Source organism: Shewanella alkalitolerans (genome assembly GCF_019457575.1).
GTDB classification, from domain to species: domain Bacteria; phylum Pseudomonadota; class Gammaproteobacteria; order Enterobacterales; family Shewanellaceae; genus Shewanella; species Shewanella loihica.
The window spans coordinates 1,666,941-1,780,583 of sequence record NZ_CP080422.1; the positions used below are offsets into that span (position 1 = coordinate 1,666,941).

The following is a 113,643-nucleotide window of genomic DNA, read 5'->3' on the forward strand; positions in this document are numbered from 1 at the left end:
GCAGGCCTATCTGAACCCACATCCTAAGGAGCTGAGATTGAGGTACGGCTATTGAGCGCACTCTTGTGGCTGAGACGGGATTTCCGTCTCCATGATAATCCCGCCTTGAGTGAGGCGGTGCGGCTCGGGATGAAACAGGCGCTCTTTATCACCACCCCGACCCAGTGGCAGCAACATGATATGGCGCCGATAAAAGCCGATCTCATTCGTCGTCACCTCGAGTTGATGGCAGGTGAGTTAGCTGAGTACGGAATCGAGCTGGTCATCTTATCCGCCGCAGATTTTAGCGATCAGGTGACGGCCCTATGCGAATACTGCCGTGACCATGGGGTCAAACTATTGCTGGCCAACAGCGAGCCTGAGCTCGATGAGCAGGAGCGCGATAAACAGGTGATGGCGGCGGGGATCGATCTGCGCCTGTGGCAAAACGATACCATCTTGCCGCCGGGCAGCGTGCTCAACCAGCAAGGGGAGATGTTTAAGGTCTTTACCCCTTTCAAGAAGGCCTGGCTAAAGTGTGTGGCGGCGAAGGGCATAGAGTGTGTGCCGACGCCGGCCAAATCGACGCCGGCAAAATTGGTCGGTGATGCTCAAGCAGCGGTTAAGCTAGCACAACAGCTAACACCACAGTCAACACCACAATCATCAAGCATCAACCTAGATTATCCCCTGGTGGACTCCAGCCGCTGGCCCGACAGTGAGCAGGTGATGAGTCAGCTGCTGCCCCATTTCTGGGAAGATAAGCTGCTCAATTATGGCGAGCGGCGCGACTTTCCAGCCATCAAGGGGACATCAGGCTTATCGCCTTATCTGGCCATAGGGGCGATTAGCTCGCGCTGGCTGGCGCTGCAACTGGTGCAGCGCCATCCCGAGGTGATCTACGACACTCAGCACGGCGCCTTCACCTGGCTCAACGAGCTGATCTGGCGGGATTTCTACAAACATTTGCTGTTTCACTATCCCGAGCTTATCAAGGGCAGAAGCTTTCAGTCCAAGTACGAGACGCTGCCCTGGCCCAATAACGAGGCACACTTTCAGGCCTGGTGTGAGGGGCGCACCGGCTACCCCATAGTCGATGCGGCCATGAAACAGCTGCGCCGTACCGGCTGGATGCACAATCGCCTGCGCATGATAGTGGCGAGTTTTCTCACCAAGCATCTGCTGGTGGACTGGCACAAGGGCGAGCGCTTCTTCATGCAGCAGCTGATCGATGGCGATTTCAGTGCCAACAACGGCGGCTGGCAGTGGGCCGCCAGCACGGGCTGCGATGCCCAGCCCTATTTTAGGATCTTTAACCCCATCACCCAGAGTCAAAAGTTTGATCCTCGGGGAGAGTTCATCCGTAAATATCTACCAGAGTTGAGTGAGGTGCCCGACAAGCAGATCCACTTCCCCCATGACTATTTAGCGAGTCAGGGCAAGTCTGAGATCTACCCTGCGCCGATAGTGGACCATAAGGCGGCGCGCCAAAGGGCCCTGGCATTTTATAAGGTGGAATAGGATGACGAAGATGACGGCTAGCGCCCTGTGGTTACAAAACTTCACGGCCGTGTACCGCGAGCTGGGTACCGATAATCTGGAGGCGCTGCGCAAGATCTATCATCCCGAGGTGGTGTTCTGCGACCCTCTGCATCGCGTCGAGGGGCTGGATAACCTGCTGGGCTACTTTCAGGGTCTTTATCGCCAGGTGATCAGTTGTGAATTCACTATCGAGCATGTGTTTGAGCAACAAGGTGAAGCCGCCGTCTACTGGACCATGACCTTCAGGCACAAGCAGCTTAACGGCAGCCAGCCCATCGTCGTCGAGGGACATTCTCAGCTGAGGGCCAAAGACAACAAGGTTGTCTATCACAGGGACTACTTCGATGTCGGCGCCATGTTGTATGAACAGCTGCCGCTGCTCGGTGGCCTAATTCGCGCGGTCAAACGCCGCGCCGTGAACTAGGTGGCCGGGATGAAACTCATGATAACCGGCGCCACCTCTGGGATAGGCAAGCAGCTCGCCCTTGGCTATGCCAAGGCCGGGCATAAAGTAATCGCCTGTGGTCGCAGTCAGGCAAAGCTAGATGCGCTAACAGAGGCGCAGCCTAACATCAGCACCCTGTGTTTCGATTTGACCCAGTACGATAGCTATCCCACGCTCGCTGCCGACCATGGGCCGCTGGATCTGCTGATCCTCAACGCCGGCGACTGCGAATATATCGACGATGCGCTCAACTTCGATGCCAAGCGTTTCGACAAGATCATCAATATCAACCTTATCGCCATCGGCTACGCCCTGCAGGCCTGGTTACCTAAGCTAAGAACCGGCGGACGCCTGGTGTTGGTCAGTTCCAGCGCCCAGCTTTTGGCGCTACCACGAGCCGAGGCCTACGGGGCCTCCAAGGCGGGGCTGAGTTACCTGGCCAAGGTGCTGGCGATCGATCTGGCTAAGCATCAGATAGAGGTCACTTTGGTGCATCCAGGCTTCGTGCAGACGCCGCTAACGGATAGAAACACCTTTGCCATGCCCATGATGATCGGCGCCGAGGAGGCCGCCGATACCATAATGCGCGGCATCGCCAAGGGCAAGCGCGACATTCGCTTCCCACGCCTGTTTATCTGGCTGATGCAGAGCCTCTCACTGTTACCTTTTTCGCTCTGGCGCCGTCTCGCCATGAGGATGGTGTCTCCATGAAAAAAATTGCCATTATTGGCTCGGGCATTTCGGGCCTGACCTGCGCCTATCTGCTGGACAAGCACTATGAGGTGACCCTGTTTGAGCAAAACGATTACGTGGGCGGACACACGGCCACGGTCGATGTGCACCATGAGGGTCGCGACTATGCCATAGATACCGGCTTTATCGTGTTCAACGACAGGACCTATCCTAATTTCAATCGTCTGCTGGCCATGCTCGGCATCGAGGGACAAGCTACCGAGATGAGTTTTAGCGTGCACAACCGCCAGACGGGTTTCGAGTACAACGGCCACGGCCTCAATAGCCTGTTTGCCCAGCGGCGTAATCTGTTTCGTCCCCGTTTTTGGCGTCTGCTGAGTGAGATCCTAAGATTCAATCGCCTCTGCAAGGAGTGTTACGGCCAGGATACGGTACCTGATGGGATGACCCTGGGGGAATTTCTGCAGCAATATGGTTTTTCTCGCTTTTTCAGCGAACACTACATTCTGCCCATGGGGGCGGCCATCTGGTCGACCAGCCTGAAAGAGATGCAGGCCTTCGAGCTTAGGTTCTTCATCCGTTTCTTCTACAACCATGGCCTGCTCAACATCAGCGACAGGCCCCAGTGGTATGTGGTGCCCGGCGGCTCACGTCAGTATGTTGAGGCGATCCTCGCGGGCCTCTCTTGTCCGGTACATTTAGGTAGCCAGATTGAGGGGGTATATCGCCAGGAGGGTGAGGTGAGGCTGGTGCTGCAAGGGGGCGAAACCCAGGTGTTCGATGAGGTGATCTTCGCCTGTCACTCGGACCAGGCCCTTGCGCTGTTAGGAGATGCCACGGTCGATGAGCAAGAAGTGCTGGGCGGCATTCCCTATAGCCGTAACGAGGTGGTACTGCACACAGATATCAGTCTGCTGCCTAAGCGGCCACTGGCCTGGGCGAGCTGGAACTATATGCTGGATGATAATCTCGAGCGCGCCGCCTGTGTCACCTACAACATGAATATCCTCCAAGGGATCGACAGCGACACCACCTTCTGCGTCACCCTGAATCAGAGTGAGGAGATAGCCGAAGATAAGGTGCTGCGCCGCTTCGTCTATCACCATCCAGTGCTTAACGAGGCCAGCTGCCGCGCCCAGCAGCGACGCTTGGATATATGCGGTAAGTCCCACACCCATTTTGTCGGCGCCTATTGGTACAACGGCTTCCATGAAGATGGGGTGCGTAGCGCCCTGGATGTCACTAAGCGCTTCGGGATGAGCCTATGAGCGCCAATGGCCAAACATCTGCTGCCTCTCAAGCGAGCGAGCAGCGAGAGCCAAAAGCGCCTGTGGAGCGCAGCGGCATCTATGTCGGACAGGTACGCCATCGCAGGTTTGGCGAGATCCCACACGCCTTTGGCTATCGCCTCTACATGATGGGGCTTGACCTCGACGAGCTCTCTGCAGTGACATCCCGCAGCTGGCTGTTTGGCCAGCATTGGTTCAACCCCATACGTTTTAATGAAAAAGATTACCTCAAAAATGAACCCGGCAGCCTTAAGCAGCGTATTGCCCAGAAAGTCGCCGCACTCGGTGGAAGTTGGCAGACAGAAAACAGGGTCGTGATGCTGGCTCAGTGCCGCTGCTTAGGGGTTTATTTCAGCCCCATCAACTTCTACTTCTGTTACGACGCGCAGCAGGTTTGCCGCTACATGTTGGCCGAGGTGAGTAACACCCCCTGGAACCAGAGGCATTACTACCTGCTGAGCCTAGAGGGCGAGATGAAGCTCAAGAAGGCATTTCATGTGTCGCCCTTTATGGCGATGGAGATGACCTATCATTGGCGAGTTTCGCCGCCGGCGGCCAAGGCGTTGGTGCATATCGAGAACCATCAGGAGGCTAAGGTGTTCGATGCTACCCTGGCGCTCGACAGACAGGGGATAACCCCGGGTAATCTGCTGAGCACCTGGGTCAGGATCCCTGCCATGACGGTGAAGATGCTGCTCGGGATCTACTGGCAGGCGCTTAAGCTGTTTGTCAAGCGGGTGCCCTTTATCGCACACCCAGATGCCGATAGCGCGAGTTAAGCCAGTAGCCAGTCTCGCTGATTATGAAATTGGCGCAGGCAGGCAGACAGCAGCAGAGCATGGCGACAACCCGGATGCAGATGGTATTTCATTTAGCGAGGTAGAGATGGAACAGACAATCAAACAAGTAAATGGTGTAAGGCCTCGCGCTGTGGCAGTGGAACTGGGCGCAATGCAGAAGTATCGCGCCCTGGTCATTCGCCTCTTGGGCCAGCTCAAAGGCGGCTTTATCACCCTCATCGAAGGTGATACGCAGCAGCAGTTTGGTGAGCGAAGTGCAAGCCTCAGCGCCCAGTTAAACGTGTTGGATCCCAGCTTCTATCGCGACCTTATCCAGGGGGGCAGCATAGGCGCCGCCGAGGCGTTTCTCGATGGTAAGTGGACCAGCCCGGATCTTACCCGTCTAATTCAGGTGATGGCCCGCAATCAAACCCGGCTGGACGCGCTGGAGCAGAAGATGGCCTGGCTGACCCGCATCAAGCATCTGCTGCTAAGGCTGAGTCAACGCAACACTGAGCAGGGCGCCAAGCGCAACATCCTGGCCCACTACGACATAGGTAACGAGCTCTACGAGCGCTTCCTCGATGACTCTATGCTCTACTCCTGCGCGCTTTACGGCGACAGTGCTCAGACGCTCGCTCAAGCCCAGCAGCATAAGCTACAAACCATCTGCGAAAAGCTGGAACTCAAGCCCGGAGAACATGTGCTGGAAATAGGCACAGGCTGGGGGGCGCTAGCCATCTATATGGCGCAGCACTATGGCTGCCGCGTTACCACGACCACCATATCCGATGCCCAGTATCAATATGCCAAGACGCGGATTGAGCAGGCGGGCCTTAGTGACCAGATAACCCTGCTCAAGCAGGATTATCGTCGCCTGACAGGTCAGTACGACAAGCTGGTGTCGATAGAGATGATAGAGGCGGTTGGCCACGAGTATTTAGGAACATTTTTCGAGACCTGCTCGGGCCTGCTAAAAGATGATGGCAAGATGCTGCTGCAGGCGATCACCATCAGCGATGGCCGCTACGATAAGTACCGTAAAGGCGTCGATTTTATTCAGAAATATATTTTCCCCGGTGGCTGTCTGCCGTCGGTGGCCGTGATGAGTGAGCAGCTGGCCAAGCGTACCGACATGGTGATCTGCGATCTGGAGGATATCGGCCTGCACTATGCCAGAACCTTGTACGACTGGCGTCAGGCGTTCGAGCAGGCCTGGCCGGAACTGGAGGCGATGGGCTATGACGAGCAATTTAAGCGTCTCTGGCTGTTTTACTTCTGCTACTGCGAAGGGGCATTTAAGGAGCGACTTATCGCCACCCATCATCTGGTCGCCCGTAAGCACAGGTATTTTGGTGCTCGGGATGAAAGCGTTCTGGCTTATTAATCTTGGCCTGTTTCAGCTGGCTTGGTGGTCGGCGGCCTGGTTAACAAACTCGGCCAGCTACATCATCTTTGGGCTGATCGTGCTGCACTGTCTGCTGTCCCCCTGTGTGAAGGCGGATCTTAGGCTGATGGCGCTTTTGCCGCTGGGGCTGCTGGTGGATGGGGCGCTCATCGCCCTCGGCACCTTCCGCGGCATCGAATCTGCATTTCCCCTCTGGCTGGCCCTGCTGTGGGTGATCTTCCTGATGAGCTTCAATCACAGCTTACGCCTGCTATCCGGGCTCAGCCTGCCCTGGCTGATGCTCATCGGCGCCCTTGGCGGGGCGGGCAGCTATTGGGCCGGGGTAAGTCTGGGCGCCTTAACGACCCAAGTCTCGGCTATCGATTTTTGGTCGATCGCGGCGCCTGTTTGGGCAGTGCTCCTGCCCTTGCTGGTTTGGGGACAGGGGAAGGTCTCAAGGCTGCAAGCTAGCAAGCTCATTCGGTAACAAGCTCATTAGGTAAGAAGCGTATTAGGTTAGAAGTGTATTAGGTAAGAAAGCGAGGTGAGTCATGGGCAAAGTTCTATTGCTATTACTCTTAAGCCTGAGTGTGCAGGCCGCGGATCTCGACAGGCTGCATAAGATAGGTAGCGCCGAGATGCAGTATCTGTTTTGGACCTTGTATCGCGCCGAGCTGTATAGCGCGCAGCCTGACTATGAGGCGAGTGCCGATAAGGCGCTGAAGATAAATTACTACCGAGATATCGAAAGTGATCTGCTTATCGAGGCCACCGCAGATCAGTGGCGTCACCTGGGGTACTCAGACCAGCAGATAACCTCTTGGCAGCTGCATATCCAGGGGCTCTGGCCCGATGTGCGCGAGGGCGACAGCCTGACCCTATGGGTGAACGGCCAGGGTGACAGCTATTTCTACTTCGGTGACAAGCCGCTTGGGCAGATCCAGGATCGCACCTTCGGCGAGGCGTTTCTGGCCATCTGGTTATCTGAGCGCACCTCAGAGCCTGAGTTAAGACAGGGCCTATTGGGATTAAGACAATGAAAAAGTTCGTTTTGGCATTTGTGACCTCCTTACTTATCTTGCTGCTTAGTGCCTGTGGCAGTGCCTCACTGGAGGACTATAGCGACACCACTCCAGAGCTGCATCTGGACAGCTTTTTTGACGGTAAGCTAAAGGCCTACGGCATAGTACTGGATCGCTCCGGCATCCTGATAAGGCGCTTCGAGGTGGATATGCTGGCTAGCTGGCAGGGCGATAAGGGTGAGATCCAGGAGTGGTTTCTGTTCGATGACGGCGAGAAGAGCGAGCGCACCTGGCAGCTCACCAAGCTAGATGATAATTCCTACCAAGGCAGCGCCCAAGACGTGGTGGGCACAGCCCTTGGCCAAACCCGAGGGGCGGCGCTGTTCTGGCAATATGAACTCGAGATCCCTATAGATGGCGAGATCTACCAGGTGACCTTAGATGATTGGATGTTTCTGCTCGATGATAAGCGCCTGTTCAACAAGACAGAGATGAGCAAGTTTGGCATCAAGGTAGGAGAAGTTATCCTCTACATAGAGAAAATTTAGGGTTAAACCGTCAACCCGTTTGCTGTCGTCATTTTAAATCGCGTTTGAGCATGCGTCTGGTTATCCAAACCTCATGGTTTCTACTAACATAAAGACTGATGCTCTTTTGATACGCCGTATTTATATCCGTGAATGAATTCCATTACTCCAACTAGAACCAAGCATTATTGACGTTACACTTGAGGGAATGAGCATAGCACTTATTGGCACATACATTGTTTGCGCGGCGATGTGACGCTTAAGAGGCAGCTTATATGAAAGGTTTACAACAATCTCAGGTGGACAGTTTTAAGGCTGGATTTGGTGGCGATGTTATTTTGCCCGAAGACAGCAACTATGACGAAGTGCGACAGATCTGGAATGCCATGATAGATCGAAAACCGGGGATGATCGCCCGTTGCACCTCGGCGGAGGATGTGGTCAAGGCCGTCAACTTTGGCCGGGAACATGATTTACTCATCTCGGTTCGCGGCGGTGGCCACAATATCGCGGGAAAGGCACTTTGTGACGATGGCCTGCTGATAGATCTGTCCTTGATGAAACAGGTCAAGGTCGACCCCGACAAACAACTGGCTTTGGTTGAGCCGGGTTGTACCTTGGCGGATGTGGACGCCGCCACTCAGAAACATGGCCTGGCGGTACCCGTGGGGATCAACTCCACCACAGGGATCGCAGGATTAACCTTAGGTGGTGGCTTTGGCTGGTTGAGCCGCAAACTCGGCATGACAATCGATAACCTGATGTCGGCCAATGTGGTGACCGCAGAAGGCAAGCAGCTCGTTGCCAGTCAGGCCAGTGAACCAGAGCTCTTCTGGGGACTGCGCGGCGGGGGTGGTAACTTCGGTATAGTTACTCAATTTGAGTTTAAGCTGCATCCCCTCGGGCCCGACGTCCTCAGCGGCCTCATCGTTTTCCCCTTCGAGCAGGCAAAATCTGTTATCAGCCAGTTTGTTAACTTTACCGCTAATGCGCCCGAGGAGTTAAGTGTCTGGATGGTGGCACGTAAGGCGCCGCCATTGCCATTTCTCCCTGAGTCGGTTCACGGCAAAGAGGTGATAGTGCTGGCAATCTGTTATGCCGGCGATCCCGCCGAAGGTGAGAAACTGATCGCGCCGCTTCGTCAATTTGGCACGCCTGTGGGTGAGCATGTGGGCGTACAACCCTTTGCAGCCTGGCAGCAGGCCTTCGATCCTCTGTTGACGCCCGGTTCGCGTAACTATTGGAAGTCCCATAATTTTACCCAGCTTAGTGAAGCGGCTATCGATACGGCCATCGAATATGCCGGTACCCTGCCCACTGAGCAGTGTGAGATCTTTATCGCCTCAATCGGTTGCGCCACCTGTCTTCCGGCCGCCGATGCCATGGCTTATTCGGCCCGGGATGCTCAGTACGTATTGAACGTGCATGTGCGCTGGGAGTCTGCCGATGATGATAAACGCTGTATCGCCTGGGCGCGGGAGTTCTTCGATAAGACCAAGCCTTTTGCCAGCGGTGGCGCCTACATCAACTTCCTGACCGATGATGAATCCGATCGTACCGAGTCGGCGTATGGGGAAACCTATGGGCGATTACGTCAGCTTAAGAAGCAGTACGATCCGAATAATCTGTTTAGGGTGAATCAGAACATCAAGCCCGCTTAAATTGGGGCTTAGGTTGAAAGCAGTAACCAAGTGACTGTTTACTTTTTAAATAACAGTCACTTGGCTACTTGGCTACTGGATTAGTGTGCTACTTAGCTACTTAGCTACTTAGCTACTTGGCTTCGGAGGCGATAACCGCCTTTATGCCGTGGGGATGGACCTTGATGCAGAGGTTGCCCCGCTTGAAGGCTATGGTGGGGTTAGCCAGGCGCTCATGTTCCCCCTGAGGCGAACTCATCTTCACCTTAACATCCGTTTCCTGAGCCAGCACTCTGGTAAGTGTCGGCACCCGCTCGAGTAGCTGCTCGCTCAGTGTCTCTGTAGCGGTCGCGCCGCCCGGCAGTACCAGCTCGATATGTTCCCAGCCTTCCACCGGGTAGCGTTTATCGCCGGGGTAGGGCAGCTCGATACATTCTATCGTCAGCTCGCCTAGTACCATGGGAGCGTCGAGGGCGATGATGAGAATGGGGCGACCGTTGATCATATTATCTGAGATGATCTCACCCTGACGGCAGAAGGCCTCTCTTAGGCTGTCGGCGCCTTGGCTAGTGTTGACCCTGAGGGCGGCATGGTCGCACTCGAGATCTAGGGCATCCAACCCTAGCTCCTTCATGAAATCTAAAATTGCTTGGCTGAAGGTGGGCCACTGCAGCTTGAGCGCGTCAAAGGTCAGCTCATCGGAAACTTGAGATTCAGTCATCATCTTAATTGTCTTGTGTGGACTCAAAATTGGGTATTAGTGCCGTGCTAGCGGCACAGGCACCGGGTTCGGCACTGGGGGCGGCACTGGTCTTAAGGCCAGATCTCTATGGGGGTGCCGGTATCGACGGCGCGCCACAGCTCGTCTATCTCTTCGTTCTTGATGGCGATGCAGCCGTCGGTCCAGTTGAGGCGCTGGGCTTCATCCGGGGTGAGCGATGAGTTCGGATTCTGGCCGTGGATCATGATCTGTCCGCCGGGATTGATCCCCAGCGCGGCGGCCCTGAGTTTATCTTCGTCGTTGGGGTAGGAGATATGGATAGCGCGGTAGTAGGCGCTGTCGGCCTTCTTATAATCCAGGATGTAGCGCCCCTCTGGGGTGCGTTGATCTCCCTCTTGCAGCTTGTGGCCGACCGGGCGATCCCCCAGGGCAATCTTGTAGCGTCTTAACACTTTACCTTGTCGCATCAACAACATGCTGGCTTCAGACTTATTAACCACCACGAGATCGACCTTGCCAATCTGGCTCTTACTGGCGCTGTGGGGCGAGCTGAGGCCACTCGATTGCGCCCAGGTAACCCCTACCGGGGCGAGCAGGCAGAGCAGCAGGAGTTGTTTAAAAAATGTCTGCATCGTCTTGGTTCGGTAAAATAAAGCCACTACTTGGGTGTTCATCATACCTTATTTTAGATTAAGCTGGATCGGTTAATTCCATGTTGCGTCAAAGCGCATGGGGTTGGCACGTTTTTATGGTATGAGAGATGACAAAAGATATAGCAAGCGATAAGGATTGTTGATTTAGATGGATGAGACCCCGCAAGAGGCACGTAAACAGAAACTCAGAGAGATTATCTTCGGCACAGACACGCCGGCCGGTCGCTATTTCGACCTTAGCCTGATCGTCTGTATCGTGTTGAGTGTCGCCCTGGTATTTGTCGACACCATAGATAGCGTGCATAACCGCTACGGCGACTGGATCCGCATCGCCGAGTGGGGCTTTACCGGCATATTTACCCTGGAGTATCTGCTTAGGCTCTACTGCTCGGCCCATCCGGTGCAATACGCCCGCAGCTTCTACGGCGTGGTGGACCTGCTCTCCATTCTGCCCAGTTACCTGGCGCTCATCTTCCCGGGAGCCAACTTCACGCTGGTGATCCGTGTGCTGCGACTGTTCCGCATCTTCAGGGTGCTTAAGTTGCTGCGTTATCTCAGCGAGGGCAACATACTGCTGCGGGCCATGATGCAGTCGAGCCGTAAGGTATTTCTGTTCTTCTTCTCCGTCAGCCTGATCGTCATGGTGCTCAGCGCCATCATGTATGTGGTAGAAGGACCCGAGCATGGTTTCACCTCCATGCCCAAATCTATCTACTGGACAATCGTGACCATCACTACGGTAGGTTATGGCGATATCACCCCGCAGACCACCTTAGGGCAGGGGATCGCCGCGCTGACCATGCTGATCGGTTACTCCATCATCGCCATTCCGACCGGCATCCTGACCTCGGAGATCTCCCAGGAGATGGTGCGCAAGAAAGATCTGCGCCGCTGCAGCAACTGTCTCAAGATGGGTCACGAAGTCTCGGCGCTCTACTGTGACAAATGCGGCAACGAGCTGGAAACAGACCTCTAGGGAGCCCTATGTTTGCAATCTATTCGGCAGTAAGCGTGATTGACCATGAGGGAGCGTTATGACCACGGCTAAGTTTGTCCAGGGCTCCATCATGCGCCACATACTGGTGATGAGCTCCACCGCCGCCATCGGCATCTCGGCGTTGTTTGTGGTGGATCTGATCGACATCTTCTTCCTCAGTCTGCTGGGGGAGCAGGAGTTGGCCGCAGCCGTGGGCTACGCGGGCACCATCTCTTTCTTTACCACCTCGATCGGAATAGGGCTCTCTATTGCCCTCGGCGCCCTGGTGTCCCGCGCCGTGGGGGCCAAAGAGTTTGAGCTGGCCAAGCGCTTGCTGCTCAACAGCGCTGTGGTGACAGTGCTGGTGGCCTCTGTCGTCGCCATCATAGTCACCTGTTTTATCCCCGAGCTGCTCACCCTAGTGGGCGCCACGGGCCGCACCGGTGAGCTGGCCGCCGGTTACCTCTATATTCTGGTGCCCTCCATGCCCATCATCTGTCTGGCGATGGCCCTGGGGGCCGCGCTCAGGGCGGTGGGCGATGCCAAGCTCTCCATGGTGTCGACCCTCACGGGGGGCGGGGTCAATTTGGTGTTCGATCCTATCTTCATCTTCCTACTGGCCATGGGCATAGAAGGGGCGGCGCTCGCCTCTGTGCTGGCTCGACTGGCGGTGCTGCTGGTGGCCGCTAGGGGCGTGGTGGTCAAGCATAAGCTGTTTGGCCGTTTCGATTTGACCGCTTTCAAGGAAGATATCAAGCCAATTTTTGCCATCGCGGGCCCCGCGATGATGACCAACATCGCCACCCCCGTAGGCAACGCAGTGGTGACCCGCGCCATCGCCGAGTTTGGTGACAGTTATGTGGCCGCCTGGGCCGTGCTGGGCAGGTTGACGCCCGTGGCCTTTGGCATGATCTTCGCGCTAAGCGGCGCCATAGGCCCGATAGTCGGGCAGAACTTCGGCGCGCGGGAGTTTGCCCGCGTGCGTCAGAGTCTCACCAAGGCGCTGCAATTCTGCGCCCTGTATGTGGTGACTGTCTCCTTGCTGCTGATGCTGCTGCAGGAGCAGATAGTGGCCCTGTTTGCTATGCAGGGGGAGAGTGCCGAGCTGATCCGCTTCTTCTGTCGCTACATCGCTGTCTTCTTCGTCTTCTCCGGCGCTCTGTTTGTGGCGAACGCCTCCTTCAATAACCTGGGTAAGGCCAAGTACTCGACCCTGTTTAACGTGGGTAAGGCAACCCTGGGCACCATTCCCTTCGTCTACTATGGCGGCCAGCTCGGAGGCGTCGAAGGTGTGTTGATTGGCCAGGTGCTGGGGGCGATCCTCTTCGGCGTACTCGGAGTGTTAACCGCCTATCGTCTGGTAGATAAGGTGCAGGCGAGCGCCGTACCTGCGGTCAGTCAGGAGGCGCTGGACGAGGAGCTTAGCCCCAGCAGCCCTAATCCATTGTCGTCCTCCTGCGCTCAGATGGCGCAGCTCAGCGAAGAGCAAGATTGTGAGGAGAGTAATAGAGTGAGTGAGCTGGTTACAGGCCCGGGCCGCGACTAGCCACACTTGGTTTTTAACAAGAATTGATGAAAACCGCTTTGAAAGTGAGATACAAAAACGGCGCCCGTGATGGCGCCGCTTGGGGGAAGGACTAAGCACTAGTCCTAGCTCTTTCTATTTAATAGCCTTGAGCCTTATTGCTCAGCGGGGGATTACTTAGAGGCCTGTTAGTCAGAAGCTTTTGACTCTGCGGTTTGTGAAACTTCTTCCTGCTCAGCTGTTTCAACAGCCTCAACAGCGACTTCCTGCTCGCCCTCTACCTTAGCGGCCTTCTCGGCGGCATTAGCCTTGGCAGCCATCTCGGCCTGCTCCTGAGCCAGCATCTTGGCGCGATCGCCCTTAGAGATATATTTCTTTACGGTCGGCGGCGTATGTTTGTTGTGACGGGCCTTGGCGCGCTTTGCCGTCTTCTTCAGCATCTTTTGTTTCTTGTTCATACTTCCACCAGGGTGTTTGATTCAGATAAAATAAGGGCTTAAACCTAGTTAGCTTAAACCGGGGGCGGATTTTAACCTAATCTGTGCCAAGCGGCTATAGGCAAAAATAGCAGATAGAGGAAATATGACCCTGTTAACCTATGATGGCAAGATCACCTTCTTCGAGCGATTCGAAGCCGATATCCTCAGCGGGGCGAAAACCATCACCCTCAGGGATGAGAGCGAGTCGCACTTTCGCGTCGGTGACCGCTTGTCGGTATCCACCTTTGAAACCGGGCGACACTTCTGCGATATTCAGGTGGTGCGGGTCGAAACGCTTGCCTTCGAGGCATTAAACTCCCAGCACGCCGCGCAGGAGAACATGACGCTTGAGCAGTTAAAGGCGGTGATCACCGAGATTTATGGTGAGATTGATACCCTCTATCTTATCGAATATCGCCTGCTCTAGCTTGTTTGACCCAGGATGAATAAGGAAAAATCGGAATAACAAGGATAAGTCGGAATGACAAGGATAAGTCGGAATGACAAGGATAAGTCGGAATGACAAGGACAAGTCGGAATGACAAGGAGCCAGCCAGTGACGTCCCCCCACAATGAGTCAGTGATCTTACTCCATGGTTTGGCGCGCACTCGAGGCTCGATGGAGAAGATGGAACATGCCCTGTCGGCTAAGGGCTATCAGTGCGTGAATCTGGGGTACCCTTCGACTCAGTTCGATATCGAGACGCTGGCCAGCGAGCATATCGACAGGGCGCTGTCACAGTGCCGGGGCGAGAGAGTGCACTTCGTGACCCATTCCATGGGCGGCATACTGGTGCGTCAGTATCTGAGCCAGCATACTTTGCCTGCACTTGGCCGTGTGGTCATGCTTGGGCCGCCCAATCGCGGCAGCGAGGTGGTGGATAGTCTCAAAGATTTTCCCGGATTTAAGTGGATAAACGGCCCGGCGGGTCTGCAGCTGGGCACGGAGGAAGAGAGCGTGCCCAATCGCCTGGGCAAGGCGCACTTTGAAGTGGGGGTGATTGCGGGTAATCGCAGCGTGAACCTGCTGCTCTCGACTCTTTTGCCAGGGCCCAACGATGGTAAGGTCTCTGTGGCCCGCACCTGCTTGGAGGGGATGCGGGATCATATCAGCCTGGCGGTCACCCATCCCTTCATGATGAATAACCCCAGCGTGATCGCCCAGACGGCGCATTTCTTGGCCCATGGACGCTTTCAGCGCTGAGACGTGACTCGGCGCTTATTTGTTGGCAAACTTGCTGATGTCGGCGTCGGTAGCGCCGTCGTTACACTCGCCGCGGATCTCACCGCGTCCTTCCTCTATGATACGGCTCAGCTCCAGATAGCCTTCGCGGCAATAGCCTGTCATGGCGATGGTCTTCTCAAGGCCTAACTCTATCTGCTGTGTCCAGCGGGTCAGATCTGGCTCATAGACAGAGCGTTTCTTGCTGCCCGAGCGTTTCATCTTTTCTATCTGGCGTACCCGCTGCATGTGGGGCTGCTCAAGCGTAGGCAGGTCGGCGTACTTCACCCTGTAGGTAAACAGCTTGATGCCGTTGCCCTTGATCGAAGTATGGAAGGTATCTTCAACGCGCACCTTAAAATCATCGACGTCGCGTTTGCTTACGCAGCCGCCAAGGCCAAGGATTACTGTGAGCAGCAGTGTGGTGGTAAGCAGTGGGGAGCGTATCGGCATCTTGTTGTTATCTTTATTTTTCGTCGAGGTTAACATTCGTTGCAGGGTCAGCATAACCCAATCGCCGGGGGAGATCACCCCAGGTGACCTGACTTTACCTAAATTGACTCAAGCCGAGTAACTTGAACTGGCTCACGTAAATGGGGTGGGATGTGAGAAAATTGTTGTTATTTGTTAGCGTCTTGGCACACTCAAGGTAAGGGGAAATGTGTTAGGAGATCCCCAGTGCTAAGGAGTATGCATGTCGGCCTTGTTAAGCCTGTTTCGTTCATTACTCGGCAGTTTTCGGGATCTGGTACCCATCATATGTGTGGTTGCCTTCTTCGAGATCTTCGTGCTGCATCAGGCCCCGGCTAATCTGGCCGAGATCCTGCTCGGGCTGGTATTTATCGTCTTCGGTTTGACATTCTTCGTCTTTGGGCTCGAGATGGGCCTGTTTCCCATAGGCGAGTCTCTGGCCCAGGCGTTGGCGCGTAAGGGCAGCGTCTTCTGGTTAGTTGTCTTCTCCTTCTCCCTGGGCTTTGGCACTACTTTAGCGGAGCCGGCGCTGACGGCGGTGGCCAACGAGGCGGCCGAGGTCGCGGCGAACTCTGGGGCCATTGCAGCAAGTCAGGAGGCCATGGATAGCTATGCCATGGGGCTCAGGCTGACGGTGGCCATCTCGGTGGGGCTGGCGATTCTCCTCGGGGTGATCCGCATCCTCAAGGGCTGGCCCATTCATTATCTGATCATCGGCGGTTATCTCTGCGTCATGGTGCTGACGGCCTTTGCGCCGGAGAATATCATAGGGATCGCCTATGACTCTGGCGGCGTGACCACCTCCACCATTACCGTGCCGCTGGTGACCGCCTTGGGGGTAGGCTTGGCCAGCGTGATCAAGGGGCGTAATCCTATGTTGGATGGCTTTGGCTTGATCGCCTTTGCCAGTCTGACGCCGATGATCTTCGTATTACTCTACGGCATGTGGGTGTTGTGATGACTTACCTGAGTGAGATGCTAGACACCCTCTTATTGACTGCCCGGGATGTGGTGCCCATCGCTGCCATCTTGTTTGGTTTTCAGCTGGGTGTGCTCAAACGTGCCATTGCCAATTGGCGCCGGATGCTGCTGGGCTTTGTCTATGTGATCATCGGCCTTAGCCTGTTTCTGGTGGGCCTTGAGCTGGCGCTGTTTCCCATCGGTCAGAGCATGGCCAGTCAGCTGACCTCACCCGATTTTCTCCACCCTGAGGGCGGCGACACGCCCTTTATCTGGCAAGATTATCTTTGGGTCTACCTGTTTGCCGCGGCTATTGGTTTTAGCACCACGATTGCCGAGCCTTCATTGATTGCCGTAGCGATCAAGGCCAACGAAGTATCGGGCGGCGCCATCGGTATTCAGGGGCTGAGGATCTCGGTGGCGATCGGGGTGGCCATGGGGATTGCGCTTGGCTGTTTTCGTATCGTGGTGGGTGACCCTATTCATTATTACATCATGGCCGGCTATGTGCTGGTGGTGATCCAGACCTATTATGCCCCTAAGATGATAGTGCCACTGGCCTATGACTCGGGTGGGGTGACCACCTCGACCGTTACCGTGCCGCTGGTGGCGGCGCTGGGCTTGGGTCTTGCCACCAATGTGGCGGGGCGTGACCCACTTATCGATGGCTTTGGCCTGATTGCCTTTGCCAGCCTGTTTCCTATGATCACAGTAATGGGCTATGCCCAGTTAGTCGAATTCTTAAGTCAGCGAAAATCCGCTAAGGAGCGAGACCATGCGCTTTAAACTTATCGTCGCCTTCGTCGATGAAACCTGTACCGATACCGTGCTCGATGCGGCGAGAGAGGCGGGCGCCACGGGAGCGACTGTCATCAACCATGCCCGCGGCGAAGGACTCGAAAAGAAGAAGACCTTCATGGGCCTGGGCCTGGATATACAGCGCGACGTGATCCTCTGGTTGGTGGAGGAGCACATGAGCCGCAGCATTCTGGAAACCATTTGCCGGGTAGGGGAGTTTGACACTAACCCGGGGCAGGGGATAGCCATACAGATAGATGTGGAGGACGCCGTGGGCGTCGCCCATCAGGTGGAAAAACTCAGCAAAGAGATTGAGGATCAACTATGAAACCAAGCAGGCTAATTAAGAACAGCGACGTCATGAAAGACAGCTATGTGATGGTCGATGGTCTGCATACCGTGGCCGAGGCGATCAAGCTGGCTGTGGGTAACGATGTCAGCATGTTGCTGGTGAACAAGCGTCATGAACACGACGAATATGGCATGGTGCTGATGAGCGATATCGCCCGAAAGGTGCTGGCGAAAGACAAGTCGCCGGAGCGGGTCAATGTCTATGAGATCATGATAAAGCCCGTGCTGTCTGTACATGCCGACATGGATATTCGCTATACCGCCAGGCTGTTCGAACGCTTCGGCATCAACAAGGCGCCGGTGATCGAGGCGGGTAAGATCTTAGGTGTGGTGACCTATCATGACATAGTGCTCAAGGGGATGATGCCCCATCTCTAGCAGCTTGAGCCAGACAATAAAAAGGGCACCCTAGGGTGCCCATTGCGCTTAAGCGATAGCTAAGGTGCCTAGGTTACACCTTAGGCGAAACGCTTGTTGAGATAATCTATGATATCTGAGGATTCATACATCCACTGAGTCTCTCCCGCCTCGTCGATACGCAGGCAAGGCACCTTGGCCAGTCCACCCTGTTCTACCAGCATCTGTTGATGCTCGGCTTGTTTGGCGTCGACAGTGACGATATTTAGCCCTTGGCGACGAATGGCGCGGCGTACCTTAACGCAGAAGGGGCAGGCGGCGTATTGATAAAGCTGGAGCCCTTGTGTCTGCTCGTCGACCTTTGCCTGCTCGGCCAGCGGACGCTGACGCTTCTTAGGGGTAAAAACAAAATTCAGAAACAGGATAATGCGGCCTAATACCCAGCGAACAATAAACATTAACGACTCCTAGATAATTTTGATGGGGCGGATTCTAACGCAAGCGTGATGGAGATCAAAGCCTCGACGTAAACTGAGCGCTGGTGAGAGGCATTTCGCCCTGTTTGGCGCCAAGTATGTTGTGAAGACACTATGGCCTGTAGCGGCAAAGAATAAAGCGGCCAAGCTGTCCATAAACTGGAGCCTGGCCGCTTGAGAAGGTTAACGCCTCTGTTATTCGGCGCTTAGGGTCAGCAGGGCCTGTGAGGCGCTGGTGTCGAGCGCGGCCTGACTGTCGAGCACGAATACCCGGCCAGGTTCAATCTTGGCCTCTTCAATCAGGTATTGCTTCACGGCCAGGGCCCGGCTCTGAGCCAGCTGACCCAGGGCGTTATCGTCGAGCTGCTGGGCCGAGACCAGATAGTTGTACAGGGCTATATGCCAGCGGGTCTGCAGCTCCTCGGCGCTCTTATTCCCGGCACTATTTTCCTGCTGGGCCTGCTGCTGTTTGATCTCCTTGAGCACTTCGCCGGGATCTTTTTGCAGCGTCTTCTCATAGAGAGATTTAAGCGCATCAGAGAGTATTCCTGTGGTCGGGAAGGTGCTGGCGGTGAGTTCAGCCGGCATCTGCGCCTCGGTGAACTTGGCATCATCAAGCTGTGCCTGGGCAACCAGTTCCTGGTGCAACTTGGCCGTCATCAGGGCTTGACTGTCGCTTACCGGATCCACCGCGCCCTTGGCGCTGACGGTGAGTTTGGGCCTGTCGGACAAGCCCTTGGCCAGCTTGCTCAGTAGTGACTGGCTCTCCTCTGGCAGCGTCGCCAGACCTGGGGTAAAGGCCACCTTATCCAGCTCATCGTCTGAGCCTAATAGGCCGGCCAACAGGCTGAAGGGTGCGGTCACCGCCTTAGTGATCACATTGGTGAAGGCGGTGGCGATAATGCTACCGAAGCTAAAGCTTGGCTCGTTGAGATCGCCAGAGACCTGCAGGCCAAGGTCGATCACCCCGTGTCTGTCTTGTAACAGGGCGATTGCCAGGGTGACAGGCAGAGAGGTCGCCAGGCTGGAGTTACTCTTCTTACCCAGCTGCAGCTGATCGACCACCAGATGGTTGTCGCCCACCAACTGATTGTTCTCCAGCTGATATTTAAGATCCAGCGACATCAAGCCTTTGTCTATGTAGTAACCCGCATAGGTGCCCGAATAGGGGTTCACCGAGGTGAGCTCCACATGCTTGAAACTGAGGTCGAGGTCCAGATAAGGCTGCTCTAGTAGGGGATTGATCTCACCCTTGAGGACGACTGGGGCGTATCTGTCTATCTTGCCCTTGATATCGACCTTGGCGGCCCTGTCGCTACTTGAGGAGAGGTTGGCGATATTGCCTTCGAGCTGCTCTATGCTGGCGGCAAAGTTAGGAGTGAGAGAGTTATCGGCAAAGAAGGTCGAGCCATCTTTAAACACTATCTTGTTGATGCTAAGGGCCATCGGCTTGGCCGCATCGACGGTTTGCGCTGTGGCCTTTTCCTCTGCTGCTTGTTTTTCCTGTTTGTCATTTTCCTGTTTGTCATTTTTCCGGGTGGCAGGCTTAGCTGCGCCGGATTGGTCGGCATCGGCCGCCCCTTCGTTTGCGATAGCATCATCCGTCGCAACGACAAGTAGATCCTGGAAGTTAGTGGTGCGATCTTCGTTGATCAGAATGCGTCCGTATGGCTTGTTTAACGTGACTTGATCGATTGCCAGTTTATTGGCCTCTTTTTCGAAGTCGAGCTGGTTGAGATCCAGCTGCTGCCACTTCACCAATGTCTTGTTGGCCTTAAGGTCTTTGACCTGAAGATCGTCAACCTGAAGTGTGCCCTGATAATTTAGTTTTCCGTTGGCGTCGGCAAGCAGTTGTCCAGATGTTGCCAGGCGGCCATCGTCAATCTTGATGTTCACAATAGGCGCAATGTAGTTCTGGAACCAGTTAAGGCTAAGCCCATCGAGTGAAAGCTCGGCGCTGACCTGCTTGGCCAGGGCGTCGATTTGCCCCTGACTCTGCACCTTAGCACTTTGGTTGATGGCTAATGCTAGTTGATAGTCGATGGGCTGACTAAGGCTCTCATCTACCGCGCCTGTGGTGAGTTGCAACTGGCCTATCTGCCAGAGGTTCTCTTCTTTAAACAGCTGCTCGGTAAGGTTTAACTGATAGTTGCTCAGGCTGATCTTCTCAAGCTTGGCGTGCCAGCTTGGTGCCTGAGTGTCTGTCTTCTTGTCAGAATTTGCCACTTGCTTGCTGGTATCGGCTTCGGCGACTTGTACATTGGCACCTTTTACATTGCCATCTTGAGTGTCTGCAGCCTGCTCGTTTGCCGTACTATTGTCAGTCGCTTTAGGCGTCTCAGTCGATTTCGCCTTATCACCATTACCTATTGGTGCCAGCAGGGCGGCGAGATCGACCCCTTTACCATCTAGGCGTGCGTTAACCAAGAGGTCGCTCGAGGTCAGGGCGGCCACATCGACCTGCTGTTGGCCAAGATCCGCTGCGATGCCCGAGAGGGCAAAACGTCCCAGGGAGATAAGCTCTCGCTGCTCATGGGTGATCAGTAGCTCACTGAAATTCAACTCGCCGGCGCTGGTGCTGGCCTCAAGCTGGTCGTCATCCATGGCGACGCGGTACTCGGTGGCGAAATCCACATAGCCCTTGTCCAGTGACACATGGAAGGCCTTATCGACAAAGGCCCACAGCTGCGGCAGATCGATATGGCTCAGGCGGACATCGCCGACAAGCTCGAAGGGGGTAAGCTGTACCTGGCCCTTGAGGGCTATCTTGCCGCCGCGATCGCTATGAAACTCCATATGGTAGCGGTTGGCCTTCTGCGCCGCGTCATTTTTGGCATCAAGGCTCTGGCCCTCAAGAGGCTGCGGCTTTGCGGTATTGCCGCTTACCTTAGTGGCAGCTATGGGGTTATGGGAGTCGAAGCTGGCGACCTTGAGGTTAACCTTGGGATAGCTGACTTCCCCTTGAGTGATCTCATCGAGTAGATGCAGGTTAGCATCGACGATCGCCAGATTCTTGAGGATAAAGTGGGGAATAGTCTTACTGCCCTCTGGCTCAGGTTCTGGTTGCGCCTCGCTGTTTTTCGCCAGGGTCTCCAGGATGTCGGAGAAGTTAAACCTTAGCGCCTCGTCGCTTTCTAAGCGTTTTACCTCCGCGTGGGGATTTTCCAGTGTGATATCCGTGAGACTCAGCCCTTGCTGAAACAGGGAGTCCCAAAATTGGATATTCAGGCCGAGGCGTTTAAAGCCGACAAAGGGCTGGTCGTCTTTTTCCTTGATGGCAAAGTCTGTGAGCTCGACCTCGAGGGTAAAGGGATTGATCTTCACCTGGGTAAGCGAGACGGGTCTTTGGATCTGGTTCGACAGCTGCTTAGGGATTTGCTGGGTCAGCAGATAAGGAAGCAGTAGACCCAGTAACAGGGTCCATGTTAAATACAGGGTAATTGAGATACCAATATATCTTTGATATTTGGGCAGCTGTTTGTATTTTTGTCCGAGTTTTGCGAAAAATGATGGGACGGAAGACATAATGACCTTAATGACGTTGTAGACGAACTGAAAAGATTCAAGGAAGGGGGGACGGCGAGTCCAATCCGCACGTTTGTGAACCAGTCGCTATAATTTTAGTAGGTTTATTATCGATAATGAACGGCTAAAGATTAAATTTATTTAAATTTTTACGAGATAAATCGACATATATGACAACATTTTACCTCGACGGTCAGGCATTTGAGGCCAAGGCCGGTGAGTCGGTATTGGACACCCTGATACGCCATGGTCAGCGGGTCAATTACTCCTGTAAGAAGGGGGTGTGCAAAACCTGTCTGCTACAACATGTCGATGGCGAGATGGCGATCGGCGCCCAGCGCGGCCTGACCTTGGGGCTCAAGCAGCGTCACTATCTCTGCTCCTGTCAGTGTAAGCCCACTCCCGCCCTGCGCCTCAAGTCTATCTTGCCACAGGACCTCTTTATCGGCGCCAAGATCCAGGAGAAGCAGTTTATCAATGAGGCCGTGGTGCGTGTTCGCTTGGCACTGGATGAGCCTTTGGCGCACCATCCGGGGCAGTATATTAATTTACGTCGCTTCGACGGCCTGACCCGTAGCTATTCACCCACCAGCCTGCCGGGGGAGCCCTTTTTAGAGCTGCATGTGCGGCGCAAATACAATGGCCAGTTCAGTGACTGGCTGTATCACCACGCGGGCATAGGCGAGAGCTTGCTGGTGCAGGGGCCGCTAGGCAGTCGCTATTATCGCACCGCCTATCGCGATGCCAAGCTGATCATCGTCGCCTTCGGCAGCGGCCTGGGAGTGGCCCACGGCATGTTGATGCAGGCGCTGGCTCAGGGTCATCAGGGAGAGATCTTCCTCTATGTCGGCGCACGGGACGATAACGACCTCTACCTGCACCCTAAATTGCTCAAGATGATGCTGGAGCATCGCCAGTTTCATTATCAGGCCTGTATCACGGGGCAGAGTGAGAGCAAGGGGCGGCGGGTGATCCACGCCAACCCGTTTAGCGAGGCGCTCAAGTGTCATCAATTCGACCGTCAACAGCACCTGTTTCTCTGCGGCGAGCCAGGCCTGGTTAACGAGAGCCGGGAGATCGCCTTTCTTAACGGTTTCCCCATCGAGCGGATCCACAGCCTGTCGTTCGAGTATAAAGATCTGCGTAAACGTCCAAGGGGCTAGCCTAGACTTATGTAGTATCCACAATGGACTGTTATTTTAATCCTAATGTGATAACATCAACTAAATCATAAGGATGTAACTGTATTTGTCGCCCCTCATTCCCAGGGCAATACAGATTTCAAGGACGGAATATGCTGATACGAATTGCAATTGAAGATGACTTGACCCTGCTGGCCCCCCTGTTTGACCGTTATCGTCAGAGCCTTGGACAAACCTCCGCACTGGTCGACAGTGGTGACTTTCTGCAGGCCCGCCTGCATGAGAACGATTCGGTGATCTTCATTGCTCAGCTGGACCAGGCGATTGTCGGTTTCATTCAGCTCTATCCCTCTTTCTCTTCGCGTCTACTCAAACCCGTCTGGTACTTTGACGATCTTTATGTCGAGGAAGCCTTCCGCCATCAAGGCATCGCCACCCGTCTGGTTGAGAAGGCCAGGGAGCTGGCAGACGAGACCAATGTGATGGCGGTGCGCCGCGAGCACCTCAGTGGTGATGGCTTTATCTTTGTCGATGAATGCGACACCCGCGCCCTGTTTGCCGAGCAGGCGGTTAACCAAAACTGATAGGCTGTCTTCAGGGATTTTGCTTGTGGTAAGATAGCGCGGTTTTTTTGTCTTATCCTTGGAGATAAATCGGTGAATAAGAGTCTTATCACTAATTTACTGGCCGCCGCGTTGGTGGTCTGTGGCTATCTTTTTCAGCACGCTATCCTGTTTAGCATCGGCCTGTTTGCCCTATCGGGGGCGGTGACCAACTGGCTGGCGATCCACATGTTATTCGAGAAGGTGCCCGGCCTCTATGGCAGCGGCGTGGTGCCGGCCCGCTTTGAGGAGTTTAAGGCGGGGATCGCCCATCTCATGATGGAGCAGTTTTTCACCAACGAAAATATCGATAAGTTCCTGTCACAACAGGGTGGTAGCGTCGCGCACATCAACCTGGAGCCCGTTATCGAGAAGGTGGATATGTCACCGGCCTTCGATGCTTTGGTGACCACGGTCGAGCAGTCTTCGTTTGGTGGCATGCTGGCCATGTTTGGCGGCACAGAGGCGATAGCTCCGTTGAAAGAGCCATTTATCAATAAGATGAAGACCTCGTTAGTGGAACTGTCCCAGAGCGATGATTTCTATGAGCTGCTGAAGAATGAGATAGAGCAGCCGGACGTGTTAGCCGATCTCAGGGCGAAGGTGAAGAGCATAGTGGACCAGCGCCTGGCGGAACTCACGCCGCAGTTGGTGAAAGAGATAGTGCAGGAGATGATCAAGCAGCACCTTGGTTGGCTGGTGGTCTGGGGTGGCGTATTCGGCGGCCTCATCGGTCTGCTGGCGGCCTTGCTGAGCTAATCTCTCAAGACTTACTTTTCATACGCTGTATTTCAAAAGCTGCATTTCATAACCTCAATGATTCAGAAGGGAGCCAGGCTCCCTTTTTTCTTGGCTAAAATCTAGGCTATGTCGGTGACAGGGGAGATTTAACACTCGCTTTACTTTTAGAACGAGGGTAGATTGAAAAGTGATACTTGGCTCACGTTTATGGGCCAAAACCTAATAACGATTATCCCTGCAAGGAAATGCAATGAATCAAGACCAGACCATTAACTATATCGAGATCCCGGTTAAGGATATTACCGCGACCAAGGCCTTCTTTGGCAAGGTGTTCGGCTGGCAGTTTGAAGATTATGGTCCCGAGTACAGCTGCTTTACCAATGCCGGTATTGCCGGTGGATTTTTTCTGTCGGACAAGGGATTCGATATTGCCTCTGGCTCACCCTTGATCGTCCTCTATGCCAAGGCGTTAGAGGTATGTCTAACCTCGGTTGCCGATGCGGGCGCCTTGATCACCCAGGAGATCTTCTCCTTTCCTGGCGGTCGTCGTTTTCATTTTAAGGACCCAAACGGAAACGAGTTTGCGGTATGGTCTGAGTAAGAATGCCTCATTGTATCGTCGAATATAGCGCGCCGCTGGCGCAGCAGATTGCCATCGACAACCTGGTTGAGCAGGTGCATCGCGGCGCCATCGAGAGCGAGCTGTTTGAGCCAGCCAGTATCAAGTCTCGCGCCTATAGCGCCGAACATTACTGTGTTGGCGAGGCAAAAGCTGTTAGCTTTATTCATATCAGCTTCAAGATCATGCCGGGACGCACTAGCGAGCAAAAATTGCACCTGATGCAGTGTGTCGATCGCCTGATCGCGCCACTGTGCGCTTCTGTATCCAGCATCACCATGGAGGTGCTGGATATCGAACGAGAGCATTATTTTAAAAGGTTAAACGATTAAACGGCTAAATGATTAATCGGCTGATGAGCCGGGGTTTTATCAGGAGCAGTATGGTCAACGGGAGATGGAGTCCCAGGAGTCATTCTTGAATGCAGCGTACTAGGGCCTTGATGTTGGCGGCGGGCTTGCTCGCCGCGCAGCCCATCTATGCCGGTGAGGTCGAAGACGAGCGAGTGATGCGGGTCTGCGTCGACCACTACCCGCCGTTTCAGATCCTACAGCCTGAGCACCCACCCATAGGTGAGAATATCGCCGCGCTCGAGCTGTTTGCCAGCCTGTTACAGCGCCAGTTAACCTTTATTGCCAGCCCTAATTTCGCCCGTTGCCTGCATATGCTAGAGCAGGGTAGCGTCGATGTGTTGGCCGGAATATACGCCAAGCCTGAGCGTGCCGCCTTTAGCTATTTTCTGCCCTATCGCAATGATGGTCGCTTCGTCTTCATCAGCCAACAGACGCTGGCGAACGTGAATGACTATGAGGATCTCAGCGCGCTTTCTATCGGCGTGTCGCGGGAGACAGAGTATTTCGATCGTTTCGACAGTGATGCCGGGCTGAACAAGGTGCAGACCAATGATGTGATCTCGGCGACCAATATGCTACTCAAGGGACGCTTCGATCTGCTTATCGTCTCAGAGGTGGTACTGCCTAGCCTGAGGGCACGTTTCAGTGATTTCGACGACAAGCTTAAGGTGCATCCTTATACCCACGAGGAGCAGCGCCTGGTCTATTTCGGCGTGAGTAAGCGACATCAGATGGCGATCCCCCTGGGTGAGATGCAGGCGATTATCGGCCAGGCCTATGAAGAGGGGCGCTTCATGCACGCGGTCGAGGAGTTTGCCACGCATCATCTCGAGCATTATTGATTCACAGAGCGTTAAAAAGTGCATAAAAAAAGAGACCCTGTGGTCTCTTTTTTTATGGTTTTCAAATGCAGTGACTAGTAGGCACTCTCGTGCACCGATTGTACCGCACGACCCGAGGGGTCGATGATCCCTTGCAGGCTCTCATCCCAGGCCAGCGCCTCGGGGGTAGAGCAGGCGACCGACTTGCCACCTGGCACTGTCTCGGCGGCCGATGGCAGCGGGAAGTGCTCTTCGAAGAAGCAACGGTAGAAGTAGGCTTCCTTGGTTTCCGGTGTGTTGTAAGGGAACCTGAACTTGGCGTTGGCCAGTTGCAGATCGTCCACCTGGGCCGCGGCATGTTCCTTCAGGCCATCGATCCAGGAGTAGCCAACGCCATCACTAAACTGCTCCTTCTGACGCCAGGCCACCTCTTGCGGCAACTTGTGCTCGAAGGCCTGACGCAGGATATGCTTCTCGATGCGGCCATCTTTGGACATCTTGGCCTCAGGGTTGATACGCATCGCCGTGTCGATAAAGGCCTTGTCGAGGAAGGGCACGCGCGCCTCTAAGCCCCAAGCCGCCATCGCCTTGTTGGCGCGCAGGCAGTCGAACAGGTGCAGCTTGTCTAGTTTACGCACCAGCTCCTCGTGGAAGGCCTGAGCGTTCGGCGCCTTGTGGAAATAGAGGTAACCGCCAAACAGCTCGTCGGCGCCTTCGCCAGACAATACCATCTTGATCCCCATCGCCTTGATCTTACGTGCCATCAGATACATGGGGGTTGCCGCACGTATGGTGGTGACATCGTAGGTTTCCAGGTGATAGATCACATCCTTAAGCGCATCTAGGCCTTCCTGGAAGCTGAAGGTGATCTCATGGTGTATGGTGCCTATGGCATCGGCCACCTTCTGCGCCGCCGCCAGATCCGGCGCGCCGGTCAGGCCAACGGCGAAGGAGTGCAGCTGCGGCCACCAGGCATCGCTGGCACCGTCATCTTCGATGCGGCGCTTGGCGAAAGTCTGGGTGATGGCCGATACCACGGAAGAGTCCAGTCCGCCGGAGAGCAGTACGCCGTAGGGCACATCTGACATCAGCTGGCGCTTGACCGCGGCTTCTAGTGCCTCGCGCAGTTCTTCCACGCTGGCCGTGTTGTCTTGCACCGCCTCGAAAGACTGCCAGTCGCGCTGGTAGTAATGGGTCTCACCGCTCTTGGTCAGGTAGTGGCCAGGCTTAAAGGTCTCGACCGTCTTACAGACGGGCATCAGCGCCTTCATCTCCGAGGCGACATAGAAGTTGCCTTCGGCATCATGGCCTGTGTAGAGGGGGATGATCCCCATGTGATCCCGGCCAATCAGGTAGCTGTCGCTGCGCTTGTCGTAGAGGACGAAGGCGAAGATACCGTTGAGCTTGTCCAGAAACTCGGTGCCGTATTCCTGATACAGGGCGAGGATCACCTCGCAGTCTGAGTTGGTCTGGTAGCTGTACTTGTCACCCAGTTCGGCCTTGAGTTCCTTGTGGTTGTAGATCTCACCGTTGACCGCCAGGATCAGGCTTCCATCTTCTGATAACAGTGGCTGGGCGCCATGTTCGATATCGACGATGGCCAGACGCTCATGGGCGAGGATTGCCTTGTCGCTGGCATAGATCCCTGACCAGTCGGGGCCGCGATGGCGCAGCAACTTGGACATCTCCAGGGCAACCTGGCGTAGCGGCGTGGCATCGGTTTGGATGTCGAGAATCGCAAATATTGAACACATAATGAAAGCTCCAGAAAACGGTATAAATCTCAGTTGCCAATCACTTTGACAGTATTTTCTGCATCTGCCAAGCCTGAAAATTGTCAAAACATCATAAAATTCGCCTTTTCAGTGTTGTTTTTGTGGTTTTGGTGGTGGTGATTTTGAGTTTTGTTTGGCTGTTTGCGGTTTTAATTGTGGAATCTCTATTTTTGCTTCCATATCTGAGGTGGGATTTGTGCATTCTTAATCTCAGTCTGGATTTTAGTCGAGTTAGTAAAAAGTGGCGTGACTGGCGGATAAATAAACAAAAAGGCTTCCGATGGAAGCCTTTTATTCATGTGTTGCCGAAAACCTTAGTTACTCGGCGGTAGTTGTCTCTTTTGTGGTTGCCGGGCGCAGCTGGTGGAATTCGGTGCCGGCATAATATCCGGGCCAGTCGCCGTTGTTACCCAGGCGTTGAGCGGCCTGATAGTAGACTCCAAGATCTTCCAGGGCGCCGGAGAGATCCCAGTCGGCGCGATATTCGTCGCAGACATTGTGGTAACAGCCCTTCATCTGCGCTTTCATATCGGCTTTGTACTTGGCCGTGGCGTCATCGACGGGGTTGTTGCCGCCACCGGCAAATACCGCAGGCACACCATACTTGGCAAAGCTGAAGTGGTCTGAGCGGAAGAAGCCGCCAGACTCTGGGCGCGTCTCACTCACCGCTGTGCGCTGCTGGCCGCTGGCCGCCTCGACCAGATAGGTTTCCAGCTGTGACTTGCCTTTGCCCACGATAGTGTAATCAGATGTACGGCCATAGATATTGGTACTGTCTAAGTTGAAGACGGCTACTGTCTTGTCCAGCGGATAGACAGGGTTGGCGGCGTAGTAGCGCGAACCCAACAATCCCTGCTCTTCGCCTGTGGTGGCGACGAAAGTGAGCGAGCGCTTGAGCGGCTTACCTTGTTTGGCCTGGGCGGCGAACTGGCGGGCGATCTCCAGGATCCCTGCTGTGCCAGAGGCATTGTCCAGGGCGCCGTTATAGATCTGATCGCCTTGCTTGCTGCTGTCCAGGCCGATATGGTCCCAGTGGGCGGTAAAGAGGATCTGCTCATCACTTGCGCCTTGACCGGGGAGGGTGGCCACCACGTTGTAGCTATCGGCATATTCCGCCTTGTTGGCGAAGGCGATGTTGGCAGATTTTTGCAGTGCGACATTTACCGGGCTGCTGGCGGCGCGATCGCTTAAGGTCGCCAGCGACAAGCCTGCGCTGTCGAACAACTCGCTGGCTTTTTCCTTGGTGATCCAGCCTTCGACCTGTACGCGGCTGTCTTGCGTGGCCTTATCCAGTACCAGATCTTGCTGAGCCCCTGTCCAGCTGTTTTCTACCACAGACCAAGGGTAGGAGGCGGGCTTGGTATCGTGGATGATGATGGCGCCGAGCGCGCCTTGGCGGCTAGCTTCCTCAAACTTATAGCTCCAGCGGCCGTAGTAGGTCATCGCCTTGCCATTAAACTTGCCTGACTCGGGCAGGGCAAAGCCGGGGTCGTTCACCAGGATCAGGGCGATCTTGCCCTTCATATCCAGGCCTTGATAGTCGTCCCAATCATATTCCGGCGCCTTGATGCCATAGCCCACGAAGACCAGCGGCGCATCTTTAATCTCCACCCCTTGGTTGTCGTGGCGACTGCCCAGGACGATATCCTGACGATAGTGCATCGGCAGATTGCCAAGGGTCACGGTTTGCGACTCGCTGGCGGTATAGCTGACCATAGGCACAGGCTGCAGGAAGCTGCCATCGTTGGCACCGACCAGTCCGGCGGCGGCAAAGGCCTTGCTGAGATAATCCAGCGTCAGCGCCTCACCTTGGGTCGTGGGGGCGCGGCCCTCAAATTTATCCGAGGAGAGGGTCTGAATATCCAGCCTGAATCTGGCTTCGTTGAAGGCGGGAACTTGCTCTTCGCTACTTAGCTGGGGAGCATGCTGGCTACAGGCACTGAGGAGCACCAGAGCACAGGTGGGTAGGGCAAAACGCATGGGACTTCCTATTTGTTTTTGTTATTTATTAATCGCGACCACATGATGAATAAGATGACCGGCATTATCAAGGGAGGCGGGGCGATTAAATGTTACGCTTTATGTTTGGTGAAAGGCCGATGTCAGCTGGGCTGACAGGAATAAATCTTGTGCAGGCAGAGGATAAAAAACGCGCGGTCTGGACCGCGCGTCTTGGCTAGTGAATTCGTTGGCTAAAGAGCCTAGATGACGTCGATATCACCGGCGCAGTCGAACACATGGTTGGGCCTGAATGGCTCCTTGTCGATATCTTTTATCTGGCTGACGCCGCTGGTGACTAAGATGGTCTCCAGACCCGCCTGGAATCCTGCCAGGATATCGGTGCGCATGTTGTCGCCGATGATCACAGTATTTTCCGAGTGGCCGCCGATATGGTTCAGGGCGCTGCGGATGATCCAGGAGCTGGGCTTACCCACATAGAAGGGCATGCGACCCGAGATGCGCTCGATAGGGGCGCACAGGGCACCACAGGCAGGGCTGTGGGCCGGGCCGTGAGTATCCGGGTTGGTGGCGATGAAGCGGGCGCCGGCGGCGACAAACTGGGCGGCCTTGTGGATCATGTCCCAGTTGTAGGAGCGGGTCTCACCGACGATAACAAAATCTGGGTTGATGTCGGTAATGGTAAAGCCGGCCTTATAGAGCTCGTGGGTGAGGGCGCCTTCACCGATCACAAAGGCCTTGTCACCCGTCTGATGCTTGAGGAAGTCTGCCGTGGCCATGGCCGAGGTGTAGAAACACTCCTCTGGTACCTGGATCCCGGCGGCGCCGAGGCGATTTTGGAGATCTTTACCCGTCTGTACCGGGTAGTTGGTCAATATGACCAGCGGGTTTCCCTGCTCGAGAATGCGATGGATAAACTTATCGCTGCCAGGGATCAACTTATTGTCATGTAGCAGTACACCATCAATATCACAAATTACGTTTTTCATCTTAGGTCTCATCTTGCTAGCAGAAAGTCAACTGCCTTCATCTAAAACCAATTGTGTTTTAAAAACAACGTAATTTGGTGAATTATTTAGTCTGGCCAGCAATAAAGGGATGCTTTGGGGTTAGCGGTTAAGATGAGTGGGTGTTTCTGCTGTGGAGCAAGGTATGTCGCCAAAGAGGTAAGGCATAACATACAAGCTGTTTAAGAAAGCGCTTACGCCAATAAAAAAGAGACCCTGAGGTCTCTTTTTAGATAGCTGACAATAGGCCGGGTCAGTCGGCGGCGTAGCCCATGGGGCTTAACAGTTGATCGTCAAGGTAGGCCTTGCCGTCTGTCATACGCAGACGCTGCTGGCTGAACCACTTCACCACTAAGGGATAGATGGCGTGCTCCTGCTCATGCACCCTTTCTGCCAGTACGCTGGCATCATCCTCGGGATAGACGGGCACCTTGGCCTGCAGGATCACAGGGCCGGCATCCAACTCTGGGGTCACGAAGTGGACGCTGGCGCCATGCTCGCTGTCACCGGCGTCGATCGCTCGCTGATGGGTATGCAGCCCTGTGTATTTCGGTAGCAACGAAGGATGAATGTTGATCATTCGTCCCTCGAACTGTTTGACGAAATCGTCGCTCAGGATACGCATAAAGCCCGCCAGCACGATAAGATCTGGCTGGTACTTGTCGATGGCCGCCTTGAGACGCAGATCATAGTCGCTGCGAGACTCGCCCTCATGGGGGATCACGCAGCTGGTATCGATCTCACTCTGATGCGCGCGCACTAAGCCATAGGCATCGGGCTTATTGCTGATCACCCCAACGACTTCGGCGTCTAGGTTATCGTCACAACCGTCGATGATGGCTTGCAGATTGCTGCCATTACCAGAGACCAGGACGAGAACGCGACAGCAGTTGGGCATTAGCAAATCTCCACTTGCTCTTCGTCGCCATTGCGGCTGGCAATGTCACCGATGAGCCAAGCGTTTTCACCTTCGGCCTTAAGCAGGGTTAGCGCCGCATCGACTTGATCCTGTGGCAGGGCGATGATCATGCCAACACCACAGTTGAAGGTACGGTACATTTCAAACTCGGCGATATTACCGTTTTCCATCAACCAGTTGAAAACGGTAGGCCATTGCCATGAGTCGCCTTTTACCACGGCCTTGGCATCATCAGGTAGCACGCGTGGGATGTTTTCCCAGAAGCCGCCGCCAGTGATATGGGCCATGGCGTGAATGTCATGCTTCTCAAGCAGCTTAAGCAGCGGCTTAACATAAATCTTGGTCGGTTCCAGCAGGTGATCGATCAGCGGCTTGCCTTCGAGGTCTTGCTGAGGATCGGCCTTGCTCACTTCCAGTACCTTGCGGATCAGCGAGTAGCCGTTTGAGTGTGGACCGCTTGAGCCCAGGGCGATCAGCGCGTCACCGGCAACCACTTTAGAACCGTCGAGTACATCTTCTTTCTCGACCACGCCGACGCAGAAGCCAGCTAAGTCGTAGTCTTCGCCTTCGTACATGCCAGGCATTTCGGCGGTTTCACCACCGATCAGGGCGCAACCTGATTGAGCACAACCTTCGGCGATGCCGTTAACCACAGAGGTCGCGGTCGCAACATCTAGCTTGCCAGTGGCGTAATAGTCGAGGAAAAACAGGGGCTCTGCACCGGCAACAATCAGATCGTTGACACACATGGCAACCAGGTCGATACCTACGCTGTCATGTTTCTGATAATCGATAGCCAGTCTAAGCTTGGTACCAACACCATCGGTGCCAGACACAAGAACTGGATGTTTGTACTTAGTTGGCAGCTCGCAAAGTGCGCCAAAACCACCTAGGTTGCCCATGACTTCGGGGCGGTGGGTACGTTTAACGGCAGATTTGATATTGTCTACAAGGGCATTGCCTGCGTCGATATCAACACCTGCATCTTTATAGCTTAGCTGGGTAGGAGTGCTCACGGAGGATCCTCTCGGGTACATCGTTATTGGATTTTTATGCGGCGCTATTCTATCAGCTTGTGTAGGCACTCGAAAGGGATGATTTTGAATATTCAAACGGACTTAGGTCACGATTTACCGTGTTTGTAAAACTTTATGTTTTCGATTGTGAACAAATCTACTAGAATCGGTACAATTTGCTGGAAAAACTGGAATAGATCAGGAGAAAACGATGAAAGTGGTCGAAGTTAAGCATCCTCTGGTACGTCATAAGATTGGCTTGATGCGTGAAGGAGATATTAGTACTAAGCGTTTCCGTGAGTTAGCGGCTGAAGTGGGTAGCCTGTTGACCTATGAAGCGACCGCTGACTTTGAAACCGAGAAGGTCACTATCGAAGGATGGAACGGTCCAGTAGAAGTTGAGCAGATCAAGGGTAAGAAGGTTACCGTAGTGCCTATCCTGCGTGCTGGTCTTGGCATGATGGATGGTGTGCTTGAGCATGTCCCGAGTGCACGTATCTCAGTTGTTGGTATCTACCGCGACGAAGAGACGCTCGAACCTGTGCCTTACTTTGAGAAGCTTGCCAGCAATATGCATGAGCGTATCGCATTGGTGGTCGACCCTATGTTGGCAACTGGCGGCTCTATGATCTCAACTATCGATCTGCTTAAAGAGCGTGGCTGCACTTCAATCAAGGCCTTGGTATTAGTGGCGGCGCCTGAAGGCATCGCGGCACTTGAAAAAGCCCATCCGGATATTGAGCTCTTTACTGCCTCTATCGACAAGTGCCTTAACGAGAACGGTTACATCCTGCCTGGTCTGGGTGATGCTGGCGATAAGATCTTCGGGACTAAGTAACGCGAGCGAAGATTGTAAGACGCCATCGTTATATGATGAGCAGTAAAAAAGGAGCCTTAAGGCTCCTTTTTTTATGGATCTTTATCAGTGTCGGTTAGAGCACCATGGCCGCTATCCAACCCGAGATCAACAAGGGGATGTTGTAGTGTATAAAGGTTGGGATCACGCTGTCACGGATGTGATCGTGCTGACCGTCGGCGTTAAGACCAGCCGTTGGGCCCAGGGTCGAATCCGATGCCGGTGAGCCCGCATCACCCAGCGCAGCGGCCGTGCCGACAAGTGCAATGGTGGCCGGTACCGAGAAGCCGAAGCTGATGGCCAGCGGCACATAGATGGTGGCAATAATCGGGATGGTCGAAAACGATGAGCCGATTCCCATGGTGATCAGCAGACCGACTACCAACATCAAGAAGGCCGCCAAGGCGCGGTTGTCACCGATAAGATGGCTGAGGGAATCAACCAGAGTGCCCACATCGCCTGTGGCCTTGACCACGGCGGCAAAACCGGCGGCCGAGATCATGATGAAACCTATGTTGGCCATCATGCGCACGCCTTGGTTAAAGATATCCTGATCGGCCACATGCTTGAGGGCGCCGGAGAAGCTAAAGATGATAAAGCCGATGAGGGCGCCGAAGATCATCGAGCCGGTATAGAGCTGCACCGCTAGGGTTGAGGCGATAGCGATTAGGGCGATGATGATGTTACGGCGGTTGAGGGTTTCCTCCGGCTCGGCGGCGAGGATCAACTCCTCCTTATACTCTCTTGGCTTGCGATAGCTGATGAACACGGCGATGAATAGCCCCACCACCATGCCCAGGGCCGGGATTAACATGGCCGATGGGATCTGCTCGCGCACCGCATCTAAGTTGTTGCTGGTGAGGTTAGAGAGCAGGATATCGTTGAGGAAGATACCACCAAAGCCCACGGGCAGGATCATATAGGTGGTCACCAGGCCGAAGGTGAGCACACAGGCCACCAGACGTCGGTCGAGCTTGAGCTTAGACATCACATGCAACAACGGCGGAATTAAGATCGGAATGAAGGCAATATGAATCGGCAGAATGTTTTGTGACGATACCGCCATGGCCAGGATAGCCAGCAAGAGGAACCAGCGCACCTTGTTGACGTTGCCAGGGCTTTCTTCCTGTCCTAACTGGGCGATCACCTTGCGGGAGATAAGCGTGGTGAGTCCCGAGTGTGACAGGGCCACGGCAAAGGCGCCCAACAGGGCATAGCTCAGGGCGATCTGCGCGCCGCCGCCAAGGCCGGTATTAAAGGCATCGACCGTCTGGTCTAGGTTCATGCCGCCGACGAGTCCGGCGACCAATGCACTCACGGTGAGTGCGATAACGACGTTTACCCGGGCAAGGCTAAGGCCCAACATCAAGCAAACGGCAATAACAACTGCATTCATATTGATTCAATCTGATTTTTTAATCTGTAATGGGAAGCTATTTTTGCCAGCAATAGCCCGTGTTGTCCAGCGCCATGGCGTTTTATCTAAGAATTTAGCAAGAGATGTAACCGAACTGTATTCAAGTTTACTGCGTAAGTGTAAATAAGCCTAACCGGCCTGAAAGAAGACGGTGATAACTTGGGCAACTCGATGAATATTTATTAAAAAAAGTGACAATGATCCCAAATTACTTGTGTCCCGCTGGTGACTGCCTATAATGCTTTTGAGTTCAGAATTAAAAGCTTTTTCAATCCATAGATGGAGATAAAAAATGAGCGTATTAGTAGGCCGTCCGGCTCCTGATTTTACAGCTGCAGCAGTGCTAGGTAATGGCGAAATCGTTGATAGCTTTACCCTAAGCGAAGCGATTAAAGGAAAGCCAGCTGTAGTATTCTTCTACCCACTTGATTTCACATTCGTATGCCCATCTGAGTTGATTGCTTTCGACCACCGCATGGAAGAGTTCAAGAAGCGTGGCGTAGAAGTTATCGGTGTTTCTATCGATTCTCAGTTCACTCACAACGCATGGCGTAACACCCCAGTAGACAAGGGCGGTATCGGCCAGGTGCAATACACGCTAGTGGCTGACGTGAAGCACGATATCTGTAAAGCCTACGATGTTGAGCATCCAGAAGCCGGTGTGGCTTTCCGTGGTTCTTTCCTGATCGACAAAGAAGGTCAGGTTCGTCACCAAGTTGTTAACGATCTGCCACTAGGCCGTAACGTTGACGAGATGCTACGTATGATCGACGCACTTCAGTTCCACGAAGAGCACGGTGACGTTTGCCCAGCTGGTTGGGAAAAAGGTGACAAGGGTATGGACGCAAGCCCAGAAGGCGTTGCTTCTTACCTGACTGACAACGCTGACTCACTATAAGCGATTAATATCGTTAGTAAAAACGTTAGTAAAAATGTTAGTAAAAAGCTGCCCTAGGGCAGCTTTTTTTATGGCTGAATTTCATGAGCCTCATGTCGTGAGGGCTCACTTGCCGTCTTCCTTGCCGTCTGCCTCTAAGCGGGCGAGGGTACAGATTGGCGTTTTTGCATCAGCTCGCGATAGGAGCGGGTTTCCCTGTCATCCTGGGTAAGACCAAGCTGCTGGGCAAGCTTGAGCAGGCCTTGTTCGTGATATGCCAGCTGGGTCTCATCGTCTGTCATGATCGCCAGCTCGGCAAAATCCCCCAGGCCTTCGAGATTGTCGACCGTCACATGGTACTGGTCGATAAAATAGATGCTGCGAGTCTTGGTAAGCCGCAGCACTACCTCATAGCCTAAGGTTTGCAGCATATCGGCGGCGCTGTCGATATTGTCGATGCGAGTCGCCTGACACTGCTTATCGCCCGGACCTTTAACTATCCACAGCTTGATGTTTGATGGGTGCATCTGCCTGATACACAGGTGCTTGCTCTGCTGAGCCAACTGCCCTAAAGGGGTGTCATAGTAGCGATCAAACTCGACATTGTCTTTTAGCATAGTCTCGTGGGGGAGACTCTCTAGCTTGCTTAAGAAGGCGTTTCTATCTTGGAGCCTGTATTTGAGCTCGACTTCATACTTGCCGTCAAAATGGGATTGGCTCATGGGGGATTCGCTCATGGAAATTGTTGTAACCTAGGTTAAAAAGCTGGGCCGACTATATCATCTTTCCTTCTCATCGGGGTGAGGCGAGCGGCGGGTTTTGGCTCTTTTACTCTTGGCTATTTGATCTAGGCCATTTAATCCGGGTAGTTTCAAAGTAAAAATGTTAATGAATTGATCATTTTGTTTACCACTGATATACCTAGAGCAACTCCCTGTGAATTATCGCCCAAGTGGCTTATCCAAGGAGCAAGAAGTCAGCTACCAAACATAGGGTATTAGACGTGCGGTATAACTCGATGCGAATCTCTCTAGCCTTTATCTCTTGCCTGATGTTAGCGGCGCCGCTTCGCGCCGAGACTGTGCTCTCCTATGACGTCAACGGATCTAGCAGTTGGTACCCTTACTTTATTCCCGAGACCACCAAAGACCCAGGGATCCTGGCCGAGTTGGTGCCGCAGATCTTCGCCTTAACCCCAGTGAGGTTAGATGCAAAACATTATCCCCCTAAGCGGACCAATCAAGCATTGGCAACCGGCGGACTGGATTTTGATGTGGTCAGCCCCAGCTGGTTCGAGGGAGGGGATCTTGGCGATGCCTTCGTGCAGTCTCAGCCGATTTTTGCCATAAAGGAGCATGTGGTGGTGCTGGCCGGTAACCAGGAGCAGTGGATGGATATCAAGAAGATCCGCGGCCAGGAGATAGGCACGGTGCGTGGCTACCTCTACCATGATGACAGTGAATATACGCGTATCGATTTCAAGTCCGAACGTGAGCTGATCATCGCCTTGCAGAAGGGGCGAATTCAGGCGGCCATTGCAGGCGATCTTACCGCGCTATATTGGGCCAAGGAGCTGGAGGTGCCCATCGCCCTGGCGGCCGTGCATTCCGATGGCGTGTTGGTGATCCGCCTGCGTAAGGAGCATCAGGCCTTACTTGGACAGATTAACGATGCGATCAGCCAGCTAAGATCCCAGGGCGTCATAGATGCGCTTCTGGCTAAATATACCTCGGGGCAGTCTGTGGCCAGCCGGTTGAGTAAATAATCTTTCGCCGAGGTCAAGATTCTCTATCTCGAAGCAAATCAAATCGAGTAAGCTAAACGATTGTTTTTCAATCGATCGAATCATCATCACTTGACGTGGGCCGCAAGATATCCGCTAATTGTCGCTCAAGGACATTAGCAAGGATAGATGTATGAATCCAATGGAGTTTGCGATTCCGGCCGAGGACAAGCAGGCCTTTAGTCAATATTACGCGAAACAGATAGCCCCTAGGTGTCGGCGTTATGAGTCGGCTCGTCAGGCGGCGGCCGCTAAGTATCTGGCCCGCAGAAAAATAAGCGCTCCCGTCACCCTGATAGGATTACCTGTCTTTTTGGCATTTTTTGCCCTGAGTTTTTATGGCGCAATAGTGCTCGATTTTGAAGATGGCGTATTTTATATCGGCTTTGCCGGCGCCATTTTATCTATCGTCGCGGTGGCAAGCGTTATCATCTGGGCGAGTAGCGAGATAAATCAATTGCGCACTAAGATAGTCGATGAGATCTATCCACTGCTGCTCGGCTATTTTGGCAAGAGCTTTGAGTTGAATCCGTCGAACTTACCCGAACTGGATGCTTATAAGGACTATGGTCTCTTTCCAAAATATGACAAGGGCTACTTTGACGATTCGGTTAAGGGCAAATACCACAATGTGCCTTTCCTGATGAGAGAGCTGACGCTACTCGAGTATAAAGGGACTAAAGACAATAAACCCCAATACAAGACCTTGTTCGAAGGGCTTTTGATTGAGTTTACGCTATTAAAGAAATTCTCTGGTAATACCCTGGTGCGTCAGGATAAAGGAGTTATTGGCAACAGCTTAGTGCAGTTTAAACAGAAGCTGACACGGGTAAAGCTGGAAGACCCAACCTTTGAGCGAGAGTTTCAGGTGTATAGCGACGATCAAGTCGAGGCGAGATATTTGCTAAATACGGCGACCATGGAGCGTATGCTTTCACTGTCTCGTTTCTACCGTGGCGAACTAGAGGCGAGTTTTAAAGATGGACGACTGCTGATTAAGATCGCCTGCAAGCATAACTATTTTGAACCTAAACTGGATCTGCTAAAACCACTGGATTTTGTCGATGACATAGAGCAGGTGTTTAAGGAGATCTATGAGGTGTTTGATTTAATTAAAGCCCTGAATCTGGACAGTCGTACAGGGCTGTAAATATCGGTTTAATTATTGATAGCTCGCCGCATCCGCTACGAGCTATCAAGCTCTCACTTTCAAGCTCTTATAAGAGTTACGATTGATACTCGCTATTTGTTAGCCGTTAGCACTAGTATCTGTGTCTTGCCCGCTAGCCAGCTCGCTGGCGGCTTCATCGCTACCTGTTTCTTCGTTAGGCGTGGCCACCGGCCAGCCGCCTAAGGCCTTCCACTTGTTGACGATATGACAAAACAGCTCGGCGGTGCGCTCGGTATCATACAGGGCGGAGTGAGCCTCTTTGTTGTCGAAGGGGATACCGGCAATCTCACAGGCCTTGGCCAAAACCGTGTGGCCCAGGGCAAGGCCCGAGAGGGCGGCGGTGTCGAAGGTGGCAAAGGGATGAAATGGCGTACGCTTGAGGGCGTTGCGCTCAATCGCCTGGGTGACGAAGCCATGGTCGAAGGCGGCGTTGTGAGCCACTATGATGCTGCGGTGACAATTTGATGCCTTCTGGTGCTTTTTGACCTCTTTAAAGATCTCTAAGAAGGCTTCCTTCTCGCTGACGGCGCCGCGCAGCGGATTGCTTGGGTCAATACCATTAAATGCCAGGGCTTCTGGCTCTAGGTTGGCGCCTTCGAAGGGCTCGATATGATAATGTAACGTCTTATCCAGCACCAAGTCGCCATTATCATCCATCTTCAGTAGGGTGACGGCGATCTCCAGCAACGCATCGGTTTGAGCATTAAAACCCGCGGTTTCAACATCTATGACGACGGGAAAGTAGCCACGAAATCTATGCTTAAGTTTGTGTGCGTCGCAAATATCGCTCATTAAAATATCCAAAGTGAAGAGTGGGGGGCTATTATGAAGTATCCGATGGGAGCTTGTCATGTTTGATTGGTCAATATATGGGCTAAAGGAATGCTAAATTAGGCCGATAGGGATAAGTAACGTAATTAACAAGAGTGACTGTCTATGTGGGTTAGGGTGCTATGTGCGATGACATTCGGGATTGGCTTGAGTCTGGCGACGACGGCGCAGGCCGAGTTGCGTCACTATGTGGCCTCCCTGGAACAGTCTTCCTGGCGCCTGAGCGGCAATACACCCATCATCTGTCGCCTGGAACATGAGATCCCATCCTATGGCAAGGCGGTGTTTACCAGCCGCGCCGGTAAAGATCATGATTTAAACTTTAGCCTGGATATGTGGGTCAAGCCTGACGAGGTGACCAGTGCCAAGTTGATGAGCATGGCGCCCGCCTGGCGACCTGGTGTGGTATCCCGTCCCATAACCGATCTCACCTATCAGAAATATTTCAGTGGCGAGGTGCCTAAGAAGGCGGCCTGGTCCATGCTCAATGAGCTAGAGCGCGGCATGCAGCCGACCTTCTATTATGCCGATTGGTATAACCGTTCCAGCAAGGTAGCCGTAGGACTGTCGGCGGCGAACTTCGGTCGACGCTACGCCGAGTTTAAATCCTGTCTGGCTAATCTCTTGCCCTATAGTTTCGATGATATCGCCTTTACCGTGCTGACTTATGAGTTTGGCGGCTCTGAGCTGACCCGTTACTCCAAGGCGCAGATCGCTAAGGTGCAGGAGTATCTCTCTTATGATCCTGAAGTCGAGCTGGTGTTGATCGATGCCTATACCGATAGCTTCGGTGGTCGCTCGGTGAACAAGAAGGTATCGGAGAAGCGTGCCAATTCGGTCAAACAGCTCTTCCTGTCGGCGGGTATCCCCAATGAGCGTATCCATACCTATGGTCACGGCGAGCGTCGCCACGTGGCATCCAACGACACCATAGATGAGCGGGCGCGTAACAGACGCGTAGTGATCCGCCTCAGCAAGCCGCTGGATTAGAGTAGCTTTATTGAGTTAATAATATTTATGGAAACCGGCCAATAAGGCCGGTTTTTTGTTATCGGCCCGGGATAGAAAGAGAGCGCTGGCAAAAGCCTGGTAAAAACAGGCAAAAAAAAGCCCACTTAATCTTAAGTGGGCCGCAAATAAATCATTGCAATCAACAAATTGAAGGAAGGAAGTCAAGCATAAGAACCAGGGATGAATTCACGTGACTGGCACGGGAACTCGGAGTTCTTGTTTCCCATCTACCAGCGGGGTAGACACTTCCGGAAAACGAGGTGAATTATAGGGTCAGACCATTTGTCCTACAAACTAGAAAAATTCCCGCCTTAGATTAGTATTTCTAATGCCTGGGGAGGGTGTTTAAAGGGCCGGATTCACACATTTGGGGTATTTGCGCTTGATTACGCAAAATTGCTGCATAATTTCACGATTTATATAATTCATCCATGTTGTTTTTTTATTAACAAGTCAATTTCGCAAATGCCGGATTCGTTTATTTGTAGCCATTGCACGGTTTTTTTTTACTTGTATAGTACGAGGTTATTGGGCGCTAGCTCACAGGTTTACCATTAATAATAACGAGATATCCAGGACGGCTACAGATGGCTCTTAAGACGATTTTATCCAAGCAAACCCTTTTGCTTGCCGGATTAGGTTTAACACTCATGGGTTGCCAGTACCATGCCAATGAAACGGCAGCGGCGCAGGCAGCGGTTCAGCCCCAGGGCGTGGTCGAAACAATTCACGGCGTACAGGTTGCCGACCCTTACCGTTATCTAGAGGAAGAGAGTGACGCGACCCATGCCTGGGTGAAGCAGCAACAAGAGGCTGGCCATGATTTTCTGGCGCAGCTGGAAAACAAGCAGGCGATCGTCGATCGTATCACAGAGCTGTGGAACTTCGAGAAGGTCACAGCCCCTAACGAGCGTGGTGACAACACCTTCTATTACCGCAACGATGGTCTGCAGGCGCAATCAGTCCTCTATGTGAAGAATAAAGCCGGTGAAGAGAAGGTCGCCCTCGACCCTAACAGTTTCTCTACCGACGGCACAGTCGCCCTGAGCGGCGTCTCTGTCAGCGGCGACGGTAAGATCATCGCCTATGGCGTTTCTAAGTCGGGCTCAGACTGGCAGCAGTGGCAGTTTGTGGACGTGGCGACCGGGGCCAAGCTAGGCGATGAGCTCAACTGGATTAAGTTCTCCAGCGCCGAGTGGAGCAAAGACAATAAAGGTGTCTACTATTCTCGTTATGACGCGCCCGAAGGCGGTAACTTGCTGGCCGACGTTAACTTTAACCAGAAGGTCTACTATCACCAGCTGGGCACAGATCAGTCTCAAGACAAGCTGATCTACGAGCGTCCACAGAATAAAGATTGGGGCTTCGGCGCCGAGGTATCGGAAGCGGGGGATTATCTGTTGATCTCCATTTCGCAGGGCACAGATAGCCGTAACCGTTTCTTCTATAAGTCACTGATCGATGCCAATGCACCAGTGGTCGAGCTAATCAGCGAGCTTGAGGCCGAGTACAGCTTCCTGGGTAACGACAAATCTGTCTTCTACTTCAAGACAGATCTCGATGCGCCAAATGGCAAGATAGTGGCGGTGGATGTGAATCGTCCAGCCAAGGCAAACTGGAAGACGGTGGTTCCTGAGTCGAGCGACCCTATCGCCAGCGTGGCCATCATCAACGATCACCTGGTGGTCAGCTACCTGCACGACGTGCTTGGCAAGCTCACTATCTTCAGCATGAATGGCGTGAAGCGCCAGGATATCGACCTACCGGGTAAGGGCAAGATTGCCGGTCCATATGGTAAGCGCAGCAAGGATTACTTCTATTACACCTTCAACAGCTATGTGCAGCCACAGACTACCTATAAGTTTGACTTTAAGACGGGTCAGTCTAGCCTGTACGCTAAGCCTAAGGTCGCCTTTAATCCGGACAACTATGCCTCTGAGCAGGTGTTCTACACCAGTAAGGATGGCACCCGTGTACCTATGATGATCTCCTACAAGAAGGGATTGACCCTTAACGGTGAAAACCCAACCCTCTTGTATGCCTACGGTGGATTCTCTATCTCGCTGACGCCAAGATTCAGCCCGGCTAACATCGCCTGGATGGATATGGGCGGCGTATACGCAGTGCCAAACCTGCGCGGCGGTGCAGAATATGGCGAGAGCTGGCACCAGGCGGGCATGTTCGATAAGAAGCAGAACGTGTTCGATGATTATTTTGCCGCGGCCGAGTATCTGATCGATAACAAGTACACCAATCGCAGCAAGCTAGGTGCCTATGGTCGCAGTAACGGTGGTCTGCTGATGGGCGCAGCAGTGACTCAGCGTCCAGACCTGTTCGCCGCCATTCTGCCTGCGGTAGGCGTGCTGGATATGCTGCGTTTCCATAAGTTCACCATCGGCTGGGCCTGGACCAGCGAATATGGCAGCGCCGACAATGCCGAGCAGTTCCCTGCGCTATTGGCCTACTCGCCTTATCACAACATTAGTGAGCGAGATTACCCGGCGACTATGGTGATGACGGCGGATCATGACGATCGTGTGGTGCCGCTTCATAGCTTCAAGTTTGGCGCCTTGCTGCAGGACAGACAGACGGGAGATGCACCTATCATCATGCGAATCGAGTCAAAGGCTGGTCATGGCGCCGGTAAGCCGACGGCGATGAAGATTGATGAATTTGCCGACATTTACAGTTTCTTAATGCATAGCTTCGGCCTTGCGGTGCCGAGCAAGATAGGCGGTTAAGTAAACCAACCTAAAAAGGGAAGTGAATAACTTCCCTTTTTTATTAACAAAATTTTATGCAGTTAGTCCCGGCAACAGGGGCGTCAAGCATTCACAATTGCCTGGGCACTCGGTATAGTAGGCCTCTATTTAATCTGAATGTTGAGCCGTTTCTAGCTATGTTTCGTTGGCCTATATCCGTTTATTACGAAGATACCGATGCCGGTGGAGTGGTGTATCACTCTAACTACCTCAATTTCTTTGAGCGTGCCCGCACCGAGTGGTTAAAACAGATAGGGGTGAAACAGACGCAGCTACTGGCCGACGATATTGCCTTCGTGGTTAAGCATGCCGATATCGATTTTAAGGTGGCCGCACGCTTCGAGCAGGACCTTTTTGTCGAGTCTGAGGTCATAGAGATGAAGAAGGCCTCTATGGTGTTCCGTCAGCTTCTATTGGATCAAGACGGAACCCTCTATTGTGAAGCGCACATTCAGGTGGCCTGTGTGGCATTATCGCGCATGCGGCCAAAAGCCATTCCCCATCATATTGTTCAGGAGTTAAAGGGTGGAAGCTGATATCTCTTTTATCGGGCTGTTTTTACAGGCCAGTCTATTAGTTAAATTCGTCATGTTGACGCTGCTGGCATTGTCCGTGGTGTCTTGGGCGGTGATTATTCAACGTAGACGCCTGCTGACCTCGGCTCGTCAGCGTTCGCTCAAGTTTGAAGACAAATTTTGGTCCGGTGTCGATCTCAATAAGCTCTATAAGGAACTCTCTGCCAGACAAGAGAGCAATACCGGCTTAGAGGCGATGTTTTACGCCGGCTTTAAAGAGTATGCCCGCCTGAGTAACCTTAACGGCAAGGTGCCTGCCGCCGTGATGGACGGCTGTTATCGCGCCATGCGCGTCTCGCTCTCCAGAGAGCTTGAGAAGCTGGAGACCCATCTGCCATTGCTGGCAACTATCGGCTCGACCAGCCCTTATATCGGTCTGTTTGGTACTGTGTGGGGGATCATGAACTCCTTCATCGCGTTGGGCGCCGTTGAAAACGCGACACTTGCCATGGTGGCCCCGGGTATCGCCGAGGCACTTATCGCTACGGCCATGGGCCTGTTTGCGGCGATCCCTGCGGTAATCGCCTACAACCGCTTCTCGACTCAGGTGGAGAAGATAGAGATGTCATACGCCAACTTCATGGAAGAGTTCTCTAGCATCCTGCATCGTCAGGCCTACAGTGAGAAGGAAGTCGGCTAATGCAGCAGGGTTATCAACGCAAGAGGCGTCGTCCGGTTGCCGAGATCAACGTTGTCCCTTATATCGACGTGATGTTGGTACTGCTCATCATCTTCATGGTGACCGCGCCTATCGTGACCCAGGGCGTAAAGGTGGATCTGCCCCAAGGGAAGGCCGAAAGCCTGCCTGCCGACAGTAAGCCGCCCGTGGTGGCCTCTATCGATGCCGACGGCGATTATTACCTGGATATTGGCAGCGCCAGCAGCAAAGAGGTGTTGGATCTCGAAGAGATCGCGGTCAGAGTCAGCGCCATAGTGCAGCTGGAGCCTGAGCGCCCTGTGGTGGTTAAGGCCGACAGAAGCATTCCCTATGAGCGGGTGATCCAGTTGATGGTGACGTTACAAAAAGCAGGCGTACCTTCGGTAGGCCTGATGACAGATTCGCCTGAGGAGTAGCAGGTGGCAGGGAAATCAGAATTTACCGTTCCACTCATCATTTCAGCCAGCATTCATGTTGGCGTGATAGTTGTTTTGGCCATGGGCGTCGATTTTAGTGAGAAGCCCAAGGTGGTGCCTCAGGCCAGTGCGCCGGCGGTGCAGGCTGTGGTGGTGGATCAAAAGCGGGTTAACGAACAGGTTGAGAAGCTAAAAGCCGAGAAGCTAGCCGCCGAGCGCAAGGAGAAGGCGCGTCAGGAGGAACTGGATCGTAAGGCCAAAGAGGCTCGCCAGGCCCGCGAACGTGAGCAGGAGCGCATCAAAAAGCTTGAACAGGAGCGCAAGCAGAAAGAGCTAGAGACGCAAAATGCGGCCAAGGCTGCAAAGGCTGCCAAGCTCAAAGAGCAGCAGGAGAAGGAGAAGGCCGAGAAGGCCGAGGCCCAGCGTAAACAGAAAGAGGCCGAGCGCAAGGCTGCCGAAGAAGCCGCAGCCAAAGCCGAAGCCAAGCGTAAGGCTGAAGAGGCTGCTGCCAAGAAGGCCGCCGAAGAGCGTAAGCGTAAGGAAGAAGCCGAGGCGAAACGTAAGGCGGAAGAGGCCGCGCGCCGCGAGCAGGAACGTATGATGCAAGAGGCCTTAGCCGCCGAGCAGGCCGCGCTGTCCCAGACTCGCAACAAGCAGGTGATGAGTGAGGTGCAGCGTTATACCTCGATGATCCGCGCCACGATTCAGCGCCATCTGGTGGTGGATGAGTCGATGCGAGGCAAGAGCTGCCGCGTCTTTATTCGTCTGGCTAAAGATGGCTTTGTGACCGGCAACGAGATAGTGTCTGGTGATCCTGTGGTGTGCCGCGCCACTAAGGCGGCGATCAACAAGGCCGGGCGTTTGCCTGTTTCGCCCGAGGCCGATGTTTACAACAAGCTAAAAGAGATTAATCTCACCGTACAACCGGAGTTTAATTAAAGGAGTTCCATGAAAAACTTGGGAAGATGGCTCATCTTGGGGCTGGCATTTTTAACCATTCCGGCCAAGGCGGCGCTGGATATAGTGATCACCGAAGGGGTCGATGCGGCGCGTCCTATCGCCGTGGTGCCTTTTGTGTGGCAGGGGAGCACACCCATGCCGCAACAGATCTCTGACGTGGTGATGTCGGATCTGACCCGCAGCGGCACCTTTAAGCCGATGGACGAGTTGGGTCTGCCGCAGCGCAATTTAGGCTCGCTGGCGCAGATGGATTTGAAGGCCTGGTCGAATGTGGCCGCCGAGGCTGTGGTCATGGGCACGGTTAAGCCCTATGGCCCAGACCAGTACCTAGTTAATTTCGAGCTTATCGATCTGGTTAAGGCGCAGATGCAGTCTGGCGGCCCTCAATCGGCCAGTGAATACCTGCTCGATAGTCGCGAGACAGTGATCAGCAGCGCCCAGTTCAGGCAGTATGGCCACAGAATCAGCGACATCGTCTATGAGAAGCTTACCGGTATTCGCGGTGCCTTCTTGACCCGCATCGCCTACGTGGTGGTGGATCACAAGGCGAAGTCACCCTACAAGTTGATGATTGCCGACTACGATGGCTATAACGAGCAGATGCTGCTGCGCTCACCCGAGCCGCTGATGTCGCCGGCCTGGTCTCCAGATGGTCGCCGCTTGGCCTATGTGAGTTTTGAGAACAAACAGGCCGAGGTTTTTGTTCAGGATATCTATACTCAGCAAAGAACCAAGGTGACCAGCTTTCCTGGGATCAATGGTGCGCCTTCTTTCTCGCCCGATGGCAAGAAGTTAGCGCTAACCCTGTCGAAAGATGGTCAGCCTGAGATCTATGTGGCGGATATTGCCACCAAGGCGATAAAACGCGTTACCAACCATTATGCTATCGACACCGAGGCCTCTTGGACACCCGACGGTAAATCGCTGATCTTCACCTCAGAGCGTGGTGGTCGTCCGCAGATTTATCAGGTGGCATTGGCATCGGGTAAGGTTACACGCTTGACCTTCGAGGGGGAATGGAACCTGGGCGGCTCTATCTCGCCAGATGGTCGCAGCATGGTGTTTGTGAATCGCACCAACGGCAAGTTCAATATTGCCCGCATGGATCTTGAGACGCGTTTTATGCAGGTGCTGACCACCACACGTTTGGATGAGTCGCCAAGTATAGCGCCTAACGGTACTATGGTTATCTATGGCACCACCTATCAGGGCCAACAGGTGTTGGCGGCTGTCTCTATGGATGGACGATTTAAGGCAAGATTGCCAGTGGGTCAAGGGGAAGTGAAGTCTCCTGCTTGGTCACCTTTCTTATAAATTTACTACTGAGAACAAGATTAAGGATTACAAAATGGATCTGAATAAGCTGTTTAAAGCTATGGTTGTTGCCCTGCCGATTATGGCGATCAGCGCGTGTAGCTCAACCTCTGAGTCACAAACAGATGCGACAAGCTCTATGAGCGGCAGCGAAAGCAGCGAAATGAATGCCGGTGGTGGGGTTGAGACGGGCGGTGTAGCACCTATCCTGACACCAGAAGAGCAGCAACGCATTAAGTACCAGGAACTGCGTAAGGAACATATCATCTACTTCGATTTCGACCGCAGCTCGGTATCCTCTGATTTCTCAGAAGTGCTTAATGCCCATGGTGAATATCTGCTCGAGCATCCAAATGTTCGCGTGATGATTGAAGGCCATGCCGATGAGCGTGGTACGCCAGAGTACAACATCGCGCTGGGTGAGCGCCGTGCTAAGGCCGTTGCCAAGTACCTGCAAAGCATGGGTGTGCTACCGAGCCAGATGAGCATAGTGAGTTATGGTGAAGAGAAGCCACAAGATTTCTCTCGTACCGATGATGGCTTTGCTAAGAACCGTCGTGCGGTATTGGTTTACTAAGCGTTAGATAGGGTTAACTATGAAGACTGCCGTTGTTACCGCGGCAATTCTGATGAGTGTTGGCGTCGCAGTAGCGGCGCCTGCGCCCGTTGAGGATGTTGCCGGTGGTTCCTCCGAAGATAGAGTTGCGCGCCTTGAGCGTATCATAAAGGCCAAACAAGCGGCCGAGTTTGAGATGCAGCAGCGCCTTGACACCCTCCAACAGGAGGTACTTGACCTGCGCGGCCTGACTGAGCAGCAAAGCTATCAGATTAATCAGATGCTGCAGCGTCAGCGCCAGCTCTATGACGATATCGCTAACCTGAGTAAGGCTAAGTCGACACCTGTGGCCGCAACCCCTGCGGCGACCAGTTCAGAGACCTCCTCTCTGGGAGAAACCGCCAGCTATGAGCGCGCGGTTAATCTGGTGCTGAAAGAGCGTCAGTACGACGAGGCGATCCCGGCGTTTCGTGAGTTTATCGCGCAATACCCCAATTCGACCTATGCGGCGAATGCTAACTATTGGTTAGGTCAGCTACTCTATAACAAGGGTGAGCTTGCCGAGGCGGGCAAGGCCTTTAATACTGTAGTGAACCAGTTTAAAGAGTCGAATAAGCGTGGTGATAGTTTGGTTAAACTTGGCATGATCGCCCAGAAGCGTAACGATAACGCCGCCGCGAAACGTTACTACCAGCAAGTCGTTAGCGAATATGCCAATAGCGCTGCGGCGCGTATCGCCAAACAGCAGATGGTGGGGCTTTAATCTCTATTTAACCAAAAAACATACTCTTAGTCTGTTTTTCATGCAAACAAAAAAAAATGGGGAATTTGCACTTGCATGAGAAGATGAAAAAGGTATTATAGGCGCCCTCGAAGCGACGTAGTCGTTTGGGCGCTAAATCAAAGAGATTTAGTTGGAAATGGGTCGTTAGCTCAGTCGGTAGAGCAGTTGGCTTTTAACCAATTGGTCGAAGGTTCGAATCCTTCACGACCCACCACTTTTCTGACAGTGGTTAAACAGTTAGGCATCCTAAGATGGGTCGTTAGCTCAGTCGGTAGAGCAGTTGGCTTTTAACCAATTGGTCGAAGGTTCGAATCCTTCACGACCCACCACTTTTCTGACAGTGGTTAAACAGTTAGGCACCTAAGATGGGTCGTTAGCTCAGTCGGTAGAGCAGTTGGCTTTTAACCAATTGGTCGAAGGTTCGAATCCTTCACGACCCACCACTTTTCTAGCAGTGGTTAAACAGTTAGGCATCTAAGATGGGTCGTTAGCTCAGTCGGTAGAGCAGTTGGCTTTTAACCAATTGGTCGAAGGTTCGAATCCTTCACGACCCACCACTTTTCTGACAGTGGTTAAACAGTTAGGCATCCAAGATGGGTCGTTAGCTCAGTCGGTAGAGCAGTTGGCTTTTAACCAATTGGTCGAAGGTTCGAATCCTTCACGACCCACCACTTCTCTAGCAGTGGTTAAACAGTTAGGCATCCTAAGATGGGTCGTTAGCTCAGTCGGTAGAGCAGTTGGCTTTTAACCAATTGGTCGAAGGTTCGAATCCTTCACGACCCACCACTTTATCTAGGTGGTTAAATTAAGAGAAGGATTTGGAAAGTTGTTAGCTCAGTCGATGCTTTTAAAGCAAAGAGGCAGTTGGCTTTACTTTTTAACTCCACATTGGTCGAAGGTTCGAATCCTTCACGACCCACCACTTTTCTGACAGTGGTTAAACAGTTAGGCATCCTAAGATGGGTCGTTAGCTCAGTCGCTATTTTTAGAGAAAGGGCAGTTGGCTTTTAACCTCTGATACAAGGTTAAGCTTCATCAGTATCAATAATATGGGTCGTTAGCTCAGTCGGTAGAGCAGTTGGCTTTTAACCAATTGGTCGAAGGTTCGAATCCTTCACGACCCACCACTCTCTTGCCATTTAATTCCTTCACTGCATTTTCCTATTTGATATAGTTTTAACTGAGTAGATTTTAGTTCTTCGAGATTAGAATTCAGTCAATTGACTTTACTTTTTACCTCTATGTTGATTTAAGACTTGAATCCTTAGCGATCCACCACTTTTTCTGGGTGGTTAAATCATGATAGGGATTTAGAAAGTTGTTAGCTCAGTCGATGCTTTTAAAGCGAAGAGGCAGTTGGCTTTACTTTTTAACTCCACATTGGTCGAAGGTTCGAATCCTTCACGACCCACCACTTTCTTGCCATTTAATTCCTTCACTGCATTTTCCTATTTGATATAGTTTTAACTGAGCAGAATCTAGTTCTTCGAGATTAGAATTCAGCCAGCTGACTTTATTTTTTACCTCTATTTGGGGTTAAGGCTTGAATCCTTAGCGATCCATCACTTTTTCTGGGTGGTTAAATCATGATAGGGATTTAGAAAGTTGTTAGGTCAGTCGATGCTTTTAAAGCAGAGAGGCAGTTGGCTTTACTTTTTAACTCCACATTGGTCGAAGGTTCGAATCCGTCACGACCCACCACTCCCTTGATATTTAATTCCTTCACTACCTAGTATTCCTCTTGCTATTCAATCTGAAGTGGTTCAATTAATAAGTTATTCAATTCCTAAGCTATTTAAATATTGATCTTTTCTCTCTCATTTCTAATTTTATATGTTTCTGATCTGGTGCTAAGTCGCTATGCATTAGCCGCCTGATTTTGCCTCATAATTTAGATTTAGGTTTGTTGATTAGATTGCATTTGCCAAACCTAGACTAATTCACTAGCTATTTCTCGCATATTAGCCATGGCTTTTAGACCTTGGTCTTATAGACGTTTTGCTAATGTTACTTGTTTGTTAACTCCGTCATATTCGTTGCGATAATAATGAAAAAGGGAGAGGACAGATGAAAAACGCAAAAGTGTCTTTGCTGGCTGCGTCGACCTTACTGGCGCTAGGTTCCAGTGCCGCTATGGCCGAGACAGAGTTCAAGTTTGGTGGCTATGTAAAGGCCGATGTCATGTTCAGTGACTACAGCAATGGTGCACCGGACTCAGGCAATCTTTCTCGCCAGTTTTATGTTCCAGGTACCATTTATGGTACGCCGGGCAATGGCAAACAAGTCGTAGATTTCCAAGCGAGAGAGTCTCGCTTTAATTTTAAGACGACGACAGATCTCGACGGTCACAAGCTGACTGGTTTTATCGAGTTGGACTTCATGACCCATACAGACGGCAACGAGAGGGTATCGAACAGCTACTCTCCTCGTATTCGTCATGCATTCGTGAGTTACGACAACTGGACCGTGGGTCAGACCTGGAGTACCTTCATGAATCCAGGCTCTTTGCCTGAGAACCTCGATTTTGTAGGGGCGGCCGACGGTACGCCTTTCGTGCGCCAAACGCAGGTCAGATACACCAATGGCGGCTTCCAGTTTGCCTTGGAAAATCCTGAAACTACGATAACTCCTAATGGCGGTGGTTCACGTATCACCAGCGGTAGCGGCATAGTGCCAGATTTCGTGGCGCGTTATAACTTCAAGACCCAAGGCGGTGCAAAGTTCACGCTGGCAGGTATTGCGCGTCAACTTAATCTTGAGAAGAACGGTATAGACTCTCAGACCATGGGCTATGGCGTGAACTTTACCGGGGTGATCCCTGTCGGTGATGATGATCTTACACTATCGGCGACTGCCGGTGATGGCTTAGGGCGTTACATGGCGCTTAACTATGCCAATGCCGGTGTGTTAGACGCCGATGGCGACATCAAGACCATCAGTTCTTACGGCGGCTTTGCCTCTTATCGCCATTGGTGGAACGATAAATGGCGTTCAAGCTTTACCCTGTCAGGTTTTAAGGCGGATAACGATGTGGCCTTGACCGGTGGTGCGGTGAACGAAGAGTCTTACTCTGGCTACATTAACCTGCTCTATTCGCCAGTCAAGCCTATGACGGTTGGGGTGGAATATATGTATGCTGAGAACACCAAACAAAATGGGGACAAGGGCGAGTTGAATCGCGTGATGTTCTCGGTGAAATATGTGCTCTAGGGCGCGAACTGAACATAAAAAAGGAGGCTTAGCCTCCTTTTTCTTTGCCTTAATTACAGCAAATTGTTGTCGCGAACATATTGTTCAAATTCGGTGCAGCCACCGATATGCTCTTGATCGATGAAGATCTGTGGCACGGTTTCAACTGGCTTGCCTACCGTCTTTTCCAGATCGGCCTTAGTGATACCCTCTGCATGAATATCGACATACTTGAATTTGAAATCATCACGAGATTCAACCAATTGCTCTGACAGTTGAACGGCTCTAACGCAGTATGGGCAGCCTGGACGGCCGAAAATTACAACAAACATATTCGCTCCAGAAGTAAATGTTGGTGACTTTATACCATAGGCCGGCTGGGTTTGCATATGACAGATCATACAAACTTATGCTGGCTATCGAATCGGCCCCGATAGTCGAAGAAACGCTCGACAAGTTCCCAGCTGCGTTTGCCCTTCTTGAGGAGCAGCAGATCCGGCATACGAAAATGGCCCCGCGCGGCGATCACCTGGTCGACCTTGCTAAAGGTGGGTTGTTTCTGGCCTGGTGTACGTGTGTGTTGATGCACAAAGACGCCATAGAAGGCGCGGATCTGCGCCTTGGTGGCAAAATTGAAGTAACAGCAGAAATCGTTGCCCTCAATATCCAGGTAACGCACCCTGAGCCTGTCGTTGTCGGCCTCAAACAGCATCTCCTGGCAGCGGAAAAGGTGATGATGTTTCTGTTGTAGCACCTCTTTAAGACGCTTGTCCGGGTCTATAAGCGTTGACTGACAATGCTGGCACACCTTGGCGGCAATATCATTCTCTTCGCCGCAATTTGGGCAGGCCTTGGAGCGAAATCGAAAGTTGCATTGGTGCTTACCGTCGATATTATCGACCACGGCCTGACAGCGTCGTCCGAAGTGCTCGATAATATCGCCATCACCGTCTACCAGCCCCCAGAAAATGTTGGCAAAGCCACACTCGGGGCAGGGGACCTGCACCGGCACGCTCTTGCTGTCGGGTTTGGGACGGCCAACTTCGGGAAAGAAGAGGTCAAAGCCGTTGGCGGCGTAGTCGATCACTAAGCAATCCCGCTTGCCTTCGCAGATCCTCAAGCCCCGGCCGACCATCTGCTGGAACAGACTCACTGAAGCCGTGGGCCTCAAGATGGCGATAAGATCCACATGGGGGGCGTCGAAGCCTGTGGTGAGAACGGCAACATTGACCAGGTAGCTGAGCTCGCGACGTTTGAAGGCATCGATAATGGCATCGCGCTCCTGGCTAGGTGTGTCTGCGGTGATTAGCCCCGCCTTGGGGCTGTCCAGCAGCGACATGATCTCTTTGGCATGACGCACGGTCGCCGCGAAGATGATAGTGCCGGCGCGGGTGTTGGTGAGCTGTTTTATCTGCTCCACTATCGCCTTGGTGGCGCGGCCCGCGTGATGCAGCAGGGAGTCGACTTCGGCCTCATTGTATTCGCCACTTGCATTGGGTGAGAGCTCGCTGAAATCATATTGGGCCGACAGGCCATCAAGTACCTTGGGTGGCGTGAGAAACCCCTGTTTAATGAGCGGGCGCATCGGCAACTCGAAGATACAGTGCTCGAACACCGGCTGCTCGGTATTACCAATCTTGCCATGGTAGTGATAGCGATAGATCCAACCGCAGCCCAATCGATAGGGGGTTGCCGTCAGGCCCAGCAGCCTGAGTTTCGGATTCTGGGTTCTTAGATGACTAAGCAGCTGCTGATACTGGCTCTCTTTCTCATTGGAGACCCGGTGACACTCATCGATGATCACCAGCGAATAGGGCTCATCAAACTGCTTGGGGTTACGCACCGCCGATTGAATGCTGGCCACCACCGTCTTGTTGCGGGTCGATTTCTGTTTCAGCCCTGCGGAAAAGATACTGGCCTCATCGGTTAGTAATCCAACCTTCTCGGCGTTTTGCGCCACCAGCTCCTTGACGTGGGTAAGCACCAAGGTGCGCCCCTTGGCGATGCGGGCAAGCTCTGCGATGACGATACTCTTGCCGGCCCCGGTCGGGAGCACGAGTAGGGCGGAGTCATCGCTGCGCTTAAAGTGGTTGATGGCCGCATCGACGGCTTGGCGTTGATAATCTCTGAGTTGCAAGGCAATTGATGGTCTGTGATTGGGGCAGTCAGGATAGCAGCGCAGCTTGGTAGCGGCTAGGGGAGATATAAAAAAAGCCCCTCGAAGAGGGGCTAGAAGAGAGAATCTAATTCAGCAAAAAGGTTATTCGCTGCGGTTGAGACGCGTCTCGATCAGGGTGTCGATCACCGCTGGATCGGCGAGGGTCGACGCATCACCTAAGTTAGTCACTTCGTTGGCGGCGATCTTACGCAGGAAACGGCGCATGATCTTACCCGAGCGTGTCTTAGGCAGACCGCCGGCCCACTGGATCAGATCCGGCGTCGCCAGGGCGCCAATCTCTTTTCTGACCCATTGACGCAGCTCCTGACGCAGCTCTTCGCTCTCCTGAGTGCCCTTGGTCAGGGTGACATAGGCATAGATGCCTTGGCCCTTGATGTCGTGAGGGTAGCCCACCACGGCGGCCTCGGCGACATGCTCGTGAGCCACCAGGGCGCTCTCGACCTCTGCGGTACCCAGGCGGTGGCCCGATACATTGATCACGTCATCGACACGGCCAGTGATCCAGTAGTAGCCATCTTCATCGCGGCGAGCACCGTCTCCGGTAAAGTACATGCCACGGAAGGTCTTGAAGTAGGTCAGCGCAAATCTGTCATGGTCGCCATATACGGTGCGCATCTGTCCTGGCCAGGAGTCGAGGATCACCAGGTTACCCTCGGCGGCGCCATCTATGATGTTACCCATGTTGTCCACCAGGGCTGGCTGCACGCCGAAGAAGGGGCGAGTGGCCGAGCCTGGCTTAGTATCTGTGGCGCCCGGCAGTGGCGAGATCAGGATGCCACCGGTTTCGGTTTGCCACCAGGTATCGACGATAGGGCAGTTCTCATGGCCGATCACCTCGTGGTACCAGCGCCAGGCCTCTGGGTTAATAGGTTCACCCACAGAACCCATGATGCGCAGCGAGCTGCCATCAAAGCCATCGAACTGCTCCTTGCCTTCGGCCATCAGGGCACGGATCAGCGTCGGCGCCGTGTAGAGGATGTTGACCTTATGACGGTCGATCATCTCACCCAGACGGGCTGGCGTTGGGTAGTTAGGGATACCTTCGTGGATCAATATGGTCGCGCCGTTAGCCAGCGGGCCATAGACCATGTAGGAGTGGCCGGTGATCCAACCCACATCGGCGGTACACCAGTAGATCTCACCCTCTTTATAATCAAACACATATTCGTGAGTCATCGAGGCATAGACCAGGTAGCCACCCGTGGTGTGCAGCACACCCTTAGGGTTACCGGTAGAGCCAGAGGTATAGAGCAGGAAGAGGGGATCTTCGGCGCCCATCTCTTCGGCCACGCAATGCTCTGAGGCGGTCTCCATCAGCGACGCCCACTTGATGTCGCGTCCCTCAACCCAATTGACTGGGTTGCCGGTACGCTCAAGCACAATCACCTTCTCGACACAGGTGACGTCTGGGTGAGACAGGGCCTCATCTATGTTGGCTTTCAGCGGGATTGTACGGCCACCGCGCACGCCTTCGTCGGCGGTGATCACGACTTTGGACTTGCCATCGATCACCCGTGAAGCGATAGAGTCAGGCGAGAAGCCGCCGAACACCACAGAGTGGATGGCGCCGATGCGGGCACAGGCCAGCATGACCACGGCAGCCTCGGGCACCATTGGCATGTATACGGTGACCACGTCACCACGACGCACGCCTTGGCTGCGTAGGGCATTGGCAAACTTACACACCTCTTTATGGAGTTCACCATAGGTGAGGGTGCGTTGATCGGCCGCGTCATCACCTTCCCAGATGATGGCCAGCTTGTCGGCGTTGTCGGCCAGGTGTCTATCGAGACAGTTGACCGAGGCGTTTAGGGTGCCGTCATAGAACCAGTTGATCGACAGGTTGTGATCGTCGAAGGAGGTTTTCTTGACCTTAGTAAAAGGCTTCATCCAATCGATGCGCTGGCCATGCTCTCTCCAGAAACCTTCGGGGTTAACCACAGATTCCTGATACATCTTCTTATATTTCTCGTCATTAATATGGGCATTCGCCGCGATTTCGCTTGGAACTTTGTAGAGAGACTGGGTGCTCATCTGACTTCCTTTTATTTCTAATTGTGCGTAGATAAAGTATGGAATGCTTAGGCTATTTACCTCTATTAGACCTTGGTCTAGTAAAAAAATATCCTTTATTTTTAGTCTGTTGTGATTATATTTGCACGAGATTTAAGCTAGTATTTAGCGCAGAATAATTAAAAGAATTGGAATTGCTATGAATCTGACTCTGGTTGTCGGCGTGATCGCCCTGTTATACGTGTCGCTACTCTTCCTGTTGGCCTGGGGAGCGGAGCGCTGGTTTGGGCGGATCACCAAGAAGATACAGACATGGATTTATGGTTTAAGTTTAGCGGTTTACTGTTCTTCTTGGAGCTTTCTCGGCACAGTTGGTCAGTCGGCGCAAGATCTCTGGTCCTTCCTGCCTATCTTCGTCGGACCCATACTCATCTTTACCTTCGGCTTCGGTCTGCTGCGCAAGATGGTGATCGTCTCCAAGGCGCAAAACATCACCTCTGTGGCCGACTTTATCGCCGCCCGTTACGGCAAGTCACAGACCATAGCCGCCATCGTTACCCTGATCGCCCTGTTTGGCATCATGCCCTATATCGCTTTGCAGCTTAAGGCCATGGTGTTCAGCCTCAACCTGTTTCAGCCCGAAGACGCCCAATACGATGGCGCCTGGGTCTCGCTGATTGTCACCGGCATCCTGGCGATGTTTGCCATCTTATTTGGTACCCGTAAGCTCGATGCCACAGAGCATAACCCAGGTATGATGCTGGCGATCGCCTTCGAGTCATTGGTGAAACTGGCGGCCTTCCTCTTGGTGGGCTGCGTGATCAGCTTTGGCTTCTTCGATGGCTTCGGCGATATCTGGGCCCAGGCCACAGAGCGTCAGCTGATCAATAATCCCGAGCTGCGGCTGGAAAATCTGATGCCTCAGCTGTTGGTGGGCATGGCGGCGTTTCTCTGCATGCCGCGCCAGTTTCACGTGATGATGGTGGAGTGCAAGGATGAGCGAACCTTAGTTAAGGCCAAGTACCTGTTTCCCCTCTATTTGATCCTGTTTGGCATGTTTGTGGCGCCGCTCGCCCTGGCGGGTAAGCTGATGCTAGGGGATAGCGTGTCGGCCGATACCTATGTGATTAATCTTCCGTTGGCGCTGGATCAGCCCATGCTGGCGGTTGTCGCCCTGCTTGGAACGCTGTCGGCGGCCACCGGCATGGTGATCGTTGCCGTGGTGACCATCAGCGTCATGGTGAGTAACGAGTGGCTGGTGCCTCTGATGTTGCACTCGGGCAAGATCCGTCAGAAGAACTTCAGCCAGTTTTCGCAGTTCCTGCTCAATGCCCGTCGCATCGCCATAGTCCTTATCTTGGGGTTGGGTTATTTCAGTTACCTCTCCTTCATGAACAGCGATTCGCTCTCGGCGCTGGGCATGCTCTCCTTCGGCGCCTTTGCCCAGCTCGCGCCTGCGCTGATTGGTGGTATGTACTGGAAGCACGGCAATCGCGGCGGGGTTTATCTGGGGCTTATCGTCGGCTTCGGCCTCTGGTGTTACATACTGGTGCAGGGGATGAGCGACAGTGAGGGAGTATTCGGCGGCGAGCTGGCACTGCTTGACAGTATCAACCCCAACATTCGTGACATTCTCACCGCGTTGCTGGCAAACCTTGCCTGTTATGTGCTGGGCTCTATCTGGTTTCGCGCCGGGGTTGCCGAGCGCATCCAGGCCAGCGCCTTCGTGACCCCGGGCGAGCTGAAAAACACCAGTAGCCGCAAGGCATCGCCCATCTCTCAGCAGGATCTCTTGATCCTGGCCAGCCGCTTCGTCAGTCCCACCCGGGCCTACGAGAGTTTCTCCCGCTTCTCCGATGAGGCGGTGCGCAGCGACAGCTGGCACAAGGTGGCCTCGCCGGAATTGATCGCCCACACCGAACATATGTTGGCCGGCGTCCTGGGGGGCTCCAGCGCCTCCTTGGTGATGGACTCTGTGCTGCAGGGGCGTGACCTCGCTCTGGATGAGGTGTTCAGCCTGGTTGATGAGGCCTCATCAAAGATCATCCTCAGCCAGGATATGCTCAGGGGCGCCATAGAGCACGCCTATGAGGGGATGAGCGTGGTGGACAAGGAACTGAATCTGGTGGCCTGGAACTACAAGTATGTGGAGCTCTACGATTACCCGGAAGATTTCCTGCAGGCGGGCATGCCCATCGCCGATGTGGTGCGTTTCAATGCCGAGCGCGGCTACTGCGGCCCCGGGGATGTGGAGGAGCAGGTGGCCAAGCGGGTGCAGCATATGCGTAACGGCACCCCACATGTGTCAGAGCGTGAGCGTCAGGATGGCAAGGTGATCAAGATCCAGGGTAATCCTATGCCCAGTGGTGGTTTTGTGATGACCTTTACTGATATTACTCAGTACCGCGAGCAGGCCAGAGCACTGCAGGAGGTCAATGAAACCCTGGAAGCCAGAGTGAAGGAGCGTACCTATGAGTTGGCGCTGCTCAACAGCCAGCTACTTGAGGCCAAGGCCCAGGAGGAGATAGCCAACGCCTCCAAGAGCCGTTTCCTGGCCGCCGTCGGCCACGACCTGATGCAGCCACTTAATGCCGCCCGTCTGTTTACGGCGTCCCTGGCACAATATCCGAATCTGGATCAGGAGGGGCGCACTACGCTCTCCCACGTCAATAGCTCACTCAAGATCGCCGGCGAGCTGCTGACGGATCTACTGGATATCTCTAAGCTGGATTCCGGAATGGTAGAGGTTAATCGCCGCGACTTCTCGGTGGCTGAGCTACTGGAAGGCTTAGCGGTGGAGTTCGATGCCATGGCCAAGGATTACGGCATCAAGTTTTCCATGGTGGCCAGCTCAAGTATTATCAGTTCAGATCTCAGCCTGCTCAGGCGGGTGCTGCAGAACTTTCTCACCAACGCCTATCGGTATGCCAAGGGCAACCGGGTACTGCTGGGTTGTCGTCACCGCGCCGGGGCGCTGGAGATCCAGGTGATCGATACAGGTTGCGGCATCGACGAGCAAGAGCTCGGTGAGATCTTCAAGGAGTTCAAGCGCCTTGAAAACCCTGAGAGTAAGAGCGTTAGCGGTTTAGGCTTAGGGCTAGCCATTGCCGATCGCATCGCCCGTGTGCTGGGCCATGACATTAAGGTGGTCTCCAAGCTAGGGTTGGGCTCCATGTTTTCCATCACAGTGCCGCTTGGGGAGAAGGCTAAGGTAGCCCTGCCTAAGAAGGCCAATCCTGTTATGCAACCGCTGGCTGGGGTGAAGGTACTCTGTATCGATAACGAAGAGGCGATCCTGGCTGGACTCGAGAGCCTGCTCAGCCGCTGGCAGTGTGAGGTGATCTGCGCCAGCGATCTGGCCGATGCCCGCATCAAGCTCGGGCTCAAGGGGGTGGCACCCGATATCGTGCTGGCTGACTACCATCTGGATCATGGCCAAAATGGCGTCGATGCCATGGACGGGATCCGTGCCCTCTATGGCGCTCATCTGCCGGGGATCTTGATCACCGCCAATACCCGTAAAGACTTGGTGGAAGATGTGCAGCAGCGCGGCTATCACTACATGGCCAAGATGGTTAAACCCGCGGCGCTGCGAGCGCTGATATCCAGTTTAGTAAAGTAAGAATTCTCTATATCAAAAGTAAAGGAGTGAAGATTGCGCTTGGTTAAATATCTAGAGCAACAGGTGACGCCGAGTAAGATAGTCTGCGTCGGGCGAAACTATGTCGAGCACATCAAGGAGCTTAACAACGAGATGCCCGAAGAGATGGTGCTGTTTGTTAAGCCTAACTCGGCAATATCCGAGACGTTACTCAGCACAGATCAAGAGCCGCTACACTATGAGGCCGAGCTCTGTTTCCTTGTGAAGGAGGGCCGCTTTGAGGCTGTGGGCGTCGGCTTAGATCTCACCAAACGTCAGCTACAGAGCCGTCTCAAGGCCAAGGGGCTACCCTGGGAGCGGGCCAAGTCTTTCGATGGCGCCGCGCTGTTTAGCGAGTTTGTGCCTTTTGATGGCGATCTCGACTCGCTCTCGTTTCGCCTGATCGTCGACGGTGAACTGCGCCAGCAGGGGGATGTCGCATTGATGCTTAATCGACCCGAGGCCATGTTAGCCGAGATAGCCAGTTTCATGACTCTCGAAGATGGCGATATCCTGATGACAGGCACACCCAAGGGCGTGGGGCAGATAGTTAAGGGTGAGCACTTTACCCTGGAGCTCTATCAAGGGGAAAAGCAGCTTGTCAGCCAAAGCTGGGTGGCACAGTAAAGTGCAAATGCCCTAGTGCCAGCTTCTGGAACACTCGAATGCACGCCAGCTTGGGAAGGTATGAGGACAAGTAACAACAGGTTTTAAGATGAAAAATTATTTTGATAGCCCTTTTGCCGGCCAATCGCTAAAGGAGCAGGTCACTAATCCCAATATTATCGTGGGCGAGCATAGCTACTATTCGGGCTATTATCATCAACACAGCTTCGATGACTGCGCCCGCTACTTGGCGCCCGATAGGGACGATGTCGACCGACTTATCATAGGCAACTACTGTTCCATTGGCTCTGGCGCCGTGTTTATGATGGCGGGTAATCAGGGCCATAGAACAGACTGGGTCAGTAGCTTTCCCTTTTTCTATCAACAGGGTGATAGCTTCTCGGGCGCCCAGGATGGGTTTGTCCGCGCCGGTGATACCCTGATAGGCAACGATGTCTGGATAGGATCTGAAGCGATGATCATGCCTGGAGTCACGGTGGGGGATGGCGCCGTTATTGCGAGTCGCGCCGTGGTGACCAAAGATGTGCCAGCCTACGCCATAGTAGGCGCCAACCCAGCGAAATTGATCCGCTATCGTTTTTCGGATGGAGAGATAGCCATGTTAATGGAGATGCAATGGTGGCACTGGAGTGATGACAAGGTGAGAGCGGCGATGCATCTGCTCTGTAGCAAGGATATTGCCGGCCTTTACGCCTATTGGCAGCAGGCCCGTTAACGTCTGCAGCGCGCCGCAGTCAGCGGCGCGTATCTGATTTTATATTTACCCTTAAATTCATATAAATAATCATTTTTACTCTCTAGCTGTAACGCCCATTTCTTACTCCCTGCTTTCTTACGCCCTGTTTTCTTACTCTCTGTTTTCTTACTCTCTGTTTTCTTAGCTTGGTTTTTTACGTGCGCGCACCTCTTGAACTAGTTGACCTGACATTGCACCCAGGTATACTCGAATATCAAACGTGTTGTAAAAAATATAAAACAAAGCCGCATCATGGCGGCGCAACCTAACGATTAAGGAAAGTCGGATGTCACTCGCTCGCTGTAACTCTTATTACAATGCCACCATCAAGCAGGAGACCCATTACCCAAGCCTAGAAGGGGAGCTGGATGTCGATGTGGTGATCATAGGCGCAGGTTTTACCGGTGTGGCGACCGCCCTGGAACTTGCCGAGCGAGGCGTCAAGGTGGCCGTCGTCGAGGCAAATAAGGTGGGCTGGGGGGCAACCGGTCGTAACGGCGGTCAGGTGACCGGCAGTCTATCTGGCGATAACGCCATGGTGAAACAGCTGCGTAATAGTATCGGCCATGAGGCGGAGGAGTTTGTCTGGAACCTGCGCTGGCGCGGCCATGAGATCATCAAAAAGCGGGTAGAAAAATATCAGATAGATTGTGACCTTAAATTCGGTCATCTGCACACTGCCTATAAGCCGGCCCATATGGCCGAGATGCAGACTACCTATGATGAGGGGCTGAGGCGGGGCATGGGCGATGAGCTGACCTTGCTGAGCAAGGCCGATATCCCCGACTATCTGGACACGCCGCTGTATTACGGTGGCTTATTGAATCGCCGCAACATGCATCTGCACTCGGTCAATCTCTGTATCGGTGAGGCGCGGGCCGCCGAGGCCAACGGCGCCTTGATCTTCGAGGGCTCACAGGTTTTGGACATTTCTGATGATAAGCGGGTTACTGTGACAACCGATAAGGGGCGGATCACCGCCAACTGCGCCGTGCTGGCGGGCAATGCCTATCATAGGTTGGCGCGTCATAAGTTAAGGGGCATGCTGTTTCCCGCATCTTTGGGCAACTGCGCCACGGTGAGACTCGACCCACAACTGGCCAAGCAGCTCAACCCCTATGATTTAGCCGTATATGATAGTCGTTTCGTGCTCGACTATTACCGCATGACCGCCGATAACCGCTTGATGTTTGGCGGTGGCACCAACTATTCGGGGCGTGATTCTAAGGATGTGGCCGCCGAGCTGCGCCCGGCGATAGAGCGCACCTTCCCTAGGCTCAAGGGGGTGGAGATAGAGTTCGATTGGACCGGCATGGCGGGCATAGTGGTTAACCGTATCCCCCAGCTTGGTAAGGTATCCGAGCATCTGTTTTATTGTCAGGGCTACTCGGGTCATGGGGTGGCCACCTCGCACATCATGGGCGAGATCATGAGTCAGGCGGTGCAGGGCCAACTGGAGGAGTTCGACCTCTTCGCCCAGATGAAACAGATAAGATTGCCGGTGGGTGATTGGCTCGGTAATCAGGGGATGGCGCTGGGCATGCTCTATTACCGCATGATGGAACATTTTAGGTAGCGAATGACTGGGCGAATCTCAGGTGTAAAGGCTTGTAAACAGCGAACTAAAACTTAAATTATCAACTCTTTGCAGTATTTTGTGAGGTGGATGCTGATCAGGGGCGTGATGGCGTGCTACATTTATGAACAAGGCATAAAATTTATCCATTTATCTGCTCAAGTAAAGGGGGCCTTATGCTAGGTGAAAACCACTCGCTCATTAACGACTTTCCTGATTATCAAGACCTGATCCTCAAACTCACCGAATCCGATGATGGGTTCGCGCAAGACAACAAGAAGTACAGTTCGTTAGACAAAGAGATCCGAACCTTAGAGCTTAACGATGCGCCTATCGACGATAGCGCCATGCATCAGCTTAAGCACGATAGAGCCGAGCTGAAAGACGCCCTCTATCAACGTCTGCTCGACGCCAGTAACTGACACGCGAACTGCCGGAGATCTGGCGTTAAGCGTTTAACAAGAGAAACGCGCCTTCATACCAGATGAAGGGGCGTTTTTTATTGCCTTAAAACCGTGCAAGGTTTAGGGTAGGGCGCGGTCGAGAAACTCTACCATCAACTTCACTTTAGGTGAGAGGTGGCGGTTTTGGGGATAGAGGGCCCAGACCCCTTCGTTTGGCTCCTGATAGGCGTTGAGCACTGACACTAAACGGCCTGCCTTGAGGTCCTGGCCTATATAGTAGTTGGGCAGCTGCACCAGTCCCAGTCCCTTGAGCGCCGCGTCTCTAAGGCCATGGCCGGTATTACACCTCAGATTGCCCTTTATTTTAAGCTGGCGCTCGCGCCCCTGTTCGAGGAAGCGCCAGTAGTCATGGTTGCCGATCAGGCAGTTGTGCCGGCTTAGTTCAGACAGGCTGTGGGGCTCGCCGAACCGCTTGAGATAGTCCGGTGAGGCGCACACATAATTAATCCGCTGACTGATCCGTTTAGCGATAAGGCTCGAATCGGCCAACTTGCCGATGCGAATCGCCAGGTCTATGCCCGCATCTACCAGTCTCACCTGACGGTTGGTGAGGGCGATATCCACCTCCACGTTAGGGTAGGCGAGCAGGAAGTCGTTGACGACAGGCAGGATATATTTCTCGCCATAGGCCACCGGCGCCGTCATCCTGAGTAGCCCTTGCGGCAGGCCTCTTAAGCTGCTCAGCGCGCGCTCGGCTTCTTCCAGGCCATCGAGCACCTGACGGCAATGCCGGTAGTAGAGATGCCCCTCTTCCGTCATGGAGACCTTGCGGGTGGTGCGATAGAGCAGCTTGGTATCCAGCCTCTGTTCCAGCGCGCCCACCTGGCGACTCACCTGGGCGGTAGAGATCCCTAAGCGCTTGCCCGCTTTAGTAAAACTCTCTGTCTCCGCCACCGCGACAAATTCGCTGACCCCTTCCCATTCCTGCATGGCTTTAAACCTATTATTACTATTTGGTAAAAATGATTTGTATAAAACGGAGATTATCATCTCATGTGAAATAAATAAAATAGACACAAGTAATCAAATCCACCGTGATACAACTGCTGGCGAGACAAGGTAATGGTCAGCGACTACATTGAAGTGGGCAGACAGATACATAGATACAGACACTAAATGGAGCAAGCGAGATGACAGACAAGTTTATTAAATCTAAGGCCGCCATCGCCTGGGGACCGGGCCAGCCATTATCGGTAGAAGAGGTGGATGTGATGTATCCCAAGGCCGGTGAGGTGTTGGTGAAGATAGTCGCAACCGGCGTCTGCCATACCGATGCCTTTACCCTCTCGGGTGACGATCCTGAAGGTGTCTTCCCGGCGATCCTGGGCCACGAAGGCGGTGGTATTGTCGAGGCAATCGGTGAAGGCGTCACCAGTGTGGCGGTAGGGGATCACGTGATCCCGCTTTATACCCCTGAGTGCGGCGAGTGTAAGTTCTGTAAGTCGGGTAAGACTAACCTGTGTCAGAAGATCCGCGAGACTCAAGGTAAAGGCTTGATGCCTGATGGCACCACGCGTTTCTTCAAAGATGGTCAGCCTATCTTCCACTACATGGGCTGCTCAACTTTCTCTGAATATACCGTACTGCCAGAGATCTCATTGGCCAAGGTCAATCCCGAGGCGCCGCTGGAAGAGGTGTGTCTGCTGGGTTGCGGTGTGACCACAGGCATGGGCGCAGTACTCAACACGGCTAAGGTTGAGCCGGGTGCCAGCGTAGCCATCTTCGGGATCGGTGGCATAGGCCTGTCGGCCGTCATAGGCGCGACCATGGCGGGCGCTAGCCGCATCATCGCCATCGATATCAACGAGAGCAAGTTTGAGCTGGCCCGCCAGCTTGGGGCAACCGACTGCATCAACCCTAAAAACTATGACAAGCCTATCCAGGAAGTGATTGTCGAGCTGACCGATGGCGGCGTGGATTACTCTTTTGAGTGTATCGGTAATGTGGATGTGATGCGCTCGGCGCTGGAGTGCTGCCATAAGGGGTGGGGCGAGTCTGTGATCATAGGTGTCGCCGGTGCCGGTCAGGAGATCTCGACCCGTCCATTCCAGCTGGTGACCGGACGCGTCTGGCGCGGTAGTGCCTTCGGCGGCGTGAAGGGACGCTCAGAGCTGCCTGAGATCGTTGAGAAATACCTGCGTGGCGAGTTTAAGCTCAGCGACTTTATCACTCACACCATGGCGCTGGAGGAGATCAACACTGCCTTCGATCTCATGCATGAGGGTAAGAGCATCCGCTCTGTGGTGCACTTTAACCGATAGGCATCATTTGGCTTAGCTTAGGTGCAGACGCCCGCGTCTGCGCCCTTTAGGGATGAGAATATGACCATAGAAAATATCAGCAGCAACAAGTGCTTCGGTGGTTGGCATAAGCAGTATCAGCATCAGTCTAGGGTGCTAAATTGCGCCATGCGCTTCGCCATCTACCTGCCGCCTCAGGCCAGCGAGCAGAAGGTACCAGTACTTTACTGGCTATCGGGGCTGACCTGCACGGATGAAAACTTCATGCAAAAAGCCGGCGCCATGCGTATTGCGGCGGAGCTAGGAGTGGCCATTGTCGCGCCCGATACTAGCCCAAGAGGGATGGAGGTGGCCGATGATGCCGCCTACGATATGGGCCAAGGCGCGGGGTTTTATCTCAACGCGACTCAGGAGCCCTGGCAGGCGCATTATCAGATGTATGATTATGTGGTTGAGGAGCTCCCCGAGCTTATCGAGGCCCATTTTCCGGTGACCGAGGCGCGCTCACTGGCCGGTCACTCAATGGGAGGCCACGGCGCCTTGACCATAGGCCTTAAGCAACCAGATCGTTATCGCTCTGTGTCGGCCTTTAGCCCTATCGTCAATCCTATCAACTGCCCTTGGGGGCAGAAGGCGTTTAGTGAGTATCTGGGTAAGAACCGTGACGCTTGGCTGGCCTATGATGCCTGTGAGCTGATGAAGCAGGCCAGTTGCGATCTGCCGATTTTTATCGATCAGGGCAGTAGTGACAACTTCCTCGAGGAGCAGCTAAGACCAGAGGCCTTGATAGCGGTGGCTAAGGAGAAGGAGTATCCGCTGATCCTGCGTATGCAGGAGGGGTACGATCACAGCTATTACTTCATCGCCACCTTTATTGAAGATCACCTGAGATTCCACGCTAAGTATCTCTATGATTAATTTTGCAAGAGACCCAAATATATTATTTGGGTCTCGCGGGGTGATTTGCCCACTTCATCGTGAGCACCATGCTGGGTATGATGATAAGGGTCGTAGCGATTAACCATTGATAGTTGTTAACGCCGGCCACAGACAGAGCCTGCGTCTTAAGTTGGCTCATCAACAGCAGGGCTGAGCGCTCGGGCGTCGGTGCCAGCGTTGACTGCTGTAGGCTGGCAGTGATCAGCTGTTGGTGGTCGATGAACGTCTCGTTTAGAGGGTCATAGTTTTCGGCTAACTTTTGCATGGCGTTGCTGGTTTCTATCGTCATGAAACGAGAAAACTCCCCTATGGCAGACAGCGAGCCTAGATTACGAAATAGGTAGAACCAGGCGATCGTTTCGAGCAGGTGCTGTCTTGGTAAACTACGCAGAATATGTATGGTCAGCGTGATGTTGAGTATTCCAATGGCGAAGCCTTTAAGCAATATTGCAGGCCAAAGATAAGCTTGACCTATCAAAGCATTGCTTCCCGTTAGCCATATACAGGTAGCTATCATCATGATGATACCTATGGGGACGACTTTGAAGGGATTACGATCGGGGTTGCAGGTGGCGAAGAGTGCAACGCCAAGGCCAGCAAGCATGCCGACAAAGCCGATAAGGTTGATATAACCCGCGTTAGCGGCGCTGTATTGCATTATTTTCGTCATATACACAGAGGTGAGCATGGAGATGGCTAATACGACAAAGCCTGCGATGGAGGCTTGTAACATGCTCAGTTTCCCAATACGGCTAGCCAAGACGCTTGCTTCTAAATATTGTCCTCGTCCCCGGCGGTTTTTTATTGCTAAGCCTAATAGTGTTATCGCCGAGGCGGTAATTAGCGTAATCCAGATAATGCTCGGCGTTTCAAACCAGTCAAAGCGCTCGCCCCGAAGCAGTATGTAGGCAATGCCACAGCTAGCGATCGTCAGCAACAGGGCTTGTAACCAGTTAAAGCCTATTTCCTGTGTCTCTTCCAGATGGGGCCAGTGACCGAATCGCGCCCAGCTGAGCATGAGTAAGAAGGGGACTAGCTGTAGTGAGAAAGACCATCGCCATAAATTGTTCTCTGCCAGGATAGACAGTAGGTAGGGGTAGATGCCCAGCGGAACTAAAACCGCCACTAGCAGCACTAGGCTCTCGGCATAAGCAATAGCCCTGAAGTTAAGATTCTTTAAGATGATGGCGTGGGCGAACAGCACTAGAAAGCTTGCCGATAAGCCGTGCCCAAACCAACTCAACATCTGAGGTGCTGGTTGCATGCATAGGCTGCTGGCCAGTGTACTGAATAGGCCTACGACTGCGCCAATACGAAATAGCTGCCTATAGCCGAAACGACTAGCCAGCCAGGCGCCGAGCGGAAGCGCAATCAGTAAACCAAAAGTATTGAGTGTGTTAAACCAGCTGGCCTCATCCAGAGACAGGCCGATACTCGCTGCTATCTGTGAGGCGCTACTATTATAGATTTGACCGGTAATGCTCTGGGGAATCACTGCAAGTAGAGCTAAGAGCAGAATATTGAGAACCTGTTTATTCATAAGAACCTACCATCTCAATGATTGGTATCGATTGTTACCTCAGCCGATAAGCCGGGTACAATTCTGCCTTGGAGTGCCCTGGGGATCTCGAGGGCAATCTTGATGGGGACACGTTGTACGATCTTGACGAAGTTGCCCGTGGCATTGTCCGGTGGCAGTAGACCAAATTGCGCGCCTGTCGCTGGCGCAATGCTTAATACGCGTCCTTTAAGGTGTTCCTCGGGAAAGCTATCGAGCAGTACGTCGACAAGCTGACCAGGCAATATATTTGTGATTTGGGTTTCCTTATAGTTGGCCTCTATCCAGATAGATTCGACAGGAACGATAGCCAGAAGGGGAGCGCCTTTACTGGCAAAGCGTCCGGCGCGCAGGGCGCGATTACCTATGATGCCGGCAATTGGGGCTCTGACCTGTGTATTCTCTAATCTTAGTTTGGCCAGTGCCAGCGCAGCATTGGCCTGCTCGGCTTGGGCATTCAAACGAGCCTTATCACTCCTAAGGGTGTTGAGTTGTTGCTTGGCCGAACTAAGCTGTAACTGGCTCGCAGCCAGTTTCGCTTTCGCCTGATTGTTCTTATTGGTTTGCGCTTCAAACTGTGATTGAGAAATGAGTTCCTTATCTAACAGGTTTTGCAGTCGATGCCATTCCGCCCGATGAAATATGGCATCGGCCATAGTCGAGTCTATCTGAGTCGATACCTGTTTTATTGATATCTGCTGTAGCTTTATACGCTCATCTATATTGGCAATTGCCGCCTGCGCCATGGTCAGTCCTGCCTTGGCTTGATTGTATTGAGCCAGATAATCTCTGTCGTCAATTTGTGCCAGCAGTGTACCTGCTTCTACATATTGGTTATCGGTTATGTAGACGTGATTAATAATGCCCGATACCTCGGCACTCACTTGCGAAATTTCCCCGTGAACATAGGCGTTATCTGTGCTGATTAAGCCTGCTTTGGGAAACTGGTAATAATAAAACAGAGAAGCGAATAACATCATGCTGCTGATAATTATCGCTTTTTTAATTTTGTTGCCCTGTGTTTTGCGAAGAAGTTGTTTCATGATGACGACCATAGATATAATACTGTACCGTTCAGTATCATATCTATGGTTCGAAAAGGATGCAACCTTATCCTATAAAAAAGTGTACTATGGGGTATCAAAAGTTAGAGGAGGTGTTTATGCGACCATCGAGTTTGAGAAAGCGGCAGAAGTATTTGCAGGTAGCCGCAGAACTCTTTTTAGAGCAGGGCTATGAAGGCACCAGCCTAGATCAGTTGATAGAGCATTGTGGTGGCTCAAAGCTTACCTTGTATAACTACTTTAATGATAAGCAAGGCCTGTTAAAAGCCGTGGTTGTTGAACTGACCGAACGCCTGCAACTGGGGTTAAGCGTAGATGTAGATGCCGATAGAGTATTTAGGGAAGAGTTATTGTCTTTCGCTTTGAAATATTTGGAGTTTATATATCACCCTGAGCTCTTGAAGTTGGCGCGCTTACTGATGACACAGACAAAAACCGCACCGGAATTAGTGGCATTTTTTCTTGAGCGAAGTTCAGGCCATTCTCAACAAGCATTACAGGATTATTTGATGCATCGACAAGCGATGGACAAACTCGTCATCACAGACTTGGCCATAGCGAGCGAACAATTTCTCGGTGCATTAAAGGGAAATCGTCATTTCGAAGCCTTATACGGTGGGCAAATGATGACATCTAATGAAATGAAAATTTACGCAAAGCATGCAGTAGATAACTTTATTCGCTGTTATCAATCTTGAATACAAATTTGCCGAAAGCTGCGGACTGGAGTCGACAGGTTCGGTTATTTGCCAAAAGTGCTTATTTATGAGGAATGCTTCTTGGCTGAGATCTATTGAGGCTTGGGAATAGACAGGGAGAGAAAGGGAAGATCATAGGATCTTCCACCTAGGTTAAAGCTCGACCTTTTCCATCTCCAGCTGCTGCAGGGCGATAACTGCCTGAGTGCGGTTTCTCACCCCGAGTTTTCTAAAGATGGCGGTGGCATGGGCCTTGATGGTGGCCTCGGATACGCCCAGGTCATAGGCGATCTGCTTATTGAGCAGACCTTCGGCAAACATCTGTAGCACCTTATACTGCTGCGGCGTGAGATCGGCGAGTTTGGCCGCCATCTGATCCGTGGCATCTTCGTTGATCTCTTGCAGTTCTATGTTGTCCGGTAGCCAGATATCGCCATAGAGCACAGCCGTGAGTGCCTCCGAGAGGGTTTCCATGGAGGCAGACTTGGGAATAAACCCGGCGCTACCATAGTGAACGGCGCGGCTGATGGTCATGGCATCTTCGTGAGCGGAGATCACCACCACAGGCAGTTCGGGGAAATGGGTTCTTAGGTGTATTAAGGTGGAATAACCATGGGAGCCGGGCATCTGTAGATCCAGCAACACTAAGTCATAGGCGGTGTTGCCCTGTTCCAATAGGCCTTGTAGGGCTTCGGCGCTATCGGCCTCAAACCATTGGGTGTCGGCAAAGGCGCCGCTCAATGCCTGTCGCAGCGCATTCCTAAATAATGGATGATCATCTGCGATGATGATGTGCAAGTTTTCGAGCTTCATTGCTTTTTGATTATCTTTGTTGCACTTGAAGGTAAAGTCAATGTAACAGATAAATGACTCAGTATTCTATTGCTTTTGTGTCTGGGCGACGGGATTTTTTCGTTTTTACAAACAATTATTAGACTTAAGTCTAATGAGTCTTTGGCTGAGAGCGGGGATACGAGGTGCTAGGTTAGGGAAGGTTAGAGGTGAGAAGTCAGAGGTGAAAGGTCGGCAGGTGTGCGCCCGCCGACAGGAGACCTTCTTAAAATCAGTCGCCGCTCCACACCTTAGTGGGTTTACGATCTTCATCCAGCGCCACAAAGGTAAAGACGCCGCGTATGGCATGCTCACGATGATCTTGGTACATATCTTCGACAAAGATGTTGACCTCAACCTTTAGGGAGGTGTTACCCACATAGATCACGTTGGCAATGATCTCTGCTAGGGTGCCGGCAGGAATCGACTTATTGAAGTCGATACGGTCTGAGCTGACAGTAACAAGTGTCTTGCGGCAGAAGCGGGTCGCGGCGATAAAGGCGGTCTCATCCATCCAGGCCAGCGCCTCACCACCAAAGAGGGTGTTGTGATGGTTGGTGATAGAGGGAAAAATCGCTTTGATCACCCGGGCTTCTGACTGCGCGATGCGGGCGCGAATAGCGTCAGAATACTGAGTTTCTGTATCGGTTAGGGGCATACGGCAACCTTAAGGTTATGCATTGAAAAAAACCGACGGATTATACTGATAATCACGGCGTAATGACAGCGCTGTAGCCCGGTAATGTGGCGGCTTTCATGACATTAAAAAGGCTTCACGAGGAAGCCTTTTTAAAATAATCACATTAGGTATTAGCTAAGCTTTGCCATGCGCGCCTTGGAGGCCGCAGCAAGGTCTCGCAGCAGCTTTTCGGAGTCGGCCCAGTCGAGGCAGGCATCTGTGATGCTCTTGCCGTAAACCAATGGTTCACCGGCTACCACCTTCTGGTTGCCTTCTTCGATAAAGCTCTCGGCCATGATACCGGCAATCGCGGTCGAGCCTGAGGCTACCTGCGCCATGATATCTTTGGCGACTTCGAGTTGACGCTTATGCTGTTTCTGGCTGTTGCCGTGGCTAAAGTCCACCACCATACGGTGAGATAGACCCACGTCTTTAAGCTTCTGCGCCGCAGCCTGAATGTCGGCCTCATGGTAGTTCGGCTGCTTGCCGCCACGCAGTATGATGTGGCCATAAGGGTTACCGCTGGTGCGGTAAACGGCCATGGCGCCATCTTTATCGGGCGAATAGAAGATGTGCGGTTCTTTGGCGGCGCGCACCGCGTCGATGGCGATATTGATGTTACCATCGGTACCGTTCTTAAAGCCGACCGGACAGGAGAGCGCCGAGGCCATCTCGCGGTGGATCTGACTCTCAGTGGTTCGGGCGCCAACCGCGCCCCAGGTGATGAGGTCGGCAATATACTGACCGTTAACCATATCCAAAAATTCGGTGGCGATAGGCAGGTTTAGCTCGGTGATCTCTTGCAGCAGGTGACGCGCCAGGCGCAGGCCTTTGTTGGCATTAAAGCTACCGTCGAGATCCGGATCTGAGATCAGTCCCTTCCAACCAACCGTGGTACGAGGTTTCTCGAAATAGACGCGCATCAGGATGCAGAGTGAGTCTTTGAGTTCTTTGTGCAGCACGGCCAGACGCTTAGCGTAGTCGATGGCAGCCTGGGTGTCGTGGATAGAGCAGGGGCCGATGATCACCAGAAGACGTTTGTCTTCACCTGTGAGAATGGCTTCAACTTCACGTCTCTGTTGAACCAGGTAGTCGGCGGCGTCTTGAGTAAGCGGGTATTCAGATGCGAGTTTAGCAGGTGAAATGGCCTTACATAGTAATGTGGTGCGTAGTTCGTCTGTTTTAATGGTCATTCAATATACCGAGCGTTTGTCTTGGCTTTCGCCTGATTGCCTCGGATTATAACCAATAGTTGCTAGCTGCACAGGGGTAAACAGATGAAAATTTCCGGTATTTGTCTACATCTGTGCAGTTAGCTTGCCATTTGGGGCGCTTAACTTGCCTCTATATAGGCAGAGGTAAGCGCAGTTTTAGAACATATGACGTTCCAGACCTGTGACATCCAGAATCTTGGTAGCGATCTCTTCTACCGAGTGGTTGGTGGTATTGACGAAGGGAATGCGCTCGCGCTTATACATCATCTCTACCTCTTTTACCTCGATACGGCATTGTCTCAGTGAGGAGTAACGGCTGTTCTCCATGCGGCTCTGACGGATCTCATGCAGGCGCACAGGGTCGATAGTCAGACCAAACAGCTTATGTTTGTTCTTCTTTAACACCTCGGGCAGCTTAAGGTTGTCCATGTCATCTTCGATGAAGGGATAGTTGGCCGCCTTGATGCCAAACTGCATCGACAGATAGAGGCTGCTGGGGGTCTTGCCGCAACGGGAAACACCCAGAAGCACTATGTCAGCCTTGTCGATATGTTTGAGGGTCTGACCGTCATCGTTTTCCATGGCGTAATTGATGGCGTCGATACGCGCCTCATAACTGTGATTCGCCTTGCCGTGAGTTCTGTGGGTCACGGGAACCGCCTTGACGCCTAACTGATCTTCCAGCGGGGCGACGAAGGTGTTCAAGAAGTCATAGTCGATACACTCACTGCTGTAGATGATGTCTCGGATCTCGGCTTTGACGATAGAATGGAACACAAGTGGTCGTTCGCCTGTTGTAATAAAACAATCATTAATTTGTGCTTTTACCGCCTCGGCTTTCTGAGTTGTCTCGACAAATGGAATAGTAAGTGCTTCAAACTCAACTGGAAATTGAGACAGTACCGCATGGCCAAAAACCTCGGCCGTGATCGCCGTCCCATCTGAGATATAAAAGACTTTACGTGACATTTTGACCTCTTGTAGTAATAAAATTACAAATAAAATTATAGATTTACGCGTCTTGCTGTGGAGTGTAAAATGCCGCTGCCCTCGTGTGAAGGGGCCACACTGAAATAAACTTGCGGAGATAGAACTGTGCAGCAATATGTACTCTGGTATCAAGAATTAGGCATGGGTGACGTCAACAAGGTAGGCGGTAAAAATGCCTCTCTTGGGGAGATGATCAGCAATCTAGCTAATGCAGGTGTTCAAGTGCCTGGTGGCTTTGCGACCACTTCCTTTGCGTTCAATGAATTTCTTGAACAAAGCGGACTTAACCAGAAGATATACGAGACGCTAGAAGCTCTAGACGTCGACGACGTGAATGCACTCGCCACCGCAGGTGCACAGATCCGACAGTGGGTTATCGATACCCCATTCCATAGCGAATTTGAGCAGGTTGTACGTGAGTCGTACGACAAGCTTTCCTCAGAAACTAACGATGCATCGTTCGCAGTACGCTCTTCAGCGACTGCCGAAGATATGCCAGATGCTTCATTTGCCGGCCAACAGGAAACCTTCCTGAACGTTAAAGGCTTCGACGCAGTACTGGTTGCTATCAAGCACGTATTCGCCTCTCTCTTTAACGACCGAGCTATCTCATACCGTGTACACCAAGGTTATGACCACAAAGGCGTTGCGCTTTCAGCTGGCGTACAGCGTATGGTTCGTTCAGACACCGCCGCTTCAGGTGTAATGTTCACCATGGATACCGAGTCAGGTAACAACGATGTGGTCTTCGTGACCTCTTCATTTGGCTTGGGTGAGATGGTAGTACAAGGCGCGGTGAACCCTGATGAGTTCTATGTTCACAAGCCAAGCCTAACCGCAGGTCACAAGGCCGTTGTTCGCCGCAACATCGGTAGCAAGTTAATTCAGATGGTTTACTCTGACGACCTGAGCCACGGTAAGCAGGTGAAGATTGAAGATGTACCAGCAGATATGCGTCGTCAATTCTCTATCAGCGATGCAGAGGTGATGGAACTGGCTAAGCAAGCCATGATCATCGAGAAGCACTACGGTCGTCCAATGGACATCGAGTGGGCTAAAGATGGTAACGACGGCAAACTGTATATCGTACAGGCCCGTCCAGAAACCGTACGTTCACGTGAAGATGTACAGCTGATCGAACGTTTCCACCTCAAGACCAAGAGCGAAGTGATTGGCGAAGGTCGTGCCATCGGTCATAAGATCGGTAACGGTACCGCTAAGGTACTGGCTTCTATCGAAGATATGGACCAGATCCAAGAAGGTGACGTACTGGTTACCGACATGACTGACCCAGATTGGGAGCCAATCATGAAGCGCGCCAGCGCTATCGTTACTAACCGTGGTGGCCGTACTTGTCACGCGGCGATCATCGCCCGTGAACTCGGTGTACCGGCGGTAGTAGGTTGTGGCGACATCACAGACAAAATCAAGCATGGTCAGCAGGTGACTGTTTCTTGTGCCGAAGGTGACACAGGTTACATCTACGAAGGTATCCAAGAGTTTGACGTTATGTCTTCTCGCGTCGATTCTATGCCTGAACTACCGATGAAGATCATGATGAACGTAGGTAACCCAGACAGAGCGTTCGACTTCGCTCGTCTGCCTAACGAAGGTGTGGGTCTGGCCCGTCTCGAGTTCATCATCAACCGTATGATCGGTATTCACCCTAAGGCGCTGCTTGAGTTCAACGACCAAAGCGCCGAGCTGCAGCAAGAGATCCACGAGATGATCGCCGGCTACGAGTCACCAGTAGAATACTACGTGGCGCGTCTGGTTGAAGGTATCGCGACTATCGCATCGGCCTTCCATCCGAAGAAAGTTATCGTTCGTATGTCAGACTTCAAGTCTAATGAGTACGCTAACCTGGTTGGTGGTGACCGTTACGAGCCGGAAGAAGAGAACCCAATGCTGGGCTTCCGCGGTGCGAGCCGTTACATCTCTGAGTCGTTCCGCGACTGTTTCGCCCTTGAGTGCGAAGCCATCAAGCGTGTACGCAACGAGATGGGTCTGACGAATGTAGAGATCATGATCCCATTCGTACGTACGCTTGAAGAAGGCCGTCAGGTTATCGAACTGCTGAAAGAGCAAGGCTTGGAGCGTGGTAAAGATGGTCTGCGAGTCATCATGATGTGTGAGCTGCCTTCTAACGCCCTGCTAGCCGACCAGTTCCTCGAGATCTTCGACGGTTTCTCAATCGGTTCGAACGACTTGACCCAGCTAACCCTAGGTCTGGACCGTGACTCAGGCATCATCAGTCACCTGTTCGACGAGCGTAACGAAGCCGTTAAAGCCCTGCTGGCAATGGCTATCAAGGCTGCTAAGGCGAAAGGCGCTTACGTGGGTATCTGTGGTCAAGGTCCTTCTGACCACGCCGACTTTGCGGCTTGGTTGGTAGAGCAAGGCATCGATACCGTATCGCTTAACCCAGATACAGTGATCGATACCTGGTTATACCTGGGTGAAGCTCACGCCTAATTATTCTTTAGATAGAATAAGCTAATTGACGAAAGCCGCTTTTTAGCGGCTTTTTTTTGTTTATAATGGCAACATTATTTTAATAAACACCAATTGAAAAGAAGTCATCATGCTCCCTAAGTTATCCCATCAACAGACCCTAGAGCCTGCCTATTTGGCGTTTCTCGACGCCCTTGCCCAGAGCAATTATTGTGGCGATATCGATAAGCGTTACAGTGCGCGTCTCGCCCAGGCAACGGATAACTCTGTCTACCAGTTTCTGCCTCAGGCGATCTTGTATCCCAAGACACAGGCCGATGTTAAGTTGATCATGACCCTGGCGACTAAGCCAGAGTTTAAACAGGTAGTCTTTAGTGCGCGCGGGGGCGGCACAGGCACTAACGGTCAGTCGCTGACCCATGGCCTCATTTTGGATCTGTCGCGTTATTTCAATCAGGTGATTGAGATCAACGAGAAGGAGCGCTGGGTGAGGGTGCAGGCAGGTGTGGTCAAAGATGCGCTCAACGACGCGCTGCGCCCCCATGGTTTCTTCTTCAGTCCAGATCTCTCAACCTCTAACCGCGCCACCATGGGCGGCATGATCAACACAGACGCCTCGGGCGCCGGCTCACTGGTTTATGGCAAGACCTCTGATCATGTGCTCGAGCTGACCAGCGTGCTTTATGATGGTAGTGTGCTGGAGACCAAGCCGCTGGATCTAAAAGCACTCGAAGCCTTAGATGCGCTGGAATCCCCAAGCCTGGGGCAAGCACTGCAGCGTGATATCGCCCGCATGACCCGTGAGCACAGAGGCGAGGTAGAGAGCCGCTTTCCAAAGCTCAACCGTTTCCTGACGGGTTATGATCTGAAAAATGTCTGGAACGATGCTGTCGATGAGTTCAACCTATCGCGGATTCTTACCGGCTCCGAAGGCACGCTGGCGGTGATCACCGAGGCCAAGCTGGATATTACGCCGCTGCCCAAGACCCGTATGATGGTCAACATCAAGTATGACTCTTTCCAGTCGGCCCTGCGTCACGCGCCGGACTTGGTTAAGGCCAAGGCGACTGTTGTAGAAACCGTGGACTCTAAGGTTCTAAATCTGGCCAAGCAGGATATCATCTGGCATTCGGTGTCATCTCTGATTGAAGATGTGCCGGGCGCCTCCATCGATGGCCTCAACATGGTGGAGTTCGCCGGTGAGCCAGACGAGGTGGAGGCCAAAGTTAAACAATTAGAGGCGATGCTCGATACTCAGCTTGCCGCTAACGAGGCTGGCCTGCTGGGTTATCAGGTCACATCGGATAAGGCGAGCATCAACACCATCTACGCCATGCGCAAGAAGGCGGTGGGGCTGCTTGGCGCCACAAAGGGAAGCCGTAAGCCTATCGCCTTCGCCGAAGATACCGCTGTGCCGCCTGAAAAGCTGGCTGACTTTATCTTGGAGTTCAGGGCACTGCTGGACAGCCATGAGCTGCAGTATGGCATGTTCGGTCACGTGGATGCGGGCGTGCTGCATGTGCGTCCGGCGCTGGATATGTGCGACCCGCAGGATGAGCGACTGCTCAAGACGGTATCGGATCAGGTGGCGGCACTGACCCTTAAGTATGGCGGCCTGATGTGGGGCGAGCATGGTAAGGGAGTACGTGGCGAGTATGGCCCATCTGTGTTCGGCGAGACCCTGTTCGGCCTGCTCGAAGAGGTCAAAGGTTATTTCGACCCCAATAACAAGCTCAATCCAGGCAAGCTGGTGGCGCCCAAAGGCAGCGGACCGCTGCTCTATAACGTCGACAGTACCAAACGCGGCGCCTTCGATCGTCAGATCCCGGTCAACACCCGCGAGGCCTTCCCCGATGTAATGAACTGTAACGGCAACGGCCTCTGTTTCAACTACAGTGTCTATTCGCCCATGTGCCCCTCATTTAAGGTGACCGGAGACAGGGTACAATCGCCGAAAGGGCGTGCGGGTCTGATGCGCGAGTGGTTGCGCTTATTGGAAGCCGAAGGCGTGGATGTCGAGGCCTTAGCCAAGGCCAAGCCTCTGGGCTGGCTGCAACGCACCCAGAACACCCTGAAGAAAGAGCGCGAATATGACTACTCCCACGAGGTGATGGAGTCGTTGAAGGGCTGTCTCGCCTGTAAGGCGTGCTCGTCTCAGTGCCCTGTGAAGGTGGATGTGCCCAAGTTCAGGGCGCAGTTCTTCAACATCTATTACCAGCGCTATCTCAGACCTGTGAAAGACTATCTGGTGGCAGGAATTGAAGAGAGTCTACCATTGATGGCCAAGGTGCCTCAAATCACCAACTTTGCCTCACAAAACAAGCTGAGTCAGTGGGTGATTAAACAATCTATCGGCTATGTGGATGCGCCAGCGCTGTCAGTGCCGACCCTCAAGCAGCGTCTGGAGAATCACGCCTGCCGTGGCTATGACCTGAACGCGCTGCAACAGATCCCAGAAGCCGAACGTGACCAATATGTGCTGGTGGTGCAAGACCCGTTCAACAGCTTCTATGAAGCCGAGACGGTTTATCACTTTATTAAGCTCATCGAGAAGCTGGGCTTCAAGCCAGTACTGCTGCCCTTTAAGCCTAACGGTAAGCCGATTCATATTAAAGGTTTCCTGGAAAAGTTTGCCAAGACGGCTCAATCCAGCGCCGATTTCTTGAATCAAGTGCACGCCCTTGGCATGCCTATGGTCGGGGTAGATCCTGCCATGGTGCTCTGCTATCGCGATGAATATAAAGAGATCCTGGCTGAAAACCGTGGCGACTTTAACGTGCTGTTGGCCAACGAATGGTTGCTCAAGGTGATCGACACCGTGGCGCCGACAGCTAAGTCAGCTAAGTTAAATGTGTCAGCAGATTCGGCTAATGCTGCTAGTTCTGATAGGCAGTTTACCTGGTTCAGTCACTGCACCGAATCGACGGCCAAGCCCAATACGGCCAAAGAGTGGCAGGCAATATTTAGTGCATTTGGTGCCGAGCTAAGCACAGTCAGCCTTGGCTGCTGCGGCATGGCGGGCACCTATGGTCACGAGAGCGATAACCTTAAGCGCTCCAAGGCCCTGTATGAGATGTCCTGGGAGAAGGCCATAGAATCGCTGTCACAAGAGCAGATATTGATCTCGGGTTATTCTTGTCGTAGCCAGGTGAAGCGTTTCGGTGGCTTCAAACCTAAACACCCGGTGCAGGCGCTGCTGGGTCTTATCGATAATGTTTAGTAAATGCATGGCTAATCTGTTCATGATTAATCTGTTCATGGTAAATCAGTGCATGGCTAATGAGCTAACGAGAGACTATGCCTGAACATGAAGTCGCCGCTCAGCTGCGGCAAATCACTCAAGGGGCGCCGCTATGCGATGAGGCGCCCCTGTTTCATATCGATAATCAGGGGCGCTGGTTTTATCGCACTGAGTCCCTGCCTGATAAATTTTGCCGGCTTTTTGCCACCATTTTGAATCTTAAATCTGAGGGGTATTTCCTGATGACGCCGGTGGAGACGGTGAGGGTAGAGGTTGACGAGTTTCCCTTTATTATCAATGATTATGAAGAGACGCAAGACGGTCAATTTACCCTGACCAGCTCCATAGGCACCCAGTTTCAGGTGGCCGGCTATGATGCTTTTGTAGTGGATGAGGCGGAAATATCAGTCTCCTTAGCCAGAGGATTATCGGCTAAACTTGGAAGAGCCTGTTATTATCGTTTTATTGAGCAATACCTGCTAAATCAAGACGGCGACGCAAACTAAGACTTAAGCCTTTCTTAGATAAGACAATTGGTTTTTCGTTACGAATTAGCGTTAGCCGAGCCCTAGTTTCTTTAGGACCAGATGTTAGTATTAATGCATGACCGCTGTATCTGGAGGTGCTGATTGAAACATTATGAAAGCTTGGGATACCTGGTATCTCATCTTAATATCGAGCTTCAGAAGGCCTTGGATGAGAGGCTAAAGCGCTATGAGCTGGACATTAAACTCTGGCCCGTCTTGTTTGCCCTGTGGCAGGAGGAGGGCGTTACTCAGACAGAGCTGTCTAAGCGCTGCGACGTGGCTAACTACACCATGACCCGCCTGTTAGATCAGCTGCAGGTACAGGGCTATATCACCCGTCATCAGGAGGCGGACAATCGCCGCGCCTTCAAAATTTTCCTAACCGACAGTGCCAAGGCGTTGGAACAAGATCTTATCTGCGAGGCAGAGCGGGTCAACGAGCAGTTTCTCGGTAACCTGTCTGAGTTTGAATCACAACAATTTATCTATCTACTCAATAAGATCAATGGCCTATCCTAAGCAATCTGACCTATTATCAAACCTCACCTAAATCAACGGATGATCGAAATGCTGAAACCTCTGCTAACGGCGACGCTTGTAATGAGCCTGTCTGCTTGTATGGTCAATATCGAGAAATCGCCCAAGTCTTCAACTCAAGCCTCAAACCAATCCTCAACCCAATCCTCAACTCACTCTTCCACATCTCAAGCTACTGCCTCCGAGCCAGAAGCGGTTGGTGCATCGAGTGTGGGGAGTGACAGCTACGCTAAAGCCTTTACGCTGGTAAACGGCTACAGCCTGGTGGTGGTCGAGGGGGCGCTGGAGCCAAGATCTATCGGCAGCGTGCAGGTGAGTCTGTATCGTAACCTGGATGTGGGGGATTTTGTCGCTAGTCTGGCCTTCGTGCGGGACGGCACCATCTTAAAGGCCGAGCTGGTGGATAATTCTCAGAAGCAACAGAAGCTTGTGGTTACCATGGTGACGGCAGGCAGCGGTAACTATCAGAGTACTCAAGCCGTCTGTGTCGCTGGGGAAAGCCTGACGCTTTGCTAATAAGCAGAGCTTTTTTGGTGTATTGGCGCGGATGGTCACAGAAGCTTGAATACTTGTCTGCGCTATCGTGTCTGTCTGGTTAGATCTGTTCTTTTATTTGAATAGGCGATTAAGCTCGGGATGTCGTAACTTTATGTTACACCACCAGCAACATGCCCAGGCTCGAGACGGCCATCACTATGATGACAGATTGTAGCAGCAGGCGGCTCTGCATCAGGTTTTCCTTTCCCTGTTTGATGCTGGTGATCAGGCGGTTTTGTTTGTAGATGCGGCAGATCATCTGCTCGCTATTGGGATCGATAAAGAGTTGAAACTTACAGGGATCGCCGCTGTGTAGCTTCACCTCATGTTCGCTCTTGGGACCGAAATTCAGCTTACGCGAGACCCGCTTGCCGTTAACAAATACCTGCTCCAGACCTATCCAGTTACTGGCCTGTAACTCCACTAAATCCTGATTAAAGTGGTACTTGAAACTTATCATAATGCAATCCTAGCGAAGATGATGAGCCTCTAAGTCAAGCAGAGGAATATGACATTTTCCAGTGCGCCTTTGTGAAAAATCTGTGTCTGAAAATTATCTCATTGGCGCTAAAAGAAAAATCGAATCAGAAAAATTTTGAGCTGTTTTTTATCGGTTGAGTAGGCTACGGCCTAGTGCAAAACTCGGGTTGCAGGCAATAAAAAAACCACCGAACTTATCGGTGGTTTTTTGATTCGCTAGCACCAGAAATTAGTGCCAGAAATTATTTTTCGCCGTTGATGATGGCGCGTGCCAGTTCGTCGGCAACATCCGCTGTGGTGCGGTTTTGCGCATCAGACTGCTCGAAGATCTTCAGAAGGGTGTTGTAGATCTCTTCCACCTTGGCAGTAGATTTTTGCGCGTCGTAATCTTTTTCGAACGAAACGTTGATGATACCGCCGGCGTTGATCACATAGTCTGGCGCGTACAGGATGCCCAGCTCTTTAAGCTTCTCGCCATGGCGCAGTTCGGCAAGCTGGTTGTTGGCACAACCTGCCACAATCTTAGCCTTCAGCAGTGGAATCGTGGTGTCGTTGATGGTGGCACCCAGGGCACATGGTGCATAGATATCGACATCTTGATGGTAGATATCTTGAGGCGCAACTACGGTAGCACCAAACTCGGTAGCGACCTTATCCAGTGAGGACTGGTGAATGTCGGTTACGATCAGCTCGGCGCCTTCTTCATGCAGGTGACGACACAGGTAGTAACCTACGTGGCCAACGCCCTGAACGGCAATCTTAAGGCCCTTGAGGCTGTCCAGGCCACGCTGATGCTTAACGGCAGCCTTGATACCCAAGTAGGTGCCAAGCGCAGTAAATGGTGATGGGTCACCGCTCTGACCTTCAAGACCCGCCATGTATGGGGTTTCTTGGTGAGCAATCATGATGTCGCTGGTAGACACGCCCACATCTTCTGCTGAGTAGTACTTACCACCCAGAGTATGAATACAACGACCGAAGGCGCGGAACAGGGCTTCACGGTTTTCCACTTTAGGATCGGCGATTATCACCGACTTACCGCCACCCATTGCCAGACCGGCTAGGGCGTTCTTGTAGGTCATGCCACGAGACAGACGTAATACGTCGGTAAGTGCTTCGTCATCAGACTCATAGTTCCACATTCTGCAACCGCCGACCGCTGGGCCCAGGTTGGTGTTGTGAATGGCTATGATTGCACGTAAGCCACTTTCTTTATCATGACAAAATACGACCTGTTCGTGGTCATCAAATGAGATATGATTAAATACTGCCACTTTATGAGTTCTCCGCTTGGGAATTAAAACGCCGAATGCCAAAGAGGCGCCTTCGACGGCTTGTTATATTTATTGCAGAACGATAGCATTTAGCGATACTCTCAACAAAGCAAAGATTGGGATTAATTGTGATCGGTGTGGCAATTTTGCTTTCCACTTTACGTTAACGTAAAGTTGTGTGTGAATTTTCACGCAATATGCAGTTTGTCAGCTCCATTTCGCCCTTCACAGCATAACTATAACAATAGGAAGCAGTATGACGGAACAAGCAGTCGAGAACACTAAAGCACTCACTCCAGAAGAACAAGAAACCCTGACACAACAATGGGTTAAAGAGCATTTTCAGAAGGCAAACCGCTTTCTGGCGGAAAAAGGGGTGATCCCAAGTAAAGTGATTGCCGAAGAGAGCCGTTACCTTGCGCCTTTCCTCGCGGTATGGAAGATGGAGTCTAAGCAGCCAAAGTCACAGACCTTCTGGGTGATGTCTGGCGATCTGCCTTCAGATTATGTGGATGTAAAGGTCGCTGCCACCGCGCGCGACGCGATTCGCCATTTCTCTATGATGTGGCAGCTTAAGGCGGAAAACCTGGTTAAATCTGGCGCCGTAAAGGACAAGACCCAGGCTCAGTTTGCGCAGCTGTTGGTGTCACGTGCCGAGAGCCTGTATCAGATCCACAACGACGAAAAATTGTGGAAAGAAGGCTAAGCGTTTTAAACAGCCACCGCTGTTTAGCGTGTCTTTAAAAAGCGCTTGAAACGAGAGCCTAAAGCCTAATAAAAAAGCCGCCCATCTGAGGCGGCTTTTTCGTGTTGTCAGCTTCAACACTTTCTTGAGACCAGATACAGAATATCAACTACTCGGCGTCAGCTACTTGAAACGAGCATCTGGCAGCTTATGCCAGGTAGGCGTAGCCAGAGTTGAGTAACCAGACAAAGTATTGGCCTATGGCCTCATGCTGACACAGGTCCAGCGCCTGCTCGCCCTCGAAGCTAAATGCATTAGCCAGCAGCATAAGTTCGTCATCTAGCTCATCTGCATCGTCATCATCAACAGAATCAAAGTCGTAGATCTCACCATTGATAAAGAGCCTAGCGTGTTTATCGCCTTCGAGACGAATCACCTTCAGCCCGCCGATGCGTTGTAGGCAGGCGCCATCTTCCAGGGCCTCCATCAGCTCATCTTGGCTGTAACTTTCCCCTTGCTCAGCCAGATCAAGTTCGAAGCGGTTCTGACTCAGGGTCTGACCCAGCACGGTTTGATAGTGGTCAGGCTGAGACAAGATCTCAGAGACCAGGGCTAACATGCCTGCTTGCTGCTCGACGCTCAGTAGCCCTGGGCTGGCGGGTTCCTGGTTTGAGGTAAAGCGCTTATTGCCGCCGTTGGTGTCAATCAAGTGATCGGCGATGCTGCTAAAGAGCTCCTGCTGGCTGGGCGCGCGAAAACCTATGGAGTAGCTCAGCGCCGTCTCCAATGTCTCACCTCGGTGGGGGAAGCCTGGCGGGATATAGAGCATGTCGCCAGCCTCGAGTACCACATCCAGGATGGGCTCAAAATCATCGATCAGCGCCGTGTGGGTATCGCCGCCGCGGGGCGAATACTGTCCCTTGGCACCGACTTTCCAGCGGCGCCTGCCTTCGCCTTGCAGCAAGAAGACATCATAGTTGTCTATATGAGGGCCGACGCCACCACCGGGCGTGGCGTAGGAGACCATAAGATCGTCGAAGCGCCAGTCAGGGATGAAGCGAAAGGCGTTAACCAGAGGCTCCACATCCGGATACCAGTGGTTGACGGCCTGGACCAGTAGCTGCCAGTTGGCATCGCCAAAGGGGGAGTAGTCTTCGATGGGGCCCTGGATGATCTCCCAATTATCCTTTTTGGTCAGGACGATGCGCGAGGCGACCTCCTCTTCGCAGGCGAGTCCCGCCAGTTCATCGGGGGCGATAGGATCTTGAAAGTGCGCGAAGGCGCCTTTAATCACCAGAGGCTGCTTCTGCCAGTGATGGGCTAAAAACTCTTGGGTATCGAAGTTGGGAGTATACATGGCGTCGGTCATCAGGCCTGAATAATAGAGGGCAGTATATGCCGAAATAACATAATCCGGAAATCACATAATCCGGAAATAATATAGTCAGGAAATCGCATCTTTCTGAAACTAGGTATTGCTGAAACTAGATATTCCAGAAATAAAAAGGCGGTAAGCTGCTGCCTACCGCCTTTCATAAGGTGTTAGGGATGATTACTTGAGATCATCCACAAAAGTTTCGGCGCGGCCAATGTAGTTGGCAGGCGTCATCTTCTTCAGCTCAAGCTTCACATCATCTGGTAGCTCGAGAGTGTCGATGAACTGTGCCAGTTGCTCGCCATCGATACGCTTACCACGAGTCAGCTCTTTAAGCTTCTCGTATGGCTTCTCGATGCCGTAGCGGCGCATAACGGTTTGTACTGGCTCGGCCAACACTTCCCAGTTTTGGTCCAGCTCTTCACGCAGGTGAGCCTCGTTCACTTCGAGCTTGCTAATGCCTTTCAGAGTTGCCTGATAAGCGATCAGCGAGTGCGCCATGCCCACACCCAGGTTACGCAGTACCGTCGAGTCGGTCAGGTCGCGCTGCCAGCGAGACACAGGCAGTTTAGCCGCCAGGTGCTGCATCAGGGCGTTAGCGATACCCAGGTTACCCTCTGAGTTTTCGAAATCGATAGGGTTAACCTTGTGCGGCATGGTCGATGAACCGATTTCACCGGCAATCGTCTTCTGCTTGAAGTGACCCAGGGCGATATAACCCCAGATGTCGCGGTCAAAATCGATCAGTACGGTATTGAAACGGGCGACGGCATCGAACAGCTCTGCGATATAATCGTGTGGTTCGATCTGAGTGGTGTATGGGTTCCAGTTAAGGCCCAGGCTGGTCACGAAACGCTCTGACAGTGTGTGCCAGTCAACTTCAGGGTAGGCTGACAGGTGAGCGTTGTAGTTACCCACGGCGCCATTGATCTTACCCATGATCTCAACCGCTTGGATCTGCTTAAGCTGACGCTCTAGACGCACGGCGACGTTGGCCATCTCTTTACCTAGGGTAGAAGGCGAAGCTGGTTGGCCATGGGTACGTGACATCAGTGGTACAGAGCGATATTCGCTGGCCAGTTTCTTCACGCCATCGACGATCTGTTGGCAGTATGGCACCAGTACCTGCTCGCGGGCTTCGCTAAGCATCAGGCCGTGAGAAAGGTTGTTGATATCTTCCGAGGTACAGGCGAAGTGAACAAACTCACCTATGGCAACTAGTTCGCTGTTATCGGCGATCTTCTCTTTGATAAAGTACTCAACGGCCTTCACATCGTGGTTAGTGGTGGCCTCGATGGTCTTGACGCGCATTGCGTCTTCTTCGCTGAAGTTGTCTTTGATCTGGTCGAGCAAGGCCAGTGCGGCTTCGCTAAAAGGAGGAACTTCTTCAATTTCTGGGCAGCTGGACAGCAGCTTTAGCCAGTTGATTTCGACTTGAACACGGTATTTGGTCAGGCCGTACTCGCTGAAAATCCCTCGCAATGAGGCGGTTTTACTACCATAACGACCGTCTACCGGAGAGATAGCAGTTAGTGCGGAAAGTTCCATTAGAAGCTCCTTTAATGAACTTAACTTATTATTTATAGGGTGAGGCTTTTCTTAGCTGTATCAACTATTGTTTTTCGCGAGAAGACAAGGTGCCTGCGCTTGCCTCCAAGTTGGCGCCACAGGACTGCGCTGCGCATGGCAGCCAGTAGCAGGGCGCGTATCTTATGTTGCACCATAGGTTGTTTCAAGTACTCGGGATTGCCCGAGATCTGTATCTTGGGGCCTAAGGTGCTGATTATATCGCTGTAGATGCCGGCGAAGTTGGCAACCACCTGCTCGTCGGTAATGGCAAAGTGGTGCAGCTGGCGGTGTACTTGATTGATGCGCTCGGCCAGCATGCCCATGGCGTTTGAGCTGCGTGACAGCTTACGCTCCAAAGCCAGGATACCGATAAGGTAGCGGGTCACCTCGACATCTTTCTGCTTGTCATCGCCCAGCTGGTTCAACACTAGTTGGTAGCCGCGATTCAGCGCGACCTTGTCTTGATATACATCGGCAGTGCTGTCTGGGTTGGTCACCATGATGGTACCCAAACAGGCGCCAAGCATCTCATCGTCTGCCTGGCCGTGTCTGGCAACCTTTTGTACCTGACCTATCGCCTGCAATATACCGGCAAAGGCCATGGTTCTGTCGAAAATCGGCTCGCTCACGTCTTACTCTCTAATCAGACTGTCTATGATACCGCCGCCCAGACAGACTTCACCGTCGTAGAAGACGGCCGACTGACCAGGGGTTACGGCGGCAACTGGCTCGTCGAAGATCACCTTGATGCGATCATCCCCTTCATAGGTGAGGGTACAGGCCACATCCTGCTGACGGTAGCGTGTCTTGACCGTGATCTTAGCGCCATCGACAGGCCCTTTTCTATCGACCCAGTGTAGCTGATCGGCGTAGAAACCCACCGACATGAGGCGAGGGTGCTTACCACCTTGACCGACAACCAACACGTTACGCTCGAGATCTTTATCGACCACATACCAAGGATCGTCGTTGCTGTTCTTCATGCCGCCTATCCCCAGCCCCTTGCGTTGGCCCAGGGTGTGGTACATCAAGCCTTGGTGCTCACCTATGACTTCGCCTTCGGCAGTCTCTATCTTGCCGGGCTGCGCGGGCAGGAAGGTACGTAGAAAATCGGTGAACTTACGCTCGCCGATAAAGCAGATGCCTGTGCTGTCCTTCTTGTCATGGGTAACCAGCCCCATCTCCTTGGCAATTTCACGCACTTCGCTCTTCTCCAGTTCACCTACGGGAAACAGGGAGCGGGCGATCTGCTCATGGCTCAAGGTGTAGAGGAAGTAGCTCTGGTCTTTGTTGCCGTCGACGCCACGTAGCATCTGGCTTTGACCTGAGGCATCGCTGCGGCGCACATAGTGGCCCATGGCGATATAGTCGGCATCTAAGATGTCGTCGGCAAACTCGAGAAACGCTTTAAACTTGATCTCTTTGTTGCACATGATGTCTGGGTTAGGGGTTCGGCCCGCCTTGTATTCGGCGAGGAAGTACTCGAACACATTGTCCCAGTATTCGGCAGCAAAGTTGACCGTGTGCAGCTTGATCCCCAGTTTGTCACAAACGGCTTGGGCATCTTTAAGATCTTCGGCGGCGGCGCAATACTCGTCGGTATCGTCCTCTTCCCAGTTTTTCATGAACAGGCCTTCGACCTGATAGCCCTGTTGCATGAGGAGATACGCCGAAACAGATGAGTCGACACCGCCGGACATACCGACGATCACTTTTTTACCGTTTGGATTGGGTTCGATTGCTGCCATAAATCCTAAAAACCATTAAATTCGTGTAGCTATGGTGGCTGTTTTCGGCGGTTGAGCAAGCCGGTTTGCCTGCTTAGCCCTGTGTCTAATTACGCGTTGATCACGCATCACTTGCCGGGAAAATCATCACCATAATATGCGGGGGCATATTCTATCATGCATTGTGACTTTGGGCTAACTAGAGAAAGCGGCTATTGACCACCTCAGTCGAAAAGAGTTTTCCCTGACGAAAGTCGAAAATACATTGCAGTACCAGGGGGCTTCTGAGCTGGCCCTTGAGCTGGCTTATCTCATCGAGCGTCATCCACAGGGCGCGGCGAATAGCGCTGTCTTGGGGCTTGGGTGTGAGCGGCTCATCTAAGGTGCAGGCATAGGTGAAGCGCAGGAAGGCCAGATCGTCTCTTGCTTGAAACTGATAGATGTTGATCAGCGACTGCGCCTTAATGCTAAGGCCTGTCTCTTCCCATACCTCGCGCTCGCAGGCCTGATTAAGGCTCTCAAAGGCTTCCAGATGACCTGCGGGCTGGTTGTAGGCGAGCTTGCCATCGATGAGCTCCTCGACCATCAGGTATTTGTCGTCACAATTGATGACGCAGGCGACGGTGACATTGGGTTTATAACGTTCCATCTATTACCTCGTTAGGATTGGGGGAGCACCTTATATTCGCCATTTGCGATGCCATCCAGGCTCCATTGACCTATTTTATAACGAATCAGTCTTAGCGTTGGGTAACCCACATGGGCGGTCATGCGCCTGACCTGACGATTGCGTCCCTCGCAGATGGTGATCGCCAGCCAGCTGGTGGGGATCTGTTTGCGCTCTCGCACCGGTGGGTTACGGGGCCAGACATCCGGCTCGGCGATACGCTCCACCTTGGCCGGCAGGGTCGGACCATCTTTGAGGGTGATGCCATCTCTTAGTGCCTGAATCGCCTCGTCGCTGGGAATGCCTTCGACCTGAACCCAGTAGGTCTTATCGGTTTTCTTCTTGGGCTCTGTGATACGCGACTGGAGCTGACCGTCGTTGGTGAGTAGCAGTAAGCCTTCGCTGTCTCTGTCGAGCCTGCCGGAGGCGTAGACATCTTGAATCGGGATGAAGTCCTTCAAGGTCTGGCGGCCCTGCTCATCGGTGAACTGACACAAGACATCGAAGGGCTTGTTAAACAGCACTATGACGGGGTTCTGCGGCCTTGGCTTTGGCTTTGGTTTGGGCTTAGGTTTGGACTTAGGCTTAGCTTTAAGCTTAGTTTTGTGTTTGACACCCTCTGCCGCGGTGGCGCCCACTCCTCGTATTGGCCGATAAGAATTGCCTTTGGATTTATTGGCTGGGGCGTTGTTTTTCGCTCCCTGACGACGAGAAGCTAGCTTATTGGCACTGGGTGTTTTTGGACTCACGAGGCAAACTTTTGGCTGAGTGTATGCTAATGCTGACATTGTACTGTGCATTCGCCATTAGTGGAATTTGAATATTGGCGTGAATGATTTATGATGTCGGCCAACTAAATGTGATCGATAGCAAAACGTGAACAGATTTTGAGATGTTAACCGCGCTTTGTTTTGCATTAAATCGGTTTAAGTGTCAGGGGAGAGCCCCAGGGCGTTCACCCTTACGATTTATCCTTTTCATGCCTCGCATTCGCCATCGTAAAATTATAATAATGACGTCATAGTAGTTTGATTCATAAACGATTTATTTTACAAAAACGTAGGAAGTAATAATGAACGACAATCCAACGATCATCTATACGGAGACAGATGAAGCTCCGGCTCTCGCGACCCTATCTCTGTTGCCTATTATCAAGCATTTTACCGCAGCCGCTGGAGTTGGCGTTGAGACACGCGACATCTCTTTATCTGGCCGTGTTATTGCCAATTTCCCTGAATTCTTAAAGCCAGAACAGCAGATCTCTGACGCGCTCGCCGAGCTGGGTGAGCTGGCCACTAAGCCAGAAGCAAATATCATCAAGCTGCCAAACATCAGCGCCTCTATTCCACAGCTAAAAGCTTGTATCAAGGAGCTGCAAGATAAGGGGTATGCACTGCCTAACTACCCTGATGAGCCGCAAAATGACGCAGAAGCTGATATCAAGGCGCGTTACGACAAGATCAAAGGGAGTGCCGTTAACCCAGTGCTGCGTGAAGGTAACTCAGACCGCCGCGCGCCAACTTCTGTAAAAAACTACGCCAAGAAGAACCCACACTCAATGGGTGCCTGGAGCAGTGATTCTAAGTCTCATGTTGCGCACATGGAAGCCGGCGATTTTTACGGTAGCGAGCAGTCGGTGACTGTTGCCGAGCCGACCAGCATAGATATCCTGTTCGAAGGTAAAGACGGTAGCAGCAAGACACTGAAAGCTGGCCTTAAGTTACTGGCCGGTGAGGTGATTGACGCATCGACTATGAGCAAGAAAGCTCTGGTTGCCTTCATGGAGCGCGAAATCGAGGCCGCTAAGGCCGAAGATGTATTGCTGTCTCTGCACCTTAAGGCGACCATGATGAAGGTCTCTGACCCTATCATGTTCGGTCACGCGGTTAAGGTGTTCTACAAGTCACTGTTTGAAAAGCATGGTCAGCTGTTTGAAGAGCTGGGCGTCGATGTAAACAACGGCTTTGGTGACGTCTATGCCAAGATAGCCAGCCTACCAGCCGACAAGAAGGCCGAAATTGAAGCCGATATCGCCGCTATCTACGCCGAGCGTCCAGCCCTGGCTATGGTTGATTCAGACCGTGGTATCACCAACCTGCACGTGCCAAGCGATGTGATCATCGATGCCTCTATGCCTGCGGCGATCCGCTCTTCAGGTCAGATGTGGGGGCCTGATGGCAAGCTAAAAGATACTAAGGCGCTGATCCCAGATCGTTGCTACGCAGGTGTATACCAGGAAACTATCCAATTCTGTAAAGAAAATGGTGCCTTCGATCCGACCACCATGGGCAGCGTACCAAACGTGGGCCTGATGGCTCAAAAAGCCGAAGAATATGGTAGCCATGACAAGACCTTCGAAATCGCCGCCGATGGTGTGGTCAAGGTTGTTGATGCCGCCGGTAACCTATTGATGTCTCACGACGTCGAAGCCGGTGATATCTGGAGAATGTGTCAGGTTAAAGACGCGCCTATCCGTGACTGGGTTAAGCTTGCCGTTAACCGTGCGCGTCTGTCATCGACGCCAGCCGTGTTCTGGTTAGACGAGAACCGTGCCCACGACGCACAGCTAATTGCCAAGGTGAAGCAGTATCTGCCTGAGCATGACACCGATGGACTCGAGATCCACATCATGGCGCCTGTGGCGGCGACTCGCTTCTCACTGGAGCGCATCAAGCAAGGTCTGGATACCATCTCGGTAACCGGTAACGTGCTACGTGACTACCTCACCGATCTCTTCCCGATTCTTGAGCTGGGTACCAGCGCCAAGATGCTGTCAATCGTGCCGCTGATGAGTGGTGGTGGATTGTTCGAGACGGGTGCCGGCGGTAGTGCGCCTAAGCATGTTCAGCAGGTTGAGAAGGAGGGTCACCTACGTTGGGATTCTCTGGGTGAGTTCCTGGCACTGGGCGCGTCACTCGAGCACCTGAGCCAGAACTATGGCAATCCTAAGGCGCAGGTATTGGCCGATGCGCTGGACAATGCTATCGGTAAGTTCCTCGATGAAAACCGTTCGCCTTCACGTCGTGTAGGTGAGCTGGATAACCGTGGTAGCCACTTCTACCTGGCGATGTACTGGGCACAGGCTCTGGCCGCACAGGATAGCGACGCTGAGCTAAAAGCGCAGTTCGCGCCACTTGCCGAAGCACTAACCAATAACGAAGCTAAGATTGTTGCCGAGTTAAATGGTGCGCAGGGCCCTGCGGTCGATTTAGGCGGTTACTATCGCCTGGATGCTGTTAAGGCGGAAGCGGCGATGCGTCCAAGCGTGACGCTGAACCAGCTGATAGGCTAATTTAGCCATCTAATAAAAAAGGGCGCCACGGCGCCCTTTTTTATGGCTTTAAAGGTACCTGTTAGCGATTAAAAATCAGCAATAAAAAAGGCAGGGATAACCCTGCCTTTTTTGTTTTTTTGACCCACTATTTAGTGGGCGATATCGCTGACGCGTGCATCCCTTTAGGCCCCTGTTCCACCTCGAATTGGACTGATTGGCCTGCTTTTAGAGTTCGATAGCCTTCCATTTCAATGGTAGAATAGTGTGCGAAAACGTCTTCACCACCAGCTTCAGGGCAGATAAACCCGAATCCTTTGGCGTTGTTGAACCATTTCACAGTTCCGTTTGCCATACTTCCACTTCCTTCTGTTGTTTACTGACCAGTAAGATAGTAAAACTTATGAGGCGGGGTAAATTCACCGCTCGATGAACAGAATGAAACCAGTAAAAGCGGATGTCAAGACCAATTTAACAAAAAGGCAACATTTACGCTAAATTCGTCAGCAATTGGTTCTAATGGTCGGATGAGTAACAGGTTTATCCCGGGTGGTCAGCAACTTTTGGAAGAAGCCAAAACTAGAGGCTAATATTGAAATATGGGTAAAGTAGGTAATATTGAGCATATTGAAGAGCGCGCGGAAACTGAACTCATGCCGCCTTCGATGTACAAAGTGATCTTAAACAACGATGACTATACCCCGATGGACTTTGTCATCGAGGTGTTACAACTCTTTTTTAATAAAAATGAACAAGAAGCCACAGATATCATGTTGGCGATTCATCACCAGGGTAAGGGAATTTGCGGCGTTTTCCCTTTCGGCATTGCAGAAACCAAGGTCGCACAAGTAAATCAGTTTGCAAGACAAAACCAACATCCGTTACTGTGTTCATTAGAGAAAGCCTGAATATCGAAGTTTTGTGATTATTTTAGGGGGTGCTTATGTTAAATAAAGATTTAGAGGTCACCTTGAATCTGGCGTTCCAACAAGCCAGAGACGCGCGACACGAATACATGACCGTAGAGCATCTGCTATTGGCGTTAATCGATAATCCTGCGGCTCAAGAGGCGCTGCTCGCCTGCGGTGCAAACCTCGATAAGTTAAGAGAAGAGGTGTCGAGTTTCATCGAACAGACCACACCTATCATCAGCGATCCCAACGACGACAGAGAAACCCAGCCTACCTTAGGTTTTCAGCGCGTGCTGCAGCGCGCCGTCTTTCATGTGCAATCCTCGGGGCGTAACGAGGTGACTGGTGCCAACGTCTTAGTGGCCATCTTCAGCGAGCAGGAGTCTCAGGCGGTTTATCTGCTGCGTAATGGTGAGATCACTCGCCTGGATGTGGTGAATTACATCTCCCACGGCGTGTCACGTGATGAGCTGGATAATGCTCAGGAACCCGAACAGATTGAAGATCACAGCGAATCGGAAGAGCGCAGCAAGCTGTCGCAATTCACTGCCAATCTCAACGAAGAGGCCCGCAAGGGCAATATCGATCCTCTGATCGGTCGCTCGGACGAGATTGAGCGTTCGATTCAGATCCTCTGCCGTCGCCGTAAGAATAACCCGCTATTGGTGGGTGAGGCGGGCGTCGGTAAGACGGCGATTGCCGAGGGGCTTGCCTATCGCATCGTCAACGACGAGGTTCCCGAGGTGATGGCTGATGCCACTGTCTACTCGCTGGATCTCGGCGCCTTGCTGGCGGGCACCAAATATCGTGGTGACTTTGAGAAACGCTTTAAGAGCCTGCTCAAGGAGCTCTCGCAAGATAAGCACGCCATACTGTTTATCGACGAGATCCACACCATTATCGGCGCAGGAGCGGCGTCCGGTGGCGTGATGGATGCGTCTAACTTGCTAAAGCCGCTGCTCTCTAGTGGCCATCTTCGCTGTATGGGCTCGACCACCTTCCAGGAGTATCAGAGCATCTTCGAGAAAGATCGCGCCCTGGCCAGACGTTTCCAGAAGGTGGATATCAACGAGCCTTCGGTGGCGGAAACCACTAAGATCCTACAAGGTCTCAAGAGCAAGTATGAGGAGCACCATGGCGTGCGTTACACCATGGCGGCCTTGTCGGTAGCGGCGCGTCTGGCGGATAAGCATATCAACGACAGACATCTTCCCGACAAGGCGATCGATGTGATCGACGAGGCTGGCGCCCGCATGGCGATGCAGCCAGCGAGCAAGCGCAAGAAGACCATAGGTCAGGCGGAGATCGAGTCTATCATAGCTAAGATAGCGCGGATCCCTGAGAAGACGGTATCGGCCACCGATAAGGATATGCTGAAGAACCTTGAGCGTAATCTTAAGATGGTGGTGTTTGGCCAGGATAAGGCTATTGAAGCCTTAAGCTCGGCGATTCGCCTGTCACGCTCTGGCCTCAGCGGCGCCCACAAGCCTGTGGGTAGCTTCCTGTTTGCCGGTCCGACCGGTGTGGGTAAGACAGAGGTCACCAGTCAGCTGGCATCCTGTCTCAGCCTCAAGCTGGTGCGTTTCGATATGTCCGAGTATATGGAGAGTCATACCGTGTCTCGCCTTATCGGTGCGCCGCCGGGCTATGTTGGCTACGATCAGGGGGGCTTGTTAACCGATGCGGTGATCAAGAACCCACATTGTGTGGTGTTGCTCGATGAGATCGAAAAGGCCCACCCCGATGTCTATAATCTGCTGCTGCAGGTGATGGACCACGGTACCCTGACCGATAACAATGGTCGCAAGGCAGACTTTAGACACGTGACCTTGGTGATGACCACCAATGCCGGCGTGCAGGAGACGGTGCGTAAATCCATCGGCTTCAAGCAGCAAGATCACAGTCAGGATGCTTTGTCTGAGATCAACCGCGTCTTCTCGCCCGAGTTCAGAAACCGCTTGGATGAGATCATCTGGTTCAACCATCTGGATATGACGGTCATCGCCAAGGTGGTCGACAAGTTCCTGGTCGAGCTGCAGGCGCAACTGGATGAGAAATCTGTGGTGCTGGATGTCAGCGATGACGCCAGAACCTTACTGGCCGAGAAGGGCTATGATAAGGCGATGGGGGCACGGCCTATGGCCCGAGTGGTCACCGAGATGATCAAACGACCACTTGCCGATGAGATCCTCTTTGGCAAGCTGGAGAAGGGCGGTGTGGCCCATGTGGATGTCGATGGTGATAAGCTGACCATCAAGATTGAGCAGTCGGAGCGGCTGACACAGGCGTAATACACTGACGTAATAAAAAGGCTGCATCTGCAGCCTTTTTTCATGATTTGGTTTTTGTATCAGATCCTGCCTAGTGGCTAGAACCTTCATCAACCTTCTTCGCTGCCTGATTTGGCTTGGTCAGGACTGTGTCGGTTTCCGCCAGTCTCTGCCCGTTTCGCTATCGATTAGGAACAAAAAAACCGGCACTGCCGGTTTTTATTATTCGTAAGCTAACGATTAGCGTGAACGGAAGACGATGCGCCCTTTGCTCAAATCATAAGGGGTCAGCTGAACAGTGACCTTATCACCCGTTAGAATACGGATGTAGTTTTTACGCATTTTGCCTGAGATATGGGCGATTACTACGTGACCATTCTCTAGCTCTACTCGAAACATTGTATTTGGCAAGGTTTCAAGAATAGTGCCTTGCATCTCAATGTTGTCTTCTTTCGCCATTAATCAGTTATCCTGTTAGCCTTCAAATATTAAAAACGGGCGTATCATGCCGCAAATTAGCGCTTCTGTAAAGAGGTGTTCGTTATCTGGGCAAATATCTGTTTGCTTTATTTTTTCTAATTAAGCGCGCTTATTCACTGCGTTGCCAACCATTTTCGGTCAATATCTCGTAGGGATGGTAGGCGGTCTTGTAATTCATCTTACGAGACTCATGGATCTGATAGCCCAGATAGACATGCGCCTTGTGCATCTGCCTGGCGAGATCGCACTGCAATAGAATCATCAAGGACCCCAGAGAGCGTTTATCCAGCTCGGGGGCAAAGAAGCTGTAGATGGCCGACAGGCTGTTTGGTAACACGTCAGTGACCGCTACGCCTATCAGCTCACCATCGAGCCGCAGTTCGAGCAGCTTGGGTGGATGCCAGCTGCACTGCACGAAATGATCATACTGCTCTCGTGAGGGGGGATACATGGGACCATCGTGATGGCGCGCCTTGATGTACCTGTCATAGAGCGCGTAATGCTCGTCGGTGCAGTTGTCGACCAAGCGCCAGCTAACATCCTGATTCTGTTTCAGGGTGCGTTTCTGCCGCCGTGACGGCGTAAAGAGTTCCACCGGAATACGTATCGGCAGGCAGGCCTGACAGTGGGGGCAATGTGGCTTATAGATCGTCTCACCGCTACGGCGAAAACCCAAGGCCAAGAGCTTCTCAAACAGGGTGAGGTCGAGAGACTCCTCCTGCAGCACTAACAGTTGTTCCTGCTTGCCCGGCAGGTAGCTGCAGTCGAAGGTATGTGTCATACCCACCTGTATGGTGTCGGATCTAGAGTTCAATCTGCACCTCTTGTGGATGCCAGGCATCGCTGGCAACCTCGATATCGCGAAAACGCTTCAATAGGTTGATGAAATCCGCTCGCTTTAATGCCTTGGCACCCAGGGATGCCAGATGAGGATTCATGACCTGGGCATCGATCAGCCGGTATCTGTGTGATAGCAGGTGTTGATGCAGCATGGCCATGGCTGCCTTGGAGGCATTACTCTGCAGGTGAAACATGGACTCGCCGCAAAACACCTGGCCGATGGCCACCCCATACAGGCCTCCAATCAGCTTATCGCCGTCCCATACCTCAATCGAGTGGGCCTTGTTGTACTTGTGTAGCGCCTTATAGGCCTGCTGTATCTCTAAGGTGATCCAGGTACCCTCCTTGCCTTGGCGGGTGAGGGCGCAGTGCTCGATCACGCTGTTAAAGGCGCGATTGACGCTGAAGTGCCACTGACGGCGTTTGATATCGCGCTTCAGGCTGCGACTGACCTTGAGTGAACCGGGCACAAACACGGCGCGGGGGTCGGGCGACCACCAAAGGATGGGATCGTTTTCGTTAAACCAGGGGAAGATCCCCTCATAGTAGGCGTTGAGGAGGCGCTTAGGGTGTAGATCGCCGCCGATGGCCAAGAGTCCGTTTGGATCGGTCAGGGCAAACTCCGGCGAAGGGAACTTTGCCAGCTCATGATTTAAATAGGACAGTGAGTTCACAATTGAGTAAAATTAGTTATCGGCCTCTTTATAAGTTAGCGGAAAACCTCTTATGTTGAAACCTACCCCCCGCCTCTTTCGCTTTATTTGGTCAGTTTTTATCTTGCTTGCCAGCCTGGGCCTGAGTGCTGGTGTCGGTGCCGCCTACGAGCGTAATCAAGCCGTCCCCGTCGAGAAGGTAGAGTATGGTTATGTCACCTCGGTACGTAACATTACTCAGACGCAGTTAGTGGAAGATCGTAACCAGGGCTGGCGCACATTTGGCGGCGCCTTGATAGGTGGCGTCATAGGGCATCAATTTGGTGGCGGTAGCGGTCAGGACGTTGCCACAGTATTGGGGGCCCTGATAGGGGGCGGTATAGGGCACAGTGCCGGCGGCGACTATTATCAGCAACTAAAGTTGGTCGAGCTGATGATACGTTATGAAGATGGTCGGGAGGTAATGGTGATCCAGGACCTGGATCCCGGCATGATTTTCAACGTCGATGATGAGGTGCGCGTGGTCTATCTGCAGGGGGGCGTGCGAGTCGACCTGGCGATGTAGGCATCCTACTGTTATTCAACATAAAGCTAGTCGTATAAAAGCATTCAATAAAAAAGGAGCCATGGGGCTCCTTTTTTATGACGATACGTTTTATAACGATAAGCGGCTTGTTTAGAAGCCGCGAGGAAGTTGTCCTTTACCCGCCAGCTTTGCACGCCAAAGCTCTTTCGGTGTCATGCCACCAGAGGTTGATTTGCTGGCTTTCGCCTCTGCCTTAGGCTTGGCTGCTTTCGCAGGTGCGGCTTTCTTAGGTGCAGCCTTAGGTTTTTCCGCTTTTGCAGGAGCCTTAGCTGCAGGAGCTTGCTCACCTTGTTCAGCCAACATAGCTTCTAAATCACTAAAACGAAGAGACTTACCACCATCGATCTTGTACCAGCTTCCTTTCTGCTCGATGGTAACGCTCTTACCCTGCGCCTTGCTCAATGCAGCCTCGAGTGTGCTGATCACCTCTTCTTTGGTCAACTTTGACATAGTATTAACCTATTTCTTTTAATGTGTAATTGAAGGTTTGGCCTAATTTTATAGCTGAAACGCCTGAATTGTCCAATTTTCACAGAAATTCAACGTATTTCTATGAACTGAGGCCCAGATATGGCTAAACTAGGCGCTATCGTCACGGTCATTTTTTCAGCCCTTGAGCGCTGGAATGGCCAAAGTTATCTGATTCATATGAGGAGCTTAGATGAATCGCACAGCATTGACTCGATACCTCACGGAATTTCTGCAGGTAGGCAGCTACAAGGATTATGCCCCCAACGGGTTACAGGTCGAGGGCAAGGAGCGAATTAAGACGATTGTCACCGGGGTGACCGCCTGTCAGGCATTGATCGACAGGGCGGTTGAGCTAAACGCCGATGCCTTGCTGGTGCACCATGGTTTTTTCTGGAAGGGTGAGCCTGAAACCATTACTGGGATGAAGTATCGCCGCATCAAGTCGCTGATTAACAATGATATTAACCTCTATGGATATCACCTACCGCTCGATGGTCATCCTATGCTGGGGAACAACGCCGAGTTGGCGCGAGAGCTTGGGATCATAGACGCCGAGTCGGTGGAGGGGGTTGCCCAGGGGCTGGTGTGGCAGGGGCGTCTCGATGAGCCTATGGCGCCGAGTGCGTTTGCCGAGCATCTGGCCGGCGTTCTGGGTCGTCAGGCATTACACCTGGGTGAGAGCGATAAGCCGATTCATCGCCTGGCTTGGTGTAGCGGCGGGGCGCAAGACTACATAGATATCGCCGTGGATTTGGGCGTCGATGCCTTTATCAGTGGCGAGGTGTCTGAGCGCACCTTCCATAGCGCGGTCGAGCAGGATATTCACTACTTTGCTGCGGGTCATCACGCCACGGAAAGATTTGGCATCAAGGCATTGGGCGAGCATTTGGCTAACGAGTTTGGTCTGACGCATCATTTTGTGGATATCGACAATCCGGTGTAACGAATCGATTGTGAAAGCTGACTCGAGTATCTAAAAGAAAAGGCCGCTAGTTAGCGGCCTTTTTTGTGTCGTCTCGGTTGAGTCCCGAACAAGCGACTTATTTCACGCGCATGCCAGGCTGTGCGCCTTCATGTGGCTCTAGGATCCACAGATCTTTCTTACCAGGACCGGCCGCAAGCACCATGCCTTCAGACATACCGAAACGCATCTTGCGCGGCGCCAGGTTAGCGACCATAACGGTCAGCTTGCCTTCCAGATCTTCTGGGGCATAGGCAGACTTGATGCCGGCAAACACCTGCTTAGTCTCGCCACCTAGATCCAGCTGCAGCTTAAGCAGCTTGTTGGCCTCAGGCACATGCTCCGCCTTGGCGATACGGGCGATACGCAGATCTAACTTGGCGAAGTCGTCGAAGCTGATCTCTTCGCTGATAGGGTCGAGATCCAGCTGGCTCTTAGGCGCCTCGGCCACCTGCAGGTTCTCTGTCGATGCTTCTATGATGGCTTCGATGTTCTTCATCTCGACACGTTGCATCAGTGCCTTGAACGGCGCGATTTCGTGACCGCTGAGATCTTTTGCCAGGTCATCCCAGGTCAGCTCAAGTTGTAGGAAGGCCTCCACATCTTGGGCCAGCTGAGGCAGCACTGGCTTGAGGTAGGTCACCAGGATGCGGAACAGGTTCAGCGCGTTGCTACATACCTGATGGGCTTCCTCTTGCTTATCTTCCTCTTTCACCAGCTGCCATGGGGCCGCATCGGCGACAAAGGCGTTGGCGATATCGGCTAGCGCCATGATCTCACGCATCGCCTTACCAAACTCACGGGTCTCGTAAAACTCGGCGATGGCATCGGCCTTGGCGAGGAAGGTCTCGGTCAGGCTGGTGTCGGCGACCTTGGCCAGCTTGCCGTCGAAGCGCTTGCTGATGAAGCCTGCCGTGCGAGAGGCGAGGTTAACTAGCTTACCCACTAGATCTGAGTTGACGCGCTGGGCGAAGTCTTCCAGGTTGAGGTCGAGATCGTCGATACGGCTGCTGAGCTTAGCCGCATAGTAGTAACGCAGGTACTCAGGATTTAAGTTATCCAGATAGGTTCTGGCCTTGATGAATGTGCCTTTAGACTTTGACATCTTGGCGCCGTTCACCGTCACATAGCCGTGGGCATAAACGCTGTTTGGCTTACGGAACCCCGCGCCTTCTAACATGGCTGGCCAGAACAGGCTGTGGAAGTAGACGATATCTTTACCGATGAAGTGGTATACCTCGGCGGTAGAGTCTTTTGCCCAGAACTCGTCGAAGTTAAGGTCGCCGCGCTTGTTGCACAGGTTCTTGAACGAGCCCATGTAGCCGATAGGCGCATCTAGCCAGACGTAGAAGAATTTACCTGGTGCATCAGGGATCTCGAAGCCGAAGTAAGGCGCATCACGGGTAATGTCCCACTGCTGCAGGCCTTGTTCGAACCACTCGCCCAGCTTGTTGGCCATCTCTTGTTGTAAGGACCCTGAACGGGTCCACTCTTTCAACATCTCTTCGAAGGCGGGTAGGTCGAAGAAGAAGTGCTCAGTTTCTTTCATCACAGGTGTGGCACCCGATACTGCCGATTTAGGATCGATTAGATCCGTTGGGCTGTAGGTTGCGCCGCAGCTGTCACAGTTATCGCCATATTGATCCACAGACTTACACTTAGGGCAGGTGCCCTTAACGAAGCGATCCGGCAGGAACATAGACTTTTCAGGATCGAACAGCTGAGAGATGGTCTTAGACTTGATATAGCCGCCATCGCGCAGTTTCAGGTAGATCTCGCTCGCCAGCTCACGGTTCTCGTCGCTGTGGGTGCTGTGGAAATTATCGAACTGAATATTAAAGTCGGCAAAATCCTGCTGATGCTCTTTCTGTACCTGAGCGATCATCTCTTCTGGCGCCATGCCGAGCTGCTGCGCCTTAAGCATGATGGGCGTGCCGTGGGCATCGTCTGCACAGATATAGTGACATTCGTGGCCGCGTAGTTTTTGAAAACGCGCCCAGATATCGGTTTGAATATATTCAAGCATGTGACCTAAATGAATGGGGCCATTGGCGTACGGAAGTGCGCTGGTCACGAGAATTTTACGTTGTGAAGTTGCCATCTTGTCTCTAAATCAGTAAGTGCCCAAAAAGAATGGCATAGATACTAACCGATCATCGCTAAAGTTTCATCAAAAGCTGCTTTAAGTGAACTAAATCTATCCGAATATGAGGAGTTTTTCTGATACACTTAGCCAAATTTATTTTTGGAGGTAGTCGTTTTGTCTTCAGCGTCTCAGAATTATCATCTTCATGATGATCTGCTCGGTCCGGTTTTGGCTATTTTAGATGCCCATCAAGACCCCTATTTAATGCAAGGTCTGGTGAGCGCAGGTTGTGTCACCAAGCTGGATATTGAAGGCAAGCGATTGCAGCTGGGGCTGTGTTACCCCTATCCCTGCCAGAGTCAGTATCGCGATACCGTCATGGCAATCACCAATAAGCTGGCGGTGCTCGATGCCATCGATGAAGTCGAGTGCGAAATCGATTTCCAGCCAGCGGTGATTTCGGCCGGTGCGGTCGAGCCGCTACCAAACGTCAAACAGGTAATTGCCGTTGCCTCGGGTAAGGGCGGCGTGGGTAAGTCGACCACCTCGGTCAACCTGGCGCTAGCATTAGCGGCCGAAGGCGCCAAGGTGGGGATTCTCGATGCCGATATCTATGGCCCCTCGATTCCGCTCATGCTGGGCGTACCCAACTTTAACCCTGTCTCACCGGACGGCAAGATGATGACCGCCGCCGAGGCTCATGGCATCGCCGCTCAGTCTATCGGCTTTATCGTCAGTGGTGATGAAGCCGCCGTATGGCGCGGCCCTATGGCGGCCGGTGCACTGGCGCAGCTGCTTAATGAGACCCTGTGGCCAGAGCTGGATTACCTAGTGATCGACATGCCACCAGGCACAGGCGACATTCAGCTGACCCTGTCACAGAAGGTGCCGGTAAGCGGCGCCGTGGTGGTCACCACCCCGCAAGATATCGCCTTGGCCGATGCCAAGAAGGGGATCAGCATGTTCCAGAAGGTGAACATTCCTGTGCTGGGTATCGTCGAGAACATGAGTTTCCATATCTGTAGCGACTGTGGTCATAAGGAGCATCTCTTTGGTGAAGATGGCGGCCTTAAGATGGCTGCGCGCTACAATGTACCGCTTTTGGGGCAGCTACCGCTGCAACTGAATATCCGCGAGGATGTGGATAAAGGCACGCCGACCGTGGTGGCGGATGGCGAGAGCCAGGTGGCCTTGTTGTATAAGGAGATCGCCAGAAAGGTGGGGGCGCAGCTTGCCCTGAGCCAGACACAGAGTGTCGTATCTATTTCAATTTCAGATGATGAGTAAGGTTTACAAAGCATGAATTCGCAATGTGTCATAATTGGTATCGCAGGGGCATCGGCATCGGGTAAGAGCCTAATCGCGAAGACGATTTTCGAGGAGCTATGCCGTGATCTGGGTACAGATCAGATAGGGGTTATCGCCGAGGATGCCTACTATAAGGATCAGGGCCATCTGTCGATGGATCAGCGTGTCCTAACCAATTACGATCACCCAAAGGCGCTGGATCATCAGTTGCTGTGTGAACACCTTAGCGCCCTGAAAAATGGCGAGGCGGTGGAGATCCCTCAATACAGCTATACCGAGCATACCCGTATGGCCGAGACTGTCACCATGACACCTAAGAAGGTGATCATCCTCGAGGGGATCTTGCTACTGACAGATCCTAACCTGCGCGAGCAGATGGATGCCAGCGTCTTCATGGACACGCCACTGGACATCTGTTTCATGCGCCGCCTGACCCGCGATGTGGCCGAGCGTGGCCGTACCATGGAGTCTGTGATGCAGCAGTACACTCAGACAGTGCGTCCAATGTTCCTGCAATTTATCGATCCTTCTAAGCAATATGCCGATATTATCGTGCCGCGTGGTGGTAAAAACCGCATCGCAACCGATATATTAAAGGCGAGAATTCAACACCTTTTAGCAAAATAGTCGCTTGAAATGGGGAGTTAGGCTGGGATGCGTTTAACGGATTTAGAGATAGCAGCATGTTTAGAGGAGGGGAGTATTGTCATCGATCCCCGTCCCGATGCCGAGGCCATCAGTGGCGTCAGTGTCGATGTGAAACTCGGTAATCAGTTCCGCGTATTTCAAGACCATACGGCGCCCTATATCGATCTAAGCGGCCCCAGCAGCGAGGTGCAGGCGGCCCTGGATCGCGTGATGAGCGATAAGATAGTGATCCCCGAAGGGGAAGCGTTTTTCCTCCATCCCGGCGAGCTCGCACTGGCCGTCACCCATGAGAGTCTGACCCTGCCGGCCGATATTGTCGGCTGGTTGGATGGTCGTTCTTCTCTGGCAAGGTTAGGGCTCATGGTGCATGTCACGGCCCATCGCATCGATCCCGGTTGGCAGGGAAAGATAGTGCTGGAGTTCTACAACAGCGGCAAGCTGCCACTGGCCTTGAAGCCCATGATGACCATAGGCGCCCTCAACTTCGAGCGTCTAAGCTCGCCAGTGGCGCGCCCCTACAATAAGCGCAAGAGTGCTAAATACAGGGATCAGCAAGAAGCCGTTGCCAGCCGGATCAGTCAGGACAAATGATGTCGCAGACTATCTGGGTAAACGGTGAACAAGCAGCAAGTGTTTCGGCGTTCGACAGGGGACTGGCCTACGGCGATGGCCTGTTTGCCACCATGCGCTGTCGAGGCGCTGAGGTACTCTTCCTAGAGAGCCACCTGCTTCGTTTGGCCCAAGGGGCTCATCGACTTGGATTCCCGCTGCCAGATGCTGCTGCGCTGAGCGAGCAAATAACAAAGGCCTGTGAGCAGGGCGCCAAACACTTTACCCAAGATTATTGCCTCAAGTTACTCGTAAGCCGTGGCACTGGCGGACGCGGTTATATGCCGCCGCAAACGCCCACGCCAACTTGTGTGTTGTCGCTGCATGAGATCCCCGCGCATTACCGTCAGTGGCAAGCTGCTGGCATCAAGTTGCAACTAAGTCCGGTGACGCTCGGTCAGCAGCCACTGTTGGCGGGCATCAAACACCTTAATCGTCTCGAGCAGGTGCTGATCCGTACACACAAGTTAGATGACGGATTCGATGATTGGCTGGTCTGCGACACGGCCGGCAACATTATCGAGGCCTCCATGGCCAACCTCTTCTTTATAAAGGGCCGCACCATAGTTACGCCGAGTCTGGATCAGGCTGGGGTGGCTGGTGTGATGCGTGAGCAGTTGCTGCTCTGGTTTGTCGAGGCCGGGTTTTCTCTCGAGGTGCGCCGCGTAACATCCGATGAGCTCGCAGATTTTGACCATGTTCTCGCCAGCAACAGCCTGTTTGGCGCTGTGCCCGTGAACGGCATAGCTAAGCACTCATTCGGCCATAGCCCTCTGCTAACCCAATTGCTACACGATCTAAAAATAATATTATGAAAAAACTGATCATAGGCGTGCTGACCGCACTCTTTAGCCTATTAACCTTGAGCGCGATTGGCCTGTATTGGGTCTATCAGAGCGTGGTGAGTTACGGGCAGATGCCGCTCAAGCTCGAAGCCCCCGTCGAGTTTGAAGTGGTGCGTGGTACCTCCTTTTCACAGATGGCGAACGCCTTGGCACATACAGGTGCCGTGGACGAGCTTTGGAAGCTTAAGCTGCTGGTTAAGCTGCGCCCCGAGCTTGCCAAGATCCGCAGCGGTCTGTATCAACTCTCCCCCAACGACACTGTGGTTGAGCTGCTCGAAAAGCTACGTCAGGGTAAGGAGATGGTCTTCACCGTGACCCTGGTTGAAGGGCAGAGCATCAAAGAGTGGCGCGAGCAGCTCAAGCAATTACCGCGCCTGAAGTGGCAGGAGGGCGCCTTCCTGGAGGTGCTTGAGGACAATGGCGATGAGTCTAAGCTGCCCGAGGGCAAGTTCTATCCTGACACCTACCATTATGGCAATGGTGATTCGGTCAAGGTGATTTTGCAGCAGAGCTATCAGAAGATGCAGCAGGAGCTAGACAGGGCCTGGCAGGAGCGCGATCAGAGCATACCGCTAAAGAGTCCCTATGAGCTGCTGACCATGGCATCGATTATCGAAAAAGAGACGGGTAAGGCCAGCGAGCGTCCCTGGATCTCGGCGGTCTTTACCAATAGATTGCGTAAGGGGATGCGTCTACAGACAGATCCTACTGTGATCTACGGCATGGGTGAGCGTTACCAGGGCAATATTACCCGCAAAGACCTGCGCGAGCAGACGCCCTACAACACCTATCGTATTCATGGCCTGACGCCGACCCCCATAGCCGCGCCGAGCGGGGCATCCCTGATGGCGGCGGCGCGTCCGGCCGATGTCGACTACCTCTACTTCGTGTCGAAGAATGACGGCAGCCATATATTTTCTAAAACATTAACCGAGCACAACCGTGCTGTAGACAAGTATCAGAGAAATCGATGAAGCAAAACAGCGCGAAATTTATCGTTATCGAAGGATTAGAAGGGGCTGGCAAGTCGAGTGCCATCGCCCTGGTGAGAGATTTTATCGAGAAACATAACGGCGTACCGCCCGTGTGCACCCGTGAACCAGGCGGCACGCCACTGGCAGAGCGCATTAGGGATCTGGTGAAGATTGCCGACCCTAACGATCCCCTGTGTGATGAGTCAGAGTGTTTGCTCATCTATGCCGCCAGGGCGCAGCTGGTGGCCAACGTGATAAAGCCGGCTTTGGCTCAGGGTAACTGGGTGCTGGGTGACCGTCACAATCTCTCATCTCTGGCTTATCAAGGGGGTGGGCGTCAACTCATGCCACTGGTTGAGGCGGTGAGTAACGCGACCCTGAAAGATTTTAAACCCGATCTGACCCTATACTTGGATATCGATCCTCAGCTTGGCTTGCAGCGCGCCAGAGACAGGGGCGCCCTGGATAGAATCGAGCAGCAGGCGCTGAGTTTCTTCGAGCGAGCCAGGGCAACCTATTTGCAGCTGGCGGCGCGCGACGAGTCTATCGTGGTGATCGATGCCAGCCAGACGATGGCGCAGGTGCATAAAGAGATCTTGGCCGTGTTGCAACGACAAGACTGGTCATGACAATTGCGGAGTCTATGATGGATCTACCTTGGTTAACCCCGGCTCGTGAGGCTTTCTGTAGTCAGCTGATATCTGGCCAGCAGGGCCATGCCTATCTGTTGGGGATCCACCAAGGCTACGGCGGCATGCAACTTGCCAACACCTTGGCCCAGGCCAGCCTGTGTATGGCGCCGAGGGCCAATGGCGCCTGCGGCGTCTGTAAGAGCTGTCAGCTGTTTATCGCCGGTAACCATCCAGATTGCTATCAGTTGGAGGCCGACGGCAATCAGATCAAGGTAGATCAAGTCAGGGAGCTGTGTCAGAAGTTGACCGCCACCGCCCAGCAAGGGGGCAGACGGGTCGCTGTGATTAAAAACTGTGAGCGACTCAATACCGCGGCGGCCAATGCACTGTTGAAGACTTTGGAAGAGCCGGGCAGAGAGACCCTCTTGCTGCTGCAGAGTGATACCCCGAGTCGTTTGATGGCTACCATAAGCAGTCGTTGTCAGCGCCTGCATTGTCAGCTGCCGAGCCGCGAGACGGTGCAGGAGTGGCTGGCGGCGCAGTTTAGCCTAACGAGTGATGTGACCTGGTGTCTGCCGGTTGTCGGCGGCCCTGTCGATCTGCTCACCGCCTTAAATGACGGTCGCTACGAGGGCTTGATTGGCCTGAGAAAAGCCTGGGTACAAAGTTTGTCGTCTGGGCACCTGTGTGCTAACTTAACTAATATAGATGAAAAGCAAGTTTCTGATGCACTTAAGGTTTTGTATGTTGTCCTGCGACAAAAACTGGTGAAGCAGAAAAATGCTGATGCATTAATTAACATCAAGATAACAAAATTTGCAGCCAAGGTTATGGAGACGTATCATAGCCTGAGTATGATGCCTAATGTGAATTTTATGGCCGTTTTTCAGGCGTTTATCTTAGAGTATCAGTCGCTAACAACAAGTTAAAATAATATGGTCGATCTCGTGGTTAATTTTGATACATTACATCAGCTATATAGAGCCTACATGCCCTTCATACAGCCCGCGGGCCTGTTTGTGGCGACTACCGAAAGCCATTATCTGGGGCAGGAGCTCACCATCGCCTATCAACTACCGGGCTCTACCGTACGCCATGAGTTTCAGGGCCTGGTGGTGTGGATCAATCCTCTGGGGGCATCCGGTGGCCGACCAGCGGGTATCGGGGTGAAGATCATCACCGACGCCCAGACCCACAAACATCATATCGAAAACCTACTTTCCCGCGAACTGGCCTCAGGCGATTTGACCTGTACCATGTAGATAGCTATCCTTTGGCTCCTTTTGTAGTGACTTAGGATTTTTGCGTGCTTATCGATTCCCATTGCCATCTCGATCGCCTTAAGGCGGCGCCCGATCAAGATTCATTGAAGACCTTGCTGACCCAAGCCAAAGAGCGCGGCGTGGAGTATTTCCTGTGCGTCAATGTACGCCAGCAAGGTTTTGCCTCTATGCAGGCGAAAATGGCAGCCTTCGACCAGGTGTTTCTGTCGGCGGGAGTGCATCCGCTGGATGTGCAGGAGGGGCTGGATACGGCGCAGCTGCACAGCTATCTGCAAGATCCTAAGGTGGTCGCCATCGGTGAGACAGGCCTGGATTATTACTACTCGGGCGAGACCAAGACGCTACAACAGCAATGTTTCGAGCAGCAGATCGCCCTGGCGGTCGAGGTAGATAAGCCGTTGATCGTCCACACTCGTGATGCCCGTGAAGATACTATCGCCATGTTGAAAGCAGGTAACGCGGACAAGGTAGGCGGTGTACTGCACTGCTTCACCGAGAATTGGGAGATGGCCAAGGCCGCCATCGACTTGGGCTTCTATATCTCTGTGTCTGGCATAGTGACCTTTAAGAATGCCGGTGAGCTGCGCTCTGTGATCCGCAAGGTGCCAAAGGACAGGCTCCTGGTGGAAACCGATGCGCCGTATCTCGCGCCAGTGCCTCATCGCGGCGAAGAGAACCAACCTGCGTTTGTTCGGGATGTGGCGGAGTTTGTGGCCGAGCTGCGCGGCGAGAAGTATGAAGAACTGGCAGAGTATACAGGTGATAACTTCTTCAGGCTGTTCAAAGACGCGGCTAAGTTAGTGAAAGCCTAGTGGCTGTTGAGTGATACAGGTTCACGGTACTTGGCATATTTAGCGTATTAGCATATTTGGCGGCATTGAGAAATGCCGCTGAGTAAAGCGTTTAAGAAAGGCTGCGCAGAATAGGCTTATCCAACAAGCCAAGAGAAGCAGATAAAAAAAGACCCAAAACTATTCCAATTGTTCTGGGTCTAGGGGAATGGCTCTTTGCAGAGCCGTGCGCTACTGTTTGAGATTGCCTCGAATTTCATCTCAGGCTTTTAGTGTAGTCAAACTCCACCTCACTGCCGGGCTCGTCTAGGCAAATCTCAGATTAAAATGTAACAAAATGTTAATGCATGGCCACTGACGTTAATTCAGTGGCTTTTGCTTTAGCCTGCGCTAGTCGCTTGCTGATCCACTGCAATCGCCGAAGAAGAGCAGATTTTATCCCGCACCAGGTCTCTGGGCAGGCTGTTTTTAAGCTTATTGCCCAGGTGTTTCACCAGGCCTAAGTGAGCGCCCTGGTAGCTGACCAACCGCTCGCCTTGTGGCTTCTCTTTGCTGGCTAAGGCGATATCACGCCCCATCAGGTATTGAATCGCCTGAGCCTCATCAAGGGGGATGCCTCGTGAATTGTCGGCCAGCGCCATCACGGCCTCGTGTCTAGGCTTAAAGCCTTTCTTCAGGGCGTCGGCCAGCTTGAGGCCGATCCGCTGAAAACGGATCTTACCGATGAGTGGCTCGACATTAGTCGGGAACAGCCAATACTCGTCATCTCTCTGCATCAAAATCCCCTGACCATCGAGATTGATACCAAAGCTGGTATCGAAGTAGTCGCAGAGGGCCTGGCGAGACTTCTTGTCGATTGGGGCAAAAGGAAAGTTCTTCTGCTTGCGTGGCTCCTCGCTGTTTCTTGGCAACGCAGCGAGCTTGGTTAGCTTGGCGATGAAGAAGCCTTCGCTGTCGAAGATCTGCGGCCAGACATGGAGGAAGCCTTCGCTGGTGCAGGCCTTCTCGGCGCCGGGGAAGAGCTCGGCAAGGGATTCAAACTGCACCGCATCGCCATAGGTGGCCTTGAGGTGCAAACAGACGTCCTGATTTTCGCGGCGGTTGAGGGTGCAGGTGGAATAAACCAGGCTGCCACCGGGCTTGAGGGCCAGAAAGGCCGACTCGATCAGGTCGCGCTGCACGCTGGCAATGGCCTCTATCTCAGCCTCGTCCCAATGCTTGAGGGCGTCAGGGTCTTTGCGCACAGTACCTTCACCGCCGCACGGGGCGTCGAGCAATATGGCGTCGAAGCTCTCGAACAGATACTCGCCAAACACTCTGGCATCGAAGTGGGTGAGGGCGAGATTACTGGCGCCCATGCGCTGCACGTTGGCATGTAGCACCTTGACCCGGCTAGAGGAGTATTCGTTGGCGACCAACAAGCCTTGGTTGTTCATCAAGGCGGCAAGTTGAGTGGTCTTAGACCCCGGCGCCGAGGCCATATCCAGCAGGGTGAGGGAGGTCGCATCTTCTATCGGCTCGGGAAACAGTGCCTTAGGCGGCAGCATGGAGCTGGCCTCCTGAATATAAAACAGCCCCTGTATATGCTCTACCGTGTTACCCAGCTGCACCGAGTCATCCACCTTGACCCAGAAGCCGTCCTCGCACCAGGGCACAGGTTCAAATTGCCAACCTTTGGCATTCATCATGGTGATAAAGTCAGCAGTCGTTATCTTGAGGGTGTTGACCCTGATGGAGGGACGTAAAGGCTTGGCGCAATAGCTGATAAATTCATCCATCGAGAGATGATCCGGCATATCTTTCGCTATGCTATTGATAAAATTTTGATTTAGTTGAACCATAGGTAACAGAATAGAGATATCGTTAGTCGCCAGTATATCACATCCATTATCGGGCCTTGAGCAAAGCTTGGGGTGAAAGGAGTCTCGGGTGTTAAATCGCGTTTGGTTTGCCTTTTTTGTCACCGCCTTAGTCGCAATCGCCATCAGTCTGTTTCAGGGGCAGTGGCAGATCCTCTCTGCCGTGGTCGATGCCCTGTTTGCCAGTGCCAAATTAGCCGCCGAAATTGCTTTGGGGCTGATAGGCGTGCTTTCCCTATGGATGGGCTTGATGCGAGTGGGAGAGAAGGCGGGTGTGGTGGGCCTCTTTGCCCGTCTGTTTGAGCCTTTACTCAGCCGTTTGATGCCAGAGGTGCCCAGGGGACACCCCGCCTTTGGCAGCGTTACCATGAATTTGACCGCCAATGTGCTGGGGTTAGATAATGCCGCCACGCCGCTAGGGCTCAAGGCGATGCAGGATCTGCAGAGCCTGAACCCGGTGAAGAGTGTGGCTACCAATGCGCAGATCCTTTTTTTGGTGCTCAACACCTCTTCGGTCACCTTAGTGCCAGTCACCGTCTTTCTCTACCGCGCCCAGCAAGGCGCCGAGTCGCCGGCGGATATCTTTCTGCCTATCTTGCTGGCGACCACGGCCTCGACTCTGGTGGGCGTATTAGTGGTGGCCATCTATCAGCGTATCTCACTGCTCAATAGTGTTTTGCTGGGATATGCGGCCTTGATGCTGGCGGCGGTATCTGCCCTAGTATTTTATCTGGGCACTTTAACCGTTTCTGCCATAGGTGAGTTTTCGACGGCGCTTGGCAACGGCATCTTAGTGTTGCTGATCTTCAGCTTCATTCTGGTGGCAGGATTGCGTAAGGTGGCCGTTTATGATGAGTTTGTCGGCGGCGCCAAGGAGGGCTTTACGCAGGCGGTGCAGCTGATCCCTTATCTGCTTGCCATGCTACTGGCCATCGCCTTGCTACGCGCCTCGGGCGCGCTCGACTATCTGCTAGGGGTTATCGCCGCCCTGGTGAATCTGGTCGGGGGGGATACCCGGTTTGTCGATGCCTTGCCAACCGCCTTGATGAAGCCCTTCAGCGGTTCGGGCGCCCGCGCCATGATGCTGGAGACGATGCAGCATTATGGGGTCGACTCCTTTGCCGGTCGCTTAGCGGCCGTGGTGCAGGGGAGCACCGAGACCACCTTCTATGTGCTGGCGGTCTACTTCGGCGCCGTGGGAATACGTAATGGTCGTCATGCTCTGGTGTGCGGCTTAAGCGCGGACTTTGCCGGGATCTGCGCCGCGATCTGGGTCTGTTATCAGTTTTATGGTTGATCGGCGTATGCAGGCAGCAAGGCTGGCGAACTGCCAAGCGGGAATTAGTGACGTAAGTATTGCCGCTAGGGGTGATATCCTAACGGCCTTCAGTGGAAGATGTTGTGAAGCTTAGAAGCGATAGCTTACCGACAGCATTGGGCCGATAAAGCTGTAATACAGGTTATAGTCCGCCACGTTAAGCTGATCTGAGACGCTGTGTTTAAAGTCAACGTCGACCTTGTAGTAGTTAAAGGCGGCTGACATGTGCCAATTCTTGGTGATCTCAGCTTCGACACCGGCGCGGATATCGACCAGGCTGCCCTTGATATCATCGAGCTTGATGTAGAAATACTGTGCGTGAGCGTTGAACTTGAAGCCTGGGCTGAACTCATAGTCGCCATACAGGCCAACGTCCGGCAGTGGCGCCGTGACCTCTTCATCGACAAATCTTGGTGTGGCGGTCTGCGCGCATTGTTGTAGCGTCTCTCCTTTGGCACAGACACCTATGTCACCGTCAAACGCGGTCTTGATAAACATGGTGTGTACGCCCAGGGACAGGCCAAGATTGAAGTTATTCCCCTGATAGAAGTTATAACCATAGCCGAGGCGGGCGATGTCGATATTGAGGGTGGTCTCCAGACGACCGCCGGATTGAATATCGTAAACCTGATCGTCTAGGGTGACTTGAAACGGTATGGTAAGTTTCTGTACTTCGGCGTTGCGGTGCAGCTGTTTCCAGTCGAAATAGATGCTGTGACGCGAGTTGAAATGGTAGCTGGCCTCGAAAAATGGCAGAAACTGCGACTCTTCCAATGCCAAGTCTTCTTCAAAATCAAGCCTGAAATTATTACCCTGAACCGGGTTGGTGACATCCATGCTGGAGTTAGAGTTGGAGTAGAAACCGCCGATTTTTAGCATGACTTCGCTGGGTTCTACCGGTGCCGACACCGAATAGGAATTGGCAGCTCCAGCGGCGAAAACCGAAGAGCTAAAGAGACCCAAGCTAAATATGGCGACCGACTTAATCACTAACTACAACCTCTATCAACTAATAATTATTATAAGTTATTGATTTATTTAGTAAGACTTTTTTACTACGTTATCATTCTAGCAGGATATTTAAAATTGTGAATGATTTGTATCAAAAAATGTCAAGGTTGCGGCGTTTTTGTTGATATTGGGAGCTGGATTACAGAAATAAAAAGGCTCCCGATAGTGTATCGAGAGCCTGGTATTCAAGCTGGCAGCGGGTTAGAAAACCAGTGGCCAGAGGATCAGTAGCCAGGTGATACCACACAGGGCCAGGGCGATAAAGACAGCCGCCGAGGCGATATCTTTTGCCTGTCCGCTTAGGGGATGGATTTCGTGACCGATACGGTCGACCACCGCCTCGATGGCCGAGTTAAGCAACTCGACGATCAAGACTATCATCAGTGTCATGATGAGCAGGATGCGTTCAACCATAGGCACGTCTACCAGTAGTGCGACAGGCAGCATGAAGAGAACCAAGATCAACTCTTGGCGAAAGGCTGCCTCAGATTGCCAAGCAAGCTTAAGGCCTTGCATAGAGAAACCTGTCGCTCTGAAGATACGTTTAATGCCGTGGTTATTTTCCGGTTTCATAGGTGTCCATTTCGTTTGTTCGATTTTGTCAGTGTTGATTTTGTTTGTGTCGTTCTACTGTTTCAGCCTGCCTTTCTCTGATGCAGGCTGGCGAGTTACAAATTGGGCGCTAGTATAACACTCTAGTTACCTCCATAACATCTGCATGAGGGGCTTTGGGCTAAACTTAACGCTTAGCTATCATTCAGTTGCTCAAGGAGGAGCTATGTTGTGTTCTAGTCGCCCTATGGTTATTGGGAGTATTGCTTTACTCCTGAGTTGGCTCTCGCCTGCTGCAACGGCCGCTGAGTCGCTCGAGTTAATCGAGTCGTATAAGCCAGCTGAGCCGCCCAAGGCAGTAGTTGTTGAGGCTAATCAGCTGACGCCAGAACAGCTAAAAACAGAACAGCTTGAGCCTACACAACGAGTCTCGGGCCTCCAATTGGCCGGGAGTCTCGAGGCCGACCGACCTATATCAGAGTATTTGGTGAGCGAAAAGTTCGATGGCGTCAGAGGTCGCTGGACGGGAGAACGTATGCTAACCCGCTCGGGACAGGTTATTAGGCTTCCGGCTTGGTTTATCAAGGGCTTTCCCACGGAGCCCTTAGATGGCGAACTGTGGATTGCTCGCCAGCAGTTTGAGGCGATCTCAGCCCTGGTGCGTGATAAAGATGCCGACCCTGAGCGTTGGCGCGCCGTTCAATTTATGGTCTTCGATTACCCCACTATTGATAAGCCCTTTGCTGAGCGCTATGCCCTCGCCATTAAACGCTACGCAAATTTGTCACCTTTCCTGCAAATTATTCCTCAGTGGCGAATTCAAGACAGTCAG

General features: G+C 52.8%; 111 protein-coding genes and 7 tRNA genes (2 of these 118 running past the window's edge). 76 read left to right on the forward strand and 42 right to left on the reverse strand.

The features are described 5' to 3' along the window. From K0J45_RS07480 to K0J45_RS07530, 11 genes are all read left to right on the forward strand, one after another. Positions 1-55 carry the final stretch of a YbgA family protein gene (locus K0J45_RS07480; protein WP_220044836.1) on the forward strand. It extends 890 nt beyond the left edge of the window, so only the last 55 of its 945 coding nucleotides appear in the window; its start codon lies off the left edge, out of view; it ends in the stop codon at positions 53-55. Continuing rightward, entirely contained in the window at positions 52-1,500 is a 1,449-nt protein-coding gene (gene phrB / locus K0J45_RS07485) for a deoxyribodipyrimidine photo-lyase (RefSeq protein ID WP_220044837.1), read from the forward strand. The genes K0J45_RS07480 and phrB overlap by 4 nt, the downstream gene beginning before the upstream one ends. A gap of 1 nt (position 1,501) precedes the next feature. Further along, entirely contained in the window at positions 1,502-1,945 is a 444-nt protein-coding gene (locus K0J45_RS07490; protein WP_220044838.1) for a nuclear transport factor 2 family protein, read from the forward strand. A 9-nt stretch (positions 1,946-1,954) separates the two neighbouring features. After that, entirely contained in the window at positions 1,955-2,677 is a 723-nt protein-coding gene (locus K0J45_RS07495; RefSeq protein ID WP_220044839.1) for an SDR family NAD(P)-dependent oxidoreductase, read from the forward strand. Continuing rightward, positions 2,674-3,927 carry an NAD(P)/FAD-dependent oxidoreductase gene (locus K0J45_RS07500; RefSeq protein WP_220044840.1) on the forward strand — a complete coding sequence of 418 codons (1,254 nt, stop codon included), beginning with the start codon at positions 2,674-2,676 and terminating at the stop codon, positions 3,925-3,927. The genes K0J45_RS07495 and K0J45_RS07500 overlap by 4 nt, the downstream gene beginning before the upstream one ends. Further along, complete coding sequence (locus tag K0J45_RS07505; RefSeq protein WP_258406788.1) at positions 3,924-4,727, forward strand: DUF1365 domain-containing protein; 804 nt, start codon at positions 3,924-3,926, stop codon at positions 4,725-4,727. Before K0J45_RS07500 ends, K0J45_RS07505 begins: the two co-directional genes overlap by 4 nt. A 106-nt stretch (positions 4,728-4,833) precedes the next feature. Further along, on the forward strand, positions 4,834-6,114 hold the full coding sequence (locus K0J45_RS07510) for a class I SAM-dependent methyltransferase (protein ID WP_434086954.1): 1,281 nt from the start codon (positions 4,834-4,836) through the stop codon (positions 6,112-6,114). Next, positions 6,092-6,601, forward strand: coding sequence for a DUF2878 domain-containing protein (locus tag K0J45_RS07515; protein WP_220044841.1), 510 nt, complete (start codon positions 6,092-6,094; stop codon positions 6,599-6,601). Before K0J45_RS07510 ends, K0J45_RS07515 begins: the two co-directional genes overlap by 23 nt. Positions 6,602-6,665: 64 nt before the next feature. Further along, positions 6,666-7,154 carry a chalcone isomerase family protein gene (locus tag K0J45_RS07520; protein WP_220044842.1) on the forward strand — a complete coding sequence of 163 codons (489 nt, stop codon included), beginning with the start codon at positions 6,666-6,668 and terminating at the stop codon, positions 7,152-7,154. Further along, positions 7,151-7,684 carry a DUF3833 domain-containing protein gene (locus K0J45_RS07525; protein ID WP_220044843.1) on the forward strand — a complete coding sequence of 178 codons (534 nt, stop codon included), beginning with the start codon at positions 7,151-7,153 and terminating at the stop codon, positions 7,682-7,684. Before K0J45_RS07520 ends, K0J45_RS07525 begins: the two co-directional genes overlap by 4 nt. A gap of 254 nt (positions 7,685-7,938) precedes the next feature. Continuing rightward, positions 7,939-9,324, forward strand: coding sequence for an FAD-binding oxidoreductase (locus K0J45_RS07530; protein WP_220044844.1), 1,386 nt, complete (start codon positions 7,939-7,941; stop codon positions 9,322-9,324). A gap of 112 nt (positions 9,325-9,436) precedes the next feature. On the opposite strand, the gene K0J45_RS07535 is transcribed toward K0J45_RS07530, so the two are convergent. Both K0J45_RS07535 and K0J45_RS07540 read right to left on the reverse strand, forming a co-directional pair. Then, positions 9,437-10,027 carry a VOC family protein gene (locus K0J45_RS07535; protein WP_220044845.1) on the reverse strand — a complete coding sequence of 197 codons (591 nt, stop codon included), beginning with the start codon at positions 10,025-10,027 and terminating at the stop codon, positions 9,437-9,439. An 89-nt stretch (positions 10,028-10,116) separates the two neighbouring features. Next, positions 10,117-10,656, reverse strand: a complete 540-nt coding sequence (locus tag K0J45_RS07540) for a L,D-transpeptidase family protein (RefSeq protein WP_258406789.1) — start codon at positions 10,654-10,656, stop codon at positions 10,117-10,119. 169 nt (positions 10,657-10,825) lie between these two features. Here K0J45_RS07540 and K0J45_RS07545 point away from each other — a divergent pair, with 169 nt between their 5' ends. Further along, a complete protein-coding gene (locus K0J45_RS07545; protein WP_011865290.1) occupies positions 10,826-11,653 on the forward strand; it encodes an ion transporter in 828 nt (275 codons plus the stop codon). Between the two features lie 58 nt (positions 11,654-11,711). Beyond that, the gene (locus K0J45_RS07550) at positions 11,712-13,199 is read left to right on the forward strand and encodes an MATE family efflux transporter (RefSeq protein WP_220044847.1); all 1,488 of its coding nucleotides are present in this window, start codon (positions 11,712-11,714) and stop codon (positions 13,197-13,199) included. 167 nt (positions 13,200-13,366) lie between these two features. On the opposite strand, the gene K0J45_RS07555 is transcribed toward K0J45_RS07550, so the two are convergent. Continuing rightward, complete coding sequence (locus K0J45_RS07555; RefSeq protein ID WP_220044848.1) at positions 13,367-13,636, reverse strand: DUF2986 domain-containing protein; 270 nt, start codon at positions 13,634-13,636, stop codon at positions 13,367-13,369. Between the two features lie 124 nt (positions 13,637-13,760). Here K0J45_RS07555 and yqfB point away from each other — a divergent pair, with 124 nt between their 5' ends. Further along, positions 13,761-14,084, forward strand: coding sequence for a N(4)-acetylcytidine aminohydrolase (gene yqfB, locus K0J45_RS07560; RefSeq protein ID WP_220044849.1), 324 nt, complete (start codon positions 13,761-13,763; stop codon positions 14,082-14,084). A gap of 129 nt (positions 14,085-14,213) precedes the next feature. After that, positions 14,214-14,861 (forward strand): esterase/lipase family protein, encoded by a 648-nt coding sequence (locus K0J45_RS07565; protein ID WP_434086955.1) that lies wholly within the window; start codon positions 14,214-14,216, stop codon positions 14,859-14,861. Between the two features lie 15 nt (positions 14,862-14,876). Here K0J45_RS07565 and K0J45_RS07570 read toward each other — a convergent pair whose 3' ends face one another. Continuing rightward, positions 14,877-15,332, reverse strand: coding sequence for a hypothetical protein (locus K0J45_RS07570; protein WP_258406790.1), 456 nt, complete (start codon positions 15,330-15,332; stop codon positions 14,877-14,879). 241 nt (positions 15,333-15,573) lie between these two features. On the opposite strand from K0J45_RS07570, the gene K0J45_RS07575 reads away from it, so the two are divergent. The 4 genes from K0J45_RS07575 to K0J45_RS07590 are packed head-to-tail and all read left to right on the forward strand — an operon-like array spanning position 15,574 to position 17,837. Continuing rightward, complete coding sequence (locus K0J45_RS07575; RefSeq protein WP_220044852.1) at positions 15,574-16,308, forward strand: DUF1538 domain-containing protein; 735 nt, start codon at positions 15,574-15,576, stop codon at positions 16,306-16,308. Continuing rightward, positions 16,308-17,096: a DUF1538 domain-containing protein gene (locus K0J45_RS07580; protein WP_220044853.1), complete on the forward strand. Its 789-nt coding sequence runs from the start codon at positions 16,308-16,310 to the stop codon at positions 17,094-17,096. Before K0J45_RS07575 ends, K0J45_RS07580 begins: the two co-directional genes overlap by 1 nt. Next, complete coding sequence (locus K0J45_RS07585) at positions 17,086-17,436, forward strand: P-II family nitrogen regulator (RefSeq protein WP_011865298.1); 351 nt, start codon at positions 17,086-17,088, stop codon at positions 17,434-17,436. The genes K0J45_RS07580 and K0J45_RS07585 overlap by 11 nt, the downstream gene beginning before the upstream one ends. Continuing rightward, the gene (locus tag K0J45_RS07590) at positions 17,433-17,837 is read left to right on the forward strand and encodes a CBS domain-containing protein (protein ID WP_011865299.1); all 405 of its coding nucleotides are present in this window, start codon (positions 17,433-17,435) and stop codon (positions 17,835-17,837) included. Before K0J45_RS07585 ends, K0J45_RS07590 begins: the two co-directional genes overlap by 4 nt. An 80-nt stretch (positions 17,838-17,917) precedes the next feature. Here K0J45_RS07590 and K0J45_RS07595 read toward each other — a convergent pair whose 3' ends face one another. After that, on the reverse strand, positions 17,918-18,274 hold the full coding sequence (locus tag K0J45_RS07595) for a glutathione S-transferase N-terminal domain-containing protein (RefSeq protein ID WP_011865300.1): 357 nt from the start codon (positions 18,272-18,274) through the stop codon (positions 17,918-17,920). Positions 18,275-18,487: 213 nt separating this feature from the next. Continuing rightward, the gene (locus K0J45_RS07600; protein WP_220044854.1) at positions 18,488-21,817 is read right to left on the reverse strand and encodes a DUF748 domain-containing protein; all 3,330 of its coding nucleotides are present in this window, start codon (positions 21,815-21,817) and stop codon (positions 18,488-18,490) included. Positions 21,818-21,987: 170 nt separating this feature from the next. Here K0J45_RS07600 and K0J45_RS07605 point away from each other — a divergent pair, with 170 nt between their 5' ends. The 6 genes from K0J45_RS07605 to K0J45_RS07630 all read left to right on the forward strand — a co-directional run bounded on the left by K0J45_RS07605 (position 21,988) and on the right by K0J45_RS07630 (position 26,116). After that, positions 21,988-22,980 carry a 2Fe-2S iron-sulfur cluster-binding protein gene (locus K0J45_RS07605; RefSeq protein ID WP_220044855.1) on the forward strand — a complete coding sequence of 331 codons (993 nt, stop codon included), beginning with the start codon at positions 21,988-21,990 and terminating at the stop codon, positions 22,978-22,980. Positions 22,981-23,111: 131 nt separating this feature from the next. Further along, a complete protein-coding gene (locus K0J45_RS07610; RefSeq protein ID WP_220044856.1) occupies positions 23,112-23,543 on the forward strand; it encodes a GNAT family N-acetyltransferase in 432 nt (143 codons plus the stop codon). 72 nt (positions 23,544-23,615) lie between these two features. After that, a complete protein-coding gene (locus K0J45_RS07615) occupies positions 23,616-24,320 on the forward strand; it encodes a DUF445 domain-containing protein (RefSeq protein WP_220044857.1) in 705 nt (234 codons plus the stop codon). 232 nt (positions 24,321-24,552) lie between these two features. Continuing rightward, positions 24,553-24,903, forward strand: a complete 351-nt coding sequence (locus tag K0J45_RS07620) for a VOC family protein (RefSeq protein WP_220044858.1) — start codon at positions 24,553-24,555, stop codon at positions 24,901-24,903. A 2-nt stretch (positions 24,904-24,905) separates the two neighbouring features. Continuing rightward, positions 24,906-25,253: a 5-carboxymethyl-2-hydroxymuconate Delta-isomerase gene (locus tag K0J45_RS07625; RefSeq protein WP_220044859.1), complete on the forward strand. Its 348-nt coding sequence runs from the start codon at positions 24,906-24,908 to the stop codon at positions 25,251-25,253. A gap of 89 nt (positions 25,254-25,342) precedes the next feature. After that, positions 25,343-26,116 (forward strand): substrate-binding periplasmic protein, encoded by a 774-nt coding sequence (locus tag K0J45_RS07630; protein WP_220044860.1) that lies wholly within the window; start codon positions 25,343-25,345, stop codon positions 26,114-26,116. Between the two features lie 74 nt (positions 26,117-26,190). On the opposite strand, the gene asnB is transcribed toward K0J45_RS07630, so the two are convergent. The 5 genes from asnB to purM form a co-directional block, all read right to left on the reverse strand. Beyond that, positions 26,191-27,849 (reverse strand): asparagine synthase B, encoded by a 1,659-nt coding sequence (gene asnB, locus K0J45_RS07635; protein WP_220044861.1) that lies wholly within the window; start codon positions 27,847-27,849, stop codon positions 26,191-26,193. Between the two features lie 339 nt (positions 27,850-28,188). Next, the gene (locus K0J45_RS07640) at positions 28,189-29,850 is read right to left on the reverse strand and encodes a M28 family metallopeptidase (protein WP_220044862.1); all 1,662 of its coding nucleotides are present in this window, start codon (positions 29,848-29,850) and stop codon (positions 28,189-28,191) included. Between the two features lie 221 nt (positions 29,851-30,071). After that, positions 30,072-30,818, reverse strand: a complete 747-nt coding sequence (locus K0J45_RS07645) for an HAD-IIA family hydrolase (protein WP_041406575.1) — start codon at positions 30,816-30,818, stop codon at positions 30,072-30,074. A gap of 271 nt (positions 30,819-31,089) precedes the next feature. Then, positions 31,090-31,734, reverse strand: coding sequence for a phosphoribosylglycinamide formyltransferase (gene purN, locus K0J45_RS07650; RefSeq protein WP_220044863.1), 645 nt, complete (start codon positions 31,732-31,734; stop codon positions 31,090-31,092). Further along, positions 31,734-32,771, reverse strand: coding sequence for a phosphoribosylformylglycinamidine cyclo-ligase (gene purM / locus K0J45_RS07655; RefSeq protein ID WP_144198564.1), 1,038 nt, complete (start codon positions 32,769-32,771; stop codon positions 31,734-31,736). The genes purN and purM overlap by 1 nt, the downstream gene beginning before the upstream one ends. A gap of 211 nt (positions 32,772-32,982) precedes the next feature. Here purM and upp point away from each other — a divergent pair, with 211 nt between their 5' ends. Then, on the forward strand, positions 32,983-33,609 hold the full coding sequence (upp, locus tag K0J45_RS07660; protein ID WP_041511693.1) for a uracil phosphoribosyltransferase: 627 nt from the start codon (positions 32,983-32,985) through the stop codon (positions 33,607-33,609). Positions 33,610-33,703: 94 nt separating this feature from the next. Here the strand turns inward: upp and K0J45_RS07665 are convergent, their stop codons facing one another. Further along, entirely contained in the window at positions 33,704-35,023 is a 1,320-nt protein-coding gene (locus tag K0J45_RS07665) for a Na+/H+ antiporter family protein (protein ID WP_220044864.1), read from the reverse strand. Between the two features lie 313 nt (positions 35,024-35,336). On the opposite strand from K0J45_RS07665, the gene K0J45_RS07670 reads away from it, so the two are divergent. Next, on the forward strand, positions 35,337-35,942 hold the full coding sequence (locus K0J45_RS07670) for a peroxiredoxin (protein WP_011865315.1): 606 nt from the start codon (positions 35,337-35,339) through the stop codon (positions 35,940-35,942). A gap of 134 nt (positions 35,943-36,076) precedes the next feature. Here K0J45_RS07670 and cyaB read toward each other — a convergent pair whose 3' ends face one another. Further along, positions 36,077-36,643 (reverse strand): class IV adenylate cyclase, encoded by a 567-nt coding sequence (gene cyaB, locus K0J45_RS07675; protein ID WP_258406791.1) that lies wholly within the window; start codon positions 36,641-36,643, stop codon positions 36,077-36,079. A 296-nt stretch (positions 36,644-36,939) separates the two neighbouring features. Between cyaB and K0J45_RS07680 the strand changes: the two genes are divergently transcribed. Next, complete coding sequence (locus K0J45_RS07680; protein WP_220044866.1) at positions 36,940-37,686, forward strand: substrate-binding periplasmic protein; 747 nt, start codon at positions 36,940-36,942, stop codon at positions 37,684-37,686. A 151-nt stretch (positions 37,687-37,837) separates the two neighbouring features. Continuing rightward, positions 37,838-38,854, forward strand: a complete 1,017-nt coding sequence (locus K0J45_RS07685) for a DUF3137 domain-containing protein (RefSeq protein WP_220044867.1) — start codon at positions 37,838-37,840, stop codon at positions 38,852-38,854. Positions 38,855-38,953: 99 nt separating this feature from the next. On the opposite strand, the gene rnt is transcribed toward K0J45_RS07685, so the two are convergent. Beyond that, on the reverse strand, positions 38,954-39,667 hold the full coding sequence (rnt, locus tag K0J45_RS07690) for a ribonuclease T (protein WP_220044868.1): 714 nt from the start codon (positions 39,665-39,667) through the stop codon (positions 38,954-38,956). Between the two features lie 168 nt (positions 39,668-39,835). Here rnt and K0J45_RS07695 point away from each other — a divergent pair, with 168 nt between their 5' ends. From K0J45_RS07695 to K0J45_RS07770, 16 genes are all read left to right on the forward strand, one after another. Then, on the forward strand, positions 39,836-40,696 hold the full coding sequence (locus K0J45_RS07695) for a flagellar protein MotY (RefSeq protein WP_011865320.1): 861 nt from the start codon (positions 39,836-39,838) through the stop codon (positions 40,694-40,696). A 608-nt stretch (positions 40,697-41,304) separates the two neighbouring features. Next, entirely contained in the window at positions 41,305-43,458 is a 2,154-nt protein-coding gene (locus K0J45_RS07700; RefSeq protein WP_220044869.1) for a prolyl oligopeptidase family serine peptidase, read from the forward strand. Between the two features lie 158 nt (positions 43,459-43,616). Next, positions 43,617-44,015, forward strand: a complete 399-nt coding sequence (ybgC, locus tag K0J45_RS07705; RefSeq protein ID WP_220044870.1) for a tol-pal system-associated acyl-CoA thioesterase — start codon at positions 43,617-43,619, stop codon at positions 44,013-44,015. After that, on the forward strand, positions 44,005-44,694 hold the full coding sequence (tolQ, locus tag K0J45_RS07710; RefSeq protein WP_011865323.1) for a protein TolQ: 690 nt from the start codon (positions 44,005-44,007) through the stop codon (positions 44,692-44,694). The genes ybgC and tolQ overlap by 11 nt, the downstream gene beginning before the upstream one ends. Next, a complete protein-coding gene (gene tolR, locus K0J45_RS07715; RefSeq protein ID WP_220044871.1) occupies positions 44,694-45,128 on the forward strand; it encodes a protein TolR in 435 nt (144 codons plus the stop codon). Before tolQ ends, tolR begins: the two co-directional genes overlap by 1 nt. Positions 45,129-45,131: 3 nt before the next feature. Then, positions 45,132-46,067: a cell envelope integrity protein TolA gene (tolA, locus tag K0J45_RS07720; RefSeq protein ID WP_220044872.1), complete on the forward strand. Its 936-nt coding sequence runs from the start codon at positions 45,132-45,134 to the stop codon at positions 46,065-46,067. Between the two features lie 9 nt (positions 46,068-46,076). Next, positions 46,077-47,402: a Tol-Pal system beta propeller repeat protein TolB gene (gene tolB, locus K0J45_RS07725; RefSeq protein ID WP_220044873.1), complete on the forward strand. Its 1,326-nt coding sequence runs from the start codon at positions 46,077-46,079 to the stop codon at positions 47,400-47,402. A gap of 34 nt (positions 47,403-47,436) precedes the next feature. After that, the gene (gene pal, locus K0J45_RS07730; RefSeq protein WP_011865327.1) at positions 47,437-47,979 is read left to right on the forward strand and encodes a peptidoglycan-associated lipoprotein Pal; all 543 of its coding nucleotides are present in this window, start codon (positions 47,437-47,439) and stop codon (positions 47,977-47,979) included. 19 nt (positions 47,980-47,998) lie between these two features. Next, positions 47,999-48,721, forward strand: coding sequence for a tol-pal system protein YbgF (ybgF, locus tag K0J45_RS07735; protein WP_220044874.1), 723 nt, complete (start codon positions 47,999-48,001; stop codon positions 48,719-48,721). Between the two features lie 159 nt (positions 48,722-48,880). Next, positions 48,881-48,956 (forward strand) — tRNA-Lys (locus tag K0J45_RS07740). Positions 48,957-48,995: 39 nt separating this feature from the next. Then, positions 48,996-49,071, forward strand: a tRNA-Lys gene (locus tag K0J45_RS07745). 38 nt (positions 49,072-49,109) lie between these two features. Further along, positions 49,110-49,185: transfer RNA gene (locus K0J45_RS07750), tRNA-Lys, on the forward strand. Between the two features lie 38 nt (positions 49,186-49,223). Then, positions 49,224-49,299 (forward strand) — tRNA-Lys (locus K0J45_RS07755). 38 nt (positions 49,300-49,337) lie between these two features. Next, a tRNA-Lys gene (locus tag K0J45_RS07760) sits at positions 49,338-49,413 on the forward strand. A gap of 39 nt (positions 49,414-49,452) precedes the next feature. Then, positions 49,453-49,528, forward strand: a tRNA-Lys gene (locus tag K0J45_RS07765). Positions 49,529-49,793: 265 nt separating this feature from the next. Next, positions 49,794-49,869 (forward strand) — tRNA-Lys (locus K0J45_RS07770). Positions 49,870-50,052: 183 nt separating this feature from the next. On the opposite strand, the gene K0J45_RS19760 is transcribed toward K0J45_RS07770, so the two are convergent. After that, positions 50,053-50,181, reverse strand: coding sequence for a hypothetical protein (locus K0J45_RS19760; RefSeq protein ID WP_258406605.1), 129 nt, complete (start codon positions 50,179-50,181; stop codon positions 50,053-50,055). 628 nt (positions 50,182-50,809) lie between these two features. On the opposite strand from K0J45_RS19760, the gene K0J45_RS07775 reads away from it, so the two are divergent. Next, positions 50,810-51,952, forward strand: a complete 1,143-nt coding sequence (locus K0J45_RS07775) for a DcaP family trimeric outer membrane transporter (protein WP_220044875.1) — start codon at positions 50,810-50,812, stop codon at positions 51,950-51,952. Between the two features lie 53 nt (positions 51,953-52,005). Here the strand turns inward: K0J45_RS07775 and K0J45_RS07780 are convergent, their stop codons facing one another. The 3 genes from K0J45_RS07780 to acs form a co-directional block, all read right to left on the reverse strand. After that, positions 52,006-52,263 carry a GrxA family glutaredoxin gene (locus tag K0J45_RS07780; protein ID WP_011865330.1) on the reverse strand — a complete coding sequence of 86 codons (258 nt, stop codon included), beginning with the start codon at positions 52,261-52,263 and terminating at the stop codon, positions 52,006-52,008. Between the two features lie 65 nt (positions 52,264-52,328). Next, positions 52,329-54,074 (reverse strand): DNA repair helicase RadD, encoded by a 1,746-nt coding sequence (gene radD, locus K0J45_RS07785; RefSeq protein WP_491572540.1) that lies wholly within the window; start codon positions 54,072-54,074, stop codon positions 52,329-52,331. A 117-nt stretch (positions 54,075-54,191) separates the two neighbouring features. Then, the gene (gene acs / locus K0J45_RS07790) at positions 54,192-56,144 is read right to left on the reverse strand and encodes an acetate--CoA ligase (RefSeq protein ID WP_220044877.1); all 1,953 of its coding nucleotides are present in this window, start codon (positions 56,142-56,144) and stop codon (positions 54,192-54,194) included. 178 nt (positions 56,145-56,322) lie between these two features. On the opposite strand from acs, the gene K0J45_RS07795 reads away from it, so the two are divergent. The 5 genes from K0J45_RS07795 (at position 56,323) to K0J45_RS07815 (ending at position 63,124) form a co-directional block, all read left to right on the forward strand. Next, entirely contained in the window at positions 56,323-59,745 is a 3,423-nt protein-coding gene (locus K0J45_RS07795; protein WP_220044878.1) for a hybrid sensor histidine kinase/response regulator, read from the forward strand. Positions 59,746-59,778: 33 nt separating this feature from the next. After that, positions 59,779-60,390, forward strand: a complete 612-nt coding sequence (locus K0J45_RS07800) for a fumarylacetoacetate hydrolase family protein (protein WP_220044879.1) — start codon at positions 59,779-59,781, stop codon at positions 60,388-60,390. A gap of 88 nt (positions 60,391-60,478) precedes the next feature. Beyond that, on the forward strand, positions 60,479-61,105 hold the full coding sequence (gene catB, locus K0J45_RS07805) for a type B chloramphenicol O-acetyltransferase (protein ID WP_220044880.1): 627 nt from the start codon (positions 60,479-60,481) through the stop codon (positions 61,103-61,105). Between the two features lie 307 nt (positions 61,106-61,412). Continuing rightward, positions 61,413-62,702, forward strand: coding sequence for an NAD(P)/FAD-dependent oxidoreductase (locus K0J45_RS07810; RefSeq protein WP_220044881.1), 1,290 nt, complete (start codon positions 61,413-61,415; stop codon positions 62,700-62,702). A gap of 176 nt (positions 62,703-62,878) precedes the next feature. Beyond that, positions 62,879-63,124 carry an HP1242/YdcH family protein gene (locus tag K0J45_RS07815; RefSeq protein WP_011865337.1) on the forward strand — a complete coding sequence of 82 codons (246 nt, stop codon included), beginning with the start codon at positions 62,879-62,881 and terminating at the stop codon, positions 63,122-63,124. A 102-nt stretch (positions 63,125-63,226) separates the two neighbouring features. Here K0J45_RS07815 and K0J45_RS07820 read toward each other — a convergent pair whose 3' ends face one another. After that, positions 63,227-64,096: a LysR substrate-binding domain-containing protein gene (locus tag K0J45_RS07820; RefSeq protein WP_011865338.1), complete on the reverse strand. Its 870-nt coding sequence runs from the start codon at positions 64,094-64,096 to the stop codon at positions 63,227-63,229. 200 nt (positions 64,097-64,296) lie between these two features. Here K0J45_RS07820 and K0J45_RS07825 point away from each other — a divergent pair, with 200 nt between their 5' ends. Continuing rightward, positions 64,297-65,427, forward strand: a complete 1,131-nt coding sequence (locus K0J45_RS07825) for an S-(hydroxymethyl)glutathione dehydrogenase/class III alcohol dehydrogenase (RefSeq protein WP_286670310.1) — start codon at positions 64,297-64,299, stop codon at positions 65,425-65,427. Between the two features lie 60 nt (positions 65,428-65,487). Continuing rightward, positions 65,488-66,324 carry an S-formylglutathione hydrolase gene (fghA, locus tag K0J45_RS07830; RefSeq protein WP_220044882.1) on the forward strand — a complete coding sequence of 279 codons (837 nt, stop codon included), beginning with the start codon at positions 65,488-65,490 and terminating at the stop codon, positions 66,322-66,324. Between the two features lie 22 nt (positions 66,325-66,346). Here fghA and K0J45_RS07835 read toward each other — a convergent pair whose 3' ends face one another. Then, positions 66,347-67,885: an MFS transporter gene (locus K0J45_RS07835; RefSeq protein WP_220044883.1), complete on the reverse strand. Its 1,539-nt coding sequence runs from the start codon at positions 67,883-67,885 to the stop codon at positions 66,347-66,349. A gap of 14 nt (positions 67,886-67,899) precedes the next feature. Beyond that, positions 67,900-68,946: an HlyD family secretion protein gene (locus K0J45_RS07840; RefSeq protein ID WP_258406792.1), complete on the reverse strand. Its 1,047-nt coding sequence runs from the start codon at positions 68,944-68,946 to the stop codon at positions 67,900-67,902. Between the two features lie 119 nt (positions 68,947-69,065). Here K0J45_RS07840 and K0J45_RS07845 point away from each other — a divergent pair, with 119 nt between their 5' ends. Then, entirely contained in the window at positions 69,066-69,665 is a 600-nt protein-coding gene (locus K0J45_RS07845; protein ID WP_258406793.1) for a TetR/AcrR family transcriptional regulator, read from the forward strand. Between the two features lie 153 nt (positions 69,666-69,818). Here the strand turns inward: K0J45_RS07845 and K0J45_RS07850 are convergent, their stop codons facing one another. The 4 genes from K0J45_RS07850 to ppsR form a co-directional block, all read right to left on the reverse strand. Next, complete coding sequence (locus tag K0J45_RS07850; RefSeq protein ID WP_011865344.1) at positions 69,819-70,478, reverse strand: response regulator transcription factor; 660 nt, start codon at positions 70,476-70,478, stop codon at positions 69,819-69,821. Between the two features lie 250 nt (positions 70,479-70,728). After that, positions 70,729-71,154 carry an acyl-CoA thioesterase gene (locus K0J45_RS07855; protein ID WP_144198630.1) on the reverse strand — a complete coding sequence of 142 codons (426 nt, stop codon included), beginning with the start codon at positions 71,152-71,154 and terminating at the stop codon, positions 70,729-70,731. A gap of 152 nt (positions 71,155-71,306) precedes the next feature. Next, positions 71,307-72,368 carry a 3-deoxy-7-phosphoheptulonate synthase gene (locus tag K0J45_RS07860; protein ID WP_144198633.1) on the reverse strand — a complete coding sequence of 354 codons (1,062 nt, stop codon included), beginning with the start codon at positions 72,366-72,368 and terminating at the stop codon, positions 71,307-71,309. Between the two features lie 177 nt (positions 72,369-72,545). Continuing rightward, entirely contained in the window at positions 72,546-73,358 is an 813-nt protein-coding gene (gene ppsR / locus K0J45_RS07865; RefSeq protein ID WP_011865347.1) for a posphoenolpyruvate synthetase regulatory kinase/phosphorylase PpsR, read from the reverse strand. Positions 73,359-73,484: 126 nt separating this feature from the next. Here ppsR and ppsA point away from each other — a divergent pair, with 126 nt between their 5' ends. The 5 genes from ppsA to K0J45_RS07890 all read left to right on the forward strand — a co-directional run bounded on the left by ppsA (position 73,485) and on the right by K0J45_RS07890 (position 80,654). Next, positions 73,485-75,854 (forward strand): phosphoenolpyruvate synthase, encoded by a 2,370-nt coding sequence (gene ppsA, locus K0J45_RS07870; protein ID WP_220044886.1) that lies wholly within the window; start codon positions 73,485-73,487, stop codon positions 75,852-75,854. A 109-nt stretch (positions 75,855-75,963) separates the two neighbouring features. Then, complete coding sequence (ydiJ, locus tag K0J45_RS07875) at positions 75,964-79,053, forward strand: D-2-hydroxyglutarate dehydrogenase YdiJ (RefSeq protein WP_220044887.1); 3,090 nt, start codon at positions 75,964-75,966, stop codon at positions 79,051-79,053. A gap of 77 nt (positions 79,054-79,130) precedes the next feature. After that, complete coding sequence (locus K0J45_RS07880; protein ID WP_220044888.1) at positions 79,131-79,580, forward strand: DUF1285 domain-containing protein; 450 nt, start codon at positions 79,131-79,133, stop codon at positions 79,578-79,580. A gap of 123 nt (positions 79,581-79,703) precedes the next feature. Continuing rightward, positions 79,704-80,120, forward strand: coding sequence for a MarR family winged helix-turn-helix transcriptional regulator (locus K0J45_RS07885; protein WP_011865351.1), 417 nt, complete (start codon positions 79,704-79,706; stop codon positions 80,118-80,120). 48 nt (positions 80,121-80,168) lie between these two features. Next, entirely contained in the window at positions 80,169-80,654 is a 486-nt protein-coding gene (locus K0J45_RS07890; protein ID WP_258406794.1) for a PliI family lysozyme inhibitor of I-type lysozyme, read from the forward strand. 136 nt (positions 80,655-80,790) lie between these two features. Here the strand turns inward: K0J45_RS07890 and K0J45_RS07895 are convergent, their stop codons facing one another. Together K0J45_RS07895 and K0J45_RS07900 are read right to left on the reverse strand one after the other, a co-directional pair. Further along, positions 80,791-81,135: a hypothetical protein gene (locus K0J45_RS07895; protein WP_220044890.1), complete on the reverse strand. Its 345-nt coding sequence runs from the start codon at positions 81,133-81,135 to the stop codon at positions 80,791-80,793. Positions 81,136-81,397: 262 nt separating this feature from the next. Continuing rightward, positions 81,398-82,429: a Glu/Leu/Phe/Val dehydrogenase dimerization domain-containing protein gene (locus tag K0J45_RS07900; protein ID WP_011865354.1), complete on the reverse strand. Its 1,032-nt coding sequence runs from the start codon at positions 82,427-82,429 to the stop codon at positions 81,398-81,400. A gap of 256 nt (positions 82,430-82,685) precedes the next feature. On the opposite strand from K0J45_RS07900, the gene K0J45_RS07905 reads away from it, so the two are divergent. Next, positions 82,686-83,135, forward strand: coding sequence for a DUF4826 family protein (locus K0J45_RS07905; RefSeq protein ID WP_220044891.1), 450 nt, complete (start codon positions 82,686-82,688; stop codon positions 83,133-83,135). Between the two features lie 187 nt (positions 83,136-83,322). Here the strand turns inward: K0J45_RS07905 and K0J45_RS07910 are convergent, their stop codons facing one another. The 6 genes from K0J45_RS07910 to rluE form a co-directional block, all read right to left on the reverse strand. Then, the gene (locus K0J45_RS07910; RefSeq protein ID WP_220044892.1) at positions 83,323-84,471 is read right to left on the reverse strand and encodes a ribosomal protein uL16 3-hydroxylase; all 1,149 of its coding nucleotides are present in this window, start codon (positions 84,469-84,471) and stop codon (positions 83,323-83,325) included. Positions 84,472-84,666: 195 nt separating this feature from the next. Continuing rightward, positions 84,667-86,037, reverse strand: a complete 1,371-nt coding sequence (purB, locus tag K0J45_RS07915; protein WP_220044893.1) for an adenylosuccinate lyase — start codon at positions 86,035-86,037, stop codon at positions 84,667-84,669. 32 nt (positions 86,038-86,069) lie between these two features. Next, positions 86,070-86,687, reverse strand: coding sequence for a high frequency lysogenization protein HflD (hflD, locus tag K0J45_RS07920; protein WP_011865358.1), 618 nt, complete (start codon positions 86,685-86,687; stop codon positions 86,070-86,072). A gap of 3 nt (positions 86,688-86,690) precedes the next feature. Further along, complete coding sequence (gene mnmA, locus K0J45_RS07925; protein ID WP_144198656.1) at positions 86,691-87,806, reverse strand: tRNA 2-thiouridine(34) synthase MnmA; 1,116 nt, start codon at positions 87,804-87,806, stop codon at positions 86,691-86,693. A gap of 178 nt (positions 87,807-87,984) precedes the next feature. Further along, the gene (locus tag K0J45_RS07930; RefSeq protein WP_220044894.1) at positions 87,985-88,434 is read right to left on the reverse strand and encodes an NUDIX hydrolase; all 450 of its coding nucleotides are present in this window, start codon (positions 88,432-88,434) and stop codon (positions 87,985-87,987) included. Between the two features lie 11 nt (positions 88,435-88,445). Continuing rightward, a complete protein-coding gene (gene rluE, locus K0J45_RS07935; RefSeq protein ID WP_220044895.1) occupies positions 88,446-89,252 on the reverse strand; it encodes a 23S rRNA pseudouridine(2457) synthase RluE in 807 nt (268 codons plus the stop codon). Positions 89,253-89,524: 272 nt separating this feature from the next. Here rluE and K0J45_RS07940 point away from each other — a divergent pair, with 272 nt between their 5' ends. Then, on the forward strand, positions 89,525-91,744 hold the full coding sequence (locus tag K0J45_RS07940) for an NADP-dependent isocitrate dehydrogenase (protein ID WP_220044896.1): 2,220 nt from the start codon (positions 89,525-89,527) through the stop codon (positions 91,742-91,744). 127 nt (positions 91,745-91,871) lie between these two features. On the opposite strand, the gene cspD is transcribed toward K0J45_RS07940, so the two are convergent. After that, on the reverse strand, positions 91,872-92,078 hold the full coding sequence (gene cspD, locus K0J45_RS07945) for a cold shock domain-containing protein CspD (protein WP_011865363.1): 207 nt from the start codon (positions 92,076-92,078) through the stop codon (positions 91,872-91,874). Between the two features lie 244 nt (positions 92,079-92,322). Here cspD and clpS point away from each other — a divergent pair, with 244 nt between their 5' ends. Both clpS and clpA read left to right on the forward strand, forming a co-directional pair. Next, positions 92,323-92,631 (forward strand): ATP-dependent Clp protease adapter ClpS, encoded by a 309-nt coding sequence (gene clpS, locus K0J45_RS07950; RefSeq protein WP_011865364.1) that lies wholly within the window; start codon positions 92,323-92,325, stop codon positions 92,629-92,631. A 35-nt stretch (positions 92,632-92,666) separates the two neighbouring features. Continuing rightward, positions 92,667-94,925, forward strand: a complete 2,259-nt coding sequence (clpA, locus tag K0J45_RS07955) for an ATP-dependent Clp protease ATP-binding subunit ClpA (protein WP_011865365.1) — start codon at positions 92,667-92,669, stop codon at positions 94,923-94,925. Between the two features lie 219 nt (positions 94,926-95,144). Here clpA and infA read toward each other — a convergent pair whose 3' ends face one another. From infA to aat, 3 genes are all read right to left on the reverse strand, one after another. Further along, positions 95,145-95,363, reverse strand: coding sequence for a translation initiation factor IF-1 (gene infA, locus K0J45_RS07960; RefSeq protein ID WP_011865366.1), 219 nt, complete (start codon positions 95,361-95,363; stop codon positions 95,145-95,147). Positions 95,364-95,493: 130 nt separating this feature from the next. Further along, positions 95,494-96,198, reverse strand: coding sequence for an arginyltransferase (locus tag K0J45_RS07965; protein WP_220044897.1), 705 nt, complete (start codon positions 96,196-96,198; stop codon positions 95,494-95,496). After that, positions 96,188-96,898 carry a leucyl/phenylalanyl-tRNA--protein transferase gene (aat, locus tag K0J45_RS07970; protein ID WP_220044898.1) on the reverse strand — a complete coding sequence of 237 codons (711 nt, stop codon included), beginning with the start codon at positions 96,896-96,898 and terminating at the stop codon, positions 96,188-96,190. The genes K0J45_RS07965 and aat overlap by 11 nt, the downstream gene beginning before the upstream one ends. 52 nt (positions 96,899-96,950) lie before the next feature. Here aat and K0J45_RS07975 point away from each other — a divergent pair, with 52 nt between their 5' ends. Continuing rightward, positions 96,951-97,442 carry an outer membrane lipoprotein gene (locus tag K0J45_RS07975; protein WP_220044899.1) on the forward strand — a complete coding sequence of 164 codons (492 nt, stop codon included), beginning with the start codon at positions 96,951-96,953 and terminating at the stop codon, positions 97,440-97,442. Between the two features lie 111 nt (positions 97,443-97,553). On the opposite strand, the gene K0J45_RS07980 is transcribed toward K0J45_RS07975, so the two are convergent. Continuing rightward, positions 97,554-97,913 (reverse strand): hypothetical protein, encoded by a 360-nt coding sequence (locus K0J45_RS07980; RefSeq protein ID WP_144198677.1) that lies wholly within the window; start codon positions 97,911-97,913, stop codon positions 97,554-97,556. A 211-nt stretch (positions 97,914-98,124) separates the two neighbouring features. Here K0J45_RS07980 and K0J45_RS07985 point away from each other — a divergent pair, with 211 nt between their 5' ends. Next, positions 98,125-98,877, forward strand: a complete 753-nt coding sequence (locus K0J45_RS07985; RefSeq protein WP_220044900.1) for a Nif3-like dinuclear metal center hexameric protein — start codon at positions 98,125-98,127, stop codon at positions 98,875-98,877. 97 nt (positions 98,878-98,974) lie between these two features. Here K0J45_RS07985 and metG read toward each other — a convergent pair whose 3' ends face one another. Next, positions 98,975-100,996 (reverse strand): methionine--tRNA ligase, encoded by a 2,022-nt coding sequence (metG, locus tag K0J45_RS07990; protein ID WP_220044901.1) that lies wholly within the window; start codon positions 100,994-100,996, stop codon positions 98,975-98,977. 159 nt (positions 100,997-101,155) lie between these two features. On the opposite strand from metG, the gene apbC reads away from it, so the two are divergent. From apbC to K0J45_RS08035, 9 genes are read left to right on the forward strand one after another with little or no spacing between them, the layout of a single operon-like run. Then, positions 101,156-102,268 carry an iron-sulfur cluster carrier protein ApbC gene (gene apbC / locus K0J45_RS07995; RefSeq protein WP_220044902.1) on the forward strand — a complete coding sequence of 371 codons (1,113 nt, stop codon included), beginning with the start codon at positions 101,156-101,158 and terminating at the stop codon, positions 102,266-102,268. Between the two features lie 12 nt (positions 102,269-102,280). Beyond that, positions 102,281-102,916 (forward strand): uridine kinase, encoded by a 636-nt coding sequence (gene udk / locus K0J45_RS08000; protein ID WP_011865374.1) that lies wholly within the window; start codon positions 102,281-102,283, stop codon positions 102,914-102,916. Positions 102,917-102,943: 27 nt separating this feature from the next. Beyond that, positions 102,944-103,528 carry a dCTP deaminase gene (gene dcd / locus K0J45_RS08005; RefSeq protein ID WP_220044903.1) on the forward strand — a complete coding sequence of 195 codons (585 nt, stop codon included), beginning with the start codon at positions 102,944-102,946 and terminating at the stop codon, positions 103,526-103,528. Next, a complete protein-coding gene (gene pabC / locus K0J45_RS08010; protein WP_258406795.1) occupies positions 103,525-104,361 on the forward strand; it encodes an aminodeoxychorismate lyase in 837 nt (278 codons plus the stop codon). The genes dcd and pabC overlap by 4 nt, the downstream gene beginning before the upstream one ends. Further along, on the forward strand, positions 104,358-105,365 hold the full coding sequence (mltG, locus tag K0J45_RS08015; protein WP_220044904.1) for an endolytic transglycosylase MltG: 1,008 nt from the start codon (positions 104,358-104,360) through the stop codon (positions 105,363-105,365). The genes pabC and mltG overlap by 4 nt, the downstream gene beginning before the upstream one ends. After that, complete coding sequence (gene tmk / locus K0J45_RS08020; protein WP_220044905.1) at positions 105,362-105,994, forward strand: dTMP kinase; 633 nt, start codon at positions 105,362-105,364, stop codon at positions 105,992-105,994. Before mltG ends, tmk begins: the two co-directional genes overlap by 4 nt. Then, a complete protein-coding gene (gene holB / locus K0J45_RS08025) occupies positions 105,991-106,926 on the forward strand; it encodes a DNA polymerase III subunit delta' (RefSeq protein ID WP_434086956.1) in 936 nt (311 codons plus the stop codon). Before tmk ends, holB begins: the two co-directional genes overlap by 4 nt. A gap of 6 nt (positions 106,927-106,932) precedes the next feature. Then, complete coding sequence (locus K0J45_RS08030; protein ID WP_011865380.1) at positions 106,933-107,259, forward strand: PilZ domain-containing protein; 327 nt, start codon at positions 106,933-106,935, stop codon at positions 107,257-107,259. Between the two features lie 44 nt (positions 107,260-107,303). After that, a complete protein-coding gene (locus K0J45_RS08035; protein WP_220044906.1) occupies positions 107,304-108,092 on the forward strand; it encodes a TatD family hydrolase in 789 nt (262 codons plus the stop codon). Positions 108,093-108,451: 359 nt separating this feature from the next. On the opposite strand, the gene rsmF is transcribed toward K0J45_RS08035, so the two are convergent. After that, positions 108,452-109,912: a 16S rRNA (cytosine(1407)-C(5))-methyltransferase RsmF gene (gene rsmF / locus K0J45_RS08040; RefSeq protein ID WP_220044907.1), complete on the reverse strand. Its 1,461-nt coding sequence runs from the start codon at positions 109,910-109,912 to the stop codon at positions 108,452-108,454. Between the two features lie 88 nt (positions 109,913-110,000). Between rsmF and K0J45_RS08045 the strand changes: the two genes are divergently transcribed. Next, positions 110,001-111,227 carry a nucleoside recognition domain-containing protein gene (locus tag K0J45_RS08045; RefSeq protein ID WP_011865383.1) on the forward strand — a complete coding sequence of 409 codons (1,227 nt, stop codon included), beginning with the start codon at positions 110,001-110,003 and terminating at the stop codon, positions 111,225-111,227. Positions 111,228-111,338: 111 nt separating this feature from the next. Here K0J45_RS08045 and K0J45_RS08050 read toward each other — a convergent pair whose 3' ends face one another. Continuing rightward, positions 111,339-112,211 (reverse strand): DUF481 domain-containing protein, encoded by an 873-nt coding sequence (locus tag K0J45_RS08050; protein ID WP_144199389.1) that lies wholly within the window; start codon positions 112,209-112,211, stop codon positions 111,339-111,341. A gap of 249 nt (positions 112,212-112,460) precedes the next feature. Beyond that, entirely contained in the window at positions 112,461-112,832 is a 372-nt protein-coding gene (locus K0J45_RS08055; RefSeq protein WP_144198713.1) for a diacylglycerol kinase, read from the reverse strand. A 358-nt stretch (positions 112,833-113,190) separates the two neighbouring features. Between K0J45_RS08055 and K0J45_RS08060 the strand changes: the two genes are divergently transcribed. After that, positions 113,191-113,643: the 5' portion of a DNA ligase gene (locus tag K0J45_RS08060; RefSeq protein ID WP_220045255.1), read on the forward strand. The gene runs 363 nt beyond the window's last position; only the first 453 of its 816 coding nucleotides appear in the window; its start codon is at positions 113,191-113,193; its stop codon lies beyond the right edge, outside the window.

Excerpts from the sequence above, each read along its gene's own strand:
- fghA (WP_220044882.1), top strand. The coding sequence starts at position 65,488 with ATGACCATAGAAAATATCAGCAGCAACAAGTGCTTCGGTGGTTGGCAT.
- K0J45_RS07930 (WP_220044894.1), bottom strand. The coding sequence starts at position 88,434 with ATGGAACGTTATAAACCCAATGTCACCGTCGCCTGCGTCATCAATTGT.
- K0J45_RS07845 (WP_258406793.1), top strand. The coding sequence starts at position 69,066 with ATGCGACCATCGAGTTTGAGAAAGCGGCAGAAGTATTTGCAGGTAGCC.
- K0J45_RS07610 (WP_220044856.1), top strand. The coding sequence starts at position 23,112 with ATGCTGATACGAATTGCAATTGAAGATGACTTGACCCTGCTGGCCCCC.
- K0J45_RS07605 (WP_220044855.1), top strand. The coding sequence starts at position 21,988 with ATGACAACATTTTACCTCGACGGTCAGGCATTTGAGGCCAAGGCCGGT.
- K0J45_RS07940 (WP_220044896.1), top strand. The coding sequence starts at position 89,525 with ATGAACGACAATCCAACGATCATCTATACGGAGACAGATGAAGCTCCG.
- K0J45_RS07630 (WP_220044860.1), top strand. The coding sequence starts at position 25,343 with ATGCAGCGTACTAGGGCCTTGATGTTGGCGGCGGGCTTGCTCGCCGCG.
- K0J45_RS07600 (WP_220044854.1), bottom strand. The coding sequence starts at position 21,817 with ATGTCTTCCGTCCCATCATTTTTCGCAAAACTCGGACAAAAATACAAA.
- upp (WP_041511693.1), top strand. The coding sequence starts at position 32,983 with ATGAAAGTGGTCGAAGTTAAGCATCCTCTGGTACGTCATAAGATTGGC.
- mltG (WP_220044904.1), top strand. The coding sequence starts at position 104,358 with ATGAAAAAACTGATCATAGGCGTGCTGACCGCACTCTTTAGCCTATTA.
- pabC (WP_258406795.1), top strand. The coding sequence starts at position 103,525 with ATGATGTCGCAGACTATCTGGGTAAACGGTGAACAAGCAGCAAGTGTT.
- K0J45_RS07510 (WP_434086954.1), top strand. The coding sequence starts at position 4,834 with ATGGAACAGACAATCAAACAAGTAAATGGTGTAAGGCCTCGCGCTGTG.
- ppsR (WP_011865347.1), bottom strand. The coding sequence starts at position 73,358 with ATGTCACGTAAAGTCTTTTATATCTCAGATGGGACGGCGATCACGGCC.
- K0J45_RS07545 (WP_011865290.1), top strand. The coding sequence starts at position 10,826 with ATGGATGAGACCCCGCAAGAGGCACGTAAACAGAAACTCAGAGAGATT.
- K0J45_RS07530 (WP_220044844.1), top strand. The coding sequence starts at position 7,939 with ATGAAAGGTTTACAACAATCTCAGGTGGACAGTTTTAAGGCTGGATTT.
- rnt (WP_220044868.1), bottom strand. The coding sequence starts at position 39,667 with ATGAGCGATATTTGCGACGCACACAAACTTAAGCATAGATTTCGTGGC.
- K0J45_RS07850 (WP_011865344.1), bottom strand. The coding sequence starts at position 70,478 with ATGAAGCTCGAAAACTTGCACATCATCATCGCAGATGATCATCCATTA.
- K0J45_RS07775 (WP_220044875.1), top strand. The coding sequence starts at position 50,810 with ATGAAAAACGCAAAAGTGTCTTTGCTGGCTGCGTCGACCTTACTGGCG.
- tolB (WP_220044873.1), top strand. The coding sequence starts at position 46,077 with ATGAAAAACTTGGGAAGATGGCTCATCTTGGGGCTGGCATTTTTAACC.
- pal (WP_011865327.1), top strand. The coding sequence starts at position 47,437 with ATGGATCTGAATAAGCTGTTTAAAGCTATGGTTGTTGCCCTGCCGATT.
- tolR (WP_220044871.1), top strand. The coding sequence starts at position 44,694 with ATGCAGCAGGGTTATCAACGCAAGAGGCGTCGTCCGGTTGCCGAGATC.
- K0J45_RS07540 (WP_258406789.1), bottom strand. The coding sequence starts at position 10,656 with ATGCAGACATTTTTTAAACAACTCCTGCTGCTCTGCCTGCTCGCCCCG.
- K0J45_RS07890 (WP_258406794.1), top strand. The coding sequence starts at position 80,169 with ATGCTGAAACCTCTGCTAACGGCGACGCTTGTAATGAGCCTGTCTGCT.
- acs (WP_220044877.1), bottom strand. The coding sequence starts at position 56,144 with ATGAGCACCCAGTCTCTCTACAAAGTTCCAAGCGAAATCGCGGCGAAT.
- rsmF (WP_220044907.1), bottom strand. The coding sequence starts at position 109,912 with ATGGTTCAACTAAATCAAAATTTTATCAATAGCATAGCGAAAGATATG.
- K0J45_RS07550 (WP_220044847.1), top strand. The coding sequence starts at position 11,712 with ATGACCACGGCTAAGTTTGTCCAGGGCTCCATCATGCGCCACATACTG.
- K0J45_RS07520 (WP_220044842.1), top strand. The coding sequence starts at position 6,666 with ATGGGCAAAGTTCTATTGCTATTACTCTTAAGCCTGAGTGTGCAGGCC.
- K0J45_RS07895 (WP_220044890.1), bottom strand. The coding sequence starts at position 81,135 with ATGATAAGTTTCAAGTACCACTTTAATCAGGATTTAGTGGAGTTACAG.
- K0J45_RS07980 (WP_144198677.1), bottom strand. The coding sequence starts at position 97,913 with ATGTCAAAGTTGACCAAAGAAGAGGTGATCAGCACACTCGAGGCTGCA.
- K0J45_RS07640 (WP_220044862.1), bottom strand. The coding sequence starts at position 29,850 with ATGCGTTTTGCCCTACCCACCTGTGCTCTGGTGCTCCTCAGTGCCTGT.
- cyaB (WP_258406791.1), bottom strand. The coding sequence starts at position 36,643 with ATGAGCCAATCCCATTTTGACGGCAAGTATGAAGTCGAGCTCAAATAC.
- K0J45_RS07580 (WP_220044853.1), top strand. The coding sequence starts at position 16,308 with ATGACTTACCTGAGTGAGATGCTAGACACCCTCTTATTGACTGCCCGG.
- K0J45_RS07820 (WP_011865338.1), bottom strand. The coding sequence starts at position 64,096 with ATGCAGGAATGGGAAGGGGTCAGCGAATTTGTCGCGGTGGCGGAGACA.
- K0J45_RS07535 (WP_220044845.1), bottom strand. The coding sequence starts at position 10,027 with ATGATGACTGAATCTCAAGTTTCCGATGAGCTGACCTTTGACGCGCTC.
- K0J45_RS07670 (WP_011865315.1), top strand. The coding sequence starts at position 35,337 with ATGAGCGTATTAGTAGGCCGTCCGGCTCCTGATTTTACAGCTGCAGCA.
- K0J45_RS07585 (WP_011865298.1), top strand. The coding sequence starts at position 17,086 with ATGCGCTTTAAACTTATCGTCGCCTTCGTCGATGAAACCTGTACCGAT.
- mnmA (WP_144198656.1), bottom strand. The coding sequence starts at position 87,806 with ATGGCAGCAATCGAACCCAATCCAAACGGTAAAAAAGTGATCGTCGGT.
- K0J45_RS07975 (WP_220044899.1), top strand. The coding sequence starts at position 96,951 with ATGTTGAAACCTACCCCCCGCCTCTTTCGCTTTATTTGGTCAGTTTTT.
- purN (WP_220044863.1), bottom strand. The coding sequence starts at position 31,734 with ATGCCCAACTGCTGTCGCGTTCTCGTCCTGGTCTCTGGTAATGGCAGC.
- catB (WP_220044880.1), top strand. The coding sequence starts at position 60,479 with ATGAAAAATTATTTTGATAGCCCTTTTGCCGGCCAATCGCTAAAGGAG.
- K0J45_RS07910 (WP_220044892.1), bottom strand. The coding sequence starts at position 84,471 with ATGTATACTCCCAACTTCGATACCCAAGAGTTTTTAGCCCATCACTGG.
- K0J45_RS07575 (WP_220044852.1), top strand. The coding sequence starts at position 15,574 with ATGTCGGCCTTGTTAAGCCTGTTTCGTTCATTACTCGGCAGTTTTCGG.
- K0J45_RS07700 (WP_220044869.1), top strand. The coding sequence starts at position 41,305 with ATGGCTCTTAAGACGATTTTATCCAAGCAAACCCTTTTGCTTGCCGGA.
- K0J45_RS07620 (WP_220044858.1), top strand. The coding sequence starts at position 24,553 with ATGAATCAAGACCAGACCATTAACTATATCGAGATCCCGGTTAAGGAT.
- K0J45_RS07555 (WP_220044848.1), bottom strand. The coding sequence starts at position 13,636 with ATGAACAAGAAACAAAAGATGCTGAAGAAGACGGCAAAGCGCGCCAAG.
- K0J45_RS07525 (WP_220044843.1), top strand. The coding sequence starts at position 7,151 with ATGAAAAAGTTCGTTTTGGCATTTGTGACCTCCTTACTTATCTTGCTG.
- K0J45_RS07840 (WP_258406792.1), bottom strand. The coding sequence starts at position 68,946 with ATGAAACAACTTCTTCGCAAAACACAGGGCAACAAAATTAAAAAAGCG.
- K0J45_RS07495 (WP_220044839.1), top strand. The coding sequence starts at position 1,955 with ATGAAACTCATGATAACCGGCGCCACCTCTGGGATAGGCAAGCAGCTC.
- K0J45_RS07985 (WP_220044900.1), top strand. The coding sequence starts at position 98,125 with ATGAATCGCACAGCATTGACTCGATACCTCACGGAATTTCTGCAGGTA.
- K0J45_RS07500 (WP_220044840.1), top strand. The coding sequence starts at position 2,674 with ATGAAAAAAATTGCCATTATTGGCTCGGGCATTTCGGGCCTGACCTGC.
- metG (WP_220044901.1), bottom strand. The coding sequence starts at position 100,996 with ATGGCAACTTCACAACGTAAAATTCTCGTGACCAGCGCACTTCCGTAC.
- K0J45_RS07835 (WP_220044883.1), bottom strand. The coding sequence starts at position 67,885 with ATGAATAAACAGGTTCTCAATATTCTGCTCTTAGCTCTACTTGCAGTG.
- asnB (WP_220044861.1), bottom strand. The coding sequence starts at position 27,849 with ATGTGTTCAATATTTGCGATTCTCGACATCCAAACCGATGCCACGCCG.
- K0J45_RS07880 (WP_220044888.1), top strand. The coding sequence starts at position 79,131 with ATGCCTGAACATGAAGTCGCCGCTCAGCTGCGGCAAATCACTCAAGGG.
- purB (WP_220044893.1), bottom strand. The coding sequence starts at position 86,037 with ATGGAACTTTCCGCACTAACTGCTATCTCTCCGGTAGACGGTCGTTAT.
- infA (WP_011865366.1), bottom strand. The coding sequence starts at position 95,363 with ATGGCGAAAGAAGACAACATTGAGATGCAAGGCACTATTCTTGAAACC.
- K0J45_RS08055 (WP_144198713.1), bottom strand. The coding sequence starts at position 112,832 with ATGAAACCGGAAAATAACCACGGCATTAAACGTATCTTCAGAGCGACA.
- K0J45_RS07905 (WP_220044891.1), top strand. The coding sequence starts at position 82,686 with ATGACGGAACAAGCAGTCGAGAACACTAAAGCACTCACTCCAGAAGAA.
- K0J45_RS07685 (WP_220044867.1), top strand. The coding sequence starts at position 37,838 with ATGAATCCAATGGAGTTTGCGATTCCGGCCGAGGACAAGCAGGCCTTT.
- ybgC (WP_220044870.1), top strand. The coding sequence starts at position 43,617 with ATGTTTCGTTGGCCTATATCCGTTTATTACGAAGATACCGATGCCGGT.
- K0J45_RS07815 (WP_011865337.1), top strand. The coding sequence starts at position 62,879 with ATGCTAGGTGAAAACCACTCGCTCATTAACGACTTTCCTGATTATCAA.
- tmk (WP_220044905.1), top strand. The coding sequence starts at position 105,362 with ATGAAGCAAAACAGCGCGAAATTTATCGTTATCGAAGGATTAGAAGGG.
- rluE (WP_220044895.1), bottom strand. The coding sequence starts at position 89,252 with ATGCACAGTACAATGTCAGCATTAGCATACACTCAGCCAAAAGTTTGC.
- ybgF (WP_220044874.1), top strand. The coding sequence starts at position 47,999 with ATGAAGACTGCCGTTGTTACCGCGGCAATTCTGATGAGTGTTGGCGTC.
- K0J45_RS07490 (WP_220044838.1), top strand. The coding sequence starts at position 1,502 with ATGACGAAGATGACGGCTAGCGCCCTGTGGTTACAAAACTTCACGGCC.
- K0J45_RS07515 (WP_220044841.1), top strand. The coding sequence starts at position 6,092 with ATGAAAGCGTTCTGGCTTATTAATCTTGGCCTGTTTCAGCTGGCTTGG.
- K0J45_RS07570 (WP_258406790.1), bottom strand. The coding sequence starts at position 15,332 with ATGCCGATACGCTCCCCACTGCTTACCACCACACTGCTGCTCACAGTA.
- udk (WP_011865374.1), top strand. The coding sequence starts at position 102,281 with ATGAATTCGCAATGTGTCATAATTGGTATCGCAGGGGCATCGGCATCG.
- K0J45_RS07665 (WP_220044864.1), bottom strand. The coding sequence starts at position 35,023 with ATGAATGCAGTTGTTATTGCCGTTTGCTTGATGTTGGGCCTTAGCCTT.
- K0J45_RS08030 (WP_011865380.1), top strand. The coding sequence starts at position 106,933 with ATGGTCGATCTCGTGGTTAATTTTGATACATTACATCAGCTATATAGA.
- K0J45_RS07595 (WP_011865300.1), bottom strand. The coding sequence starts at position 18,274 with ATGTTTATTGTTCGCTGGGTATTAGGCCGCATTATCCTGTTTCTGAAT.
- dcd (WP_220044903.1), top strand. The coding sequence starts at position 102,944 with ATGCGTTTAACGGATTTAGAGATAGCAGCATGTTTAGAGGAGGGGAGT.
- yqfB (WP_220044849.1), top strand. The coding sequence starts at position 13,761 with ATGACCCTGTTAACCTATGATGGCAAGATCACCTTCTTCGAGCGATTC.
- K0J45_RS07505 (WP_258406788.1), top strand. The coding sequence starts at position 3,924 with ATGAGCGCCAATGGCCAAACATCTGCTGCCTCTCAAGCGAGCGAGCAG.
- K0J45_RS07855 (WP_144198630.1), bottom strand. The coding sequence starts at position 71,154 with ATGCCCCTAACCGATACAGAAACTCAGTATTCTGACGCTATTCGCGCC.
- K0J45_RS07645 (WP_041406575.1), bottom strand. The coding sequence starts at position 30,818 with ATGAAAAACGTAATTTGTGATATTGATGGTGTACTGCTACATGACAAT.
- K0J45_RS07860 (WP_144198633.1), bottom strand. The coding sequence starts at position 72,368 with ATGACCATTAAAACAGACGAACTACGCACCACATTACTATGTAAGGCC.
- K0J45_RS07695 (WP_011865320.1), top strand. The coding sequence starts at position 39,836 with ATGACATTCGGGATTGGCTTGAGTCTGGCGACGACGGCGCAGGCCGAG.
- holB (WP_434086956.1), top strand. The coding sequence starts at position 105,991 with ATGACAATTGCGGAGTCTATGATGGATCTACCTTGGTTAACCCCGGCT.
- K0J45_RS07825 (WP_286670310.1), top strand. The coding sequence starts at position 64,297 with ATGACAGACAAGTTTATTAAATCTAAGGCCGCCATCGCCTGGGGACCG.
- K0J45_RS07795 (WP_220044878.1), top strand. The coding sequence starts at position 56,323 with ATGAATCTGACTCTGGTTGTCGGCGTGATCGCCCTGTTATACGTGTCG.
- K0J45_RS07625 (WP_220044859.1), top strand. The coding sequence starts at position 24,906 with ATGCCTCATTGTATCGTCGAATATAGCGCGCCGCTGGCGCAGCAGATT.
- clpS (WP_011865364.1), top strand. The coding sequence starts at position 92,323 with ATGGGTAAAGTAGGTAATATTGAGCATATTGAAGAGCGCGCGGAAACT.
- K0J45_RS07590 (WP_011865299.1), top strand. The coding sequence starts at position 17,433 with ATGAAACCAAGCAGGCTAATTAAGAACAGCGACGTCATGAAAGACAGC.
- K0J45_RS07780 (WP_011865330.1), bottom strand. The coding sequence starts at position 52,263 with ATGTTTGTTGTAATTTTCGGCCGTCCAGGCTGCCCATACTGCGTTAGA.
- ydiJ (WP_220044887.1), top strand. The coding sequence starts at position 75,964 with ATGCTCCCTAAGTTATCCCATCAACAGACCCTAGAGCCTGCCTATTTG.
- K0J45_RS07680 (WP_220044866.1), top strand. The coding sequence starts at position 36,940 with ATGCGAATCTCTCTAGCCTTTATCTCTTGCCTGATGTTAGCGGCGCCG.
- cspD (WP_011865363.1), bottom strand. The coding sequence starts at position 92,078 with ATGGCAAACGGAACTGTGAAATGGTTCAACAACGCCAAAGGATTCGGG.
- K0J45_RS07810 (WP_220044881.1), top strand. The coding sequence starts at position 61,413 with ATGTCACTCGCTCGCTGTAACTCTTATTACAATGCCACCATCAAGCAG.
- clpA (WP_011865365.1), top strand. The coding sequence starts at position 92,667 with ATGTTAAATAAAGATTTAGAGGTCACCTTGAATCTGGCGTTCCAACAA.